The organism is Ruegeria sp. BG5, assembly GCF_056538425.1.
Map to the genome: position 1 here is coordinate 57448 of NZ_JBQFTC010000001.1, position 115343 is coordinate 172790.

General features: G+C 59.2%; 94 protein-coding genes, 1 pseudogene and 1 riboswitch (2 of these 96 only partly in view). Of the genes and pseudogenes, 56 read left to right on the plus strand and 39 right to left on the minus strand.

From position 1 onward, the window contains the following. Both ACR0KX_RS00275 and ACR0KX_RS00280 read left to right on the plus strand, forming a co-directional pair. Positions 1 to 877, plus strand: the 3' portion of a protein-coding gene (locus tag ACR0KX_RS00275) for a GMC family oxidoreductase N-terminal domain-containing protein (RefSeq protein ID WP_170622721.1). It extends 791 nt beyond the left edge of the window; only the last 877 of its 1668 coding nucleotides appear in the window; its start codon lies beyond the left edge, outside the window; it ends in the stop codon at positions 875 to 877. Between the two features lie 40 nt (positions 878 to 917). Continuing rightward, positions 918 to 3428: a CoA transferase gene (locus tag ACR0KX_RS00280; RefSeq protein ID WP_170622723.1), complete on the plus strand. Its 2511-nt coding sequence runs from the start codon at positions 918 to 920 to the stop codon at positions 3426 to 3428. Between the two features lie 184 nt (positions 3429 to 3612). Here ACR0KX_RS00280 and ACR0KX_RS00285 read toward each other — a convergent pair. The 6 genes and pseudogenes from ACR0KX_RS00285 to ACR0KX_RS00310 form a co-directional block, all read right to left on the minus strand. Beyond that, positions 3613 to 3982 (minus strand): annotated as a pseudogene (locus tag ACR0KX_RS00285) (transposase family protein); the annotation flags it as partial. Between the two features lie 163 nt (positions 3983 to 4145). Continuing rightward, positions 4146 to 5900 carry an amidohydrolase family protein gene (locus ACR0KX_RS00290; RefSeq protein ID WP_170452953.1) on the minus strand — a complete coding sequence of 585 codons (1755 nt, stop codon included), beginning with the start codon at positions 5898 to 5900 and terminating at the stop codon, positions 4146 to 4148. 116 nt (positions 5901 to 6016) lie between these two features. After that, on the minus strand, positions 6017 to 9160 hold the full coding sequence (locus ACR0KX_RS00295) for an AAA family ATPase (protein ID WP_170622729.1): 3144 nt from the start codon (positions 9158 to 9160) through the stop codon (positions 6017 to 6019). Beyond that, positions 9154 to 10656: a B12-binding domain-containing radical SAM protein gene (locus ACR0KX_RS00300; protein WP_480707686.1), complete on the minus strand. Its 1503-nt coding sequence runs from the start codon at positions 10654 to 10656 to the stop codon at positions 9154 to 9156. The genes ACR0KX_RS00295 and ACR0KX_RS00300 overlap by 7 nt, the downstream gene beginning before the upstream one ends. A gap of 571 nt (positions 10657 to 11227) precedes the next feature. Further along, on the minus strand, positions 11228 to 12112 hold the full coding sequence (locus tag ACR0KX_RS00305) for an amidohydrolase family protein (RefSeq protein WP_170622733.1): 885 nt from the start codon (positions 12110 to 12112) through the stop codon (positions 11228 to 11230). Further along, positions 12109 to 13113 carry an ester cyclase gene (locus tag ACR0KX_RS00310; protein ID WP_170622734.1) on the minus strand — a complete coding sequence of 335 codons (1005 nt, stop codon included), beginning with the start codon at positions 13111 to 13113 and terminating at the stop codon, positions 12109 to 12111. The genes ACR0KX_RS00305 and ACR0KX_RS00310 overlap by 4 nt, the downstream gene beginning before the upstream one ends. Before the next feature lie 106 nt (positions 13114 to 13219). On the opposite strand from ACR0KX_RS00310, the gene ACR0KX_RS00315 reads away from it, so the two are divergent. The 17 genes from ACR0KX_RS00315 (at position 13220) to ACR0KX_RS00395 (ending at position 29723) form a co-directional block, all read left to right on the plus strand. Beyond that, the gene (locus ACR0KX_RS00315; RefSeq protein WP_170521510.1) at positions 13220 to 14266 is read left to right on the plus strand and encodes an ABC transporter ATP-binding protein; all 1047 of its coding nucleotides are present in this window, start codon (positions 13220 to 13222) and stop codon (positions 14264 to 14266) included. Between the two features lie 95 nt (positions 14267 to 14361). After that, complete coding sequence (locus ACR0KX_RS00320) at positions 14362 to 15615, plus strand: extracellular solute-binding protein (RefSeq protein WP_170622742.1); 1254 nt, start codon at positions 14362 to 14364, stop codon at positions 15613 to 15615. A gap of 67 nt (positions 15616 to 15682) precedes the next feature. Then, positions 15683 to 16714: a carbohydrate ABC transporter permease gene (locus ACR0KX_RS00325; protein WP_170622744.1), complete on the plus strand. Its 1032-nt coding sequence runs from the start codon at positions 15683 to 15685 to the stop codon at positions 16712 to 16714. 9 nt (positions 16715 to 16723) lie between these two features. After that, positions 16724 to 17605 (plus strand): carbohydrate ABC transporter permease, encoded by an 882-nt coding sequence (locus tag ACR0KX_RS00330; RefSeq protein ID WP_170452930.1) that lies wholly within the window; start codon positions 16724 to 16726, stop codon positions 17603 to 17605. 135 nt (positions 17606 to 17740) lie between these two features. Continuing rightward, positions 17741 to 18271: an ester cyclase gene (locus tag ACR0KX_RS00335; protein ID WP_170521521.1), complete on the plus strand. Its 531-nt coding sequence runs from the start codon at positions 17741 to 17743 to the stop codon at positions 18269 to 18271. Between the two features lie 11 nt (positions 18272 to 18282). After that, complete coding sequence (gene hisD / locus ACR0KX_RS00340; RefSeq protein ID WP_170452925.1) at positions 18283 to 19614, plus strand: histidinol dehydrogenase; 1332 nt, start codon at positions 18283 to 18285, stop codon at positions 19612 to 19614. Then, positions 19611 to 20663 (plus strand): ester cyclase, encoded by a 1053-nt coding sequence (locus ACR0KX_RS00345; RefSeq protein WP_170622746.1) that lies wholly within the window; start codon positions 19611 to 19613, stop codon positions 20661 to 20663. The genes hisD and ACR0KX_RS00345 overlap by 4 nt, the downstream gene beginning before the upstream one ends. Before the next feature lies 1 nt (position 20664). Further along, a complete protein-coding gene (locus ACR0KX_RS00350) occupies positions 20665 to 21432 on the plus strand; it encodes an SDR family oxidoreductase (RefSeq protein WP_170622748.1) in 768 nt (255 codons plus the stop codon). After that, positions 21432 to 22451 carry a LacI family DNA-binding transcriptional regulator gene (locus tag ACR0KX_RS00355; RefSeq protein ID WP_170622750.1) on the plus strand — a complete coding sequence of 340 codons (1020 nt, stop codon included), beginning with the start codon at positions 21432 to 21434 and terminating at the stop codon, positions 22449 to 22451. The genes ACR0KX_RS00350 and ACR0KX_RS00355 overlap by 1 nt, the downstream gene beginning before the upstream one ends. Beyond that, positions 22448 to 23422 (plus strand): nuclear transport factor 2 family protein, encoded by a 975-nt coding sequence (locus tag ACR0KX_RS00360; RefSeq protein WP_170452913.1) that lies wholly within the window; start codon positions 22448 to 22450, stop codon positions 23420 to 23422. The genes ACR0KX_RS00355 and ACR0KX_RS00360 overlap by 4 nt, the downstream gene beginning before the upstream one ends. Positions 23423 to 23435: 13 nt before the next feature. After that, positions 23436 to 23576 (plus strand): hypothetical protein, encoded by a 141-nt coding sequence (locus ACR0KX_RS00365; RefSeq protein ID WP_170449316.1) that lies wholly within the window; start codon positions 23436 to 23438, stop codon positions 23574 to 23576. Further along, entirely contained in the window at positions 23573 to 24532 is a 960-nt protein-coding gene (locus ACR0KX_RS00370) for a cupin domain-containing protein (protein ID WP_480707689.1), read from the plus strand. Before ACR0KX_RS00365 ends, ACR0KX_RS00370 begins: the two co-directional genes overlap by 4 nt. After that, positions 24529 to 25131: a class I SAM-dependent methyltransferase gene (locus ACR0KX_RS00375; protein WP_170452909.1), complete on the plus strand. Its 603-nt coding sequence runs from the start codon at positions 24529 to 24531 to the stop codon at positions 25129 to 25131. The genes ACR0KX_RS00370 and ACR0KX_RS00375 overlap by 4 nt, the downstream gene beginning before the upstream one ends. Before the next feature lie 12 nt (positions 25132 to 25143). Continuing rightward, positions 25144 to 26268, plus strand: coding sequence for a cobalamin-independent methionine synthase II family protein (locus ACR0KX_RS00380; protein WP_170452906.1), 1125 nt, complete (start codon positions 25144 to 25146; stop codon positions 26266 to 26268). Further along, the gene (locus ACR0KX_RS00385) at positions 26265 to 26960 is read left to right on the plus strand and encodes an alpha/beta fold hydrolase (protein WP_170452903.1); all 696 of its coding nucleotides are present in this window, start codon (positions 26265 to 26267) and stop codon (positions 26958 to 26960) included. The genes ACR0KX_RS00380 and ACR0KX_RS00385 overlap by 4 nt, the downstream gene beginning before the upstream one ends. Next, a complete protein-coding gene (locus ACR0KX_RS00390; protein WP_170452900.1) occupies positions 26957 to 27652 on the plus strand; it encodes an RraA family protein in 696 nt (231 codons plus the stop codon). The genes ACR0KX_RS00385 and ACR0KX_RS00390 overlap by 4 nt, the downstream gene beginning before the upstream one ends. Positions 27653 to 27824: 172 nt before the next feature. Then, on the plus strand, positions 27825 to 29723 hold the full coding sequence (locus tag ACR0KX_RS00395) for an adenylate/guanylate cyclase domain-containing protein (protein ID WP_170622758.1): 1899 nt from the start codon (positions 27825 to 27827) through the stop codon (positions 29721 to 29723). A gap of 90 nt (positions 29724 to 29813) precedes the next feature. Here ACR0KX_RS00395 and ACR0KX_RS00400 read toward each other — a convergent pair whose 3' ends face one another. From ACR0KX_RS00400 to speD, 10 genes are all read right to left on the minus strand, one after another. Then, a complete protein-coding gene (locus ACR0KX_RS00400) occupies positions 29814 to 30803 on the minus strand; it encodes a HupE/UreJ family protein (RefSeq protein WP_480707692.1) in 990 nt (329 codons plus the stop codon). Beyond that, positions 30800 to 31630: a peptidyl-prolyl cis-trans isomerase gene (locus tag ACR0KX_RS00405; RefSeq protein WP_170622760.1), complete on the minus strand. Its 831-nt coding sequence runs from the start codon at positions 31628 to 31630 to the stop codon at positions 30800 to 30802. The genes ACR0KX_RS00400 and ACR0KX_RS00405 overlap by 4 nt, the downstream gene beginning before the upstream one ends. Positions 31631 to 31789: 159 nt before the next feature. Beyond that, positions 31790 to 33712, minus strand: a complete 1923-nt coding sequence (locus tag ACR0KX_RS00410; protein WP_480707694.1) for a DUF3604 domain-containing protein — start codon at positions 33710 to 33712, stop codon at positions 31790 to 31792. Positions 33713 to 33966: 254 nt separating this feature from the next. Next, positions 33967 to 35037, minus strand: coding sequence for a hypothetical protein (locus ACR0KX_RS00415; RefSeq protein ID WP_480707696.1), 1071 nt, complete (start codon positions 35035 to 35037; stop codon positions 33967 to 33969). A gap of 314 nt (positions 35038 to 35351) precedes the next feature. After that, positions 35352 to 36656 (minus strand): polyamine aminopropyltransferase, encoded by a 1305-nt coding sequence (locus ACR0KX_RS00420; RefSeq protein WP_480708384.1) that lies wholly within the window; start codon positions 36654 to 36656, stop codon positions 35352 to 35354. A gap of 6 nt (positions 36657 to 36662) precedes the next feature. Next, entirely contained in the window at positions 36663 to 36902 is a 240-nt protein-coding gene (locus tag ACR0KX_RS00425) for a hypothetical protein (RefSeq protein WP_480707698.1), read from the minus strand. Positions 36903 to 36979: 77 nt separating this feature from the next. Further along, positions 36980 to 37567, minus strand: coding sequence for a hypothetical protein (locus ACR0KX_RS00430; protein WP_480707700.1), 588 nt, complete (start codon positions 37565 to 37567; stop codon positions 36980 to 36982). A gap of 30 nt (positions 37568 to 37597) precedes the next feature. Continuing rightward, positions 37598 to 38260, minus strand: a complete 663-nt coding sequence (locus tag ACR0KX_RS00435) for a GNAT family N-acetyltransferase (RefSeq protein WP_480707702.1) — start codon at positions 38258 to 38260, stop codon at positions 37598 to 37600. Continuing rightward, complete coding sequence (locus tag ACR0KX_RS00440; protein WP_480707704.1) at positions 38221 to 38889, minus strand: rhomboid family intramembrane serine protease; 669 nt, start codon at positions 38887 to 38889, stop codon at positions 38221 to 38223. The genes ACR0KX_RS00435 and ACR0KX_RS00440 overlap by 40 nt, the downstream gene beginning before the upstream one ends. Positions 38890 to 38896: 7 nt before the next feature. After that, entirely contained in the window at positions 38897 to 39259 is a 363-nt protein-coding gene (speD, locus tag ACR0KX_RS00445; RefSeq protein ID WP_480708385.1) for an adenosylmethionine decarboxylase, read from the minus strand. Between the two features lie 436 nt (positions 39260 to 39695). Here speD and xylB point away from each other — a divergent pair, with 436 nt between their 5' ends. The 3 genes from xylB to ACR0KX_RS00460 are packed head-to-tail and all read left to right on the plus strand — an operon-like array spanning position 39696 to position 43400. Then, the gene (gene xylB, locus ACR0KX_RS00450) at positions 39696 to 41153 is read left to right on the plus strand and encodes a xylulokinase (protein WP_480707706.1); all 1458 of its coding nucleotides are present in this window, start codon (positions 39696 to 39698) and stop codon (positions 41151 to 41153) included. Further along, the gene (locus ACR0KX_RS00455) at positions 41150 to 42109 is read left to right on the plus strand and encodes an aldose epimerase family protein (RefSeq protein ID WP_170622773.1); all 960 of its coding nucleotides are present in this window, start codon (positions 41150 to 41152) and stop codon (positions 42107 to 42109) included. Before xylB ends, ACR0KX_RS00455 begins: the two co-directional genes overlap by 4 nt. Beyond that, positions 42099 to 43400, plus strand: a complete 1302-nt coding sequence (locus ACR0KX_RS00460; protein ID WP_170452852.1) for a cytochrome c peroxidase — start codon at positions 42099 to 42101, stop codon at positions 43398 to 43400. The genes ACR0KX_RS00455 and ACR0KX_RS00460 overlap by 11 nt, the downstream gene beginning before the upstream one ends. Here ACR0KX_RS00460 and ACR0KX_RS00465 read toward each other — a convergent pair whose 3' ends face one another. Continuing rightward, positions 43401 to 44912 (minus strand): CRTAC1 family protein, encoded by a 1512-nt coding sequence (locus ACR0KX_RS00465; RefSeq protein WP_480707708.1) that lies wholly within the window; start codon positions 44910 to 44912, stop codon positions 43401 to 43403. Continuing rightward, on the minus strand, positions 44902 to 46119 hold the full coding sequence (locus tag ACR0KX_RS00470) for an ROK family transcriptional regulator (protein WP_170622777.1): 1218 nt from the start codon (positions 46117 to 46119) through the stop codon (positions 44902 to 44904). Before ACR0KX_RS00470 ends, ACR0KX_RS00465 begins: the two co-directional genes overlap by 11 nt. A gap of 151 nt (positions 46120 to 46270) precedes the next feature. Here ACR0KX_RS00470 and xylF point away from each other — a divergent pair, with 151 nt between their 5' ends. Genes xylF through xylA form a run of 4 tightly spaced genes read left to right on the plus strand, consistent with a single transcriptional unit; the run spans position 46271 to position 50769 of the window. Beyond that, positions 46271 to 47290 carry a D-xylose ABC transporter substrate-binding protein gene (gene xylF / locus ACR0KX_RS00475; RefSeq protein WP_170521563.1) on the plus strand — a complete coding sequence of 340 codons (1020 nt, stop codon included), beginning with the start codon at positions 46271 to 46273 and terminating at the stop codon, positions 47288 to 47290. Positions 47291 to 47350: 60 nt separating this feature from the next. Beyond that, positions 47351 to 48649: a sugar ABC transporter permease gene (locus ACR0KX_RS00480; RefSeq protein WP_170622779.1), complete on the plus strand. Its 1299-nt coding sequence runs from the start codon at positions 47351 to 47353 to the stop codon at positions 48647 to 48649. After that, positions 48649 to 49452, plus strand: coding sequence for an ATP-binding cassette domain-containing protein (locus ACR0KX_RS00485; protein WP_170452837.1), 804 nt, complete (start codon positions 48649 to 48651; stop codon positions 49450 to 49452). Before ACR0KX_RS00480 ends, ACR0KX_RS00485 begins: the two co-directional genes overlap by 1 nt. 9 nt (positions 49453 to 49461) lie before the next feature. After that, positions 49462 to 50769 (plus strand): xylose isomerase, encoded by a 1308-nt coding sequence (gene xylA / locus ACR0KX_RS00490; RefSeq protein WP_170622781.1) that lies wholly within the window; start codon positions 49462 to 49464, stop codon positions 50767 to 50769. A 46-nt stretch (positions 50770 to 50815) separates the two neighbouring features. Here the strand turns inward: xylA and ACR0KX_RS00495 are convergent, their stop codons facing one another. After that, positions 50816 to 51676, minus strand: a complete 861-nt coding sequence (locus ACR0KX_RS00495) for a LysR family transcriptional regulator (RefSeq protein WP_170622783.1) — start codon at positions 51674 to 51676, stop codon at positions 50816 to 50818. Between the two features lie 109 nt (positions 51677 to 51785). Here ACR0KX_RS00495 and ACR0KX_RS00500 point away from each other — a divergent pair, with 109 nt between their 5' ends. The 5 genes from ACR0KX_RS00500 to ACR0KX_RS00520 are packed head-to-tail and all read left to right on the plus strand — an operon-like array spanning position 51786 to position 61109. Continuing rightward, positions 51786 to 53330: a trimethylamine methyltransferase family protein gene (locus ACR0KX_RS00500; RefSeq protein WP_480707711.1), complete on the plus strand. Its 1545-nt coding sequence runs from the start codon at positions 51786 to 51788 to the stop codon at positions 53328 to 53330. Beyond that, a complete protein-coding gene (locus ACR0KX_RS00505) occupies positions 53327 to 54616 on the plus strand; it encodes an aminotransferase class III-fold pyridoxal phosphate-dependent enzyme (protein ID WP_170521574.1) in 1290 nt (429 codons plus the stop codon). Before ACR0KX_RS00500 ends, ACR0KX_RS00505 begins: the two co-directional genes overlap by 4 nt. Continuing rightward, positions 54613 to 57024, plus strand: a complete 2412-nt coding sequence (locus ACR0KX_RS00510; RefSeq protein ID WP_480707713.1) for a GcvT family protein — start codon at positions 54613 to 54615, stop codon at positions 57022 to 57024. Before ACR0KX_RS00505 ends, ACR0KX_RS00510 begins: the two co-directional genes overlap by 4 nt. Next, on the plus strand, positions 57021 to 59432 hold the full coding sequence (locus tag ACR0KX_RS00515) for an FAD-dependent oxidoreductase (RefSeq protein ID WP_170622792.1): 2412 nt from the start codon (positions 57021 to 57023) through the stop codon (positions 59430 to 59432). Before ACR0KX_RS00510 ends, ACR0KX_RS00515 begins: the two co-directional genes overlap by 4 nt. A gap of 3 nt (positions 59433 to 59435) precedes the next feature. Next, positions 59436 to 61109 carry a thiamine pyrophosphate-binding protein gene (locus ACR0KX_RS00520; protein ID WP_170622794.1) on the plus strand — a complete coding sequence of 558 codons (1674 nt, stop codon included), beginning with the start codon at positions 59436 to 59438 and terminating at the stop codon, positions 61107 to 61109. Positions 61110 to 61140: 31 nt separating this feature from the next. Here ACR0KX_RS00520 and ACR0KX_RS00525 read toward each other — a convergent pair whose 3' ends face one another. Further along, positions 61141 to 61959: a DUF2189 domain-containing protein gene (locus ACR0KX_RS00525; RefSeq protein WP_170452813.1), complete on the minus strand. Its 819-nt coding sequence runs from the start codon at positions 61957 to 61959 to the stop codon at positions 61141 to 61143. Between the two features lie 89 nt (positions 61960 to 62048). Next, positions 62049 to 63644, minus strand: coding sequence for a GMC family oxidoreductase (locus tag ACR0KX_RS00530; RefSeq protein ID WP_480707715.1), 1596 nt, complete (start codon positions 63642 to 63644; stop codon positions 62049 to 62051). Positions 63645 to 63753: 109 nt separating this feature from the next. On the opposite strand from ACR0KX_RS00530, the gene ACR0KX_RS00535 reads away from it, so the two are divergent. The 4 genes from ACR0KX_RS00535 (at position 63754) to ACR0KX_RS00550 (ending at position 67875) form a co-directional block, all read left to right on the plus strand. Beyond that, entirely contained in the window at positions 63754 to 64992 is a 1239-nt protein-coding gene (locus tag ACR0KX_RS00535) for a TRAP transporter substrate-binding protein (protein WP_170521586.1), read from the plus strand. A gap of 68 nt (positions 64993 to 65060) precedes the next feature. Further along, positions 65061 to 65726, plus strand: a complete 666-nt coding sequence (locus ACR0KX_RS00540) for a TRAP transporter small permease subunit (RefSeq protein WP_170521588.1) — start codon at positions 65061 to 65063, stop codon at positions 65724 to 65726. After that, entirely contained in the window at positions 65726 to 67084 is a 1359-nt protein-coding gene (locus ACR0KX_RS00545) for a TRAP transporter large permease (RefSeq protein WP_170429642.1), read from the plus strand. The genes ACR0KX_RS00540 and ACR0KX_RS00545 overlap by 1 nt, the downstream gene beginning before the upstream one ends. A gap of 11 nt (positions 67085 to 67095) precedes the next feature. Continuing rightward, complete coding sequence (locus ACR0KX_RS00550; protein ID WP_170622798.1) at positions 67096 to 67875, plus strand: IclR family transcriptional regulator; 780 nt, start codon at positions 67096 to 67098, stop codon at positions 67873 to 67875. 28 nt (positions 67876 to 67903) lie between these two features. On the opposite strand, the gene metH is transcribed toward ACR0KX_RS00550, so the two are convergent. The 6 genes from metH to ACR0KX_RS00580 all read right to left on the minus strand — a co-directional run bounded on the left by metH (position 67904) and on the right by ACR0KX_RS00580 (position 77715). Then, positions 67904 to 70633 (minus strand): methionine synthase, encoded by a 2730-nt coding sequence (gene metH / locus ACR0KX_RS00555; protein WP_480707718.1) that lies wholly within the window; start codon positions 70631 to 70633, stop codon positions 67904 to 67906. Continuing rightward, the gene (locus ACR0KX_RS00560; RefSeq protein WP_480707720.1) at positions 70630 to 71682 is read right to left on the minus strand and encodes a homocysteine S-methyltransferase family protein; all 1053 of its coding nucleotides are present in this window, start codon (positions 71680 to 71682) and stop codon (positions 70630 to 70632) included. The genes metH and ACR0KX_RS00560 overlap by 4 nt, the downstream gene beginning before the upstream one ends. A gap of 214 nt (positions 71683 to 71896) precedes the next feature. Next, on the minus strand, positions 71897 to 72196 hold the full coding sequence (locus tag ACR0KX_RS00565) for a hypothetical protein (RefSeq protein ID WP_170452778.1): 300 nt from the start codon (positions 72194 to 72196) through the stop codon (positions 71897 to 71899). A gap of 122 nt (positions 72197 to 72318) precedes the next feature. After that, positions 72319 to 72530, minus strand: a riboswitch (cobalamin riboswitch). 95 nt (positions 72531 to 72625) lie between these two features. Continuing rightward, a complete protein-coding gene (locus tag ACR0KX_RS00570) occupies positions 72626 to 73690 on the minus strand; it encodes an AbrB family transcriptional regulator (RefSeq protein WP_480707722.1) in 1065 nt (354 codons plus the stop codon). 220 nt (positions 73691 to 73910) lie between these two features. After that, entirely contained in the window at positions 73911 to 74615 is a 705-nt protein-coding gene (locus tag ACR0KX_RS00575) for a nucleoside 2-deoxyribosyltransferase (protein WP_170452775.1), read from the minus strand. A gap of 31 nt (positions 74616 to 74646) precedes the next feature. Continuing rightward, a complete protein-coding gene (locus ACR0KX_RS00580; protein ID WP_170622807.1) occupies positions 74647 to 77715 on the minus strand; it encodes an AAA family ATPase in 3069 nt (1022 codons plus the stop codon). Positions 77716 to 77873: 158 nt separating this feature from the next. Here ACR0KX_RS00580 and ACR0KX_RS00585 point away from each other — a divergent pair, with 158 nt between their 5' ends. The 4 genes from ACR0KX_RS00585 (at position 77874) to ACR0KX_RS00600 (ending at position 82791) form a co-directional block, all read left to right on the plus strand. After that, positions 77874 to 79316, plus strand: coding sequence for a metallophosphoesterase family protein (locus ACR0KX_RS00585; protein WP_480707724.1), 1443 nt, complete (start codon positions 77874 to 77876; stop codon positions 79314 to 79316). Between the two features lie 27 nt (positions 79317 to 79343). Beyond that, positions 79344 to 80972 carry a N,N-dimethylformamidase beta subunit family domain-containing protein gene (locus ACR0KX_RS00590; protein ID WP_170622811.1) on the plus strand — a complete coding sequence of 543 codons (1629 nt, stop codon included), beginning with the start codon at positions 79344 to 79346 and terminating at the stop codon, positions 80970 to 80972. 414 nt (positions 80973 to 81386) lie between these two features. Beyond that, complete coding sequence (locus tag ACR0KX_RS00595) at positions 81387 to 82043, plus strand: outer membrane beta-barrel protein (RefSeq protein WP_170452763.1); 657 nt, start codon at positions 81387 to 81389, stop codon at positions 82041 to 82043. A 100-nt stretch (positions 82044 to 82143) separates the two neighbouring features. Continuing rightward, positions 82144 to 82791 carry a sulfotransferase family 2 domain-containing protein gene (locus ACR0KX_RS00600; protein WP_170452760.1) on the plus strand — a complete coding sequence of 216 codons (648 nt, stop codon included), beginning with the start codon at positions 82144 to 82146 and terminating at the stop codon, positions 82789 to 82791. Positions 82792 to 82861: 70 nt separating this feature from the next. Here the strand turns inward: ACR0KX_RS00600 and ACR0KX_RS00605 are convergent, their stop codons facing one another. The 7 genes from ACR0KX_RS00605 to xdhA form a co-directional block, all read right to left on the minus strand. After that, positions 82862 to 83935 (minus strand): BMP family ABC transporter substrate-binding protein, encoded by a 1074-nt coding sequence (locus ACR0KX_RS00605; protein ID WP_170452758.1) that lies wholly within the window; start codon positions 83933 to 83935, stop codon positions 82862 to 82864. Positions 83936 to 83966: 31 nt separating this feature from the next. After that, positions 83967 to 84887: an ABC transporter permease gene (locus ACR0KX_RS00610; protein WP_170452756.1), complete on the minus strand. Its 921-nt coding sequence runs from the start codon at positions 84885 to 84887 to the stop codon at positions 83967 to 83969. Continuing rightward, a complete protein-coding gene (locus ACR0KX_RS00615; protein ID WP_170452754.1) occupies positions 84887 to 85969 on the minus strand; it encodes an ABC transporter permease in 1083 nt (360 codons plus the stop codon). The genes ACR0KX_RS00610 and ACR0KX_RS00615 overlap by 1 nt, the downstream gene beginning before the upstream one ends. A gap of 63 nt (positions 85970 to 86032) precedes the next feature. Beyond that, complete coding sequence (locus tag ACR0KX_RS00620) at positions 86033 to 87550, minus strand: ABC transporter ATP-binding protein (RefSeq protein ID WP_170452752.1); 1518 nt, start codon at positions 87548 to 87550, stop codon at positions 86033 to 86035. Then, the gene (xdhC, locus tag ACR0KX_RS00625) at positions 87547 to 88482 is read right to left on the minus strand and encodes a xanthine dehydrogenase accessory protein XdhC (protein ID WP_170622813.1); all 936 of its coding nucleotides are present in this window, start codon (positions 88480 to 88482) and stop codon (positions 87547 to 87549) included. Before xdhC ends, ACR0KX_RS00620 begins: the two co-directional genes overlap by 4 nt. Beyond that, entirely contained in the window at positions 88482 to 90884 is a 2403-nt protein-coding gene (gene xdhB / locus ACR0KX_RS00630; RefSeq protein ID WP_480626378.1) for a xanthine dehydrogenase molybdopterin binding subunit, read from the minus strand. The genes xdhC and xdhB overlap by 1 nt, the downstream gene beginning before the upstream one ends. Then, positions 90881 to 92278 (minus strand): xanthine dehydrogenase small subunit, encoded by a 1398-nt coding sequence (xdhA, locus tag ACR0KX_RS00635; RefSeq protein WP_480707727.1) that lies wholly within the window; start codon positions 92276 to 92278, stop codon positions 90881 to 90883. Before xdhA ends, xdhB begins: the two co-directional genes overlap by 4 nt. A gap of 344 nt (positions 92279 to 92622) precedes the next feature. Here xdhA and dnaE point away from each other — a divergent pair, with 344 nt between their 5' ends. The 3 genes from dnaE to ACR0KX_RS00650 all read left to right on the plus strand — a co-directional run bounded on the left by dnaE (position 92623) and on the right by ACR0KX_RS00650 (position 96794). Next, positions 92623 to 96123 carry a DNA polymerase III subunit alpha gene (gene dnaE, locus ACR0KX_RS00640; protein ID WP_170622820.1) on the plus strand — a complete coding sequence of 1167 codons (3501 nt, stop codon included), beginning with the start codon at positions 92623 to 92625 and terminating at the stop codon, positions 96121 to 96123. Positions 96124 to 96207: 84 nt separating this feature from the next. Then, positions 96208 to 96420, plus strand: coding sequence for a YMGG-like glycine zipper-containing protein (locus ACR0KX_RS00645; RefSeq protein WP_480582689.1), 213 nt, complete (start codon positions 96208 to 96210; stop codon positions 96418 to 96420). Positions 96421 to 96431: 11 nt separating this feature from the next. Next, positions 96432 to 96794: a hypothetical protein gene (locus ACR0KX_RS00650; protein WP_480707729.1), complete on the plus strand. Its 363-nt coding sequence runs from the start codon at positions 96432 to 96434 to the stop codon at positions 96792 to 96794. Between the two features lie 4 nt (positions 96795 to 96798). On the opposite strand, the gene ACR0KX_RS00655 is transcribed toward ACR0KX_RS00650, so the two are convergent. Further along, positions 96799 to 96993, minus strand: a complete 195-nt coding sequence (locus tag ACR0KX_RS00655) for a SlyX family protein (RefSeq protein WP_170452743.1) — start codon at positions 96991 to 96993, stop codon at positions 96799 to 96801. Between the two features lie 126 nt (positions 96994 to 97119). Between ACR0KX_RS00655 and hisS the strand changes: the two genes are divergently transcribed. Genes hisS through hisG form a run of 3 tightly spaced genes read left to right on the plus strand, consistent with a single transcriptional unit; the run spans position 97120 to position 100385 of the window. Beyond that, positions 97120 to 98607, plus strand: a complete 1488-nt coding sequence (gene hisS / locus ACR0KX_RS00660; protein ID WP_170622821.1) for a histidine--tRNA ligase — start codon at positions 97120 to 97122, stop codon at positions 98605 to 98607. A 3-nt stretch (positions 98608 to 98610) separates the two neighbouring features. Beyond that, the gene (locus ACR0KX_RS00665; RefSeq protein ID WP_170521638.1) at positions 98611 to 99699 is read left to right on the plus strand and encodes an ATP phosphoribosyltransferase regulatory subunit; all 1089 of its coding nucleotides are present in this window, start codon (positions 98611 to 98613) and stop codon (positions 99697 to 99699) included. Beyond that, positions 99696 to 100385, plus strand: coding sequence for an ATP phosphoribosyltransferase (gene hisG, locus ACR0KX_RS00670; RefSeq protein ID WP_170452736.1), 690 nt, complete (start codon positions 99696 to 99698; stop codon positions 100383 to 100385). Before ACR0KX_RS00665 ends, hisG begins: the two co-directional genes overlap by 4 nt. Here the strand turns inward: hisG and ACR0KX_RS00675 are convergent, their stop codons facing one another. Then, the gene (locus ACR0KX_RS00675; RefSeq protein WP_170452734.1) at positions 100386 to 100817 is read right to left on the minus strand and encodes a DUF1489 domain-containing protein; all 432 of its coding nucleotides are present in this window, start codon (positions 100815 to 100817) and stop codon (positions 100386 to 100388) included. A 129-nt stretch (positions 100818 to 100946) separates the two neighbouring features. On the opposite strand from ACR0KX_RS00675, the gene ACR0KX_RS00680 reads away from it, so the two are divergent. The 3 genes from ACR0KX_RS00680 to rpsD all read left to right on the plus strand — a co-directional run bounded on the left by ACR0KX_RS00680 (position 100947) and on the right by rpsD (position 104812). Next, entirely contained in the window at positions 100947 to 103229 is a 2283-nt protein-coding gene (locus ACR0KX_RS00680) for an adenosylcobalamin-dependent ribonucleoside-diphosphate reductase (RefSeq protein WP_480707733.1), read from the plus strand. Positions 103230 to 103415: 186 nt separating this feature from the next. Next, positions 103416 to 103880 carry a PLP-dependent aminotransferase family protein gene (locus tag ACR0KX_RS00685; RefSeq protein WP_170622825.1) on the plus strand — a complete coding sequence of 155 codons (465 nt, stop codon included), beginning with the start codon at positions 103416 to 103418 and terminating at the stop codon, positions 103878 to 103880. 311 nt (positions 103881 to 104191) lie between these two features. Then, complete coding sequence (rpsD, locus tag ACR0KX_RS00690) at positions 104192 to 104812, plus strand: 30S ribosomal protein S4 (protein WP_039537647.1); 621 nt, start codon at positions 104192 to 104194, stop codon at positions 104810 to 104812. A 124-nt stretch (positions 104813 to 104936) separates the two neighbouring features. Here the strand turns inward: rpsD and ACR0KX_RS00695 are convergent, their stop codons facing one another. Further along, positions 104937 to 105398: an Lrp/AsnC family transcriptional regulator gene (locus tag ACR0KX_RS00695; RefSeq protein WP_170452727.1), complete on the minus strand. Its 462-nt coding sequence runs from the start codon at positions 105396 to 105398 to the stop codon at positions 104937 to 104939. 102 nt (positions 105399 to 105500) lie between these two features. On the opposite strand from ACR0KX_RS00695, the gene ACR0KX_RS00700 reads away from it, so the two are divergent. The 4 genes from ACR0KX_RS00700 (at position 105501) to ACR0KX_RS00715 (ending at position 109836) form a co-directional block, all read left to right on the plus strand. Then, a complete protein-coding gene (locus tag ACR0KX_RS00700) occupies positions 105501 to 106916 on the plus strand; it encodes an aminotransferase class V-fold PLP-dependent enzyme (RefSeq protein WP_480707735.1) in 1416 nt (471 codons plus the stop codon). A gap of 66 nt (positions 106917 to 106982) precedes the next feature. Next, positions 106983 to 108068, plus strand: a complete 1086-nt coding sequence (hisC, locus tag ACR0KX_RS00705; protein WP_170452723.1) for a histidinol-phosphate transaminase — start codon at positions 106983 to 106985, stop codon at positions 108066 to 108068. After that, a complete protein-coding gene (locus ACR0KX_RS00710) occupies positions 108065 to 108985 on the plus strand; it encodes a prephenate/arogenate dehydrogenase family protein (RefSeq protein WP_170622826.1) in 921 nt (306 codons plus the stop codon). Before hisC ends, ACR0KX_RS00710 begins: the two co-directional genes overlap by 4 nt. 29 nt (positions 108986 to 109014) lie before the next feature. Further along, positions 109015 to 109836 (plus strand): extensin family protein, encoded by an 822-nt coding sequence (locus ACR0KX_RS00715; protein WP_170453147.1) that lies wholly within the window; start codon positions 109015 to 109017, stop codon positions 109834 to 109836. On the opposite strand, the gene ACR0KX_RS00720 is transcribed toward ACR0KX_RS00715, so the two are convergent. Then, positions 109833 to 110834: a DUF2125 domain-containing protein gene (locus ACR0KX_RS00720; protein ID WP_170622828.1), complete on the minus strand. Its 1002-nt coding sequence runs from the start codon at positions 110832 to 110834 to the stop codon at positions 109833 to 109835. The genes ACR0KX_RS00715 and ACR0KX_RS00720 overlap by 4 nt on opposite strands. Positions 110835 to 110901: 67 nt before the next feature. On the opposite strand from ACR0KX_RS00720, the gene ACR0KX_RS00725 reads away from it, so the two are divergent. The 4 genes from ACR0KX_RS00725 to ACR0KX_RS00740 all read left to right on the plus strand — a co-directional run bounded on the left by ACR0KX_RS00725 (position 110902) and on the right by ACR0KX_RS00740 (position 115126). Further along, positions 110902 to 111432, plus strand: a complete 531-nt coding sequence (locus ACR0KX_RS00725) for a gamma-glutamylcyclotransferase (protein WP_170622830.1) — start codon at positions 110902 to 110904, stop codon at positions 111430 to 111432. Between the two features lie 69 nt (positions 111433 to 111501). Next, positions 111502 to 112680 (plus strand): biopolymer transporter ExbB, encoded by a 1179-nt coding sequence (locus ACR0KX_RS00730; RefSeq protein WP_170452715.1) that lies wholly within the window; start codon positions 111502 to 111504, stop codon positions 112678 to 112680. A gap of 3 nt (positions 112681 to 112683) precedes the next feature. Next, on the plus strand, positions 112684 to 114363 hold the full coding sequence (locus tag ACR0KX_RS00735; protein WP_170452712.1) for a peptidoglycan -binding protein: 1680 nt from the start codon (positions 112684 to 112686) through the stop codon (positions 114361 to 114363). A gap of 106 nt (positions 114364 to 114469) precedes the next feature. Then, positions 114470 to 115126, plus strand: coding sequence for a phosphotransferase (locus ACR0KX_RS00740; protein ID WP_480626368.1), 657 nt, complete (start codon positions 114470 to 114472; stop codon positions 115124 to 115126). Between the two features lie 100 nt (positions 115127 to 115226). On the opposite strand, the gene clpA is transcribed toward ACR0KX_RS00740, so the two are convergent. Beyond that, on the minus strand, positions 115227 to 115343 hold the 3' end of the coding sequence (clpA, locus tag ACR0KX_RS00745; protein ID WP_170452709.1) for an ATP-dependent Clp protease ATP-binding subunit ClpA. The gene runs 2208 nt beyond the window's last position; 117 of the gene's 2325 nt are visible here — the last part of the coding sequence; the start codon falls outside the window, past its right edge; its stop codon occupies positions 115227 to 115229.

Genomic DNA, 115343 nt, shown 5'->3' on the forward strand with positions numbered 1-115343 from the left:
GGTCGCGACCTCAAAAGAGGTGGTCCTGTCGGCTGGTGCCGTGAACTCACCGCAAATCCTGCAACTGTCGGGGATTGGTCCGGCGGCCCTTTTAAAAGAGCATGGGATAGATGTGGTGATGGATGCGCCCTATGTGGGCGAAAATCTGCAGGATCACCTGCAAATCCGTGCGGTTTACAAGGTCAAGGGCACCAAGACGCTGAACACCTTGGCCAATTCCCTTGTAGGTAAGGCCAAGATCGGTCTGGAATATGTGCTGAAACGCTCGGGCCCGATGAGCATGTCGCCCAGCCAGTTGGGTGCTTTCACCCGTTCGGATCCGACGCGCCCGCACGCCAATCTCGAATACCATGTCCAGCCGCTGAGCCTTGAGGCGTTTGGTGAAGACCTGCATGATTTCCCCGCTATCACCGTCAGTGTTTGCAACCTGAACCCGACCAGCCGTGGGCATGTCCGCATCGCGTCTTCGGATTTCCGTCAGCCGCCCCAGATCACGCCCAATTATCTGGACACAGACGAAGATCGGAAAGTGGCCGCCCAAAGCCTGCGGCAGGTGCGCGAAATCATGGCTCAGCCCGCTATGGAAGCTTACGAGCCAGAAGAATTCAAACCGGGCATCCAATATCAAACCGATGAGGAACTGGCCCGGTTGGCAGGCGACATTGCCAGCACGATCTTTCACCCAGTTGGTACGATCAAGATGGGCCGCGAGGACGATGAAACCGCCGTTCTCGATCCGCATCTGCGCATGAAGGGCGTGGCCGGCCTGCGCGTGGTCGATGCCTCTGTCATGCCAGAGATCACAAGTGGCAACACCAACTCACCCACGATCATGATCGCAGAAAAGGCCGCTGGCTGGATGCTGGCGGGCCAATAAGACCTGTCGATATGCGAATTAAGAGTTTCCGGGAGGAACCATGCGCAATTCGTTTTCCAATCTTCCGCTAACCGGCGTGAAGGTCGTCGATTTCGGTCAGTACATCGCGGGCCCTGCTGTTGCGATGTTGCTGGGCGATCTGGGCGCAACCGTGGTTCATATCGACCCACCTGACGGCCCGATGTGGGACAGCCCGGCTAATGCTGCTCTGAACCGAAACAAGGTGATCGTAAATCTGGACCTCAAGACACCAGAGGGGTTGGACAGGGCCAAGACGCTCTGCGCCGAGGCCGATATCATCGTCGAGAACTTCCGCCCCGGGAAACTGGCCGCGCTTGGAATAGACTTTGCGGCAATGCGTGACGAAAGGCCCGAGCTGATCACGATCTCAATCCCCGGTTTTGCCTCGAACGACGAAGAACGGCGCGAGTTGCGTGCCTATGAAAGCATCGTCGCGGCAAGTTCGGGCGTGTTTACTGACATGGGGCTGAATCGGGTTCTGATGGGCCTGAACCCGTCATTTTCTCCGCTGCCGCTTGCCTCGGCTTACGCCTCGCAGATCGCGGCATCTGCCACGGTATTGGCATTGCAGTCCCGTCAGGTGACTGGCCTTGGCGACCAGATCGAAGTTCCCTTGGCAGCCGCCGTGATGGAGGGGCTCTGTTACAACTCGATCAAGGTTGAAAACATGCCCGAGCGCTATCTGACCCAGCGCGAGGTCGAGATTGAACGCCGGCGCATCGAAGGCCTGCCGATGAATGTTACATATGAAGATCTGCAGGAGTTGCTGGACCCGTTCTTCCGAAGCTACATGTGCAAGGACGGGCGCATGTTCTATGTGGTCTGCCCCAGCCATAAGAACCACGCCCGCCGCTGTCTGGAAGTGCTCGGCATTTATGACGAGTTGGTCGCGGACGGGCTGACGTCAGAAGAAGACACCTACAAACCATGGTCGGAATGGGAACACGACACCTCGCTGGGTGTCTATCCGATGCCGAAGTTCTGGGCCGACAAGATCGCCGCGCGGATGAAAGAGGTCTTCATGACCCGCACATCGCACGAGTGGAAGAAAATGTTCGGCCGTGGGCTGATCCCCGGCGCGCCGCAGCGCTGGCTGCAGGAATGGATTCACGACGAATATGCCGAGACCTCGGGGCTGATGATCGACGTTCACGACCCGATCTACGGGGACATGACGCAACCTGGCCCGGTGGTCTGGATGGAAGAAAGCGGTGAAGAGGCATTGCAGCCCGAGCCCCGCCGATGGGTCGACTTTGACGAAGCGCTGAAACTATTGCGGAAGCATCGCACCGAGATCCCAGCCCCTTCAGATACAGCCGCCAAGGAAGGCTGGCTGTCCGGCGTAAGGGTTCTGGACCTGTGCAATGTGATCGCGGGCCCGCATTCGGCCAGCTATCTGGCACGCTTCGGGGCCGAGGTGATCAAGCTCGACCCATCGGTGCCGATGTATGACAGTTGGAACACCGTCATCTATGGCATGTCGCAGATGCGCGGCAAACGCTCTGTTCTGGCCGACATCACCTCACATCACGGACGCCGGGTATTCGAAGACCTTGTGAAGTCTGTCGATGTCATCGCTTGGAACGCACCGGACAATCAGATCAGGAAAATGGGTCTTGATGCCGATAGCCTGCGCAAGCTCAACCCGGATGCGCTGTTCTGCAAGCTCGATTGTTTCAGCGGCGTGCGCCGGGGTACGCGGACCGATTATATCGGCTATGATGACCTGGTTCAGGCGACAACCGGCATCATGCTGCGCTTTGGTGGTGCCATGGATCGACCAGAGGAACACGCCCATGTGGGCACGATCGACGTTATGTGCGGATTTGGTGGCGCGCTTGGCGTAGCGGCAGCCCTTTATCAAAAATACCGCTTCGGTCGGATTGGGCGCGGGCGCACCTCGCTCAGTTCCAATAGCGGCCTTTTGCAGATCCCCTTTGCTTTTGATTACAAGGGCCGTGGGCTATTTGACGAGCCATCAGGCCCCGAGGCAAATGGCTATGATGCATTGACCCGGTTCTATAGCACCGCATCAGGTCGCTACGTCCTGCTCAGCGCCTACGAAGCCGACCTACCGAGGTTCCGCAAAGTCGAAGGCTTGGAGGATTTGCCTGATCTGCCAGAAGAAGACCGCGCCGCCTATCTGGCGACGGCTTTCCAATCCCTGCCTGCGTCGGATTGGGTGGAAAAGCTGCGCGCCGCCGATATCGGCGTGGCAATCTGCGAAAACCTTGACGCCTTGCGGGCGAGGAATTCACGCGTGGCGGATGGCACACCGGGCACCGAAAACGGCAGCTACTCTTTCTCGATTTATCCCGATCACCCCAGCGGGCATGAAGTCACACAGCTTGATCCCTACGCGGTGCGCCCAACCCGTGCAAAGGTTTTTGCCGTCGAGCCATCCGAGAAGTTCGGTACTTCAACCCGCACGATCCTCGGTGAAATTGGCTATTCGAGCGAGGCCATCGAAGTGATGATCAAATCCCGCGATGTCGCCGAGTCTTGGAGTGAGGAATACCTGCCGAGCTAGGTGAATACCCGGGTCGATTGTCGCTGGGAGTAGAGGCAAGTCCATTTTGCAATTGGTGGCCTATTTCGGACCCTAGGCTTGCACTCCAAATGCCGCGTTTGCAGTCCGTATTGCCGCCGTTCGCTGTATCTTTCCTTTCCTATCGGCGGAAATTGGTCCGGAGTGCAGCCTTTACCGCCATCAGGGTGACACCGACCTGTCGGGATTCCTGCCGCAGGCTTGAAGCCGTGCGATGTGCCTTCAGATAGGTTGCATCGATCATGATAGCCTTGTGATCGGAAAGCTCGGCGGTCAGCCCTTCCATGATCCGGGCAAACACACCCTGTTTTCAGCGGCGCTCTGACCAATGGCGTTTGCCACTTACTTTCAACGCTAACAGCGGTCGTGAAGTGTATGTGGCGGGCGTAGCGTCCGACCATCTCCTGCCGTTGCGACTGAAGAAGATAACCCCCGCACCATGTGCCTTTCATCCATGCATGGCTTGCCATGACCCTTGGGAAGTATAGACTCAATCTAGCCATCTGCTCGTCGGTCAACCAAAGCAAGTTGCTCATCTCGCCTCCTGAAGTTCAGAGTTTTGATAATCTCGGCGCGTCGAGGGCAACCAAATCAATGGGTCCAGATCCCAGCGAACTGGCAAAACGCCGCGACGAAAACACTGTGGAAACAGGCTTGACCAATCATTTTCGACATCGACAAAGATCCACGGCTGGACAGTCAAGTTTTAGTTGACTGACTAAAGCTCGATATTCGCTCGAAGCTCAGGCCATGTCGCGCATAGTATTCACGCAGGCGTTCGTAGGCTTTCCTGCCTGGGCGCAAACCCAAAAAATCCAACGCATTTTTCTGGAAGAAACGGTGCTTTTGCGCTTCGTCAAATCCGGCGGCATCAAGTAATGCGTTCATTCTGTCCGGATACCGCGCGTAGCGTGGCGTTCGGCTTAGAGCAGCGAAGTCACTGCCATACATTAACCGGTTACAGTCTTCGTCATAGTCATCGACGAAATCGCGTAAACCTCTGGCATATTTACTTAAGTTGTTCTTCCAAAGCAGGATGTCCCCTAAATCAGAGATATCGGCATAAACAGCTCGATCAGGAAGATTCATTGTCTTCCCAAACTCATGTGTCCATTTTGGAAGCTCCCCTTTTTTATTCGGCTTAAGTCCAACATTGTGCGCAAGACAAATTCGAAGTTTCGAAAACTCATGCTTTTTGAGTACTGGCCGCCAGTATTTTGGATTAGCCCGTTTGCCCAGCCCATCGGCCGGAGCCTGACTGTTCCATGCATGGGTCAAGATTGGTACGTCATTTTCGTCATTGACGCACCACCTGTAGAGCTCCTCGAGCGATTTATCTAACTCTTTGTGAAACTGTCGAAATTCTTTGATCGCGCGGCACGGGTATAGATCAAATTTACCGTTTTCCAATGGCTTGAACCCCATTGCCGGATAAATCTTCACGCCGACAAAACCGAGACAATCAATAGCCCATTGCACCATGCCCAACGCAGAAAGCTGCTGCGCGCTTTCCCGAGTGTGATTATCCCCTTTCGAATGTTCTGAGCGTCCTTTTTGTCTATCCCGTGCCTGACGCCAAGGATCAAAAGGGACCATACAGTGAAACGGCGTGTCAAATCGCTTTTGCTGCAACTTATCCATAAGAATAAGCTGATCGATCAGTTTTGAACGCTGGTCGTCACGCACATCGCCCCTGTAGGTGTTTCTGCGCACAGGTAGATTGCACTCCTGTCCTGGCTCCCCAGCCAGCCAGGCCTTCATGTCGATAAGCGCCGGAGTGAACAATCCTACACGTGCTTCGCCACCATAGATCCGGTTCATTTCTTTTATCAGAAACGACCGGTTTTGGCGCATGTGTCGCACAAACACTAAAGGTGCAAAGAGAACGGAACGGCTTCGCATCGCGCGGCGCGCAGCTGTCCTCGAGTTATACTCGGAACCGTCAGGCGTCAGTTTGAGATCCTTGACGATCATATCGCGCAAGGGTTGGGCGTCGACGCCATATAACTGCGATGCCACGGTTGGTCGGTTGAGAAAGAAATCCAATGTTTTTGCCAAATCATCTTCAAACTCCTCGTCCGACTTAGCCCTTGCTGTTGCCTCTAACCCTTCATCGCTGAGCAATTCTAGCTCTTCTCTGGCAGTGGTGGCCTTTCCAAAAATGAGGTTTACGTAGAAAGCCACCAATGGGTCATAAATCTTTTTCTTCACCCCTACGGGGTGCCCGAATTCTTCATCGTGACCTAGCAGCACATAGTAGACGAAACCCCAAGCCGGCATGTCGGACGCGTTCCAAACATGGCAGTGGGGGTCGATTGCTCGAATCGGCAGTTGCCTAGTGGAAGCGCGTGGCGGCCAGACCGTGCAACCGCTGAGCAAAAGTTGCGCTGCGACGCCCTTCATGAACAGCCTGCGACCGGTCCCTGGTGAGAGTTTCTTGGTTTGGTCGGCCATCTTTTACTCCGGTCTTGTCCCGCCGGGAGTTTTTGGCCCCTCGGCACCGTTGTCCTGCTGGTTGCAGCAAGAAGGAATGCTGCTTTGTTGGCACTTGCTCCAAATTCGACGGATGATCAGCTCGACAGGCCCTCGATAATCGCGCGCGCCATTTCGGCTTCCTTGCTGTCAGCGGCTGGGTCCAACCCCTCTACCGCTTGCAAAAGCGCCTGGGCGGCTTCACGAGGCCGCCCGGTTGCGCCCAAGAATTCCGCGAACGACAGGGCGCCGCGTAACTCATGTGACTTGAACCCTTGTTCGCGGGCTTGCTCTATGCATGAACAATACAAGGCCTCAATGGCAGCCGGATCAGCAGCCCGCCCTGCGGCGAGCAGATCGGCTTTGGCTCGAATGACCTCTGGTTGGGCCCAAAGTTCTCCTCCGGTTTCGACTGCCTCTTCGGCGCTCTGCAAGGCCGTTAGCGCCTCATCCTGCCTTCCCAGCATCGCATACGCTTTCGCAAGGAAAACCAGCTTGAACGGCTCAGCGAAGTTGTCCCCGGTCTCGGCATGTATCGCCAAACCTCTTTCCAAGCGGTTGACTGCTTCTGCAGCATACCCTTGCATGATCCCGACAATGCCTAGGCATTCGTCAGCGAGCACCTCCCAGAATGGCATGTTGCGCTTTTTTGCAAAGTCAAAGATCGTTTCCGAGATCGTTTCAGCTTCGTCGAACTGCGCGGTGTTCAGCTTTACAAAATGCGCGAATGACAACGCATAGCCCAGCGTGTGCGCATGGTTCAATTCCTTCGCTTCAACTAACGCACGCTCGGTCAGCCTGCTGGCTTCACCACCGCGGCACTCGGCGCAACAGACCAGCGCCAGGCTGCACAGTGCCATCACACGTACATCGGTGCCATAGAAGTAGACGAGATCACGATGCCGTTCAGATTGGTATTGATGCAAGGCCGCTTCCAGGTGCTCGCGCGCTTCGGCGGGGCGGCCCGACAAGAAGAGCGAGAACCCGCTTAGGCGCAGCCCTACGAGAATTGCGTCGTCGTGCGACTCGCGCCGGGCCCGTGACAGAAACTCTTGGGCCAGCGACAGTGCGGAATAGACATCTCCGGCAGTTTGTCGTGAAACCCAACGCGCGTATAGCAGCGGAAATAAACGTTGTGTGTCATTAAGTTTGTGGCACAGTTCAAGCGCGCGATCACTTGCGGTTTCAACCTCGCTCGCCACAAAACCCTTGGTCGCGAACAATGGTCCCAGCAACGCGGTTTGCGCCGCCAACTCCAACTGATCCCGTTCTTGCCCTTCGGGCAGTTTTTCTGCCTCTTCCAGCGCATGGCGAAGGTTTGCGATTGCCTCCAGATTAGATGATCCATTTAACGAAAGCTGCGCCGCCTGCAGCCAGTAGGTCGCCGCGATCTTGGCAAATCCCGCCCGGGACGCGTGTTGTGCAAGTACAAGCGGCGAACAGGAACTGCGGTCGGAAGGCATCTTTCTGAGAAAGTCCAGCGCAACCTTGTGCAATTCCCGTCGCCGCGGTTTCGGAAGGGACAGATAGGCCACATCTCGCACCAACGCATGTTTGAAGCGATAATCAGTGGACGGGTCTCGAATAACCCTGAAGATCAGTCCCGCCGCAAGCAAGGATTCCAGTGCCTGGTCGATTTCAAGTTCATCCCATCCGAGTATTGCACTCAGACCCGCCCTGTCGAAACTGCGGCCAAAAACGGCGGCAACTTGCGCAAGCTCCTTTTCCGGACCCAGCTTGTCCAATCGGGCCATCAAAGAATCCCGCAGTGTCGCGGGAACACGGAATCCGCTGGTACCTGAATCGTAATGACTTTCCTTGTCGGCGGCATCGAGAAATACGCGAGTGACCTCTTCAATAAACAATGGATTTCCATCGGCCCGAGCGACAATCGCGTCAACCGCGTCGGTTACCAAAGTTTCTTCATCAGCCACTTGCAGGCATAATCTTCTGCTATCATCGCGAGAAAGCGGGTCCAACGCGACTTCAACTGCGAGGGTTCCGGCTAGCATAGCGATCGGTTCACGCGAACTTATTGCTATCATAATTTGCCGTGATGAAATCTCCGCGATCAAACGGCCGAACAGTTCCATCGTTGAAGGATCGACCCAGTGCGCGTCTTCGAGAATGACAAGCAACGGCTTCTGTTCCGCAAGTGACAGAATAAACTGGATCAGATCAGAAACCAGCTTTTGGCGAAGCTCCCAGGAATCTCTCGTTTCGCTCGTTTGCTTGGGTTCTTTGGTTAAGAACTGCGATAGGGAATTCGCGAGATCTGAGCCATCGAATTCTGCCTCACTTAGTAATTCGTGTAGTTGAGCAGGGGTGTTGTGGGTCGCGTCCGGCATGTTCAATGCCGATAGCCGCGCTATACCATCGAAGATGGGAAAGAACCCCTCATTCTTATGTTCTGCTGAGCCATAAAGAGATAGAATATTGGCATTACCCTGAGCTGAAAGCTTTTTGCGCAGCACCCTGATCAGGCGGGATTTTCCTATCCCACCTTCCCCTATCAGGACAATACAGCGACCCTGACCTTCGGTCGTACTCTTCCACGTCTCCTCGAGAATTCTTAGCTCGCTTGTACGATTCACAAGAGGGCTGACAACTTTATGAAGCCGGATGGAGAGCTTGTTGGGCACATCGCGGCTGGAAACGACGCGGAACAGCTCTATCGGAACAGAAACACCCTTAAGCTCGACCGACCCCATCGTTTCAAGGTCAAAATAACCAGAGACCAGTGGTTGGGTATTTGCGCTGATAACAATCGAATTGGGTTCTGCCATTCCTTGGACGCGATAGGCTACGTTGGGAACGTCGCCAACGATCTCTGCAGCCTCCGGCCCTTCGTCAGCCCCCGTATCGTTCGCAAACATTATTCCGGTGTGAATACCGATACGTATCTGCAGCTGTTTGTCGAGCGCGAGAGAGAACCGTTCGTTGAGTTTTGATATGCGTTGCACAATCTCCAGCCCGGTCGAAATTGCAAATCGAGGGGCATCCTCGTGAGCGGTTGGGTAACCGAAGTAAACAAGAACACCGTCCCCGGAAAAGCCGCCGATTTTCCCGTTCGCCGCCCGGGCCGCATTCATACATTCCTCGCGAAACCCTTCTAGAATGCTGTGCAAGTCCTCGGGGTCGATATGTTGTGACAACTGGGTGGAATCAACGAGATCACAAAACAAAGCTGTAATCTGACGTCTTTCGCCGCCTGACGATTGCGAGTTTTGACCCTTCAGCATGAATGCGCCTCCATCAAGTGCATCTCGTCGGTTTCCAATACATCTTTGGGCGCAGCATCCATCAGCCAACTTGCCAGTTGTCCGTCGTTGCCGGTTATCATAATTGGCTCGAAATACTTTCTTCGATCCGCCTCGGTAATGCCGTCCGGTATATTGGCATATTGAGGATCCAGACGATCTTGGCCGGCAATGAAACTGCGCTCTGCCACATCTGAATATCGAGAGGCAAAAGACATCATGCGCAGGTTGGAACGTACAGCAATAAACCAAAAATATGGATTAAGACTGCGAGTCCGGAAAAGCCGGTACAGTGTTGATGAAACAACATTTGCCCAGCCAAACAGACGTCCGGGGCTCTCAAGCAGTTCTCGAGCGAAAACCGTAATTTCATCATGGGAGCTAATCGTGTTGTTTACCACGATAGTCTCGCAATCCAGATCTCGCAGACGGACATTGGGCATAAGGCGCCTCTCGCGGGCGCACTTCCAAAAAAATCCGGTTCCGAGTAAGGGCGTCACAAAACTGCAATAACAGGGTAGCGGAAAATCGCGCCTATCGCCAATGTGGCGCAATTGTCGGCGCATTGTCTCGACAGATGTTGTCTCAGGGTCAAAGAGATACCCGTATCCGACACACAAACCCTGCTTTTCGGCATAAATAACGTCGTCGATGACATTCGATCTGCGTGACAGGTTTTGCTTTTTTCTGTGGCTCTTCAGAAAATTCTCATCAAGCGACTCAATTCCAACAAAGACGTATTTGCATTTTGATTGAACAAGAAGATTGATCAAATCCCGGTCCCGCAAAGCATCTTGCGTGAGCATTGCGCCCCACGCTTTGACTTTTGGGTTGCGGGCAAGAAGGTTGACTACTGCCTTCATGTGGGCGCGGTTGTCGATAAAGTTGTTGTCGATGAACCAGATAATTGGGTATTTGGCGCGAGCGCTGCCCGACGGGCTTTTTTTGATTGCGTCGTCGATCGTTGCGGCCACCCGCTCCAATTTGTATTTAGCGTGCAGGGCATTTTCTGCCGGAAGAACACAGAAATCACAACGAAAGCTGCATCCACGTGACGCCTCGATTAAATGAAGCGGCAGGTCGATTCCATTCTCTGAAAGCAAACCGTGATCAATCTCATAATCTCGAATCTGATGCGACGACGAATAATAGATCTCATTCGTTTCGCCGATTTCGTAGTCGGTTAGAAAATCCCGGAACGCTTCCACCCCGCCTGCACAGACGGTGTCAAAAAATTGACTGGCGAATCTTGGAAACAGCGTGCACAAACTACCCCCGGCGACCACCTTTGCACCGGCGCTTCGAAAGGAATATGCAAGTTGCCGCATGCGGTCAAAATCCGTTTGGAGTCCGGTCAGAACGCAGATATCCACACCAGTAGTCTCGGCGCAATTGTATGGGCCATGCCAATCTTCCAAATGAATTTTCAGATTATATTTTTTCCGATCAATCAATGATCCCAAGTGAAGCGCGCTCATTGATTGTAAGAAATCGCGCGATCCTCTTTCAGATCGATCCTGAAGAAGGCGCGCACAAATTATGATGATATTGGTTTCAGGATACCCACTCTCAGAGCTAGGCTCTTTGGAATTCAATTTCATTGAAATACCTCGACCCGTTAATGGATAAAGTTTAAGCTAATAGACACTCTTGAGTCACTAATTCATTGATTTCCGGGTAACGTGTTGTTTGGAAATTAAAAAAATAGCGACAACGTTGGGGTATCGGCTTGTCCGGCTTGGGGCGAATAGCCGTAGGTGACCGGCACGATACTGCACGATCAAAGCTCGAAAGTGATCTGTATTTTCGAAGCCTTGAAGACCTGAGTGTAACACAGAATCTCGCGCGCCCAGCTGTAGTCGAGCGCAAAGGATCGCCCTCGATTGACAGGGTCGGACACTGCTGGATTCTGTTGCATTTTGCAGCATCCAGTAGTTTGGGTGCTGAGCCTAGTCGTTGGGATTGACCTGAACAGACTTGAAATATGTCCGCCGCAAAGCCTGCTGGCTCTGACCTGCTTCCAGATCTTCAACGCACCCGCTAACCGCTCTAAGAAGTACCAAATCGATAAAACCGTTCCGCGGTTTCGCGAAATACTGCTGACTTGGCCTGATCTGGGATCAGATCGCGGAAGGCTTTCATCAGTGTTGCATAGTCACTGTAAAGGCTGTCGACCGGAAAGTTCGACCCGAACATCACTCGGTTCATTCCGAACTGCGCGAGGCAAATATCAATGATCGGACGAATGCTCTGGACTGACCAACTGTGATCAAACATGCCCAGACCGGACAACTTGCATGTTATGTGGGGCAGCTCTGACAATGCCCGCAGATCATCAGCCCATTGGTCCAAACCGTCAGCGCTCCGGTCATGAGGGGAGCCCGCGTGGCATAGCGCTATCTGCGTGTCCGGGGCTTGCGCAAGGATGTGGGCGGTTTTTGCGTAAAGCTCGGGGATGAGTTGCAAATCAAAGCTCAGCCCGCGGCGCCCTGCCTCCTGCAATCCTACGAGAAAGCGGGGGTCGTCCAACAGGGCATTAGTGCCGGTCCGGGCATCCTCGCCCGGTGCACGCCCGACGATCTGGCGCACGCCGCGCACTGTGTTTAGGTGTTGGAACGCGTCGAGTTGGTCGGGCAGATCCGGTGCGGTGAGATCACAGAAAACGACCTGCGCCATTGGCCAATCGGGATTGGCATCGGCAACAGATTGAACCCAGCGGGCCTCGGCCAGGCCGTCTTCAGCGCCGACCTGAATGTGAACCGAGGCGCGAATGCCGTTGGCTTTTGCGTCGGACCGGAATTCATCCAGTAAGTAGTTTCTTTGAATTGGCGTCGGATCCCCGAAAAAGCGCTTTACCCCGCGGGCCATCAGCCAGGGGTAGTGAACCGCCCCGAGATCCCAAAGATGGTGATGGGCGTCGATCCATCCGGTCATGTGCGCGGCACCTCTTGCATGCGTTCAAGAATATCGATGCCTTGCTGCTTCCAGAAATGCAGCAGATCGATGAAGATCCAGTTTTCGGCCAGCTTGTCCCCGGCGCGGCGGTAGATGTCGATGACGCGGAACTCACCCGCCTTGTCTGTGGCGGGCATGCCCATGAAACCGCCGGTGGGCCGTGCGGTGAAATTGGGCCATCCGAAGAACCCCCCGTAATGCCCCTCGGCCATGCGGCAGATATGTTTGGTCTTTGACCGGTCCGTGAACCCGGCCCGGAATGGCCCGGCATGCTGCTTGGCATATCGCTTGATCGTGTAGGTCGCGCCGATGCCGGTCGGTCCCCACCACAGCATGTCTTCGTGCCATGTGCGCCGCAGTTCATCCTCAAGGCTCAGACCGCTGTTCCATTGGCCGAGATCTGCGATCATCGCGTTGATTGCGGCAAGGGTCTTTTGCCCTTCTTCAGGAGGCTGCGGTTCGAAAATCAACCCGTCATGGGTCATGGGGCCGGGCTGAACAAGCTGCGCTGCCGTTTGCGGTGGAAAGGGCCGCAAACCAGCTTGCAGCATCAGATGCGGTATGTCGAAATACATGGCTGTCTCGGTGATCTGCCCGTTTTCGACCCTGTTGAATTCGCAATACCGCAGAAACGCCAGTTTGCCGGTCGGTGGGATGCCCAGCCAGGGCGCGTCGAACAACCCCATCAAATGCCCCATCGAGACAACCCAGACCGATGAGAATTCATCAATCTCGTTGGCCCCGGCCATAAAGATATCCTGCCGTCTTTGCAGGTTTTTCAGGGCGGCCTTCAAAGGGGTCCAGAAGGTGCGCGCGACCTCTGCTGCGTTGTGAATTTCGTCGAAGGGATGAAAGCCTCGCCATATGCGATTCGAGCCGTAGAACTCGGCCAAAACGCTGCTTTCAGTCCCCGGTTCGGCAGTGTCCAGCTTGGCGTAGAAGTTTCTTATGACTTGTTTTTCCGCCGAAAAATCTGGCATGTGAAGGCGCTCCCTGCATACGATTGCAAAAAAATCTTGCCAAAATGCCGCAGTTAAGTCTACCGTAATTGCAAGCGTATGCAAAAAAATCTGACGGGAGGGGCTGATGGCCGAGATTCAATTGCGGAATGTTGGCAAGCGATGGGGTTCGTTTGTCGGCGTCGACAATTTCGATCTGACCATAGCTGACAAGGAATTCCTTGTATTGTTGGGGCCCTCGGGCTGCGGCAAGACCACGACCATGCGGATGATCGCAGGTTTGGAAGATGCCAGCGAAGGCGACATTCTGGTCGACGGGGTGCGCGTCAACGATATGGAGCCCAAGGACCGCGACGTAGCGATGGTGTTCCAGTCCTACGCGCTCTACCCGAATATGAACGTCTACGAAAACATCCGATTTCCGCTGAAAGTACGCGGCATTGACCCGTCGACCCATGACGACAAGGTGCGCCGCGCGTCGGCTATGGTTGAACTGGATGACTTTCTGCATCGTAAACCGGCGGAACTGTCCGGTGGTCAGCGTCAGCGCGTCGCCCTCGCGCGCGCAATCGTGCGCGAGCCGAATGTATTCCTGATGGACGAGCCGCTGTCGAACCTCGACGCCAAGCTGCGGGTTTCCACGCGCGCTCAGATCAAGAACCTGAGCCACGAGCTTGCCGTGACAACAATATACGTAACGCATGACCAGATCGAGGCGATGACGCTTGCTGATCGTGTGGTCGTTATGAAGAAGGGCGTCGTGCAGCAAGTGGGCAGCCCGACCGAGATTTACGACACGCCTGCCAACACATTTGTCGCCAGCTTCATCGGCAACCCGGCGATGAACCTGATGGAAGGCGAGGTTCGCGACGGAGTTTTTGTCACGAAGAACGTGGAGATTCCCGGCGTGCAAGCGCCCGAGGGCCCGCTGACACTGGGGTTCCGCGCAGAAGATGCCACGCTTGCGGAAAACGGGCAGGGGCAAATCAATGCTCCGATCTATACCCAAGAGCTGCTGGGCGACGCGACGATGATCTCGGTTCGCGTTGGTGGCGCGCTGGTTTCCGTGAAGGCCGACAAGAATTTCCGGGCTGAAATTGACGACATGGTGTCGATCTCGGTGCCGGTCGAGATTTGCCATCTGTTTGACGGCCAAACCGGCGAACGGATCTGAAAGTAGCCCCGTAAATCACCGGGGATCAGCCTCGGGACCAGAACTTTGTGCGTGACAGGGGCGCGCACGACACTTCAGAGAAACAGGGAGATGAGATGTTTCTGAAAAAGCTAGCTACCGTAACCACTTTCGTCGGATTGATGGGTTCGGCTGCATATGCGGCGAACTGCGGTCCCGAAGGCCAATCCATCCGAATTCTGGCCAGTGATTTTCCGGCCATCCATGCCGTTGCAGGCACAGCCGAGGAAAACTGTGCAGGTGGGGCGTCCGAGTTTTCGACCAACCACACAACCGAAGCGCGCCAAATCATGAACGCGGCCCTGACGCCGAACCCGTCTGAATACACCTCGGTCATTCTGGCCAATTCGACACTGACCCAGCTGATGAATGACGGTCTGGTGCGTCCGCTGAACGATTTGGTTGAAAAGTATGGCGAAAATATCTCGCCCAACCTTCTGATCACCATCGATGGCAACGTCATGGCTGTGGCCTTCATGGCCAACTCGCAGCACCTGTTCTCGCGCACAGATATTCTGGAGCAGGCAGGCTTTGACGGTATTCCCGCAACCTACGAAGAAGTGCTTGAAGCCGCCGAGATGATCCGCGCCGCCGGTATCATGGAACATCCGATCGTGATGAACCTAAGCGCCGGTGATGGTGGCTGGAACCTCGCCGAGGTGTTCAACATGATCTACCTTGGGCATGGCGGAGAGTTCTTTGAGCCGGGCACAGCCGAGCCAGCGATCAACAATGAAAAGGGTCTGGCCACGCTTGAAGTTATGAAGGCTCTGGCTGGATACGCGCACCCGGATCACCTGACTCACGCCTCGAACGAGACGCAAGGCCTGTGGGAAGCCGGTCAGGCCGCACTTGGCGTCATGTGGGGCTCGCGCGGCTCGCCAATTCTGGATGATGAGGGGTCTTCGGAAGAGGTAACCTCGAACACTGTTCTGTCTGCGGCACCGACAGTTGGCGGGGGATCGACCCCGGCTTCGACATTGTGGTGGGATGGTTTCTCGATTGCCTCCAACGTGTCGGATGAAGAAGCAGAGGCCACCTTTGCGGCACTCGCCAGCGCGCTGACACCCGAGATGGTCGCGGCAAACAATGACGATGCCGTTTGGTTGCTGGAGGGATATGAACCAGGGGCGGCCGCTGCTGGCGTTGCTGCTACGGCGCAAGGCGGTGCAAAACCCTACCCGATGATCCCCCAGATCGGCATTCTGCACGCTGCTCTTGGCAAGGAGCTGTCTGACTTCATGAAGGGTAGCGAGTCTGCGGAGCAAGCGCTTTCCGATGTCGAGGCAACCTACCGGACGTCGGCCAAAGAGGCTGGCTTCCTCCAATAAATCTCCCCGACTTGAGGGGGCTGTCACGGCCCCCTCTCTTTCTCGAATTTAGATCGGGACGCATGTTATGAAACACCGCACCTTCTTCTGGTTTGTTCTGCCGACACTGTCAGCGATGATCTTGTTCATCGCGTTGCCGATCGTGTCGGTGTTTATCCAGTCGCTTTTTGTCGAACACGAGCAGGTTCTGGTCGTCTCGGAAAGTTGCGGTCCGTTTGGATGTAACCCGACAACAACAGTCGATACGGAAGCGACCGAGAAGCTGCGGGAAGAACAACCGCTGGGCCGTTTCAACGGTCTGGGCACGTATTTCGACCGGTCACATCTGGCACTCGGCGACATTGGAGAGGCCTGGTCAACTTCAGAAAGCCTGGGTGAGTTCTGGTCGAAGGTCTACAACCTGCCATTTTACAACGCTCTGACCTTTACGCTGGCCTATACCTTCATTGTGACGCCTCTGGTCTTGGTTCTGGGTCTGGCGATTGCGGTTGGGGTCAACAACCTGCCACGCGCGTTGAAGGGCCTTGCGATCTTCATTTCCCTTTTGCCATTCCTCGTAACCCCACTGGTTGGTTCCTTGATCCTGTTCTGGATGGTCGACGGTGACGGGGTGATCGGTGCAACAATTCAACGGCTTTTCAATGATCCAACCCTCAGCCTGAAGGCATCCACGCCGCTGATGTGGATCATGTTGATGGTGTATGGTGTCTGGCACACCCTGCCGTTCAGCTTCATCACCTTCTACGCCGGGCTTCAGACGGTGCCGGAAGATACGATGGAAGCGGCGCAGATCGACGGTGCCAGCAAATGGCAGAGCATGATCCATGTGGTTGTCCCGCATCTGATGCCGCTGGTTTCGTTTGTGACCCTGATGATGATCATGGACAACCTGCGTGTCTTTGAACCAATCGTCAGCTTCAAGGCCGAAGCCCATGCGCGCTCGCTCAGCTGGATCATTTTCAACGACCTGCGCGAAAGCGGCAATCCGCTTTACGCCTCGGCTGGCGCGACTTCGCTGATCACCATCATCATCGTGGTCATTCTGATGATGCCGGTGCTGGTGCGCACATGGCGCGACTTCACCCGCAAATCTCACTGAGGACACGACATGGCGACCAAAGCACAATCCCGCATGACCCCGCTAAAGCTGTTCTCATACACCTTTGTCGCGTTCTGGCTGATCATCGCAGCGTTCCCTTTCTTCTGGACCTTCTGGGGCAGTTTCAAGGTTCAGGCTGACTTCCTGTCGAAAGCCGACTGGATGAACGCGCTGCGCGGCACAAACACCATCGAGCAAACCGGAAGCGCCTTTACCGGTGCAGGCTATTACGGCGCGTGGATCGAGGAAGATTTCTGGTTCAACTTCAAGAACACCGGCATCGTTGTCTTCTTCACCGTGGTCATCTCGCTGACCTTCGGAACATTGGGCGGCTACGCATTGGCCCGGTCCGGTTTCCGCTATGCGTTCTGGATCCTGATGGCGGCGTTGGTATTCCGCGCCATGCCGCATATCACGCTGGTTTCAGGCTATCTGCTGTGGTTCTTCGAATGGAACGTCTGGGGCATTCTGCCAACGACCATCATTGTGCTTGTGGCGATCAATCAGCCTTTCACGCTGTGGATGCTGCATTCATTCTTCAAGAACATCCCGAAAGACATGGACGAAAGTGCCATGGTCGATGGCTGCACCCGGTTCCAGGCCTTCCGGCATGTGATCGTTCCGGTCATGTGGCCCGGCGTGATCACCACGGGTCTGTTCAGTTTCCTGCTGGCCTATAACGACTTTACCGTCGCGGTGATGCTGCTGAGCGAAGAGAATGAAACCATCATTCCGGCCATCAACAGCTTCATGGGCACCACCCAGGTCGAGGGCAAGGTGATGTATGCGGTTGCGGCTGTGGTATCGGCCACGGCTCCGTTGTTTGTGCTGATCCTGTTCTTCCAGCGCCAGATTGTCAGCGGTCTGACTGCCGGGGCGGTAAAAGGCTGATGAGCGCGTCTGCACGACATAAGGCCATTGCGCGTCACCCTGCGCTCAACCGGATGCCGAGGGATTTTCTGTCAGAGCATTAACACTCTCTGAAAAAACGGAAATTCCTTACGCACCAACAAAAGGACGAGACACATGAAGGGCTCCCGCCCCGAACAGGCCGTGCTGACCAAAGACACGGATATGAGCAAAACCGAAGAAACGCGCGCTGTTATCGAAGGGATGGTCGATGGGCTGAACGATCATCGCATCGACGACATTGGCGAGTTCTTCTCGCAGGGCTTCCGCTGGATGGGCAATCAGGGATGTGGCACCAAAACCGGCCTGCAACAGTTTCAGGACAACTGGCAACGCCCGTTTCAGGCGGCGTTTTCGGACAAGACCTGCATTGATGAGGCCCGCCTTTACATGGGCGAATGGGCCGCCGCATTCGGTCGCCAGGAAGCCACCCATTCAGGCGAATTTCTGGGGATCGCCCCAACCGGCAAGCGGGTCGAAATCCGCTACATGGACTTCTGGAAAGTTGTCGACGGCAAGATCGTCGACAATTGGGTGAATGTCGATTTCGCTCATGTCGCCGCACAGCTGGGCGTGGACGTCTTCAACGGCGAAGGCTGGGAAGCATTTGACCGGGGCGAGAAAACGCCGCCCCGGCCCGCAAACTGAGGATCAGGATAATGGCAATCGAATATCTGAAACGCGGCAAACCCGAGGCCGACAGGGCCGAAGATGATGCCAAGACCCGCGCTGTCGTCGAGGCGACCCTGAAAGACATCGAAGCGCGTGGGGATACGGCTGTGCGCGAATTGTCGGAGAAATTCGACAACTACTCACCCGAAAGCTATCGCCTGAGCCAGCAACAGATCGACGATCTGATCGCATCGCTGTCTGAACGGGAACTGGAGGATATCAAGTTCGCGCAAGCGCAGGTGATGAATTTCGCCCAGTCTCAGCGCGATTCAATGCTGGACATCGAAGTGGAGACTTTGCCCGGAGTGATCCTGGGGCATAAGAACATCCCGGTTCAGTCTGTGGGCTGCTACGTTCCTGGCGGCAAGTTCCCGATGGTGGCGTCGGCGCATATGTCCGTCGCGACGGCCAAGGTTGCCGGTGTCCCACGCATCATCTCCTGCACCCCGCCGTTTCAGGGCAAGCCCAATGCCGCTGTCATCGCGGCGATGCATTTGGGCGGCGCGCATGAGATCTACGTGATGGGCGGCATTCAGGCTGTGGGCGCCATGGCCATCGGAACGGAAACGATCGAGCCCGTGCACATGCTGGTCGGTCCCGGCAACGCTTTTGTTGCGGAAGCCAAGCGGCAACTCTTTGGCCGTGTCGGCATCGACCTGTTCGCGGGCCCGACCGAGACCATGGTGATCGCAGATGAAACTGCCGCAGATGCCGAGCTTTGTGCCACCGATCTGCTGGGTCAGGCCGAGCATGGGTATAACAGCCCCTGTGTTCTGCTAACCAACTCGCGCAAACTGGCCGAGGACACCTTGGCCGAGATCGACCGTATTCTGGGCATCCTGCCAACCTCGGACACGGCCCGCGTCAGTTGGGATGAATATGGTGAGGTGATTGTCTGCGACACGTATGAAGAGATGTTGAAAGTGGCCGATGACATCGCGTCCGAGCATGTGCAGATCATGACCGACCGCGACGATTGGTTCCTTGAGAACATGACCTGCTATGGCGCGCTGTTCCTGGGGCCGCGAACGAATGTGGCCAATGGTGACAAGGTGATCGGCACCAACCACACGCTGCCCACCAAGAAAGCCGGGCGTTATACTGGAGGTCTTTGGGTCGGTAAATTCCTGAAAACGCACAGTTATCAAAAGGTTCTGACGGATGAAGCCGCAACGATGATCGGCGAGTTCGGGTCGCGCCTGTGTATGCTCGAAGGTTTCGTTGGCCATGCTGAGCAGTGCAATATCCGGGTGCGTCGCTATGGCGGCATCAATGTTCCCTATGGCGAAGGTGCGCCTTATCGAGAGGCGGCGGAATGAGCGATATCCATTCGGCGAACAAGGCACTGATCGCGCCGCTTCGGGCCGCGATGTATGACTTTGACGACGTCCGTGTTCAGGCGGCGCTGAAGGGCGTGATCGCCGCCGACGCCGTCATCCATATGCCGCATCCCTTCGGTGATCTGACCGGTCCGCAGGAACTCTATGACACCTGCTATGCGCCCCTGCTGAAAGCCATGCCCGACCTTGAACGACGGGATTGGATCGTGATGGGCGGCACAACCGAACATGGCGATGACTGGATCGGGTGCGGCGGTCATTACTACGGCACTTTTGTTGCCCCGTGGCTGGACATTCCGCCAACCGGGCACCTGACCCATATGCGGTATCACGAATTCTATCGCGTCGTGGACGGGCAAGTGATCGAGATTCAGACGCTCTGGGATATCCCCGAAGTGATGATGCAGGCCAAAGCCTGGCCCATGGCGCCGTCCTTGGGTCTGGAGTTCTGTATTTCAGGCCCTGCTACCCTAGACGGAATTGTGCCGGGCCCGTGGGACGAGGCCAAATCTCAGGCGTCCTGCGCCCATATCGTTGAAATGCTGGAACACCTCAAGAAACACCCAAGCCAGGGTGGCCCCGAGGTGATGGAGATGCCAAAATTCTGGCATCCACGCATGAACTGGTATGGCCCCGCAGGGATCGGCACCGGGCGCGGCATTGCCGGGTTCCGCAATTGGCATCAGATCCCATTCCTGAACGGGATGCCGGATCGCGGCAAATACGTGGACGACATCATCTATCATTTCTTCGGGGATGCTGAATACGCCGCCGTGACCGGCTGGCCGAACATGATCCAGACGGTGACCCATGACGGTTGGATGGGCATTGCACCATCTGGCAAGCGGATCACCATGCGCAGCCTTGATTTCTGGCGCCTGGAGAATGGTCTGATCCGCGAAAACTGGGTTTTGGTCGACCTGCTGGACGCCTACCGGCAACTGGGCGTAGATGTCTTTGCCCGGCTGCGTGAATTCAACAAGGTGCGCGTACAGGGCGAGATTCCATTCCCGGTCGGCGAGGTCTGATATGCCCCAATTCCCCAGCACCCCCAGTTTCAGTTTAAGCGGCAAGCGCGCTTTGGTTGCGGGGGCATCCTCTGGCATCGGCATGGCCTGTGCCGTAGCGCTGGCGGAACACGGGGCAGAGGTGACATTAGCAGCGCGCCGGACCGGCGCGCTGCAAGACATAGCCGCTGAAATGCAGGCGCGTGGCTGGCAGGCCAATGTGCTGGAGCTGGATGTGTCGGATATCGAGGCGACGGCGCAGGCAGTGGCACAAAGCGGCCCGTTTGATGTTCTTTTGAACTCAGCCGGGTTGGCGCGTCACAGCAAGGCTGTGGACACGCGCCCCGAGGATTTTGATGCCGTCATGGATGTGAATGTCCGGGGTGCGTATTTTCTGACTCAGGCCGTGGCAAAGGGGTTGCTGGAGGCCGGGCGACCGGGGTCGTTGATCAATATCTCCAGCCAGATGGGCCATGTCGGTGGGCGCGAGCGTGCGGTCTATTGCGCCTCGAAATTCGCTGTCGAAGGGTTCACCAAAGCCATGGCTCTGGAATTCGGCCCGGAGAAAATTCGCGTCAACACAATCTGCCCGACCTTCATTTTGACCGATCTGACGCGCCCGACCTTTGAAGATCCTGATAAACGCGCCTGGATTCTGGACAAGATCAAGCTGGGCCGACCGGGTGAGATCGAAGACATCATGGGCGCGGTTGTCTATCTGGCCTCGGACGCCTCGGCGTTGGTCACGGGCACCTCCATGCTGGTGGACGGAGGTTGGACGGCGGACTGATGGCAATACAGAAGGTCACATCGATGGACGTTGCGCGGTTGGCCGGAGTAAGCCAATCGGCGGTCAGTCGTGTTTTCACCCCCGGCGCATCGGCTTCCAAAAAGACCATTCAAAAGGTCCGCAAAGCGGCAGAGGAGTTGGGCTATCGTCCAAATGTTCTGGCCCGGGCTGTGGTGTCGGGCAGAAGCCGGATCATTGGCCTTGTGGTCGCCTATCTGAACAATCAGTTCTACCCCGAGGCGCTGGAAAAACTGACCAACGCGTTGCAGGAACGCGGCTATCACGTCTTGATCTTCATGGCCTCGAACTCAGCTCAGAATATCGACAAGGTTGTCGAAGAAATTCTTGATTTTCAGGTGGATGGGATCATTGCGGCGTCGGTTGCATTGTCATCGGACCTTTCCGATCGGTGCCGCGCTGCCGGTGTGCCGATGGTACTGTTTAACCGGGCGCAGGATGACCCGGCCATGTCATCGGTCACCTCGGACAACACGGCGGGCGGCCGCAAAGTGGCCGAGTTCCTGCTGGCCGCCGGACACAAGAAAATCGGCTACATCGCCGGATGGGAAGGTGCATCGACACAGCGTGATCGCGAAGCAGGTTTTACGGCGGCTCTGCACGCAGCCGGCGTAGAACTGCATTCCCGCGAGGTTGGCAATTTCGGAACCGAAAAGGCGCAGGAAGCGGCCCGCAGGATGTTCGCCTCGGATCCGCCCGAAGCGGTCTTTGTTGCCAACGATCACATGGCCATCGCTGTGATGGACACGCTCAGGTTTGAGCTGGGTCTGAGGATACCCGAGGACGTGTCCGTTGTGGGGTATGACGACGTAACCGTTGCAGCCTGGCCCAGCTACGACCTGACCACCGTCCGACAACCCGCAAACCGCATGGTGTCTGAAACCGTGGACATCTTGCTGAGTAAAATCGATGACCCGCGCAGGGGTCCCCGACGATTAGAGATTGATGGGCCGCTGATCATCCGAGGCTCTGCCCGCATACCTGAAGGATGGAAAACATGAAGGGATTTGACCCCAAATTCAAAGACTTTCCCGATTACATCATCGGGATCACCAAAGAGATTTGGGAAGATCGCGGAATTGCCACGCTGCATGATTACTATGCGCCGGACATTGTCGTGCGCTCGCCCGGGTCGGTGGTTGTCGGCAATCAGGGGGTAATAGCGGCCACGATGGCGACGCTGGCCGAGTTTCCGGATCGAACGCTGTTGGGCGAAGACGTGATCTGGTCAGGTACGCCGGAAGAGGGGATGCTGTCCTCACACCGTCTTTTGTCGACTGCGACACATCTTGGGGACGGGGTGTACGGCAAGGCCACCGGGAAAAAGCTGGTCTACCGTATTCTGGCCGACTGCCACGCCATCAATAACCAGATCAATGATGAGTGGCTGATCCGGGATCAGGGTGCAATCGTGCAGCAGATGGGCTGGGAATCGAAAGACTATGCCCGTGATCTAATCGCACGCGAAGGCGGACCAGAGGCTTGCGTGCGGCCTTACACCCCGTCGAATGATCAGCCTGGCCCGTATGAAGGCAGCGGCAATGACAATGAATGGGGTCAGAAATACGCCGATATCCTGACCCGGATCATGAGCGCGGATATGAGCGCTATTGAGGCCGAATATGACCGGGCCGTGCAGTCGGAATATCCCGGCGGGACGACTGGACATAGTTGGGGACCGGTTGATCGTTTCTGGATGGGCCTGCGCGCCTCGTTCCCGAATGCCGAGTTCCAAATCCAGCACCATATCGGTCGGGACGACCCGATGATGCCGCCGCGTGCCGCGCTTCGTTGGACGTTGCACGGCAAACACGATGGGTGGGGTGTCTTCGGTGTACCAACCGGAGCCGAGGTTTTTGTGCTTGGCATCAGCCATGCCGAATTCGGTCCGTGGGGCCTGCGCCGCGAATACACGCTGTTCGATGAAACATCTGTCTGGAAACAGATCCTGTTGAAGACCGGTGATCTTTAAGATGGCCTGTCTTATGTCAAATCTGGATGCCGGGCAGGCGATGCGGCGGTTCCACGCCCATCGGGCCAGCCTGCGCGCCCGGCGGCTGAACAACCGTCCTCCGGGCTTTGGGGTTGAGATCGTTGTACCCCAAACACAAGGAAAATTGACATGAGCACCATTCAACAACGCATCGTCCGCTACGGCGAACTGAAACCCTGCAAAACCGCGTTTATCGACGCCCACACACCGGGCAGCGATCAGAAAGAGAACTTTACCATCATCGGCGGTGGGGTGTCCGAATCTCCGGATCAGCATGTGCACATCACCGACAAGATCGGGTTCAATATCGGCGCTGCCGGGCAACCTCCGAAATGCCGCAACTCTTTGCACAGCCACACCACGGCCGAGGTGTTCTTTGTCGCCAAAGGCCGCTGGCGGTTCTTCTGGGGCCGCTATGGCACGGCTGGTGAGTTCATTGCCGAAGAAGGTGACATCTTCAACATCCCCACCGGTATCTTTCGTGGCTTTGAAAATGTCGGTCAGGACTACGGCATGATCATGTCGATCCTCGGCGGCGATGATGCGGGCGGCGGCGTCACATGGGCACCGCAGGTGATCGAAGACGCGCAGGCGCATGGTCTGATGCTGGGCGACAACGGCGTTCTTTATGATTCCAAGAAAGGGCAGGAGCTGCCGCACAATGTGCGCCCGATGCCTTTGCTGACCGAAGACCAACTGAAGACGTATCCCGAGGTTCCGGTTGAGGATGTGGTTGGCAAATACGTGGCCCGGTACTGGGATCTGATGGCATTGTCGTCCAATAAGCCAGCCGTGGTTATTGGCGAGGATGGCTTGATCAAGGACAGACCGGGTTTTGAGGTCGATTTCCTTGGGCGGGGCTCTTGCGTAGCAGACGCGACCGAAACTGAGAAACCCGTGGTGTTAATGCCAGCCAGCGGCCATTGGCGTGTCACTGTCGACGGCTACGAAACCACTTTGTCCGTTGGAGGCACCGCTTTGGTTCTGCCCGGTGAATCCTATCGCGTTGTTCCATCGATGACCGGGCAGGCGGGCCTGTACCGGATCACCGCAACCGATGACCCGGCAGGAGCGACCTGGACAGGATGAAAGCAGATCCCAATGACACACACGACGTTTACGAGCGGCAGGCGAGCGAATACGACAAGCGCCGCTCGAAGGCTTTGTTCGAGGCGCGCTGGCTGGCGCGCTTTACGGCCAGCCTGAAGCCCGGCGATCATGTGTTGGATTTGGGCTGCGGCACCGGCGACCCTATAGCGCGCTGGTTCATGGCCGAAGGTTTCGCCGTCACCGGCGTCGATTTTTCCGAGGCGATGCTGGCCTTGGCGCGGGACCGCTGGCCCGATGGCGATTGGCGCAAAGCCGACATGCGGGATTTCGAGCTGGACCAGCAGTTTGACGGCATCATCGCGTGGAACAGTTTTTTTCATCTGACAGCAGATGAGCAGAAGGGTTGCATCGCGCGTATGGCGCGCCATTTGCGGCCCGGTGGAATGCTGATGCTGACCGTCGGTCCACGTGCGGGTGAGGTCAGCGGCACGGTAGGAGCCGAGCGCGTATATCACGCCTCGCTGTCCCCGGCAGGCTATGCCGTGTGTCTGGAAGAAAACAGGCTGCACCTGACCGGATTTCTGGCCGAAGACCCCGAAACCCAAAGCCACACAGTCCTGATGGCACGAAAACTGTAAGGAGAGGCCCCAATGACCGTAAAAACCACCCATGTCGGGTCTCTGCCCCGCACGCAGGAGGTCGTGGATTTCATCTTCGCCCGTGAAAACAATGAACCCTACGACGCGGGGGCCTTTGACGCCTGTATGGCGGATGCCGTGTCCGAGACGGTGCGCAAACAGGTTGAAGCCGGGGTCGATATTGTCAGCGATGGGGAGACCTCGAAAATCTCCTACGCAACTTATGTCAAAGACCGCTACACCGGCTTTTCGGGTGACAGCCCGCGCAATGCGCCTGCGGATCTGAAGATGTTTCCGGGTTTCTTGCAACGCTTGGCAGATGATGGTGGCACGCCGCAATATGCGCGGCCCATGTGCACGGATGAGGTTCGCTCAAAAGGGCAGGGTGAGCTGGAGAAGGACATCGCCAACCTCAAAGCCGCCATGGCGCAACACGGGGCCGAACGGGGTTTTATGAATGCGGCCTCGCCCGGTGTCATTTCGCTGTTCCTGCAGAATGATTTCTACCCCACGCGCGAGGCGTATCTGGCCGCGTTGGCCGATGCCATGAAGGAAGAATACGAAACCATCGTGGCGGCAGGTCTGGACCTTCAGCTGGATTGCCCGGATCTGGCACTGTCCCGGCATATGCTGTTCACCGATCTGTCTGATGACGAGTTCGTCATGATCGCCAACATGCATGTCGAGGCCCTGAACCACGCGCTGCAGAACGTGCCTGCCGAGAAAGTTCGCGTGCATATCTGTTGGGGTAATTACGAAGGCCCGCATTGCTGCGATATTGCGATGGACAAGGTGTTCAGCACCCTGATGGCGACCAAATCGCGCTATGTCCTGTTCGAAACGTCAAACCCCCGCCACGCGCATGAGTGGACGGTGTTTCGGGATCGCAAGGTCGAGATTCCAGATGACAAGATTCTGGTGCCGGGCGTGGTCGATACCACCACCAATTTCGTTGAACATCCCGAACTTGTGGCGCAACGGATCGAACGGTTCACCGGGATCGTGGGCGTGGATCGTGTCATCGCCGGCAGCGATTGCGGCTTTGGCACATTTGCGGGCTTTGGCGCGGTTGATCCTCAGATCGCTTATGCCAAGCTGGCGGCGTTGTCAGACGGGGCCAAGTTGACCGCATCATGACTCCGTTGATCCTGTTGCCCGGCATGATGTGCGATGCGCGCCTTTTCGGCCCGCAGATTCAGGCGCTGTCGGGTCGAATGCCGGTAATGACCTTTCCACTTGGCCAGCATGACAGCGTCCAAGTTCTGGCGGCAGACATTCTGAGAAACGCGCCGCCTGTTTTTGCGCTTTTGGGCCTTTCGATGGGTGGGATTGTCGCGATGGAGGTGGTGCGTCAGGCCCCTGAACGCGTGTCGCACCTTGCGCTGCTCGATACCAACCCGCTTGCTGAAACCCCCGAGGTAAAGGCCCGCCGCGCACCCCAGATGACTGCTGTGCGCGAAGGGCGCTTGTGGCACGTCATGCGGGACGAAATGAAGCCCAACTATCTGGCAGACGGACCAAGGCAGGGGGCCGTTCTTGACCTGTGCATGGCGATGGCGACCGATCTGGGGCCGGACGTATTTCTGCGTCAATCGCGGGCCCTGATGGATCGCCCTGATCAATGCGATACCCTGTCTGCCTATGCAGGCAAAACTCTGGTTCTGTGCGGTCAGGATGACGGGCTTTGCCCCGTAGAACGCCATGAACTGATGCACCGCCTTCTGGCTAACAGCACGCTCGAAATCATTTCCGGCGCAGGCCATCTGCCCACCCTCGAAAAACCCGATGAAACCACAGCCGCAATCTCGCGCTGGTTGGAGAACCTATGAAACCGTCCCTTTTGTCTTTGCTTCGCAAGGTTGATACCCCCACGGTCTGCAATGCCATCGAAGTGGCACAAGGCCAGCGCGGTTTCGACCGTTTCACGCGCGGCACCATGCACTGCTCGGCCCCCGAAGAACCACCTATTGTGGGGTACGCACGGACTGCAAAAATCGCCGCCGTCAATCCGCCCGCCGAACCGCCCGAGACCATCAGGGCGCGGCGCATGGCCTATTACAGATACATGGCCGAAGCACCGTCGCCGTCCGTCGCGGTGATCGAGGATCTGGACTACCCCGATTGCATCGGTGCCTATTGGGGCGAGATCAACACGACGGTCCACAAAGGTTTCGGCCTTTCGGGGGCGCTGACCAACGGGGTGATGCGTGACCTCGGCGATCTTCCGCAAGGCTTCCCGGTGGTTGCCGGGTCGGTCGGCCCAAGCCACGGCTTTGTCCATGTGCGCGAGCTCGACACTCCGGTCTCGGTTTTTGGCCTGAAGGTCAATCCCGGCGATCTGATCCATGCTGACCGTCACGGCGCGCTGGTGGTGCCCGAAGACGTCGCGGGCCAACTGGAAGCCGCGATCCAAAAGCTGCTGACGACCGAGCGCATTGTCCTGGACGCGGCCAGCCAGCCGGGATTTGATTTTGAAGCTTTCGAAACCGCGTGGTCTGAATTCGAATCCGCCCGAACCTGACAGCTGATTGCTGATAGGATCCTTCAGTTGCTGACCTCGGCCGTGAGTGACAGGCTGTCGCCAAGGCCGCGTGACCCCGAAACAACTACGCTATGAAGCCCTGCATTTCTAAGACCGTTGGGCAAAGTGGAATTCCTTATCGTTCTTCCTTAACCTGCACTAAGGGAGGCCCATGGTGAAACGTCGACTCACGGTCATACTTGCAATCGATGTAGTGGGCTATTCCCGCCTCATGGGAAAAAACGAGACGGGAACACTAAACGCGCTCAAAGCGCATCGCTCGGAATTAATTGATCCAAAGGCCGTTCAGTATGGCGGGCGAACGATCAAGCTGATGGGCGACGGTGCGTTGATGGAATTTGCCAGCGTTGTCGATGCGGTCCGATTTGCCGTCGAAATACAGTGCGCCATGTCCGATAGGAATTCGGACGTTCCCGTTGATGACCGAATAGAATTTCGTATCGGCATCAACGTCGGTGACGTGATTGATGAGGGCGGGGACATATTCGGCGACGGTGTAAACCTGGCGGCAAGGATCGAGAGCCTCGCCCAAGCCGGCGGAGTCTGCGTTCACCGCAACGTCTTCAGTCAGGTCCGCGGAAAACTTGATCTGGATTTCGAGGATCTGGGCGGGATCACGGTCAAGAATATCGAACAACCTGTTCCGGTGTTCCGCCTGAACCTGAACGAGAAAGCGGCAAAGCTTGTATCTTCGGTTAAACCCGCAAAACCTGACCGAAAACCCTTTGCCGTGCGGACGGCTGCCATCGTCTTTTTTGCTTTGGCTCTTGTCGTCGGATTTGTCGCTTGGCGTTTCATTGCACCGGATTTTCAGCCGGTAGGAACGGCAGAAATGGAACATCCACTGCCGGACAAGCCTTCGATTGCCGTGCTGCCGTTCAGCGACGTAAGTCAGGGTGCCGACAAGGGCTACCTTAGCGACGCAATCAGTGAAGAGATCATTGCCAAGCTTTCCCGGTTCCCCGAGTTTTTTGTCATCGCCCGAAACTCGAGCTTCTTTTACCGAGACAAATCGGCAGATATTCGTGAAATCGCCAAAGAACTTGGCGTTCGGTACGTACTGGAAGGCAGCCAGCAAAAGTTCGGCGACATGCTTCGCGTGAATGCAACCCTTATTGACGCGGCGGCCGGGAATGCAATTTGGACTGAAACCTATGATCGCGATTTGACGGATATCTTTGCGTTGCAGGATGAAATTACCCGAACAATTGTTGCGACACTGGAACAAAACCTTGATCTTGCCGAATTCGACCGATTGCTGCGCCAGTCCACTCAAAGCCACGGCGCGTACGAACTTGTTTATCTAAGCCGCGCCGAACGTTTCAAATTCACGCCGGCTGGTAATCAAGAGGCCAAGGGGTTGGCTGAAGAGGCTATCAAACTGGACCCCGACTATTCCGTTGCATATTTCAGCCTTGCCTGGGTGCATATCAATTGTGATCGGTGGGGATGGTGTGCTGACCGGCCACGAGATCAAGCTCTGGACCTCGCCTTTGCGGCGGCTCGCAAAGCTGTTGAACTCGATCCCGACAGTTCTCTGGCGCACTGGGTTCTTGCGCATGCGTTTATGCAGGCCAACGATCTTGAGCAATCCGAAAGAGAGTACGACCGCGCCATTGCGCTTAATCCGAACTCGGCGGGTGTGTTGGCTGGCTCGGTCGAAACGCTGGTTTATCTTGGCCGCGCGACCGAGGCCGTCGAAAGGCTTCAAACCGCGATCCGGCTGAATCCCCATCATCCGGACTGGTACCTGTGGAGCCTCGCCTGGGCGCAGTATTTCACCGGTGAGTATGAAGCCGGGTTAGACGCGATAGATCGGATGACAAACATTCCCAATCTGGCGCGCCGTACACAGGCGGCGCTGTATGTCCGGTTGGGGCGGCTGGAGGAGGCCAAAGCCTCGATAGACAAGCTGTTGGAAAATCAACCGGGCTATACGATTGAGGATCAACGCCACAGTCTTGAGGGTAAGTTCCGGGATCAGGGCATTCCGGATCGCTTTATTGACGATTTGCGGACCGCCGGATTGCCGGACCGACCCGCCGATTGATCGCATTCGGGCTGTATTTGACCTGAATGATTGCCTTGTTGCGCGTTTATACACTACGGCACTCTCTGGAAAAGTAACGCCGCGGATCAGTCAAAACCCGCTGGTTCGTTCAATGAGCCAATACATCGATACCGAGCCGATACAATAGGCGGCAATCACTGTTGCCCTCTGGCCGACCGGGCGCGCGATCAGCCGCCAGACAGCAACCATAAGAGCCAGAGCGCCGACGAAACTCAGCTGACCGGCTTCAACACCCAGGTTGAACGCGAACAACGCCGCGGGAATATCGTTCGCGGGCAGCCCAATGTCGGCCAAAGCCCCTGCAAAACCCAGCCCATGCAAAAGCCCGAACCCGAAACAGACAATCCAGGGCTTTTGGTTCGAAAGCCGTAATAGACCTTCGCTACCTTTTACGATCTCCATAGCCAGAAAGACGATAGACAGCGCAATAACGGCTTCAACCGGAGGGCCGGGAATGCTCAGCACGCCAAAAGTCGCCAACGCCAGAGTTATGGAATGCGCAAGGGTGAAAGCTGTCACGGCACCGACTAACCGCCAGGGATCGCGGACCAGAATGAACAGCGCCAAGACAAACAGCAGATGATCCCAGCCTTCCAGAATATGTTCAAATCCCAACTGGAAATATGCCACGAACACCGACCACGTCGTTTGATCGGAGGGAATTCCCTGAACGGGCGCATCAGGGGTTAGTCGAAGCGTCACTGGTGCGGATGCCGTCGGGTGCAAACGTACCAATACGTCATTCAACTGCCTTTCCAGACCCTCAATGGCGATGAATTCACCTGCCATGCCCTTGGGGCATTCCGTGACCCAGGATGAAACCCAGGCCCGGCTGTCGAAAACGGGATCTGGCCCACGGGCCGGAACACAGGTTTCCGGCAATATGGGCTCGATCGCCATCGGTTGACCATTCACATCGGGTTTTCGCCAATGAACAGCCCAGGTGTCCGGCGCGATCTGCCGCATTTCCAAGTATCCCGGGTCTAGGGCATGGGCTGTGACGTTGCCACCCAGCCAGGACAGCGACATCGCAAACATTAGGCAGATCAGGGGTCTCATTTCGCCAAGCCTGAAAGATCGGGGGTTACAATCTCGTAGCTGGCGGCAAGCGTCTCATATTGCGCCCGGGCCATGTCTTCGCTTGTGGCGCGACGCCAGTCCCGAAGCACCGCATCGCGAATGTCAGCCAGCGGCGGTGTCTGGCTCGGTTCAACGGCAATTACCTGCACAAGATGCGTCCCGAAACCGGATTGGACAGGTCCCGTCCAGCGGCCTGTTTCGGCCTGTAGTAGCCCCGTGGAAAACCCTGTCCCAAAGACCGAGTCGATGACCTTTGTCGCGGTCAACGGCATCGAAGCGGGCAGCAGCGTTGAGGTCCCGAAAGCCGAGATGTCGTCGGTCTCAGGCAGCGCGGCCAAAGCTGATTCAATTTCTGCCTCGCTTGGCCTTTCCCCCAGAAAGACGTGGGTGAAGGCAACCTTGTCAGATGTTGCATAGCGGTCCGGGTTTTGATCGACAAATGCCTGTAGATCTTCATCTTTCGGTACCACCGACATGGCGATTGCTTCGGTCAGAAAATCCATCTTTTGGCTTAGCCGAGACCTGATCACGGTATCTCCGCGATCCAGGCCCAGTTTCCTTGCCTCCCTGACCAGAACCTCTTCGCGGATGGATGCATCGACCAAAGACTGAAGCTCGGTACCGTTTGGCGGGCGTTTCCATCTGGCTTTGAACCGAGAGGACAAAGCCGCAACATCTTCTTCGTCGATTGCAATCGTCTCGGAGGTTTCCGCCGTCTGGTACTCTGGCGCAACAATATGGAACCAACCGAAAATGGCCGCTCCAATCAGGAAGAAGTGGAACAGAGGTTCTTTCAGTATTCGCATGAAGGCTCCTCGTAAAACGTGATCTGGTTCTACGCCTCGATGCTGGCATCAGAGGGTTGGATTTTGCAAGGTGATGGACGGCTGCCGATTCAGGGGCTGGCTGTGGCCACTGAGGTCGCGGTCACGACCTCGGTTCGCAGATCTGCACTACGCAGCGGATCACTCGGCCGGCGTATACCAAATCGGGGACGAATACGCGCGTTCCTGATGCGTGAGCACTGCATCCTCGGGCAGCTCGGAGCCGAACCTTAGCTTGTCGTAAAGCACCCAACGCGGGGTCGGGATTTCGATCGCCCGCACGTAGTAGAAGGCCCGCGCGTTCGGGTCGAAATCAGGGTCAGACCAGACAGTGACCAGTTCGGCGGTTCCGATTGTGTTGGTCCAGCTGGCGGTATCCACATCCACTGTGTTCCCCACCGCGGGGATCTTGCCGCTATCATCTGCAACACGGTTGTCTGACCACGCAACATCATAGACCTTTTCCTGCAAGGCACCCTCGGCATCAAGCCAGCCTTTAATGACTTGCACACGATCCAGATTTGCCCCGATCGGGTCGCGCAAAGCGGCGATCAGGAAGGATGGCGCGCCGTCCCCTTCGCGGGGGCGCAGGTCCGACCCCATCGGAACACCTTTGGTATAGCCAATATCTGCCAGAAAGCGGGTTTCGACATCAGCATCACTGAAATCCCACCCACCAAAGAACCGCAGGCCGATCCGGGGGCCCGTGGTCGCGTAGGTTTCACGCCGCTTGAATGCGTCAAAAATCGCAGCACGTGTATTTTCGGTCGCCCAAACAGCCGTATAGCCGGACGCTACAAGCAGATCACCGGGAATCTCACCCAGATCATTGGCGATAAACGGGTGCTTGATACGCGAGGCCGAGGGCTCAACGCTGACGGATTTGCCAAAGAAGTTGTCTTCTTCCGCCGTGGCCAGAGAGGTATGGCTGTCCGTCGCACCGCCCATGCCGAACTTATAGGGGTTAACGCCGAATTTCTCCTCCAGCATCAAACCGCGTTTCAATGCTTCCCGGGCATATTCCCCGGCCAACATGTCATCGGTTTTCAATTCGGTTATGTCGAGGTTGCCGACGTCCCAGTTCTCGTAATCCGCAAATTCGTCATCCGGGCTCAGGAAGGGGTGGGCTTCGCCGTCACCTTTGATCTGCGTAACCTCATAGTGAGGTTCCCATTTGGCGCGGGCTGCGACGTATTCCTCGTCAACCTTGCCGCCGTGATACGTATCCTCGGTCGGGAACATCCATCCGTTCGACAGGTTGCCGTTATGCGCAAAGGCAACTGCGCGGCCCCCGGTTTTTTCCTGATACTCTTCAAGCCAGGCATAGAGCGATTTAGGGTCCGTATCGCCGTAAGGGGGCTGCGTGACCGGGGGAACCATCTGCAAGGCCCGGATCGGGCCGTCACGCAGCATGACGTTCCGGTGCAGATTGAAACCCTTGGGAACCGAGGTCCATTCGAACCCGATGAAGGCGGTAAAGTTGCCGGGATCATTGTGCCGCTCGGCCGCCAGAACGATATGTTCCCAAGTGAACGCAAAAGCGTCTGCGCCGGGGCTGTAGGATTCCAAAAGAATTTCCGGCAAAGTCATTTGCGAGAAATTGGTGATAATATCGAAGGCCGTTTTCCCGGCCTCTTCCCCGCCAGCTTTATAGCCTTCGTACCACTCTAACCCTTTTGGATCAGCAATAACGCCCGGTTTTCCGGCTTGAAGGTCCGGCGCAAATCCCATCAGGTCCGTGTGATCCGTAAGAACCATCCAATCCAGAGGTCGCGCCAATCTGACAGCTTGACCTGTCGACGAAATGACCTGCTCGCCCTTTGCGAAACGCCAGGCTTCATCTGGTAGCAGAGTGTTCCCAAATGCCCCGGCGTCCAGCGAAAGCCCGGTGTGAAGATGGGTGTCCCCCCAAAGCGGACGTTCAGGGAACGAGCGTTCGGCATATGGGGAATACAGCTGATCCTGAAATAAACCTTCTGCCGCCTGGTCGCTGGGCACGGCGTCAGAAAGAACACTTGCCGGTGCCAACATCAGAGCGACAAAACAAACGGATAACCGAAGCATTGGGACCTCCCACATCGAAAAAACCTGCGAAGAAGTAGAATTTTCGCAATCTGTTTATATTCGATTTTGTTTATATCATGGTGTTTTGGTTTCTGTGAGGTTTTTCTTTCCGGTGTGCTTGAAGCCTTCCAGAACGCTGGTCTGAGCAAAGCAGGCGTGTTCCTTCGTGCGCCAAGTGCTGACTACTTGGTCGGCTCTGGCACCAAAGCCTGAGCGTAGACGTGCAGCACCGGCGAGGCATGAACAGACCCAAATCAATCTGCCGGTAAATCAGCTTCCAAAACCATATTGAGAACAAACTGCGTTGCGAGGTCCGTTTCTTCCAAAGCGGCTAAAGCTTCAAACTGTTGATGCAGCGCAGTTTCACCCCAATTTCGCGTTGCGACAGCGATTTGAACCAAAAGCTCGGGGTCATTTTCCAGAGCAGCGGAAAAAATCTGAACGATTTTTGGCTTGTACTCTGATTGTAGGGTGCCCGCTTCGGCCAAAGCCCGGATCAACGCCTTTTTGTGTTCTTTTGTCTTGCCAGGATCTTGAAGGGCCGCGCCAATGGCGCTGATCGCAATCGCTTGGTCCGCTTCTATTCCAGCAAGAGCCCACTCGAAAGAATTCAGCCCCCCCGATTCCAGCGAACGAACATATCGCGCGCGCACAAACGAGCGCGCCTGGGGATCGGATTGCAACCCGAGCAAACGGATGGCGGCGGATCTGTATGCGAAGCGGTTTATGTCGCTGAATTCCTGTAGAATTAAGCTTGCGGGAACTCTGTCGCTCAACGGGCGCACAAGCGCGTAGGGCGCGCGGCCGATTTCAACCAGAGCCATGTTGTGCAACACATGATCCGAGTGCCCCAAATACCGGGCAAAGAACAAAACCCTGTCGGGATTATCCGTTTCTCCGTAGGCCCAAAGCCGACCGAAGGTACGAAGGTCTTCCAGAAAGTCGTGTCTTTCGGGGGTCAGAATAAACAAACGCCTCCAATGCCGCGAAAAACTGCGACCGGTAGTATCCTTGTAGGTCGGTCCATAGGTCAGCAAAACGGTTCGCGTGGGATCCGAGCGGAACGACCGCCGTGTAACGCTGTCGATCAAAAAAGGAATGTCCGGTGCGGATTTAAGCTTTTCGTTATCCCCTTTGAGAACTTTTTGCGCCTCGAACTTGAAAGGATTGTCTGATGCCGGACCCGCCAGCACGATGACTTCCGCGGATAGAATTTGATCAGCCAAAGATGCATCCGGCAACTCAATACACACTGCGCAGGCGTATGATGCACGCGGTGTGGCCAGCCCAAGGACGCATGTCACGACTGCAAGAAATCTTCCCATTGCTGGCCCCTCGGAACTGATCGCCTAGGTTGGCGGCGTCACCAATAGCGTTAAGGTAGCAAATATATTCAGTGATCGGAATATCGATGAATTCGCCGGGCAATGTTTCGCGATTTGGGTTTGCTCTGCTAAGCGGGCGTAAGACAGCCATTGTACCGGATGGTTACACGTCACGGCCCAACGAAACTGAACCCATTCGGTCCGCGTATCCATAAGAGTGCGACCATCAAATTTTACAGGTAATTCGGTCCAGAACATTCAGTTCTGAAACGACCCCCGCAAAAGCGGGCCCTCCGCCCGGCGTCACGAAGGGATCAATACCCCGAAACGTCGCGCGAATATTCGTGATAAATGCCCGGATCAAAGATGGAATTGACCGCCAGTTCGCGCTTGGGAAGAAGGTCCTCGGAAAACACCCGCGCGGCGGCAAAAACATCGGGCGTGACAAAGCGCAGACCGTCCGGAAGCTGGCCCAGCGTCGAGTTCGGGTCATTGGCGGCAAGGTTGTATCCCCAGACGCCAAAGGACGGGATCGACATCTGGTACGTCACGACCTGCGGGAAAATCTCGGACAAGGTTCTGGAAATCGTCCAGTAGGTATGAGGCGAAAAGAAAGGTGAGCTGCTTTGGGTCACCAGCACGCCGTCTTCGGTCAGGATGCTTTGGACCATGGCGTAGAATTCGACCGAATAGAGCTTTGACAGCGCCTCGTTATGGGGATCGGGGAAATCGATTATGATCCGGTCATAGGTCTGGTCGGTGGATTTGACATAGTTGAACGCGTCGGTGTTGTGCACGTGCAGGGCCGACGCCTCCATGCTGTTTTCGTTCAGGCGCGCGATGGGGGCCAGATTGCGCCCCAGATCGGTCATCGCCGGGTCGAGATCCACCAGATCGATGCGCGATACGGTTGGGTATTTCAGGATCTCACGCACGGCAAGCCCGTCGCCTCCGCCCAGAACCAGCACGGATTTGGGGGCGGTCTCACCCCAGGACAGGGCAGGATGGACCAGGGCTTCGTGATAGCGATACTCATCCGTTTCGGCGAATTGCAGATGGCCGTCGATATAAAGGCGGACATCGTTTTTCTGCCAGGTGTTGGTGACCACCAGCGACTGATATTGCGACTGCTTGCGCCAGACGATGCGGTCAAAATACAGGTGATCCTGCGCGAACGCTGTGATCCGTCCGGCCAGCAGGGTCAGCGCGAACAGCAGGACAATGGTCCCGATGGCGCAGCCCAGCATCCGTTTGGGCGTGTCCAGTTGATCGCGCAGGCACAGCACGCTTAACAACGCGACCATGGCATTGGTCAGGCCAATGGCAAACGAGGACGAGATCAGCCCAAGCGACGGCAGCAGCAGGATCGGAAACAGAACCGACCCGCACAGCGCGCCGACATAGTCCAGCGACAGCACGTCGGCGATGGATTCCCGCGTCGTGCTGCTTTCGGACAGGACACGCATCAGCAGCGGAATCTCCAGCCTGACCAGAAACCCGATGGATGAGATAAAGGTGAACATGCCGACCGTGTAAAACCACGGCGCATATGGAAAGAGCATGAACAGCGACACGCTGCAAAGGCCGCCGATCAGGGCCAGGATCAGTTCGACCCAGATAAAGGTCTAGATCAGGTTGCCGTGGAAAAAGCGCGAGACATACGACCCGACCCCCATGGCAAACATGAAAAAGCCGATGGTCAGCGAAAACTGATAGACCGAGTTGCCCAGCAGGTAGCTGGACACCGTCCCAATGATCAGTTCGTAGACGATGCCGCACAGGGCAACAACAAGGATCGCGCCAAGCAGAACCATCGCCTGCCGGCGCGGCAGGTCGGTGTAACGCGGTGTCAGTGTGTCGGTCATAGTGAAATCCGGAAAACTGGAAAGCCCGGCGCGATCAGCGCGCCGGGCCAAAGTTGGGGTTCGGGCAGGCGCGGCGCTTATTTACCGGCGCGCAAACCACCGGCGCGGGCGCTGCGCGGGGCCGAATAGTTGGTGCGCGGTGTCACGCTGCGATTGTTGAAGCTGGACGCGCTGATCCCGGCCGAACGCTGACGGCTGATCAGGTTGCCAATCAGCGCACCGGCCAGAAAGCCAGCGCCCGAGAAACGCAGACCCGCGGACTCACCGGCGGTGTCGGTGGCGATCAGACGGTTGTTGGCCTCGTCGATCTCGATGGTGAAAACCTCACCCTCATCCGAGTCGCGAATGCCGTTGCCATTCGGGTCCGCATAGCCCGAGAATTTGGCGTCGGACAGAATCTCCAGACCCAGCGGCTTGTCATAAAAGCGCGGTTCCGAGTTCATGATCTGCGTCAGATATGTCGTGAATTCATCCACTTGCTCGTCCGAGGCTTCGGCGATGCTGTTGGCTGTCAGGTACTCCTGATATTGATTGATCGCAAATTCGGTCCGGTCCAGAACCTGCCCAAGATCGGCGGTTTGTTCGGATTTGGGGGCCAGGAACATCGTGTAGCCGACGAAGCCGAGAAAGCCCAAAATGGCAATCAGTTTAAGTTTTCCAAACATGAAATCTCCTATCGAGTTTAGTCAGTGTTTTCAGGTTTCACCAAGGCGGCAGGACCACCACACCTGGTGCAGGTCCTTGCCGTAGAACTCATTCAGTTCGCCGCATTTCGTCATCCCATGCGCCTGCAATTCATCCGCGTGGGCATCGGACAGGTCAGAGGGAACAGCCAGAACCGCCATGCGGTATTTTTGCGTGCGCGCAAGCGAAAGCTGCTGATCCAGCCCGGAAAGCCCGGTCCCGGCTTCACGCCAGCGCAGACCTGCGACATCATCGGTTTCAGCGGCTTTATGCAGGTCAATGACAGACAGGCCCGTGGTCGAGGCCAGAGGCGCGGGCGGCAGGTCGGGTGCGTCGGGATTGTCCAGCCCATAGATGATCTTCGCCTCTTTGGGGCTGTGGTATCCGGGCACAGTCAGCTCGACCGAAGCGCCGAACTCTTCATATAGTTTGTGTGCGGCGGCATAGATCTTTTTGCCGAACTCTTCATAGTCGCTGGTTTCAATGAAAATCTTGCGGATGTGCAGCTGCGCCAGCTTGCCCAGCAGGTCGTTCAGCATCTGCCCGCCCAGACCTTTGCCGGTATGGGCCTGATCCAGATAGGTCCAGGACAGCCAGGCGACATCGGGCACGTCTTCGTCGACGCTGTAGCCGATCAGTCCCAGCACGTCGCCCCGGTCCAGCAGCACAAACATGTTGTCGGTGCCTTCGTGACAAACGTGCTTTCAGCTTCAAGCGCGTCATCCTCGTCGGTCTGGGCGATGATCTGAACGGCGGGCGAAACATGCCGCCATTCCATAGGTTTGAGCGTCGGACCTTTCGAGCCGAACAGGGCGTTAAACACGGCAAGACCTCCTCCGATCAACGCGGATGCAATATGGGTGAAAACCGCGATCTGAGACCGCAGATACAGAAACTCGGCCATCAACAGCCCGCAGATCAGCGCCAGCGCCCAGACACGCTGCGCTGCCGGGCGGGATGCAACCACGCCATAGGCGACGAGGGCGTAGGAAACGCTCGACAACCCCACAAATCCCGGCCCGGCCAGAGCGAACTCTGCCACCGTTCCGGCAAGCGCGCTCAGAACCGCCAGACCTGCGGTCCTGATGCTGCCTAGCCGGGGTTCGGTCAGGGAACCGCCGACAAGGATCATCAGGCAATTGAGCGTCAGATGGTTCAGATCCCCATGCCGGATCACGAACACCAGATGGTCGGGCAAGCTCAGGACCGGCCCCGAATAGCGCACCGGACCGAACAGCATGTAAACGCAGATCGCGCACAGGATAAGAGAGATCGTGACCGGGCATCTGCGCAGTTCTTTCATTCGCCCTTCAGCAACCCGCCACCGCCAGCCGCAGTACGGTTTGGCCGACCAGGCCGCGCTGGATGGACTGCACTTCGACGCGTTGCGGGCGGAAAAAGGACTTCAGCACATCCAGGCTGCGCTGCGGCTCGGCGTCGCCGCACATGAAGATGTCGATGGCGGCATAGCCATGCTCGGGCCAGGTGTGGACCGAGATATGGGACTCGGCCAGCAACGCCACGCCGGTAAAGCCGGCACGCTGTCCGAAATCATGGGTCTCGACGCTGAGAACTTGGGCCTTGGCAGCCAGTGCCGCGCGCGTCAAAGCGTCTTGAGCCGGGGTAGGATCATAAAGCGCAGTTGAATCGAAAAAATCCGCTATAAGATGTATGCCTAACGGCGAGGAAGCAGGGTCCGGTTATAGCAATAGCCTCAAATCACGTAATATGAGGGCAGCATTAATTCATTGATCTAATTAGTCAATCTGATCGCGACGTTAAGCTTTTTTGACGGAAGCGCTGTGGCGGAAATGCACAACCAAAGGGAGATTTTAGTTTGCCCCAACTCACACTTAACTGAAACCGGAAGGCCGGGTTAAATTACAAAATGACCGCTCAATTTGTGAATGCAGCCTAACCATACTGAAAACAGTATGTCCTCGTCCGCGTCACAGCAATTGAAACTGCGACTTTCCGTTGGACACATGAGAGGTGTTCGCCGATAGCGGCTTTTTCAGGATGGGAAAGTCGTATCTTTCGAGGCACCTTGACAAGATTTCTGCTACAATTAATTTTACCAACTAAAATAATAATGTGGGATAATGCCGAATGTACCTTGGGTTGGATTTGGGAACGTCCGGTCTCAGAGGGATTCTGGTGGATGACGCCGGTCTCGTCTTATGTGCCGCCGAAGTCAGCATTTCGACCGCAACGCCCAAACCCGGGTGGTCCGAGCAGACTCCGTCAGATTGGGTCGATGCGTGCAAAAAGGTTGTCACCGAACTCCGCGCGCGTGATGCACAGGCGTTTTCCGAACTGCGTGGAATTGGCCTGAGCGGACATATGCACGGCGCGACACTTCTGGATGCGGACGGTCGCGTGTTGCGGCCCTGTATCCTCTGGAATGACACGCGTTCAGCCGAAGAGGCGGCAGTGCTGGATCAGGCACAGGACATGCGCGCGATCTCGGGTAACATTGTCTTCCCGGGTTTTACAGCGCCAAAGCTGGAGTGGGTGCGTTCGCACGAGCCCGATGTGTTTGCGAAGACAGCCAAGGTTTTGCTTCCGAAAGACTATTTGCGGTATTGGCTGACGGGCGAATACATTTCGGACGTGTCAGACAGTGCCGGAACATCCTGGTTGGATGTTGGAACCCGGCGGTGGTCGGAAACAGCGCTTGCATTGGGTCATATGCGCGCCGATCAGATGCCTCGATTGGTTGAAGGCAGCGATCCGGGCGGCGCGTTGAAGGCTGCATTGCGACAGGAATGGGGGCTTTCCGGCGATGTGATCGTGGCCGGAGGGGCAGGTGACAACGCGGCTGCGGCTTGTGGCATTGGCAGCATTCGGGACGGCACGGGGTTTGTCTCGCTGGGAACGTCGGGCGTTTTGCTTGTTGCGCGGGATGGTTACGCCCCTGCGCCGGAAACGGCAGTGCATTGCTTTTGTCACGCCGTACCTGACAAGTGGATGCAAATGGGCGTCATCCTGTCTGCCACGAACAGCATGAACTGGTTGTCGCGGAACCTGGGCCAGCCTGTTGAAAAACTGGTTGCGGCCTTGCCTCGCGCGGTGTCGGGCCCGTCGTCGGTTACGTTCCTGCCCTATTTGTCGGGCGAACGGACACCGCATAACGATAGCCACATCAGGGGCGCGTTCTTGGGCGTGGATGTCGCCTCGGAGCCCGTTGATCTGACGCAATCCGTCATGGAAGGCGTTGCCTTTGCGATGAGGGATTGCCTTGAGGCCCTGAAACGCACGGGGACAAGACCAAGCAGTCTGATGGCAGTGGGCGGAGGCGCGCGATCCCGGTTCTGGTTGGAGACATTGGCCACCGTCTTGCAAGTGCCGCTGGACCTGCCCAGGGGCAGCGAGTTCGGTGCCGCAATGGGGGCCGCGCGCCTTGCCATCTGCGCCGTCAACAGCGCCGCGCCAGCCGAGGTTATGACGCCGCCTGAAATCGAGGATCGTATCGATCCGCGCAGCGACCTGATCGACATGTATGAACGTGAATACGGGCGATACCGGCAATTCTACAAGGCGTTGGCGCCGTTGGCTGCAAGATGACACCTGATGCGGGAACGCGCTCTCGGATCGAAACGGCCATGTTGTCGGATGGTGACATGCGGGTCACGGTTCTGAACTACGGGGCGATCACGCAAGGGTGGTGGTACAAGGACACGTCACTTGTGCTTGGGTTCGATGACCCTGCCGCGTATTTCTCGGATACAAGTTTCATGGGCGCAATCATTGGGCGCGTCGCGAACCGGATCGGCGGTGCCCGGTTTGAATTGGCGGGTCGCAGTTACGACCTGAGCGCCAATGAAGGCAGCAATACTCTTCACGGTGGCGCACAGGGACTGTCCCGGCAGTTCTGGGCCCTTGCGCAGACGGCACCAAACGAGGCTGTGCTGAGCCATCAGTCACGTGATGGGGAAGGCGGGTTCCCCGGCGATGTCAGGTTCGAGGTCCGCGTCACCCTGCGGTTTCCGCGATTGATCTATACAATCACGGCACATCCTGACCTTCCGACGCCCATCAGTGTCACGCAACACAACTACTACACTTTAGGTGGCTTCAAAGGCGTTGCCGCACATCGATTGGAACTTGCTTCAAGCCGATATCTGGAAATCGATGAGCAGGGAGTTCCTACTGGTCGACTGTGTTCGACCGTTGGCAGCGAACTGGATTTTTCGGCACCAAGTCCGATCAGACAGGCGTCAAAGGGGATCGACCATTATTTCTGCTTCGATCAGGATCGTGACCCGAACGCGCCGGTGGCTGTATTTACCGCGCCGTCCGCCCTGACGCTGACAGCCTATTCCGACCAGCCCGGTGCGCAGGTCTATTCAGGTGCCAATCTGGCAAAGCCGCCATATGCATCGCCCGGTCTGTGCATCGAACCTTCGGGATACCCAAACGCCCTGAACATCCCGTCCTTTCCTTCGATTATCCATACGCCCGAAAGCCCGTACCGCCAGGTGCTTACCCTTGAGATCTCAGAGGGTCGTGATGAAGGTTAGGTGGCTCTTTCCGGTTCTTTGCGTATTGATCTCAAGCGCAGGCAGCACAAGTGCCCAGAACCTTGGTGATCGGCCCGAATTCCTCGAGCCTGATTTAAACAGCGTCGAACTGGGGCAGCTGCTTTTCTACGACCCGATTTTGTCCGGCAACAAGAACATCAGCTGCGCAACCTGTCACCATCCCGATCTTGGTACATCAGACGGCCTGTCCCTTGGCACCGGGGAAGGGGGGCTTGGTCTGGGTCCCGAACGCAGGCTGGATCCCGAGAACACGCCTGAGCAACGTATTCCCAGAAACTCACCGGGGCTTTGGAACCTCGGCGCGACGGAGTTTACAACGTTTTTCCACGATGGGCGGCTTGAGGCGGACCCCACGCAACCGAACGGGATCAGAACGCCGCTGGGCACGCATATGCGGCCCGGCTTTCAATCCGCCTTGGCGGCGCAAGCCATGTTCCCGGTGCTTTCGCCGGATGAAATGGCGGGTCACTACTCGGAAAATGATGTCAGCAAGGCGGTTCGACTGGGTCTTTTGACCCAGCAAGACGGCGCGTGGGATTTGATAGCCGCCCGTGTTGCGGCCATTCCGGAATACCGGCAGAGGTTTGGCGACATCGCCCCGGATGCCGAGATTACGTTTACTGCCATTGCCAACGCGATTGCAGATTTCATCGCGTTCGAGTGGCGCGCGGATAACAGCCCCTTTGACCGTGCGATGAGAGGCGAAGGTGAATTGCCGGAAGACGCCGAAATCGGCATGGGCCTGTTCTATGGCAAGGCCGGGTGCAGTACCTGCCATTCAGGTTGGTTCCAGACAGATCACGGCTTCCATTCGATTGCAGTGCCGCAGATCGGGCCGGGAAAATCCGCGCGGTTTGAAAGTCATGTGCGCGATGATGGGCGTTTTCGCGTCACAGGTAACCCGGAAGATGCATTTGCGTTTCGCACGCCATCGCTGCGCAACGTGACATTGACCGCGCCCTACGGACATAACGGTGCCTTCGCCCGGCTCGAGGATATGGTGCGCCACCATTTGGACCCGGTTGCATCTTTGCAGAACTACACGATTGAAATGGCCCTGTTGCCGGAATTCCCCGGTGCTGATGATCAGAGCCCGCTATTGGATCGGCAACACATAGGCGAGATCGCGGAAAGCAACAGCCTGTCGCCGCAATCTCTGACAGATCAGGAGATCGACGCTCTTCTCAGTTTTCTGGCAAGTCTTGAAGACCCGGCAAAGCGGTTGGGGGTGCCCTCTCAAGTTCCAAGTGGCCTGCCAGTGGATCAATGATCAACGGGAAATCCGGACGATTTGGTTGGCGCTGACCCTCTGCCATTCGCCCGTTTCTCCGTCCGGCCAAATGACTCGAACTTGCGCGTCGCTTTCATTGCCCAGACCAAAATGATGAAACACGGCGATGCCCCCTGCATGACCGCCACCAATCGTTATTTCGCGGGTTTGAACCCCTGCCGGAGTTTTTACTTCGACAAATCCACCAACTGCAAAGCGGTTGGATATATCCTGAGAAACGCCAAGCAACAGCCAGTGGCCAGCGCGCGAAATGTTCTGGCTGACTTCCAGTTCCGAGCCTCGATTGACGACCACCAGATCAAGCCGCCCGTCATTGTTCAGATCGGCAACTGCCGCACCGCGGGACTTTGCCATTGAAGCAACGCCCGCCTCAGCCGAGGTCTCAGCGAATTGCCCATGGGGTGTCTGCACAAGCAGGTTGTTGGGATCGTTCAAAGCGGCATCCGGCATTTGTTCTACATTGCCCTTGGCAACGAAAATGTCGTCGCGGCCGTCGTTGTTGACGTCGCCAAACTGCGCGTGCCACCCGGTCGACGGCCTGCCGTCATCGCCCAAATGAGGTTTGTGGGCCGTCGTTCCCTTGTCATAAGTGGCATCGCGCCACGTTGGGCCTTGGGCGGCTGGGTCAAACACCTGCAGCTTCTGGTCGCCCATGGAGGTCAGGTAAACCTCGGGAAAGCCGTCCCCCGTCAGATCGCGCGAGGCGATCCCCATGCCCCAGATCGAATAGGGCATCCAGCCGTCCTCGGGCGTGTACAGGCGGGGCACCGGTTCCATGGCCCAAAGTTGCTCTTGTCCGTTGCGCACGTAATAGTGGCGGTCATTGCTGACACGAAGGTCCGCACGCCCCGTTCGTGCCCAATCCGAGAACAGTATGGACAGGGAACAATAGCCGGGTTCAAGATGTTGCGGTTGCCCGTAGCTGTGCCCTTCGGGGCGGTAGAGCAGGGTTGGCCCGCAGGCCTCGAACGGACCGTCCGGATCGGATCGATCAACATAGGTTCCAAAGGCCAAAGTGGGCAAGTCTTGCCCGTCTTCCCAAGTGGCCGAGAAGCCGGTGGTCCAGTGGTCAGCGGACACAAAGCCAAGGCTGTCAAAGGGCTTGAACTGGCAATCTGGCAGGCCTTGCAAAAGCAGGTCTGCGCCAACGCGCAGAATTGCCAGATCCATCAAGCCGTCGCTGTCAACGTCCAGGGGATAAGCACCGGTTACCCCGGTCAGCGACAATTGATCGGGTGTTTCGGCCCGAAAGGAAATCGTGTCGCCTGAGGTATTCTTGAACAGTTGAGTTCGATTTGATCCACCTGCAATAAACAACTCGGGCAGCGTGTCACCGTTGCAATCGAAAACGGCGACGCCGCCGCCGACAAAATGCTCCCATCCGCCATCGTAGACATGGGCCGGGACGTCGATGCGCTGGAATTCAGGGGAAGGCCCCTCGGCGTAAGCCCCACTGGCCAGAACCAAAAAGACCAGCGGTTCAGGACGCATGGGCCGTAAGCTCCTGCACTTTGAGGATTGAGATCTGTTCGATCCCATAGGCGGCCGCACCCTTGGCCCACATCAGATCGCCCCAATCGTGGACTTTGAGTTCCGGCAGGGGGGCATCGACACTGACAACGCCGTTTCGGATGCGCTTCATCACCTGGTCCGAGCACAGATGTTCAAAGCTCATTTGGGTGCCGGACACGACGATACATTCAGGGTCATACAGGTTGATCAGATTTGACACCCCAAGGCCGAACATCTGACCAGCGCGGGCAAGCACCGACGCAGCCCTTTCATCCCCGGAACTGGCGCGATCATAGATGTCGGACACGCTCTCCATCTCACTGTCGTGGCCTGTCACGGTCATTTCGCGTATCAGGGCATAATCCCCGACATAAGCCTCAAGACATCCACGTTGGCCGCATTGGCACAATGCCCCGTCAAGGTGAACCTTGGTGTGACCGAATTCCGCGCCGCAGCCGCGTTCTCCGCGGTAGAGTTTTCCGTCCAGAACAATTCCCAGACCGACACCATGCTCGATCGTCACAACCAGAAAGTTTTTCAGCCCCTTGCCCAGCCCAAATAGCTGTTCGGCTTTGGCGACAAGATTGGCGTCGTTGTCCACGAAGACCGGGCAGGGGATATCCTTCGACAGCAATAGATTGAAATCGATGTTCCGGTCGGTGATCGAAGACGACCAGTGCACAAAGTTCCGTTTTGCATCGACAAGACCTGCCACGCCAATGGAAACACCGGCCAGATTGTTGAGCGTGCCGCCAATCTGCCTGCAGGTTTCCTGAAGGGCTTTGCACACTGCCTCGACGAATTCCGCCGGTGTCATTCGGGCGTGTTCCAGCGGCTGTTTGTGCGATGTTACTTCGTTGCCTTCAAAGTCGACCAGAATAACCGAAATCACTTGCCGCGCGACTTTCAGACCCGCCACAAGGTGGGATTGCCCGTCCAGTTGCAGCAAAACCCTGGGCCTGCCTCTTTTGCCGGAACCGGGCTGCGCCTCGCCTTCAGTTTCCTTGATCAACCCGGCGGAAATGAGATCGGCTGTTGCTGCCGTGACGGTGGCCGGGCTGGTTTGCAAAGCGGATGCGATATCGATCCGCGAGACGGATCCTTGCGCTCGAATATGCTCCAACACCCGCAAGCGGGTGGTGTTTCTTTGCTCCAATGAAACCAGAGAGGCTTTGCTTTTCAGCATCTTATCCTCGCGAATCTTGTCGTTGGCCCAATCTATTTGAAATTGCCGCCTTCTTGTAGAGTAAATATTTTACCGACTGAAATAAATGTGGTATCCAAAATTGTGAGAGCCGCGAATCGAGATTCGATGGCTCGGCAAATGGGAGGAAATCATGAAAAGAATTCTCAGCTTCTCGGCTGCGGCCACCTTGTTGGCTTCTGCTGCCTTCGCAGAGCCGGTGGTCGGCGTAAGCTGGTCCAACTTTCAGGAAGAGCGATGGAAGACGGACGAAGCGGCCATCAAATCAGCGCTGGAAGCGGGTGGTGCTGAATACATCTCATCTGATGCGCAGTCGTCATCCGCCAAGCAGCTTTCGGATATTGAAAGCCTGATCGCACAGGGCGTGGACGCGTTGATCATTCTGGCGCAGGACGCGCAGGCCATCGGGCCGGCGGTTCAAGCTGCGGCTGACGAAGGTATCCCGGTGATTGCCTATGACCGTCTGATCGAGGATGACCGGGCCTTTTACCTGACCTTCGACAATGTCGAGGTCGGCCGCATGCAGGCCCGCGCCGTCTTTGATGCCATGCCCAAGGGCAATTACGTGATGATCAAGGGGTCCCCCACCGATCCAAACGCCGATTTCCTGCGGGGCGGTCAGCAAGAGATCATCGGTGCGGCGGTAGACAGCGGTGACATCGTCATCGTTGGTGAGGCCTATACCGACGGCTGGTTGCCTGCGAATGCGCAGCGCAACATGGAACAGATCCTGACGGCGAATGAAAACAACGTGGACGCGGTTGTCGCGTCGAATGACGGCACAGCAGGCGGTGTTGTCGCGGCGCTGACGGCGCAGGGCATGGAGGGTATTCCGGTATCCGGGCAGGACGGCGATCATGCAGCGCTGAACCGGGTTGCACTTGGAACACAGACTGTCTCGGTCTGGAAGGATGCCCGTGAACTGGGCAAAGCCGCCGGTGAAATCGCGGTTGCGCTGAGCAGTGGCACAAGCCCTGCAGATGTGGATGGTGTGGTCAGTTGGACATCGCCGGGCGGCACCGAGATGAACTCGGTCTTCCTTGCTCCGGTCCCGATTACCAAGGACAACCTGTCCGTTGTCGTGGATGCGGGATGGATTTCGCAGGAAGCGCTGTGTCAGGGCGTCGAAAACGGACCGGCCCCCTGTAACTAAACCACTCAGCCCCTGGCCCTGTTTGGGCCGGGGGTACTTGCTGAAAATGAAAGATCGGAAATGACCGAAACTTCGTCTCAGCCGATACCTGAAAAGGCAAAACCCAGCCTGTTCCAGCAACTGGAACTGGATATGCGGCTTTTGGGCATGATCGGCGCGTTTGTCATCCTGTGCATCGGGTTCAACATCGTCACCGACGGGCGGTTCCTGACCCCGCGCAACCTGTTCAACCTGTCCATCCAGACGGTTTCAGTGGCGATCATGGCTTGCGGGATGGTGTTCATCATCGTCACGCGGCATATCGACCTGTCGGTCGGGGCGTTGCTGGCGACAACCTCGGCGGTGATGGCAATGACACAGACCGAACTGCTGCCGCACATGCTGGGGATGGGTTTGAACAATCCGGCAACATGGGCGATCACCATAGTGATCGGCCTGCTTGCGGGCACGCTGATCGGTGCATTTCACGGCTGGTTGGTCGGCTATCTCACGATCCCGGCCTTCATTGTCACCCTTGGTGGTTTTCTGGTCTGGCGAAACGTGGCCTGGTACCTGACCAGCGGTCAGACCATCGGTCCGCTGGACAGCACCTTCCTGATGTTCGGCGGCACAAACGGAACTCTGGGTACAACGGTAAGCTGGCTGTTCGGGCTGTTCGCCACCGCAATCGCCATCTGGGCCTTGTGGAGCGGACGGCGCGCAAAATCCGCGCACGGGTTTCCTGTCAAACCCGTCTGGGCTGAAAGCACCCTGGCCGGGATCATCGCTGTCGCGATCCTTGGCTATGTATACATTGTCAACAGCTACGCCATTCCCATGCGCCGCCTGGAACGCGTGTTCGAAGCACGTGGAGAGACCATGCCCGAAGGGTTGGTTGTTGGCTACGGTATCCCGATCTCGGTCCTCATCCTGATCATCGTTGCGGTCACCCTAACAGTTGTGGCCCGGAAAACCCGGTTCGGCCGCTATATCTTTGCCACCGGCGGCAACCCGGACGCGGCAGAGCTTTCAGGTATCAACACACGTCTGCTGACCGTGAAGATTTTTGCGCTGATGGGGTTCCTGTGCGCCGTATCCGCCGTGGTTGCCTCGGCGCGGCTGGCGAACCATTCGAACGACATCGGCACGCTGGATGAACTGAGGGTCATCGCGGCGGCAGTGATCGGCGGGACCGCCTTGTCCGGTGGCATCGGTACCATATACGGCGCGATCCTTGGCGCATTGATCATGCAGGCGCTTCAGTCCGGCATGGCCATGGTTGGCGTTGACGCGCCGTTCCAGAACATCGTGGTCGGCAGCGTTCTTGTGCTGGCCGTCTATATCGACATCGTCTACCGCAAGCGACTGGGGGCAAAGTGATGCAAGCTCAGGACACGCAGAAAACGCCCTCAACATCCGCTCGCGGAACCGGTGCGCCGCCCTTGGTCGAAATGCGCGACATTTCGATTTCCTTCGGGGGGATCAAGGCGGTCGATCATGTATCGGTCGATCTTTACCCCGGCGAAGTCGTTGGCTTGCTTGGCCATAACGGGGCCGGGAAATCGACGCTGATCAAGGTGCTTTCGGGTGCCTATCAAATGGATCATGGCGAGATCCTGATTGATGGCAATCCGGTTGAGATCAACAACCCACGTGATGCGCGGGCGAATAATATCGAGACCATCTACCAGACCCTCGCGCTGGCCGATAATCTGGATGCAACGTCGAACCTGTTTCTGGGGCGCGAGATGACGACGCCCTTCGGGCTGGTCAACGACGCCGCCATGGAGGCTGAATGCCGCAAGATCATGGCGCAGCTTAACCCGAATTTTCAGAAGTTCAGCGATCCGGTGTCCGCGCTGTCGGGCGGCCAAAGACAGTCTGTGGCGATTGCACGGGCCGTCTATTTCAATGCCCGCATCCTGATCATGGATGAACCCACCGCGGCGCTTGGCCCGCATGAAACGCAGATGGTCGCGGATCTGATCCATCAACTCAAGGCGCAGGGCATCGGGATCTTCCTGATTGATCACGACGTGCACGCGGTCATGGATCTGTGCGACCGCGCCTCGGTGATGAAAAACGGGAAACTGGTGGGAACTGTCGATATCGCAGACGTCACCGATGACGATCTTTTGTCGATGATCATTCTGGGCAAACAGCCCGGTCAGAAGGCGGACTAGGGGGCAGGAATGAAAAGCGGATTTTTCGACGGGATCGAACAGATCAAGTTCGAGGGTACGGACAGCAAAAACCCCTTGGCCTTCCGCCACTACGACCCGGATGAGATTGTCATGGGCAAACGCATGGAAGATCATCTGCGATTTGCGGTCGCCTGGTGGCATTCTTTCGCGTGGGAGGGCGGAGACCCCTTTGGTGGTCCCACCTTCGAACGCCCTTGGCATCCGCAGGACGATATGGGCCGTGCTCGTATGAAGGCGGATATCGCATTCGAATTGTTCGAGATTTTGGGCCAGCCCTTCTTTTGCTGGCACGACGCCGATATCCGGCCCGAACAGGGCAATTTCGCCGACAATCTGAGAACGCTGGAAGACATCACCGACTATATCGGTGAAAAGATGCAGGCGTCCGGCACCCGGCTGCTGTGGGGGACGGCCAATATGTTCAGCCACCGACGCTGGATGGCCGGGGCCAGCACTAATCCCGATCCCGATGTGTTCGCGTTTGCGGCGGCAACAGTGAAATCGTGCATGGACGCAACCCACAAGCTGGGTGGCGAAAACTATGTCCTCTGGGGTGGCCGCGAAGGCTATGAGACCCTGCTGAATACCGACCTGAAGACCGAACTGGACCATATGGGCCGGTTTCTGAACATGGTCGTGGAATACAAACACAAGATCGGCTTCAAGGGTGCCATTCTTGTCGAACCCAAGCCGCAAGAGCCGTCCAAGCACCAATACGACTATGACGCTGCAACCTGTATCGGGTTTCTGCGGAAATACGGGTTGGCGGACGAGGTGAAGCTGAACCTCGAACAGGGACACGCAATTCTTGCCGGTCATAGCTTTGAACACGAGATCGCAGTTGCCGCGGCCGAGGGGATGTTGGGGTCCATCGACATGAACCGAAACGACTATCAGTCGGGTTGGGACACGGATCAATTCCCCAATAACGCGCCCGAGGTGGCCTTGGCCTACTACTACATTCTGAAAGCGGGCGGCTTTACAACCGGCGGCACGAATTTCGACGCCAAAATCCGCCGTCAGTCGATTGATGCAGAAGACCTTGTCGCCGCGCATGTCGGTGGCATGGATATTTGCGCCCGAGGTCTCAGGGCCGCTGCAGTAATGATCGAAGACGGGGGCTTGGAAGCTGCGCTTTCTGACAGGTATTCCAATTGGAGTTCACCCGCAGCGCAAGCTATGTTGAACAGCAGCCTCGATGACATTGCCGCCCGAGTCTTGCGGGATGGGATCAACCCGGAACCACATTCAGGGCGTCAGGAGATGCTGGAGAATTATGTGAACAGGTTCGTGTGACGACCACAATTGCACGCGCTTCGAGCCGCAAATAATAGGGGCAGCATCAGCCCGCAAGCCAGTCCACGACCTTCTGCACCTCTCGCCTCACGGGGCCGCTTCCGCGCACCTCGACGAAATAGGCATGGGTGGGGGGGATACTTTCATCGAAAAGGCGAACGACCCGTGCCTCGGCAAGGTCCTGATCGATCAGCGGCAGCCAGCCGATCACGATCCCTTGCCCTTCGGCAGCACCGCGCAGCAGGGCGTTTGCGTCCTGGAAGATCGAACCGCGCAGCCGGTTTGGGACGGGCACGTTCATGGCTGCGAACCAATCCAGCCATCCCCAGTGGTTCCTTTGGTGCAGCAGGGGTAAATTCAGCAGGTCTTTCGGGTCCTTAATGGGGCCGTGGGTGTCAAGGAATGACTTGGACGCAATGGCGACAGGGCTGAGTTCAAGTAATTTGATCGCGTCACCCGATGTCTCGGCCATGCGGTCCCAGCGGATCACGATGTCGAGGTTTTCCCGCACGCTTGTTCCGGGTTCGAAAGTGGGCAGAACCTCAAGCTCGATATCCGCGTGAGAGGCCCAGAAATCGCTGATCTTTGGCATCAGCCACCGCGCGGTGAAAATCGGGCCGGCCGCCAGGCGGACCACCTTGCGGGACCGGCGGTGGAGCGTGCGCACCGCTTCGTCCAATATCCCAAAGGCCTGAGCGGCGGCGTTTGCAAGTCGTTCGCCGTCTTCGGTCAGTGTGACATCCCGACCGCTGCGCACGAACAGCTTGGTGCCAAGCCGATCTTCCAGTCCGCGAATATGGTGGCTGATCGCCGTCGGGGTGACTGACAAGGCTTCGGACGCGGCGCGAAAACTGCCCAGCCGGGCGGCGGCCTCAAAGGCGCGCAGGGCGGGAAGGGACGGTTTCATGTCAGGCCTATAGAGTAGTTTTACTCATCTATTGCTGAGTAAGCTGCCTTTGTAAACGTGTTCCGGATATGAAAGCCTGATCTCGACGAAAAGCAAACTTCATGAGTCGATGATCAAACCCAGCCGCCGCCGAGGTCGCAAAGACCGGCTGAAGGACACCCTGCAAAGCGAAGGCTCTCTGCCTGTCTGGCCGGGGGTCATGGGCGGTCGTCTCAAACCGCTTTCCCCGGATGAGGTGGCGTTGGTCGAAAGCTCTGCCTTTGCATTGCTGGAAACGCTTGGTCTAAGTCAGGCCACCCCGTCGATGATCGACAAGGTTGTTGCGGCGGGCGGTGTGCGGACGGGTGACGGGCGGTTGCTGTTTCCGCCCGATCTGGTGTGCTGGGCGATTGATGGGGCGCAACGCGGGTTCTCGCTGTGTGGCCAGCACCCCGACCGCGACCTTAAAATCGAAGGATCGCGGGTGCATATGTCAACCGGCGGGGCTGCTCCGGGGGTGTTCGACCTTAACACGCACGAGTATCGCGATTCCACGTTGCAGGACCTCTATGATGCGGCCCGGATCGTGGATCAGATGGACAATATCCATCATTTCAGCCGGTCGGTTGTGGCGCGGGATATCGAGGACCCCGCTGTGATGGACCTTAATACCGCTTATGCCTGTCTGGCGGGCACGTCCAAGCATGTGTCGATCTCGATCACTGAACCGCAGAACGTCGCCCAGATCGCCCAGCTTTGCTACAGCATCGCAGGCAGTGAGGCCGCATTTCGCGCCCGCCCGTTTCTTACCGTCATGGTCTGCCACGTGGTCCCGCCGATGCGCTTCGCCGAAGAGGCCTGCCAGGTGTTGGACCTTGCGATCAGGGCAGGTTTTCCCGTTCAACTGATCAGCGCCGGTCAGGCCGGGGCGACCAGCCCGGCGACGATTGCCGGGTCGCTGGTGCAGGCGGTGGCGGAAACTCTGGCCGGGCTGGTTTTTGCGCGGTTGGTCGATCCCGAGGTCAAGGCGATCTTTGCGCCCAAACCGCTGGTGGCCGATCTGCGCACCGGTTCCATGAGCGGCGGCGGCGGCGAGCAGGCGATCCTGATGGCGGGGGCGGCACAGATGGGGCGGCACTGGGATCTGCCCACAAGCTCGATTGCAGGGATCACCGATGCCAAGCGACTGGACGCCCAATACGGGGCCGAGAAATCTCTGGCCGTGACCATGGCCGCCCATGCGGGGTCGAATATCGTCACGCAGGCGGCGGGCATGATGTCGAGCCTTCTGGGTGTCAGCCACGCTGCATATGTCAGCGACAACGATTTGCTGGGCAATATCCTGCGCACCATTCGCGGGATCGAGGCCTCGCCGGAAAACATCGCTGCAGATGTCATTGCGGATGTGTGCAGGGGCGAGGGTCATTATCTGGGCGAAATGCACACGTTCAGCCGGATGAAGTCGGACTATTTCTATCCCGAAATCGGCGACCGTCGGGCCCCGCGTGACTGGGAGGCACACGGCGGACAAAGGATCGGCGACGTCGCCCGCGAACGGGCGCGCGAGATCCTGAACAGCCACTTCCCGGCGCATATCCCCGATCACATCGATCGCAGCTTGCGTGGCAGTTTTGACATCCGTCTGACACGGACCCAAATCGGACGACCTGAATGAAGAATTCTGACCTCAGCCAGCGCGCCCGCGCGGCCCTTCCGGGCGGTGTCAGCCACGAATTGCGCTATCGCGACCCGCATCCCGTCTACATCGAGCATGCGCAGGGGGCCGAGAAATGGGACAGTGAAGGCCGCCGCTATATCGATTTCAAGATGGGCAGCGCCAGCCAGCTGCTGGGCCATGGTCATCCTGCGATCATCGAGGCGATCAGACAGCAGGCCGGACAGTCGATTTTCAGCGCCGATTGTCACGAGGCTGAAATCCTTTGGGCCGAATGGGTCAATCAGTTGTACCCCTGCGCCGAACGTACGAGGTTCACCGCGTCGGGCAGCGAGGCGACGATGCTCGCCTTGCGTCTGGGCCGCGCGTATTCCGGCAAGGATCACGTGCTGCGTGTGGATGGGCATTACCACGGCTGGCACGACCACGCGCTCAAAGGTGCAAAACCGGGAACAAATCAAGCCGCGTCGCTGGGCGTACCAAAGGCGGTGAATGAGTTGATCCATGTCTGCGCGGCAAACCCCGACGCGATGGCAGATGCGCTGCAAGATGATCGTATCGGAACGGTCATCATCGAGGCGTCCGGGTCGAACTATGGATCGGTTCCATTGTCGAGCGCGACGTTGCGGGCACTGCACGACGTGGCGCGGGCGGCGGGTGTGGTGCTGATCTTTGATGAGATCATCGCCGGGTTCCGCTGGTCCCCCGGCGGGCGACAGGCGCGTGATGGTATCCTGCCCGACCTGACAACGCTGGCCAAGATCGTCACCGGCGGTCTGCCGGGCGGTGCGGTCTGCGGCCGGGCCGAGATCATGGAGTTGATGAACAACACGACCATGCGCGACGGCATCGCACCGGCGGTCAGTCATAAGGGCACGTTCAATGCCTCACCGCTGGTGGCCGCCGCAGCCTGCGCCGCAATGCCGTTGCTGGCCAGTGGCGAGGCTCAGGCCAAGGCCGATGAGATGGCGGCGCGGATGCGGGACGGCATGAATACCGCTTTGGCCGATCTGGGCGTTGCCGGTGTGGCCTATGGCGACAGCTCGGTCTTTCATGTGTTCTTTGGTCAACACTCTCTGGACGGTCTTGGCCCGGCTCAGATACGTGGCTTGCCCAAAACCACGGTCAAAGCCTATCGCGACGGGTTGCTGGCACGCGGGGTGGATATGATGTCCTACACGTCCGGTGTCACCTCGGCGGCACATGAGCCGGGCATGATCGATGCGGCGCTGGAGGCGTTTCGCGCCACGCTGTCCGACATGATCCGCGACGGGGTACTGCCATGACCCTGCCATCCCATGCCCGCACGGTCATCATCGGGGGCGGCGTCATCGGCTGTTCCATCGCCTATCATCTGGCGCGCGAGGGGCGCAAGGATATCGTGGTGCTGGAACGCTCGAAACTGACCAGTGGCACGACGTGGCACGCCGCCGGTCTGGTGCGCCGCCTGCGGCCCTCGGCAACTCTGACCAAGCTGATCAATTATTCGATTGATCTCTATGGCGCGTTGGAGCGCGAGACGGGCCAAGCCACCGGCTGGACCCAGACCGGGTCGCTGACGCTGGCCACCAACGCGGACCGGCTGACCAATATCAAACGGCAGGTCTCGCTGGGCCGTGCCTTTGGTCTTGAGGCCGAGGTGGTTGATGCCGCCCGCGCGAAAGAACTATGGCCGCTGATCGAAACCGATGACGTGATCGGCGCGGTCTGGTCCCCGGCGGATGGGCGGGTGAACCCCTCGGACGTAGCACTGGCGCTGTCAAAAGGCGCACGGGCGCGGGGGGTGCGGATTTTCGAGGATACCGCCCTCACCGGCTTGCGGAAAAAGGCCGGGCGTATCTCGGGCGTCGCGGTGGGGGACCATGTGATCGAGGCCGACGAGGTGGTGATCGCCTGTGGCCTCTGGTCCCGCGAGGTGGCGGCGATGGCCGGTGCCCATATGCCGCTTTATGCCTGCGAGCATTTCTACATCCTGACCAAACCCCTGCCCGAGGTGCAGGCGCTTGGCAAAGGGGCGCATCTGCCGACGCTGAACGATCAGGACGCGTTCCTTTATGCCCGCGACGATGTCGAGGGGCTGTTGGTGGGCTGCTTTGAACCCAACGCCAAGGGGCTGCCTCTGAACCGTTTGCCCGAGGGTTTCAGCTTTGATCTGCTGGACGAGGATTGGGACCACTTCACGCCAATGATGGAGAACGCCCTGCGTCGGATTCCCGCGCTGGAGCGGGCCGAGGTGCGGATGCTGCTGAACGGGCCTGAAAGCTTTACCCTCGACAGCCAGTTCATGCTGGGCGAAAGCCCCGAGGTGTCGGGCCTGTTCCTGCTGGGTGGCATGAACTCGACCGGCATTGCCCTTGCCGGAGGTGCGGGCAAGGCGATGGCCGAATGGATCATCGCAGGCGAGCCGACAATGGAGTTGAACGAGGCCGATATTCGCCGCTTCAGCCCCGAAATGAACGTGCTGGGCGCGTTGGAGGCCCGCATCCCCGAGGTGCTGGGCCGCCATTACGACAACCCCTATCCGGGTCGGGCCATGGACAGCGCCCGCGGTCAGCGCCGGTCCCCCATTCACGCCGGTCTGGTGGCTGCGGGGGCACAGTTTGAATCGCGCGGCGGCTGGGAACGCGCCGTGCATTTCGGCGGCAAGGCCGCGCATCTGCCTTTGACATTCGGTGTGCCCGCGTGGCGCGATCAGGTCGGGGCCGAGGTCGAGGCCTGCCGCAACGGTGCCGCCATTCTGGATCAATCCGCCTTTGGCAAGATCATGGTACAGGGGCCGGACGCTTACGCCTTTCTGAACCGTCTCTGCGCGGCGCAGATGGATATGCCCGACGGGCGCATCGCCTACAGCCAAATCCTGAACGCACGCGGCGGGGTGGAAAGCGATCTGACCGTTCAGCGCCACGGCCCCGAGACCTATCTGCTGATCACCGGCACGGGCGAGGTCGTGCGCGTCCTCAAGCGTATGCGCGAGACACGGGGCGATTTCCGGGTGGAATTCATCGATGTGACCAGCGGGTATGCCATTTTGGGACTGGCCGGGGCACGGGCGCGCTCCGTGTTGCAAGCAACCTCGAACATGCCGGTCCCTGATCTGAAGCGCTTTCACTTCGCGCCGGTCGAAATCGGCCTTGCACGCGGTTGGGCGGGGCGGCTGAGCTTTACCGGCGAAGAGGGGTACGAGCTTTATATCCAGGCCGACATGGCCATGGCCGCGTATGAGGCGCTGGTAGCTGCCGGGGCCAGCCATGCGGGTCTTTACGCCAGCGGCAGCCTTCGCATCGAAAGCGGGTTCCGCGCTTTCGGGCACGAGCTGACCCCCGGCACCACCCCGCACGAGGCCGGTCTGGACGCATTCTGCGCCATGGGCACCGGGTTTGTGGGCGAAGAGGCGTTGCGGGATCACACGCCCGCACGCCGGATCGTTTCGCTGTTATTCGATGACCCGGATGCGATCCCGATCCATGACGAGCCTGTCTATTTCGAAGGGAAGGTCGCGGGCCAGATCACCTCTGCCGCGTGGAGTTACCGGTTCGGCCGATCTGTTGCGCTGGCAATGATCTCGGGCGCGCCGAGATTTTTCGACGAAAAATCTTCCTCCGCAGATGGCACATGGGCGGTGGAGGTGGAAATCGCCTGCACCCGCTTTACCGCCCGCGCCGCCCCGAAACCCGCCAAAGAGGCATTCCAATGAGTGATACGACCCGCACCACTCAGGTCGCGATCATCGGCGGCGGGATCATGGGCGTCGCCGCCCAGTTTCAACTGGCCGAAAACGGCTGGACCGACACGATCCTGTTCGAAAAGGCAGAACTGACTTCCGGTTCCACATGGCATGCGGCGGGCCAGATCGCCCATGCGGTCGGCAGTCGGATCGCGGGCTGGATCAACAAGACCTCGATCGAGACCTACAAGCGCGTCGAGGCAGAGACCGGCCAGAGCATCGGCTGGCATCAGGTCGGCGGCTTCCGGATCGCCACCACCGATGATGAGGTCGACTGGATGAAGTCGATTATGGGGGTCGGCAGGCTGCTGGACCTGCCGATGGAACTGGTCGGGCCCGAGGAAGTGGCCAAAGGCAACCCCTTCTACCGGACCTCTGACATCAAGGCCGCCGTGCAGACCTTTGAAGACGGCCATATCGACCCATCCGGTGTCACCATGGCGCTGGCCGCCGCCTCCCGCGCGCGTGGGGCCAGGATCGAGCGGCATACCCGCGTCACCGGCGCATCGCGCAAGGGTGATATGTGGCGTCTGGCGACGGAAAAGGGTGATGTTCTCGCCCAGCATGTGGTGATCGCCGCAGGCTCGTACGCCAATCAGGTGGGGGAATGGTTCGGGCTGAAAATCCCGTCGGTGTCTTGCCTGCATCATTATCTGGTCACGGATACGGTGCCCGAATTTCAGGACCGTTCCGAACTGCCCGTCATGCGCGACAATGCCTTTGGCGGTTATATCCGGCAAGAGCAGAAATCGGGCCTGATCGGGATTTACGAAGGCCATGTCTGCCCTACGGTCTGGGAAATGCCGCAAGGCGCGCCATGGGCAGCGGAGAATGAGCTGTTCGAGGTCGATTACGACTCGATTGGCGATTTTCTGATGGTGGCGCTCGATAAGATGCCCGTGCTGGCCGAACTGGGGATCAGGCGCGTGGTGCGCGGGGCGATCACCCATACGCCGGATGGCGGGATGCTGGTGGGGCCGTCGGGTGCGCCAAATGTCTGGCTGTCCTGCGGGTCTTCCATCGGGCTCGCATGGGGCGGTGGGGCTGGCAAGGTGCTGGCCGACTGGATGGTGCATGGCGAAACCCAGATCAACACCCGTGGGATGGACCCGCGCCGCTATGGCGACTTCAGCACCGACAATTTCATCGTCGAGCGCACCAAGGACGAGTTCATGCGCCGCCATGACACGCCCTGCCCCGGCAAGCAGTTCGACAGCTTGCGCCCGCTGAACCGCCATCCGCTTTATGACCGGCTGGCCGCCAAGGGCGCGGTGTTTGGCGAGGTCGCTGGCTGGGAACGCCCGCGCTATTTCGGTGCGGTGGGTGAGGTCGAGCAGATCGGCTGGGGCCACCAGACCTGGCACCAAAACGCCATGGCCGAGGCCAAAGCGACTCGTACCGCCGCTGGTGTGATCGACCTCTGCGCCTTTGCCCAGTTCGAGATCACCGGCAAGGATGCGGGCGCCTTGCTCGACCGGCTGTCGGCCAACAAAATCCCCGCCACAGACGGGCGGATGAGCCTGAACCACCTGTTGACTCCGAAGGGCAGGTTCGAGACCGAAATCACCATCTGGCGCATCGCCAATGGTCGCTATTTCACCGGTTCCGCCATCGCGCGGGCGAACCCGGATTTTGACTGGATCAAATCCCATATCCGACCCGGTGAAGACGTGCAGATGGTCAATCGCAGCGCCGATTGGGGGATGCTGTCCCTGTCCGGCCCGGCGTCACGCCGGATCATGTCGGAACTGACCGAGGCTGACCTCGGCAACGCTGCCTTTCCCTGGCTGTCGGGGCAAGAGATCACCGTTGCAGGCATCCCCTGCTATGCGCTGCGGGTGTCTTTTGTGGGTGAGCTCGGGTGGGAGTTGCACGTGCCGCTGGACCGGATCGGTGCGCTCTATGATGCGCTGTTTGAGGCTGGTGCCACGCACGGGCTGGTCGATCTGGGTTCTTACGCGTTCAACGGGATGCGGATGGAGAAAGCCTATCGCGCCAGCGGCGAGCTGACCACGGATGTCGGTCCGTTCGACGTCGGCCTTGACCGCTTTGTCCGCGCCGAAGGTCGCGATTTCATCGGCAAGGATGCCCTTTTGGCCCGTGATCCGGACTGGCAGCTCTTCTATGCGGAACTCCGTGCCGACGGCATCGACATTCATGGCGGCGAGCCTGTGTCGTTGAATGGCATGCCCGTTGGTCTGACCACCTCGGGCGGGTATGGCTATACGGTGGGCAAGTCGCTGGGCTGGCTGTTCGTGCGCAAAGGCACCCCGCGCGATGGCCTCAGCGTGCAAATCCTGAACCGTGCCATCCCCGTGACCGTGCATGACGACGCCCTGTTTGACCCACAAAACCTGAGACCCCGATCCGAGGACTAGACCATGACCAAAATCACCGGCGGCGAGGCCGTCTATCGCGTGCTCAAGGCCAATGGGATCGACACCGTGTTCGGCCTGCTGGGCGGCTCGATGCTCGAACTTTATGACGCGATGTATCAGTGCGGCGAAATCGGATACGTGGGCGCGCGCGATGAACGGGCGGCGGGGCATATGGCCGATGCCTGGGCGCGGATGACCGGCAAGCCCGGTGTTGTTCTGGGCGCGCAGGCCGGGCCGGGCGTGGTCAATATCGTCACCGCCGTGGCCGAGGCGCATCTGGCCTATTCCCCGCTGGTGGTCATCGCAGGCGCAATCACGCGGGCCGATCAGCACAAGGACACGTTTCAGGAGGTCGATCAGGTGGCTTTGTTTGCCCCGATCTGCAAACGCTCGGTCATAGTTACGGACCCGTCGCGTCTGGTCCCGATGCTGGAAGATGCAATACGGCTAGCGAATACGGGCCGTCGCGGGCCGGTTGTGCTGCATGTGCCGCGCGACCTGTTTGCAGCCGAGTTGCCTGCGGTTGACCCGGTGTCAGTTAACATCGCCCGGCCCGGTCCTGCGGCCTCCGAAGATGTTGCCGCCATCGCCGCGCTTCTGGGTGAAGCCAAACGCCCGGTGATTTTTGCCGGCGGTGGCTTCAAATGGAGCGCCGGGCGAGACGCGCTGACCGCTTTGGCCGAGACACTTGAGGTGCCGGTGGTTGCATCAACCGGCCATGCCGACGTGATGCGCCACGGACACCCGTGGTTTGCGGGGCAGGCCGGGCCGCGTGGCAACCGGGTGGCCAGCCGGTTGACGAAAGAGGCGGATGTGATGGTCGTGCTTGGGGCACGGCTGGGGTTCAACTCGACCTTTCATTCAAACGATTATGTCGGGGCCGAGACGCGGATTGCCCATGTGGATATCGACGGATCTGCGGTGGGGCGCTATTTCCCGGCTGAAATCGCGGCGCAGGGGGATGCGCGCCTGACTGCCGAGGCGCTGATCGATGCGGTCCCTAAACCTGATTGCGATCCATGGCGTGATGCGTTTCGTGCCGACATGGAGACCCTTCGGGCCGAGCGCGCCGAGGAAGCAGCAATCGAGACCCTGCCCATGCATCCCCGCCGTGCCTTGGGCGAGCTGCGCGACGCGCTGCCCGAAAACGCCATCGTCACGCTGGACACCGGTAACACCTGCCTTCAAGCCGCGGACCGTCTGGCGCATTATGAGCCTTTGTCGCTGATCACCCCTTTGGATTTCGGATTGGTTGGCTTTGGCCTGCCCGTCGCCATCGGGGCCAAGGCCGCAGCCCCCGACCGGCCCGTTGTTGCCGTCATGGGCGACGGTGCGGTGGGGTATACGATGATCGAAATCCAGACCGCCATCTCACACAATCTGCCCATCGTGATCGTGGTTCTGGATAATGAGGCATGGGGGGCCGAGAAAGCCTATCAGCAAGAGTTCTATGGCGGACGTCTGTTGGGGGCCGAAATCCAGTCGCCCCGCTTTGACAAATTCGCGGAACTTTGCGGCGGCAAAGGCATCTGGGTCAATGGCCCCGGTGGTATGGGTCCTGCGTTGCAACAGGCAATAGCTTCGGGGGAAACAACTGTTATTCAGGCCAAAATCGACCCAGGCGCGCTGATGACACTGCGCAAGGATTTGTTCAAGGCACCGCAGCGCCGGGAATAGGGGTGATCTTGCTGATCCGGGTTGGGATGGATCACCCCTCCGCCGGTGTCACCGCCCGCTGATACAGGTGCCATGTGGTGTGCCCAAGGATCGGCAGGGTGAAGATCAGGCCCAGAAACGCCGGAGCCATCGACAGCAACATCGTGACCGAGATGATCGCCGCCCAGCCCAGCATGACCACCGGGCTTTCGTTGACGACCCGAATGGACGTGAGCATCGCCGACACGAAATTGATTTCCCGGTCCAGCAACATGGGCATGGCAACGACAGTCACCGCAAACAGCACAGCTGACAGCAACGCGCCTATGCAGGTGCCGACAGCAAGGAAGGTCCAGCCCTGCGGCGTGAAGAACACGGTGTTCAAAAACCCGTCGAAATCCGAGAAAGACGCATTCTGCAGTATGATCGCAAGCCAAAGCCGAACCTGGTAAATCCAGACCCAGAAGATGAACAGGGTGACAAAGGCCATCCAGCCCATCTCGCGTTTGCGCTGATTGGCCATGACAGTCAGGATGTCTGACCAGCCGAAACTCTGGCCCTTTTGCAAGCGACGGGACATTTCATACAGGCCCGCGGCAGCAAACGGCGCAACAAGCGGAAAGCCGACAATGGCGGGGATGATCATCCAGATTTTTCCCAGCCAGATCAGGCACCAAACCAGCAGGATGCCGAAGACTGCATAGAACAGGCCGAAAAAACCGCTCATGAAAGGGCGCGCCAGAAAGTCGGAAAACCCGGCTTTCAGAGATGCGGTGATGTCATCTGCTGTCACCTTGTTGATCTTGGGCGCGGCTGGCTGCTGCGGCGCCAGATTGTCCGGTGGTGTGGATCCTGCGGTTTTGGATGTCATGGCACATCCCTCCTCCGCAGATCAGTTTGCATCAGGTGGTGCATCAGGGCAAGCGAGGTGAATGGCGCGGATTGGCACTGTCGCTTGGTTCAACTGCGCTCGGTCAGCAGATCACTTGCCTTCTCGCCAATCATGATCGCGGGCGCATTGGTGTTCCCGCTGACGATTTCCGGCATGATCGAGCAATCGGCAACGCGCAGGTTATCGATCCCCTTCACCTTCAGTTCCGGATCCACAACCGCGTTTTCCGAGGTGCCCATCGCGCAGGTTCCAGTGGGGTGATAGATCGAAACCGAGTTCGACCGTGCCCAATCCAACGTGCCTTCATAGTCGTCGCAAGACAGGTCCGATGTTGGCCGGAATTCCTCGGAGATTTTCGAGGCCAGCGGGTTGTGGGTGGCGATCTTGCGCGCGATGTTCACGCCGGCGACGATGGTTCGGCAATCGGTTTCCGTTGAAAGGTAGTTGGGGATGATCTTCACGTATTTGGACGGGTCGGGACCATCCAATTGCAGCTCTCCCCGGCTTTCGGGGCGAAGCTGGCAGACCGACATGGTGAAGGCGGAAAACGGATGTACGCCTTCGCCGGGGCTGTCGGCGGACCATGGCTGAACATGGAATTGAATATCCGGCGTCTGTACATTCGGGCGGGTTTTCAGGAAGCCGGTCGCCAGGCTGGCCGCCATTGTCATTGGACCTGCGCGGAACAGCGCATATTTCAGCGCGATGCGCGCCTGATTGAACAGGCTGCGCACCTCATCATTCAACGTGGGTTCGTTGCATTTGAACACCAGACGGGCCTGCAGGTGATCCTGTAGCCCTTTGCCGACAGCAGGTAAGGCGTGGGTCGGTTCAATGCCATTGGCTTTCAGGTGATCAGGGTCTCCGATACCGGACAGCATCAGGATTTGTGGCGAGTTGATCGCGCCGCCGGACAGAATGATCTCGCGACGTACCTTCAACGTCTTGGTTTCGCCGGACCGGTCCCGATAGACCACTCCGGTCGCCTGTTTCCCGTCCAGTTCGATCTTTGTCACAAGGGCATGGGTGATGATGTTCAGATTGTCGCGATTGCGGATTGGTTTGAGATAGGCCACAGCCGCGCTGCACCGTCGGCCATTACGTGTTGTCAGTTGGAAATAGCCGACACCTTCTTGTTCGGCCCCATTGTAATCGGCGTTGAACGGGTAGCCCGCAGCCTGCGCCGCCGCGACCCAGGCGTCGCAAATCGGGCGTTGGATGCGCATGTTCGACACGGACAAGGGCCCGCCGACTCCGTGGAATTCATCCTCGCCCCGTTCCTGATCCTCGCATCGTTTGAACAGGGGCAGCACGTCGTCCCAGCCCCAGCCGACATTCCCCATCTGGCGCCAGCGGTCATAATCCTCTTTCTGTCCGCGCACATACAATAGCCCGTTCAGCGAAGATGATCCGCCCAGCACTTTCCCGCGGGGCCAATCAATGCTTCTGCCGTTCAGGCCGGGGTCGCGTTCGGTCCGGTAGCACCAATCGACCGAGGGGTTGTGCATGGTTTTGAAATAGCCGACCGGGATGTGAATCCACGGGTTGGTATCCGGCCCACCGGCTTCCAAAAGGGCGACCTTGGTATTGGGATCGGCGCTGAGCCGATTGGCGATGACACAGCCCGAAGACCCTGCTCCGACAATCGCATAATCCACTTCCATGATCGCCTCCTTCCAACGTCGTTGAAAAAAACTCTATGCAAGATGCAGGAATTATACTAGCATTTTTTGATACAAAACGTCTCAATAATTGCGATCAGGGAGGTAAGCAATGGAGATCGGTAAGAAACTAAGCGGGATTTCGCGGCGGGATTTCTTCCGCGTGGCCGGGCGCTATGGCATGAGCTCGACGCTGCTTGCGGCAGGCGGGTTCGGCGGCGCGATGAGTCTGGCGAATTTGGCGCAGGCCGCTGAATCGAATTATGAAAAACGCTTCTCGAAAGAGCCGAAGCATACGCTGAAATTTGGTGCGTCGGGCTTCAATACCCGCAACCTTCTGATCGAGCGCGCCGGGGCCATCGAATTCGCCCGCGATCTGGAAGAACGCACAGATGGTGAGATTCGCATCGAGTTCATCGGCGACAATCAGATCTGCGGACAGCTAAGCTGTGTCGAGAAAACCCAGCAGGGCATTGTCGATATCTATGCGGCTTCGACCCAGAACTCGGCCGGTGGCGCGCCTTATCTGAACGTGCTGGACTATGCCTATATGTTCCCCAGCCGCGCGGCGCAGTATCACTTCTTCTACAGCCCCGCCAGCCAGCGCATCCTGCGCGACCCGCTGGAAAAACGGCACGGGCTGAAGTTCCTGTTCACCCATTGCGAGCTGCGCGGGTTGCAAATGGGATCGACCTTTGCCGACAAGCCGACGGTGACCAAGCTGGAGGAACTGTTCGGCACCAAGAACCGCGTGACGGGCACGCAGCTGGGCCGCATTGCCATGCAACTGCTGAACCTGAACCCGGTTCCGGTGGCGTGGGAGGAAACGCTGGATGCGCTGAAAACCGGTCTGATCGACGGGGCCGAGACATGGGCCTCGGCCGTGGCATACGCCAATATGGCCCCGGTGGTTTCGCAGTCGGTGAACCTGAAGTTCTTCTGCGGGACCGAGCATACCTCGATGTCGGCCAAAGTCTTCGACAGTCTGGGCGGTGAGTTGCAGGATGCCGTGATGGAGTCCTCATACTTCACTCAGGCACTGATTCAGGGCGCAAACGAGGCGGCGCTGTTGAACACCGTTGGTTTCTCGGACCCGCAACTGCCGGGCACGATCTTTGCCGAAAACGGCGTGCGCGCGGCCTTCCTGCCGGATGATCAGATCAAACTGGCCGAAGAGATGTGTGCCCCCAACTTCAACCCCGAGCCGTGGGCGCAGTGGCGTGAGCGTCTGAATAAATGGGCCGGTGGCATCGACACCTATCAGGAGATCTACGACATCGCGCGAGAGATCCCGGCAGATATGCTGCCCGAGAATGTCGAGCCGCGCCGCTGGTGGATGGGCCAGGCCTGATAAGCTGATGCGAACCGGCCCCACGCGGGCCGGTTCCAAAAAACACACCGACTGGGAGGACGGGGTACATGTCGTTTTGGGCAGATATCGGCGCGATTTTCAGCGCTTTTCTCAGCCAGGATTCGTTCGAGATTCAATCCGCATTGGAATCCGATGCCGCATGGGTTTTGGGGGCAATTGTCTCGGCCATCGGCGGGTTCGTGATCATGCTGATCTATCGGGCAGTTCCCTTTGTCGAACGTCATTTCGAACGGTCGGTGATGGTCTATTCCTACCTCGCGATTGCCCTGATCATCTTTTGGGGTGTGATCGACAGGTTCGTGTTCAACGACCAAGAGCCGTGGTCGACCACGATCCCTCCGCTGCTGTTCATGGTGATGGCCTGGTTCGGAGCCTCCTACAACGTCCGCCTGCGCACGCATCTGAGCTTTAGCGAGTTTCGCACGGCCATGCCGCGCGGCGGGCAACTGGCCTGTCTGATCCTGGATGCGGTGCTGTGGTTCATCTTTGCGGTGATCGTCATCGTGACCACGACCCGGTTGGTGGCGCTCTCGGCGTCTAACTTCCAGATCGTTCTGGGCACCGACAATATCATGCAGTGGTGGTTCCTGCTGGCTGCGCCACTGTCCTTCTTCCTGATGGTCGGGCGCGTGTTTCAAAACCTTGCCGACGATCTGCGCAACTGGAAAACAGGCGAGCCGCTGATCAAGCAGGCCGTGATCGGAGCAGACTGATGACAGATGGAACCATGGTCACACTGATCTCGCTTGGGGTCACCTTCCTGTTCATGCTGGGCGTACCGGTTCTGCTGGTGATCGGCTACTGGGTCATTGGCTGTTCCTTTGTCCTCGGCCTGACACTGGACAATATGGGCGCTGAACTGCTGAACGTGTTCAACAAAGGCTTTGCCCTGCTGGCGATGCCCCTGTTCATCCTGACCGGGGACCTTATCAACAAATCGGGCATTGCGCGCAGGCTCAGCGATTTTGCCTATGCCTGTCTGGGCTGGATACGCGGCGGTTTGGCGATGGCATCGCTGGGGGCCTGCGGGCTGTTCGCGGCGATCTCGGGGTCGAACTCGGCCACGACGGCCACTATTGGCTCGATGCTGCACCCTGAAATGGTCAAGGGCGGCTATGACGAACGGTTCAGCGCCGCGACCGCTGCGGCGGGCGGCACGGTGGGGATCATCATTCCCCCGTCAATTATCTTCATCGTCTACGGGTTCCTGATGAATCTGCCAATCTCTGAGCTGTTTGTGGCAGGTATCCTGCCCGGCGCGCTGATGGTGTTCGGGATGCAATTCGCCTGCTGGATCATCTGCCGCATGAATGGCTGGGGCCACCTGATCCCGCTGCAACTGAACCGTGTTCTGAAAACCGCGTTCGGTGCATGGCTTGGCTTCTTTGCCATCGGGCTGGTGCTGTGGGGCATCTATACGGGCAAATTCTCACCCACCGAGGCGGCGGGCGTGACCGTGGGATTCTGTGTCATCGCGGGTCTGGTCAGCTATCCGATCAACCGCATCATGGGCGCGCGGAATGACATTCCACCCACCGAAAAGACCTTTGCCGAGATGTTCGTGGTCGAAGGCTTCACGATCCCGGAAATTCCGTCAATTGTGATCCGCTCAGCCCAGATCACCGGCATCCTTGCGCCGCTGATCGCGATTTCAGTGGTGATGCAGCAAATCCTGTCCCTGCTGGGGGCACAGGAAACCATCGGGAATTTTGTGACCTCGATGGGTGGCTACCATGCAGTTCTGTTTACCTCGATGGTGATTGTCTTCTTCTCGGGCATGGTTCTGGAAAGCCTGCCGGTGACCATCATCCTTGCGCCAATCCTTGCGCCGATTGCAGCCTCGGTCGGGATTGACCCGATCCACTTCTCGGTGATCTTTCTGGTCGGCGCGTCCATCGGGTTCATTACGCCTCCGTACGGGTTGAACCTGTATGTGGCGTCGGGCGTGACCGGCGTGCCCTATTTCCGGCTTCTGCGCTATACGGTTCCCTATCTGGTGGCACTGCTGTCGGTCTGGATTCTGGTTTCGCTGGTGCCCGATCTGGCCTTGATCCTGCTGCCAAATAACTAGACTGTTGCGGGATGACCGAAGCGGACACAAAAGACAAAGACACCCAGATTCCCACGAACCTGCGCCTGCTGCTGATCCTGGAAGAGGTGGCACGGCGCGGGGTCGCCGTCAAACCCTCGGACCTGATCGACGCATTGGGTCTGGCAAAACCCACGATACATCGCCTGCTGCAAACAGCCGAGGCAGAGGGGTTTCTTCAGCGCGATCTGGATGGTCGGTCTTACGGTCCCGGTCCGCGCCTGCGGCAGCTGTCGCTGAATACAGTGTCGTCCGAACATCTTCGCACGGCCCGTCTGGCCATTATTCGCGGCGTCGCGGATGAGATTGGCGAAACCTGCAACCTGGCGATCCCGGATCGCGAGGGTATGATCTATCTGGACCGGGTCGAGACGAAATGGCCGCTGAGAATTCAGTTGCCGATCGGAACACAAGTCCCGTTTCACTGCACCGCCAGTGGCAAGATGTATTTGTCGACCCTGCGCCCGAGCACTTTGGATGGGTTTCTTTCCGCAGGTAACCTCAGCCCGAATACCGACCGCACGATAACGAAGCCCCAGGCCTTGCGGGCCGAAATAACCCGCGTCGCACAGAACGGGTATTCGACAGATGATGAGGAGTTCATGCCCGGTATGACGGCCATTGCGGTCCCGGTCATAGACAAGAACAACAGGCTGGCCGCCACTCTGTCCGTTCATGCGCCGACGCAGCGCCATGATCTGAACAGTTTGAAACAATTTCTTGCCTTGCTACAGGACGGTGCGCGCAAACTGTCGGGTTTGCTGACTTCTTAGCCCGGCGATTGACTGACAACATATCACCTTACGCGGCTGCCTTGCGCGATGCCTTGGCCGGGACGTAGTTGAGCACCGGGGCCAGCCAGCGTTCGGCCTCTTCCACGGTCATCCGTTTTCTCTGGGCGTAGTCCTCGACCTGATCGCGTTCCACTTTGCCAACACCAAAATAATAGCTGTCCGGGTGCCCGACATAGAGCCCGGAGACAGATGAACCGGGCCACATCGCCATGCTTTCGGTCAGCGCCACTCCGGTCGCGGCCTCGGCGTCCAGCAGGCTGAACAGCGTGCGTTTTTCGGTGTGATCGGGCTGGGCCGGATAGCCCGGCGCGGGGCGGATACCGGCATAAGGTTCGCTGATCAGGGCCTGTGGGTCGAAGTCTTCACCCTTTGCGTAACCCCAAAATTCACGCCGGACCCTTTCATGCAGCATCTCGGCCATGGCTTCGGCGATCCGATCGGCCAGAGCCTTGACGAGGATCGCGCCGTAATTGTCGTTGACCTTGTCCAGCCGCTCGGCAATGTCAGAGTCCTCCGGTCCCGCCGTGACGACAAACCCGCCGACATGGTCCGCACTATGGCCTTCCGGGGCGACAAAATCCGACAACGCGACATTCGGTCGATCACCGCGTTTTACGGTCTGCTGGCGCAGCGTGTGCAGGGCGGCCAGAGTTTCAGCGCGATCCGGGCCGGTATACAGCCGGATGTCATCGCCAACCGCGTTGGCGGGCCAGAATCCAACAACCGCGCGGGGTGTGAACCAGCGCTCTGCGATAATCTGATCCAGCATTGCCTGCGCATCGGCAAAAAGCGCCCGCGCCGCCGCGCCCTGTTTTTCATCTTCAAGAATTCCGGGATAGACACCGCGCATTTCCCAGGTCTGGAAGAAGGGCGTCCAGTCGATATAGCGGGCGATTTCGGCCAGATCCCAATCCTGCAGAACGCGCGTTCCGGTGAAGGACGGAGCAACGGGCTCGTAAGCATCCCAATCCAGTTTCAGCGCATTGGCCCGCGCCTTGGCCAAAGGCAGGCGGTTCTTGGCCCGCTCGCCGCGCTCGTGTTTGTCGGCCACATCGGCATATTCGGCCTGAATCCCGGCGACATAATTGGGCTTCTGCGTCGGGCTCAGCAACGCGCCGACAACCCCGACAGCGCGGCTGGCATCGGTGACATAGACCGCCTGCCCATGCGTGTAACGCGGCGCGATCTTGACCGCCGTGTGCACCCGCGACGTGGTTGCGCCGCCGATCAGCAGCGGAATGTCGAACGCTTCGCGCTCCATTTCCGAGGCCAGATGCACCATCTCGTCCAGCGACGGCGTGATCAGCCCGGACAGACCGATAATGTCCACCTTTTCCTCACGTGCGACTTGCAGGATCTTCTGAGGCGGGACCATGACGCCGAGATCCAAAATCTCGTAATTGTTGCAGGCCAGGACAACGCCGACGATGTTCTTTCCTATATCGTGCACGTCCCCCTTCACGGTCGCCATCAGCACCTTACCCGCAGATTGCCGACCCTCACCGCCATTCCGGCGCTTTTCTTCCTCCATATAAGGCAGCAACACGGCCACGGCCTGCTTCATCACCCGGGCTGATTTCACCACCTGCGGCAGGAACATCTTGCCCGCGCCAAATAGATCGCCCACCACGTTCATCCCGGCCATCAGAGGACCCTCGATGACATGCAAGGGGCGTTCCGCATCGGCGCGCGCGGCCTCGGTGTCTTCTTCGATGAACTCGGTGATGCCATTGACCAGCGCATGCTCCAGCCGTTTCTCGACCGGCCAGTCGCGCCAGGCCAGGTCGCGGACTTTCTCCTCGCGCTTGTCACCACGGAAACGTTCGGCGATGTCCAGCAGGTTCTCGGTCGCGCTGCCGCCGGATTTGGGCTGGCGGTTCAGAACCACATCCTCGCATGCTTCGCGCAGGTCGGGATCGATCTGGTCATAGACCGCTAGTTGGCCCGCATTGACGATGCCCATATCCATCCCGGCCTGAATTGCATGGTACAGGAACACCGCATGCATCGCCTCGCGCACAGGTTCATTGCCACGAAAGCTGAAGGACAGGTTCGACACGCCGCCTGAGACATGCGCATGGGGCAGGTTCTGCCTTATCCAGCGGGTCGCCTCGATAAAATCGACACCGTAATTGTCGTGGTCTTCGATCCCGGTGGCGACGGCAAAGATGTTGGGGTCAAAGATGATGTCTTCGGGCGGGAACCCCATATCCTCGACCAGAATGCGATAAGCGCGGGCGCAAATCTCGGTCTTGCGTTCGAAGGTATCGGCCTGACCGGCCTCGTCAAACGCCATGACCACCACGGCGGCACCATAGGCCAGACACAGACCCGCGTGATGGCGAAACGCCTCTTCGCCTTCTTTCAGGCTGATCGAGTTCACCACCGGCTTGCCCTGCACGCATTGCAGCCCGGCCTCGATCACCTCCCATTTCGAGCTGTCGATCATGATTGGCACGCGGGCGATATCGGGCTCGGACGCGACAAGGTTCAGGTATTCGACCATCGCCTGTTTGCTGTCGATCAGCCCTTCATCCATGTTGATGTCGATGATCTGAGCGCCGTTTTCCACCTGATCGCGCGCAACGTCCAGCGCGGCGGCATAGTCGCGGTTCACGATCAGTTTGCGAAATTGGGCCGAGCCGGTGACATTGGTCCGCTCACCCACATTCACAAAGGGGATGTCGGGCGTCAGGACAAAGGGTTCCAGCCCCGAGAGGCGCAGGTGACGGGTCATGCGGGCACCTTTCTGGGGTCAAAGGGCGCAACCGCATCCGCAATCGCGCGGATATGGTCGGGTGTGGTGCCGCAGCAACCGCCAACCACGTTGACGATGCCATCGCGGGCAAACTCTTCGACTTGTGCTGCGGTCTGGCCCGGGGTTTCGTCATACTGGCCGAACTCATTCGGCAGGCCCGCATTGGGGTAGGCGCAGGTCAGCGCGCTGGCAACGCTTGAAATCTCGGCCATATGCGGGCGCATGGATTCTGCGCCAAGGGCACAGTTCAGCCCGACGGTGAAAGGGCGCGCATGGGCGACCGAATGCCAGAAGGCGGTGGGCGTCTGGCCAGAAAGCGTCCGGCCCGAGGCATCGGTGATCGTGCCCGAGATCATCAGCGGCAGGCGGCGTCCGGCCTTGGCGAAACTCTCGAAGGCCGCGAAAATCGCCGCCTTGGCGTTCAGCGTGTCAAAGATCGTCTCGATCAGGATCAGGTCAGAGCCTCCTTCGATCAGCCCGTCGATCTGCTGGCCATAGGCTGTGCGCAGATCATCGAAACTGACGGCTCGGTATCCGGGATCGTTCACATCCGGGCTGATCGAGGCCGTCCGGTTCGTCGGACCCACAGCCCCGGCCACAAACCGGGGTCTGCCATCCTCAGCCGTGGCCCGGTCCGCCGCGCGCCGGGCCACCTGCGCGCCTGCGACGTTCAGATCATGCACCGCAGCCTCCAGCCCGTAATCAGCTTGCGCGATGGTGGTTGAGGAAAAAGTGTTGGTTTCAAGGATATCCGCCCCGGCCATTGCGAACTCGTATTGAATGTCCTCAACTGCCTGCGGCTGGGTCAGCACCAACAGGTCGTTGTTGCCCTGTTGCGGATGATCCGGGTGATAGTGATGCCGACAGCCGGGGCCATGGATGTGACCGTTGGCGGTAAAATCCTCTTCGGTCATGTTCAGCGTCTGGATCATTGTGCCCATGGCCCCGTCAAGGATCAGGATGCGCTGGGCAGCCAATGCGCGCAGCGTCGCGAGCGCGGGTGTGTCGGGCAAGGTAAAGTCAAGCATTCGCGGTATCCAATCGGCTGTGTGGGCCGAAGGTATAGCGCGTTGGCATTATGAGGTGAAATGATTGTTATTCGACTAAATTATGAGCTTGCGTCATAATGTGTCTTGTTCGTCGCGCATATCCAACGAAATCACCAATAAGCAGTCAAAGCATTGCCCGGCCAAAATCGTCCAAAATGCGGGCGGTGGCACAGGCTGAATTGCCCGCATGAGGTCACAAGGCGGCGCGGCGCGCGCGATGGCCCCCTCGGCGCTGTTTTGCGGGCAGGGCCAGGAACAATGGTTCCAGGGGCATCTGCATGGATCGGGCCAGCAGGTCGCAGAACACAGCGATGGCGGGAGAAGTCTCGGCAAACGGTTTGGCCTTGGCCAAAGCAATCCGCGCCTGCGCGTGGTAGTTTGCCGAACCGGGCAGGCCGCCCAGCCATTGCATATAGCCCATCTGCCCCAGCTCTTGCGCGCGCTGCGGTGGCACGTGGCCGGTATCCAGTTGGGAAATGGTCAGGTCAAGCATAACGACGCCCTCCGCGCTTTTGGGCGGCTTGTGTGGGTCATCAACAGTGGTGTCTGGCCAGTGCGGTCCATCTCTTGTCGCTCCGTCCACGGGCACCCCGCCCGAGTTAAGGTGACTGCGGCACATATGCGCCGGAGATGGCAGGTCTCCTGACTTGCGGTTCTTCGCTGTCCCCGTCCTTCCCGGACAACCCAAGCGGGGTCATCCAGTGGTCTGTCGGGGGTCGCTCGCCGCTTACAGTTGCGGGGGCAGTTGCGGCTTTGGGCGTTTGCCCGCACCGCATTCCCTTTTCAGCCGACTCAGAGCGTCGGACACCATCGGCAGCACAGTCTCATAAGGCCAAAGCTGTGTCTACTGGTGCCAGCAAAGCACGCAGCGTCGGATTGCAACCCGGCAGGAATTGAACCCAAATCAAACTGCGAAACCCCTCTAATCCCGAGAGCCGGACCAGCGCACCAGAAGACTGGCCGCGATGGGCGCGCCGATGATCACCAGAACGATCCGTGTCAGATGGTGGGTAATGACAAACCCGAGATCCGCGCCCGAGACGATGGCCAAGACCGTCATTTCAGCCTGCCCGCCGGGGGCAAAGGCGAGGAAGGCCTCGATCGGTTGCCCGAACCCCAACGTGGTCACAAGGGCCGTGAAGGCTGCCGCAAGTATGGCCAGCACAACAACATAGGCGCAGCCCGCCGCCACAACTTTGCGCAGCTCGACCCATGTGACACCGATAAATTTCACGCCGATGGTGCAGCCGATAAAGAATTGCGCGACAAGGATCGCCTCGCGCGGTGGGCGGGTGTGGATGAAATCGCCCAGTGACAAGGCCGCAGTCAGGATCATTGGGCCCAGAATGGACGCTCCGAACAGGCCGATCCGCTCACCGCCTTTCCAGCCGACAATGGCGGCGACGACCATCAGCGCCAGTTCGTGCAAAGGCAGGTCGCGGGCGGGTTCGCCAATGGGGTTGGTCAGGTCAGCGTCGTAGAACAGGGTCAGGAGCAACGGGGCGAGCGTCACGATGATCAGCACGCGCGTGCCATGGATCAGGGACAGGGCGCGCGGATTGGCACCGGCCTCGGTGCCGAAGATGATCATGTCTTGCAACCCGCCAGGCATCGCGGCGTAAAAGGCCGTTTTGTCGTCAAAGCCCCAGACCTTGCGAAAGAACGGCACCCCGACCAAAGCGATCAACAGGATGAAGGGTGGGATCAGAGCAATCGACGCTGCCATTTTCGGCAGTTGGCCAAACAGATCAGGCGTGATCGAAGCCCCCACCGCCACGCCCAGGATAGTGCGCGCCGCGACCGAGATTTGCCCGAACCCCTCCATCGGCGCATGCGCCAGTGCCGCAATCAGGCAGGCGGTCATGGGGCCGAACAGAAAGGGCAGTGGCAGGCCCAGCATCCAGAATACGACCGTTCCCAGCCCGGCAAGGCCGAAGGTAATGGCCCGCCTAACGGGGCGGCTTGGTGATGTGGCTTGGACGGACAAATTTCAGGCCCGATGTCATTGGGTCAATTGTATCCAATGGTATACAAATGGGCGCGGTTTGCAAGACCACGCGCACCGACCATTCGGCATGCCCGAGTGAGGAGCGGTCCGTGATGCAGCTTGGCGCTATCAGCGTGTGTTGGATGAGATCCGGGAACGAGGTGTCGAAATCAAGGCGAGTGTCACTGAATTCGTTTCAACCCCACCAATCCAACAGGGCTTACGTGGGTGCCGACCCGCCAAATGCAGCCTGATAAGCCTTGTTGCTTTTCGCCCAGTCGATCAGTTCCTCACCCGCTTCCAGCGCGGCCTTCTCGTTTGGCGCATTCGAAATCGCGTCGAGCCGCTTGTGAAGGTCCGAACTGGGGTCTGCGGTCATCGCCCCAACCTCCATCACAAGGCTGACATTCGGGGGCGGGGTGTAGACATAGCCGTTCTGCGACTGAGCTTCGATCCGTTTGAGCAGGGCGGGCACGATGGATGCGGTGTCATGCACATAGTCCCAATTGGTCGAAAGCCCCTGAATCATCGGGTTATCGACCCCACCAAACAGCGTCACCGGTGTCGTCTTGTAGATCACAAGGGGCATTCCAGCGGCGTAGGCGGTCGTCACCTCGACAATACTGCCGCCATCGGGCACCCGGCCATCCATGTTGAACACAAGGCTCGAGCAGCGCCCGAGCAATTGGTAGATATCTTGCGCATAGCCGACCTTGAGGATGATATACAGCATCTCTTGGCCCTTTTGCGACCAGACCTGAGGGTCCTGCAACATATCCATCATCTTGGCGATCTCGACGCCGTCGCGCGGGGCGAGATAGGTGCCGAACCCTCCGGCCTCGAGCACGGCGGCGATGTTATATTGCTCCCATAGATCACCGACGCTGAACATCGGGCCCGAGCAGAAAACGATATGGTCTGTCATGAAATGGTCCTCTGGTTGAAATTCAGTGTCGTCAGGCCGGGTCTGAAGCGGCGGCGCCGGGCTCCAGCCGACCGGCCCAATCGGCAACCAACTGCGCGCCCTCGGCTTCGCGCGCGGTGCCGGTTAGCATATCAGACAGCACCCGCGCACAGCGCAGGGCCAGCGAAACCGATCCGGCAGCCCCGGCTTCGTCAATTGCGGTGCGCAGCAGCGCCTCGGCCTCGTCTTGTCGGTCCAGAACAGCCAGCACCTGTGCTTTCAACCGCATCAGGTCCGGGTTCCAGACCGGCTGGTTCAACATCCCCGACATTTGCAGCCCGGTGTCAACAATCGCCAGCGCTGTATCCGGGTCATCATTGGCCAGCCGCGTGTCAGCCATGATCGCAAACCCCATACCCGAACCTGTCTGACTGCCGGTTTTCGCCAACAGAGCCAGACCGGCATCAACCTCCTGACACCGCTTGTCCGGCGGGTCGATGGGTTGCCCGGCCCGGAACAACTGGCTTAGCCCGCCCCAAAGCGGGATGCCAAGCTGGGTGCATGTCTCATAGGTCTCGGTGGCCAGCGCATAGGCGCGGTCACTGTCCCGGCGACAATGCAGGGTTATGATCAGAAAGGCCCGTGCGGCGGCCAGGCTGAGCGCCGAGTTCAACTCCTCGGCCAGCGCCAACCCCGCCTCGGCACGTTTCAGCGCCGTATCGGGCGCGCCGCACCACCAATGGGCCACCGCGCTGACCCCATAGGCCAGAACGCCCTGATCGGTGCCAATGCCATAGGTAACTTCGGCGTAATCCTCGGGGCGGTAGAGACGGATCGCCTCTTCTGCATGTTCAACGGCAATCTCACCTTCGCCCAGTTGAAACCGCAGAAAGGCAAGCGTGGTATGGGCGCGCAACATGCCGATCCGGTTCGCGCCCGCGCCGGGCATAGCCAGAATGCGGTCGGCATATTCTATGCCCTTAGCGCAGTCTCCCTTGTCCAGAAAATGCGCGGCCAGCCCGTTCAGCGCCGATGAGGTCTCATCCGCGTCACCAAGACGTTCGGCCAGTTCCAACGCGCGATCCAGCACCGGTTTGATTTCGGGTGAGGCAAAGCCCCGCACGCCCATGATCGCGTTTTCCAGCGGGATCTGGATGGACAGCTCGATCTCGTCCCGCTGGCGGTTTTCCTCGGTCTGCTCCAGCGAGGCCAAAGCACGGCGATACAGCACCGTTGCATCCTCGACCGCAGCTTGCTTGACCGCGCGCAGCCCGGCGTCGCGGTACCAGATGGCGGCATCGGTAAAATGCCGGGCAGCATGCAGGTGATGGGCGATCTTGTCGGGCTGTTCCGCCGTCCCGTCCTGAAGGCACACAGCGGCGCGGGCATGCAGATCGGTCCGCTCGGCCCGTAGAAGCGTGGCATAGACCGCGTCCTGCGTCAGCGCGTGGCGGAACATGTAGCCATCGTTGGTGCCCGAGCGCGGGCGTAGAATATCGGCCTCCAGCAAATCCCCGACCGTTCCGGATATCTCGACCTCATCGCGCTGGGCGACCTGGGACAGGATCGACATATCCAGATCCTCGCCCAGAACGGCGGCGACCTGAGCGGTCTTTTTCGACTCAGGCGACAGGGCGTCCAGCCGCTCCATGATCAGGCTGTTCAGGGTTGGCGGAACCGCGCGGCTTTGGCGGTGTCCGGTCTGGTTTTCCCCGGCAAAGCGGGCCAGTTCTTCGATATACAGGGGGTTGCCTGCGCCGCGTGTCAGGATATCTTCCAGTACCGCATCCGACAGGTCCGCGGGGGCTGCGGCCCGTTGCGCCAACTGCGTCGCCTGGTCGTGATCCAACGCTGCAAGCGCCATCACTTCGGACCGTTTTGCGGGCAGCCCCGGACTGCCATCATCGCGCTGCGCCACAAGGCAGAAAACCGGCAGCGGCTGAGGCCAGTCGAGCAGCATCTCCAGAAGTTCCAGGCTGGTGGCGTCACACCAGTGAAGGTCTTCGCAGACCAGCACGACAGGACGATCAACCGCAAGTCGTGCAAGCCAGTGACCGAGGGTCAGAAGGGTCCGGTGGCGCAGAGTTTCCGGGCTGGAATTTTCCAATGTGGTGGTTTCGGAGGTATGGATGCCAAGCAACCGGGCAATCAGCGGCACGGTCTCGTCCGGTGCATTGTCTTGTTGCGTCACACCCTGTCTGAGACGGTTGAGCGCCTCTTCGTCCTCCATGCCCGGAGTGATACCAAGACTTTGCTGGATCAGCCCGATGAAGGGTGCGAGCGGCGCGCCTGACGACAACGCGTCACACTGTACCCCAAGCCAGATGTGGGGCGTTTCGGCCAATTGGGCCCGGAAGGCACGCAGCAGGCTGGTTTTGCCAATCCCCGGATCGCCTTTCACCGTTGCCGCGACCGGCCCGTGTTCGGTTGCCTTTTGCCAAAGTTCGCGCAATTGGCCCAGCACCGCCTCGCGCCCCAGCAGCGGGGTCGAGCCTGTGACGTTTCCCGACCTTGCATTGGCAGCGGCAGGGCGCAATACGCGGTGCAGAGGCAATGGGCGGGCAACGCCTTTCAGGTCAACCGGTCCCAGAGGTTGCGATACAAATTTCTGTTTGAGCAGCGACATCACCGGATCGCTGACCAATACTGTTCCGGGACGGGCCTGCGCCTCGATCCGGGCGGCAATGTTCACTGTTTCACCAAACAAAACATCGCGCCCGCCCTGTTCGCTTTCACCCACCACCACCTCGCCGGTATGCACCCCGATGCGGGCCTGCAGGCGTGGTGCGTCCGGGTCCGTACCGGGCAGGGGTTGTTTCATCGCGTTCAACAGGTCCAGTGCGGCCCGCACAGCGCGCTCAGCGTCGTTTTCCCGCGCCTGCGGATAGCCGAAATACAGCAACAGGCCATCGCCCAGATATTTGGCGACCCGTCCGCCATAGTCGGTGAAAATGCGCCGTCCGGTTTCCTGATAGGCAAGGATCAGCGCGGCGTAATCCTCGGTGTCGATCCGGCCGCTCAGATCGGTCGATCCGGCCAGATCGACGAAGACCACAACAAGCTGCCGGCGCTCGCCGACGACATTGTGCCGGTTCGAGAGGTCTTCGTCGGAATGAACCATCTCTGCCCCCTGAAACGCCCCAAAATAAGGTTTAACGCGTTAACTCTTTCAGCTTGACCGCATGAGTTCCCCTGCGTCAAGTATGAGTTGGCGCCTCTGACCTGGGCCATATCCCCGGCAATCGCCTTAAAAAACGGGCCGCAGGAGAAAGCACAATCATGAGCGATATCCGGTACATCAGCCTGTCCGACATGCATTTCGGGGCCGATAACAGCATCCTGACGCGGCTGACCTCGGCCGATGGTAAGGTGGATCCGAACCATCCAAGCGATCTGCTGGTGCAACTGGTGGGCTGCCTGCGTCATCTAATCAACGCAAACGGGGATGCGCCCCTTCCGACCCTGATCCTGAATGGCGATATTCTGGATCTGGCCTTCAGCACCAAGACCGTTTCGGCCATGGCGTTTCAGCAGTTTCTGGAACTGGCCATGCCCGAGGATCCCGATAGCCGGTTGTTCTCGACCAAGATGATCTATCTGCCGGGCAACCATGATCACCATCTGTGGCAAACCTGCCGGGAGCGCCGGTTCGCCGATCATCTTGCAGGGTCCGACTGGCAGGACAGCGCGCCAACCGTGCCGCATACCACGCCGCTGATGGACCCCGATCCGCTGCCTGATTGCCTGTTGCAATCGATTGGCCGACGCTTGCCGTGGCTGTCCGATCTTACGGTCGAAACGGTCTATCCCAACCTGGCCTTTGCCTCGGGCCAAAAGCTGGTGATCTATACCCACGGTCACTTCATCGAAGATGTCTATCTGCTGGCCAGCACCTTTGCCGATACTCTGTTCCCCGACACCAAGCCCCCTGTCACGATGGAGGAATGGGAGGCGCAGAACTTTGCCTGGATCGATTTTGTTTGGTCCCTGATCGGTCGTTCAGGCCGGATCGGGCCGGATGAAGAGATCATCTATAACCTCGGCAACAGCCCCAAGGAACTGGGGGCGCTGGCAGGCGCGGCGGTCCGGCGTTTTCTGGAGGCCAAGGCCGGGTCACTGGGCAAATCGCTGGGCGAAGGGGCTGGGGAACTGGTGGGCGATCTGGTCGGAAAAGCGTTCGAGCGGGGCTCGGCGCAGCATCTGCTCAGCGATGGTGGTGCAGGTCTGCGGCGGTTTCTGCAGGTTCCGGTTCAGGGTCAAATCAAGGCCGCCTTTGGCGCCAAGCCGGTGCCCGCCGACATTTCCGTGGTTTTCGGCCATACGCACAAGCCATTTGAGAAAGTGATGGAGATCGAAGATTTCACCGCCCCCCGTTTCACCGCCGTCAACAGCGGCGGCTGGGTGGTCGACAGCCCCGACCCGCAACCATTGATTGGAGGGGCGGCGGTCCTGATGGACGCCGACCTGAACCTTGCCTCGCTGCGCTTTTATAACGAAGCGGATGCCCCAGGTGATTACCGCGTGGCGTTGCATAAGGCGGGGCCCGAGGGTGCCGATAACCCTTTGTTCGACCGTTTGTCCTCGCTGGTTGACGGCACTCAATGGCCTTGGGCACAGTTTTCGCAAACAGCCGCAGTTGCGGTCAAAACCCACAATACGCGGCTTAAGGCGTTTCTTGCCGCTTATGAGCCAAGCCAGCCTGAAGATGCGACCAAAGACTGAACTCGACCCATCGAAGCCGATCCGCCAATGACGCGTTCAGAATCCAGCGACCCGGCCATCACGCCACGAACCCGCGCCAAGGCGCGGCACATTCTGGACAATTATTACATTGGCCCGTCCCGTGACGCCGGTGTGCTGGAGATCTGGGGTTACACCGACCGCATGACCTACGCCCCGGGTGAACGCGTGGCGCTGCGCGTTTCGACAACCGCGCAGAAATGGGATCTGGAGATTGGCCGGGATGGGGTCTCCTACCAGCCCGTGCTTCGGGAAAGCGGGTTGAAGGGGGTGCATCAGGATACGCCCTTCGACTGTTCGGTTTCCGGGTGCGGTTGGGAGGTGTCTTACGAATTCACCATTCCTGCCGACTGGCCCGCAGGCGGGTATCTGGTGACGTTCAGGGCCGAGCGAGACGGGGATCGCGTCGAAGAACACCATCTGTTTCTGCTGCGCCGCGCAAAGGACAAACCGGCTGCGCCCTATCTGTTGGTTTGCGCCACGGGCACATGGCTGGCGTATAATTGCTGGGGCGGGTCCAACCATTATGAGGGTATCACCGGCCCGGACCAGAATGCCTTTTCACCTGTTGTTTCAACCCAACGCCCCTGGACGCGGGGGTTTTGCAAACTGCCAGCCGGGGCCCCTCGGGCGGTGCCTGACAGGGCTCATACTGCTGGTGAGATGGTACGTTACCCCTATATGGAATGGGCCTACGCCTATGGGTATTCGAAGAAATATGCCTCGGCCGGGTGGGCCAGCTATGAACGGCATTTTGCAAGGTGGGCCGAAGAGCAGGGTTATGAATTCGACTTTGCCACCCAACATGATCTGGAGGCTGATCCCGACCTGTTGGAACGCCACAGATGCGCGGTTTTTGTCGGGCATGACGAGTATTGGTCGGCGAATATGCGCAAGGCCGTGAATCGCTTTGTCACCAACGGCGGTCGGGTCGCCCGGTTTGCAGGGAATTTTCTGTGGCAGACCCGGATCGAAGACGAAGGGCAGACCCAGATCTGCTACAAATACACGGCAGAGCTCGATCCGCTGGCCGGAACGGATCAGCAGCATCTGGTGACAGCAGCGTGGGAGGTTGATCCGGTAAACTGGCCGGGTGCCCAGACATTCGGGGTGAACGGGCTTAAGGGTATCTACGCGGGCTTGGGCAGGTGCGCGGGGCAGAACAGCGGTTTCACGGTCTACCGCCCCGATCACTGGGCGCTTGCCAGAACGCAATTGGGCTATGGCGACCAACTGGGAAGCAGCTCGCGCATTTACGGGTATGAGGTCGACGGCCTGGATTACAGAATGGAGGATGGCCTGCCGTTTCCGACGGGGACCGATGGAGCCGACCCCAAAATCACTATTCTGGCCATGGGTCTGGCAACAAACCTAGAGCCGGATCACGGAATTTGGGGTGAGACGATGTATATCGGCAGCGCCGACGCTGCTTTCAAAGCACAGACACTGTTCGGCGAACTGACCCAGGAAACGCTTGACCGCAGCACGCGCGGAAACGGAGTTATTGTGCATTGGGAGCGTGGGCAAGGCGAAGTCTTTACCGCCGCCACCTGCGAGTGGGTCATGGGCCTGACACGCCGCGATTGGCAGGTCGAGCAGATCACCCGCAATGTTCTGGACCGGTTTGGGCGGGCTTGACGCGTTCTGCCAGTGCCCCGAAAGTTCCCTTCCTTTTGGGGTTTAGGCAATTTCTTGCTGGATTTTGAGAACACGCGCAGATCGTTGCGATGATTTGGTCAGAGCATCCGATCACTCAACGGGTGCAATGTGGCTTTAGCGCCATGCGGCGAACATGTCCCGAGTGTTCAGGACGATAAGGGATTTAGGAATGCGCTTGCCCGTGGTATTCTCAAGATGAGACAGTGAGTTACGAACGGGCCGATTTGATCAGGCACAACTTGGAAGATGCCCATTATTTTAGCGACTGTTGCGGGTATGTCCCGCAGGCGCGCGAAAAGAATAAGTCGTTTTTGGCTTTTCAGAAGGTGCTGCTAGATTTTGTGTATCGGGCGCTGTAAGGCGGCGAAAAAAGGAACGATTGAGGTGTTACGTATGTCGAAGATGCGAAATGCGGTAGCAGGTATTGTGCTAGCACAGCTTGCGCTGTTCATTCCAGAAACCGCGCAGGCGCAAGATGGGCTGACAGGGGCTGACGGGGCCTTTCATGGCCTCTATGCCGGGTTGGAAATTGGCGCTGCCACGGCAAGCGGTGACACGGATTACCCTGTCTTGTCCGGTGGAACCTTAGATGCCTCTTTCGATCCGGATAACGGACGCAGTTTCGGTGTCTTGGTTGGCTACAACCTGCAACGCGGCAATATCTTGTACGGCGCCGAAGCCCGGTATTCGAACCTGTCTTACGTGCTTGAACGCGGAGCACCCGCACCGGAAAACCGTGAAGTCATGGATTTCGCAGACGTGCGCGGGCGCGTGGGCTATATCCGCGGTGATTTTTTGCTTTACGGTGCCGTGGGCTGGTCCTGGTCGCGCCTGCGTGTTCATCCAAGCGCAGCTTTTGAGTCTCGGGAAAGTCAAACGACGCTGGATGGTTTCAATATCGGCGTGGGCGTCGAATACAACGTCACGGATCGCTGGTTCGTTGCCGCTGATTACACCTATCGCGACGTCTCGGGCCAGTTTGACGAAGCATCCAACGACAGTGACTTTGATCTGAGCACCATAACCGCGCGTGTCGCATATCGGTTCTGATTGCGACCGCGCCGAAGTGGCGGTACACGCGTTTGACCGCTGAACCAACCGATCACCAAAGCCGTACCACGCCGACACGTGGCACAGTTAAGGAAGCCGGATGCCTGTATATCCCAATCTTCGCACCGTGTTCGTGCACATCCCGAAAACCGGCGGTTCGACTGTGACCACTTTGCTCAAGCGGGACCATCTGTTGAGTCGTCGTGTAAACGAACGCCATCCACAAGATGAAGAACGCGCGACCATATCCGGGCTGCTGAAACTGGTGGGGGATGAGGCCGATGACTACTACAAGTTCGCGTTCGTCAGAAACCCGTGGGATCGCTTTGTCTCGGCCTATCACTATGTGTGCCAGCGGCGCCCGGATTTGACAGAAGTCAGCGATTGCGGGTCGTTTGATGAGTTCATGGCGACATTTGCGCGTGACCCGGACCGTTTCCTCAAGATCCGGTATTTCATACCGCAGAGCTATTTTCTGACGGCACGCTCGGGCGAGATGCCGATTGATTTCATCGGCCGGTTCGAACGCTTTGATGACGATCTCAAAGTGGTGATGAAACAGCTTGGCCTTCGAAGGTCGACGGTGCGCCACAGGAAAAAGACGGCGCGTTCGGACTACCGTGACTATTTCGATGACGACAGCCGGGATGTGGTTGCGCAGGCCTACGCGCGTGACATCGAACTGTTTGGCTATTCCTTTGAAGACGGAAGCACCCGAAAGAAATCAAAGTTCCTTGGCCTGTTCTAAGCGGGTTAATTCCGAGACAAAAAAAGCCCGCACGTCGGTGCGGGCTTTCTCTGTTTGCTTGACTTAGGACTTACTGCGGAATTTCGCCTTCCAGCCCCTCGACATAGAAGTTCATGCCAGCCAGCGTACCGTCATCAGCGGTTTCGCCCTCGGCCAGCCAGTCACTGCCGTCCTGCTTCTTCAGCGGGCCGGTGAAGGGGTGGTATTCACCGGCAGCCATGGCGGCTTTCAGGGCCAAGGCTTCTTCTTTGACATCAGCCGGAACGGCGTCGGTGATTTCACCGATTGCGACCATGCCTTCACGGATGCCATCCCAGGTGTTCGCGCTTTCCCATGTGCCATCCATAACGGCCTGGGTCCGTGCAATGTAATACGGTGCCCAATCATCGATGATCGACGACACGCGCGGGAATGGCGCGTATTCGCTCATGTCCGAGGCCTGACCAAAGGTGACCACGTTGCCTGCCTCTTGCGCTGCCGCTTGCGGCGCGGTCGAGTCGGTGTGTTGCAGGATCACGTCCGCGCCCTGTTCGATCAGAACCGTGGCGGCGTCGGCTTCTTTCGCCGGGTCAAACCAAGTGTAAGCCCATACGATCTTGAACTCGACATCCGGGTTCACCTTCTTGGCGTGGATATAGGCCGAGTTGATGCCACGGATCACTTCGGGGATCGGGTACGAGCCGATATAACCGATGATGTTCGATTCCGTCATGTTTCCGGCGATATGGCCCTGAACCGCGCGACCTTCGTAAAACCGGGCCGAGTACACGGAAACGTTGTCGGCAGTCTTATATCCGGTGGCGTGCTCGAATTTCACATCCGGGAACTTCTTGGCCACGTTGATGGTCGGGTCCATGTAACCGAACGAGGTTGTAAAGATCAGATCCGCGCCTTCCAGCGCCATCTGGGTCATCACACGCTCGGCGTCGGGGCCTTCGGGAACGGACTCGACGAACACGGTTTCAACCTTGTCGCCAAAGTGTTCTTCCACGGCCAGACGGCCCTTGTTGTGTTCATAGGTCCAGCCGCCGTCGCCCACGGGGCCGACATATACAAAGCCGACCTTGGTTTTGTCTTCGGCCATGGCCCCCGAGGCCAGACCCAGCGCCATGGCGGCGCTTGCCAGAAGTGATGTGAATTTCATGTGTTACTCCCCAAGTTGGTTCAGTTGGCCCCTAGTGTGAGGCATGGAAGATCCGGCCCAGTGAGGCAGGTGCGCTGCTCTTGTCGGCCGAAAGGATCACAAGCACAAGGATCGTGATGATATAGGGCGACATTGCCAGATACTCGACAGGGATGGCAACGCCCGCTGCCTGCAAATTAAGCTGCAACACTGTGATTCCGCCGAACAAATAGGCGCCCAGCAAGGCGCGCCAGGGTTTCCAGCTGGCAAACACCACCAGCGCCAAGGCGATCCATCCCACGCCAGCCGTCATGCCCTCGGTCCATTGCGGCACGCGGATCAGGCTGATGTAAGCCCCGCCCAGGCCCGCGCAGGCCCCGCCGAACAGGATCGCCAGAATGCGGATCTTGATGACCTTGTAGCCCAGGGCATGTGCCGCGTCGTGGTTTTCGCCCACTGCACGCAGGATCAGACCGACGCGCGTGTATTTCAGCGTGGCCCAAACAGCGGCGGTCAACGCAATGCCGACATACAGGATCGGATCATGCTGGAACAGGATCGGCCCAATCACCGGGATATCACTGATCAAGGGAATATGGATGTCGCCCATGCTGGGGGGTTTGACCCCGACATAGCTTTGACCCATCAGCGCACTGAACCCCAGTCCAAACAGCGTCAGCGCCAAACCACTTGCCACCTGATTGGCCAGTGCCACCTGCGTCAGCAGCACAAACAGCAGGGACAGCACGGCGCCGCCAATCGCGGCAGCAATAAAGCCCAGCCAGGGTGAGCCGGTCTCGACCGAGATCGCAAAGCCGCTGATCGCGCCCACGATCATCATGCCCTCGACGCCAAGGTTCAGAACGCCAGCCTTTTCGACGACCAGCTCTCCGATCGCGGCCAGCAGCAGGGGGGTTGCGGCCACCATCAGCGAGGCGACCAGAAGGACGGGGTTAATCTCACCAAGATCCATTACGCTACCTCGCTACGGGCCGCACGGATGCGGTAGTTGGTCAAAAGATCGAAAGCCAGCAGGAAGAACAGCAGCATCCCCTGGAATACCTGAATGGCGGCGGCGGGCAGGCCCAGTTGGGATTGCGCAATCTCGCCGCCGATATAGGTCAGCGCCATCAGGCCACCGGCCAGCAGGATACCCACCGGATGCAACCGGCCCAGAAAGGCCACGATGATCGCGGTAAAGCCATAGCCCACGTTAAAGTCGATGCTGACCACGCCCGAGGGACCGGACACTTCGAACATCCCGGCAAGCCCTGCCAGCGCGCCGGACAGGCCCAGACAGAACAGGATCAGCCGCGCCGGGTTCACGCCTGCGAATTTCGCGGCCCTTGGGGCCTCGCCGGTCAGGCGGATGTGGAAGCCCAGCATGTGCCGGTTCAACAGCACATAGGCAAAGATCACCGCGATCAGCGCGGTCACGACGCCCCAATGCATCCCCGAACCGGCGATCAGCTCAGCATTATGCGCGCTGTCATAAGATTGCAGGTTGCGCGAGCCAGGAAAGCCGAACCCTTCGGGGTTTTTCAACAGCCCCAGCGAGACCGAGGCCAGCATCTGCTCGGCCACATAGACCAGCATCAGCGACACAAGGATTTCGTTGGTGCCGAACCGCACTTTCAGAAAGGCCGGGATCATCGCCCAGAGCCAACCGCCAAAGGCCCCGGCAACCACCATGATCGGAAAGATATAGAACGCCTCTAGCGGATAAAACGCCAGACCAGCGCCCGCGCCGAAAATGGCGCCCATGATATACTGCCCCTCGGCCCCGATATTCCAGATGCCCGCGCGAAAGCCAAGCGACAGACCAATGGCGATCAGAACCAACGGCGCGCCTTTCACCAGCAATTGCGGGCGATAGTAAAAGGCGAACTCACCGAACAGAGGATCCCAGAAAATGGTGCCAATGGCCTCGACCGGGTTCTTGCCCAAAATGGCGAATAGAATGCCACCAAACACCATGGTCGCCAGCACCGCCACCAAGGGGGTCGCATAAGACCACGCCTTCGACGGCTGCGGCCGCTTCTCCAACACAATCACCTGCTCATCCCCCCAAGTTCTTCATCTTTTTGTAAATACTCCCGCCGGAGGCGGCTCAACAGATCACACATGCGCCACCTCCATGCCATGCGCGCCGCCCATCATCAGGCCGATCTCGTCCACGGTCAGACCCGTCGTCGGGCGTGGCGCGCTCAGTCGTCCTTCGTTCAAGGCGGCAAAGCTGTCCGAGATTTCCATCAACTCATCCAGATCCTGCGAGATACAGACAACCGCTGTCCCCTTGGCCGCCAAATCCAGAATCGCCTGACGGATCGAGGCCGCAGCCGCCGCGTCCACACCCCAGGTCGGCTGGTTCACCACCAGAACGTCCGGGTCCTGCAGCACTTCGCGTCCGATCACGAATTTCTGCAGATTGCCGCCTGACAGCGACCGCGCCGCATTTTCCGGCCCCGGCGTGCGCACGTCGAACGCCTTGATGATCTTCTCGGCGAAACCCTTGGTCTCTGCCCATTTCAGAAAACCGTTGCTCTCCAGCCCTTCGCGGACAGATCCGGTCAGCAGGGCATTCTCAGTCAGGCTCATGTCCGGTGCCGCCGCATGGCCCAGCCGTTCCTCGGGTGCTGTCAGCACGCCCAGCTTCCGGCGCGCGCTCGGTCCAAGTTTGCCAACCGGCTGTCCGTTGAACTTGATTGCATCAGCGGCTGTCGTGATTTCACCCGACAGAACCCCCAGCAATTCATCTTGTCCGTTCCCGGCAACGCCACCAATGCCCAGAACCTCACCCTTGCGGACGGTCATATGTACGTTCTTCAACGCCGTCCCGAATTCCGATGGCGACGGCACCGACAAGCCGCTGACATCCAGCGCAACCTCGCCGAACGCGCGACCGGACCGTTCCGGCGTCTGCAGGGTCGAGCCCACCATCATTTCGGCCATATCCCGCGCCGAGGTCTCGGACGGCACGCATTCACCCACATTTTTGCCCAGACGCAGGATCGTGGCGTGGTCACACAGCGTGCGGATTTCCTCCAGCTTGTGCGAGATATACAGGATCGAGGTGCCCTCGGACCGCAGCTTGTTCAGCGTCTCGAACAGGATTTCGACCTCCTGCGGGGTCAGCACGCTGGTCGGTTCGTCCATGATCAACAGCTTGGGATCTTGCAGCAGACACCGAATGATCTCGACCCGCTGGCGTTCACCCGCAGACAGATCACCGACCGTGCGGTACGGGTCCAGCGGCAGGCCATAGGTCTCGGACACTTGCCGAATACGCGAGGCCAGATCGCCCATCGGGGGCGGGTTCTCCATCCCCAAAGCGATGTTCTCGGCCACATTCAGCGCGTCAAACAGCGAGAAATGCTGGAACACCATCGCAATGCCGTCTGCCCGCGCCGCGCGGGGCTCAGGTGGGGCAAAGGGTTGGCCGCGCAGCAGCATTGTGCCGCTGTCAGGCTTCACCAGCCCGTAGATCATCTTGACCAGCGTGGATTTCCCCGCGCCGTTTTCGCCCAGCAGGGCGTGAACCTCGCCTTCGCCAATGTCAAAAGACACCTGATCATTGGCCACGACGCCGGGATAGGCTTTGGTCAGCCCTTGCAAGCTTAGAAGTGGAGTGGTCACGCGCTCAGGTCCTTCTTCAATTCGTTCCGCCGGGCCGGGCGCAGCAGCTGTGCCGCGACGCCAACGGCGATCATCTGCGGGTGTTTGCCCAGGCCGGGGTCCCCGATTGGACAGGTGATCCGGCTGATCCGCTCGGGCGAATGCCCAAGGGCCGCCAACCGCGACCGGAATCGCGCCCATTTCGTAGCCGAGCCAATCAGCCCAGCAAAGCGGAAATCGTGCAAAAGCAGCCGGTTGCACAGTTCCAAGTCCAGAGTGTGTGAATATGTCAGCACAAGGTGTTCGGCATCACGGGGCGCATGGCGCACCAGTTCCGCCGGTTTTGCCGCCGGGACGACGGTAACGCCGCGCGGCACGGTTTCGGGGAAGCGCTCTGGCCCGGTATCAAGCCATGTGATCGCCAGATCGGGCAGGGGTGACAGGACATCAACCAACGCCCGGCCCACATGGCCAGCGCCCCATATCCAGAGATTGCGAGCCGGTTGGTGAACCGGTTCGATCATCCATCCGTCAATCAGTTGCGGGTCTGGCTCGATGCCCTGACCCCGCGCCCGCGCCAGCAGCCGTTTGACGGACAGGGGCATTTCGCCACCCGAAACCGGGCGAGCGATGAACTTGTCATCCAGAGTGTTGACCGCATCAAGGTCATAAACCTCGCTCAGCAGCGATACCGCCCCGCCGCAGCACTGGCCCATATCCGGGCCAAGCGCGTGTTGGCTCAGCCGTACCCGATCGGTCTGATGGCGCGCGGCTTGCGCCGCCTGATACTCCAACGTACCGCCGCCGATGGTGCCCGATTGCCCGCCCTCCCAGACCAGCATCGCGGCACCGACCTCGCGCGGGGACGACCCTTTAATCCCGGCTATGACCAACCGGACCACTTTTCCGTGGGTTTTGACCGCCTCCCTCAAAGCCTCCAGATCAAATCCCATCAGATGCCTCCCTTCATCCTTTGGACACCTCGCCAGACTTCCTCGGCCGTGGCGGGGGCATCCAATGCCGGGTATCCATCCCCGCAGGCCGCCACTGCATTCGACAGCGCCAGCCAGGCCGAGATGCCCAGCATGAAGGGCGGCTCTCCCACCGCTTTCGAGCGATAGATCGTATCCTCGCGGTTTTCACCGTCCCACAACGCGACGTTGAAGATGTCGGGCCGGTCGGAACAGGCGGGGATTTTATAGGTCGAGGGCGCATGGGTGCGCAGATTGCCCTTGTGGTCCCAGACCAGTTCCTCGGTCGTTAGCCAGCCCGCGCCTTGCACATAGCCACCTTCGACCTGTCCGATATCCAGCGCGGGGTTCAGCGAGGCCCCTGCGTCATGCAGAATATCCGTGCGCAGAATGCGGTTTTCGCCGGTCAGAGTATCTACGGCAACTTCGGTCACCGAGGCCCCATAGGCGAAGTAGAAGAACGGGCGACCCCGGCCCTTGATCCGATCCCATTCGATCTTGGGCGTCTTGTAGAAACCGGTCGCCGACAGGCTGACCCGGCCCTGATAGACCAGCGCAGCAGCCTCGGCGAAGGTATAGCGTTCCTCACCGACCGACACATGCCCGTCCGAGAAGGTCACGGTCGACGGATCGGCCTGATGCCGTTCGGCCAGATAGTCAGCCATCCGGTCGCGGATCGTGTCGCAGGCGGCCTTGACCGCCATGCCGTTCAGGTCACTGCCCGAGGATGCCGCCGTGGCCGAGGTATTGGGCACCTTGGCGGTATCGGTGGCGGTGATCTTCACCATCTCAAGCGGGATATCAAAGCGCGAGGCTGCGACCTGCGCCACCTTCTGGAACAGGCCCTGACCCATTTCCGTGCCGCCATGGTTCAGGTGGACCGAGCCGTCCTGATAGACATGCACCAGCGCCCCCGCCTGATTCAGGTGGGTCAGCGTGAAGGAGATACCGAACTTGACCGGAGAGAAGGCGATGCCCTTCTTGATAACAGCGTTTTCGGCGTTCCATTTCTCGATAGCGGCCTTGCGCGCGGTATAGTCGCTGGATTTCAGCAACGCCTCGGTCATGCCGTGCAGTTCGAAATCGCTGACCTCCATGCCGTAGGGGGTGGTGTTGCCGCCTGCGGGCAGGGGGCGCACTGGGGCGTTGCCGGTCTCAACCGCGCCGCGGCTGGTCAGGTCTTCGTGCGGGTCGGGGTGACCGAGCGGTTTTTCCGTGAGAACAGGGTCAGCAACAACATGCGCAGGCTCGTAGTAGTTCCGCCGCCGCAGTTCGACCGGGTCCAGTCCCAGTTCATGCGCGGCGTGATCCATCACGCGCTCGATCCCGACCATGCCCTGAGGACCTCCGAACCCGCGATAGGCGGTGGCGGATTGGGTGTTGGTTTTCAGCCGGTGGCTTTCGATGCGCGCGTTGGGCAGCAGATAGGCATTGTCCGAATGCAGCATGGCGCGGTCGGCGACAGGCAGGGACAGGTCCTGCGCCCAGCCACAGATCGCATATTGCAGGAACGAGACGCCCTGAATGTGACCATTGTCATCGAACCCGGCCTTGTAAGAAATCCGGAACGCGTGGCGCTTGCCGGTGATGGTCATGTCATCGTCGCGGTCATAGCGCATCTTGCAGGCTTTGCCGGTTGCCCGCGCCGCCACGGCGCAGGCAACGGCCAGAGCGTTGCCCTGACTTTCCTTGCCGCCGAAGCCACCGCCCATCCGCCGGGTCTCAACCCGGACCGCGTGCATGGGCACGCCCAGGGCGTCCGCCACCTTGTGCTGAATCTCGGTCGGGTGCTGGGTCGAGCTGTGGACCAGCATGTCGCCGCCCTCGTTCGGCACGGCCAGCGCGGCCTGCCCTTCGAGGTAGAAATGCTCCTGCCCGCCGATCTCGAACGTGCCTTCGATCACATGGGCCGCACCCGCGATGGCCGCGTCGGCGTCGCCTTTGGCGTAGATGCGCGGGCCGTCTTCGAACCGGCTGTCGGCGGCCAGAGCCTCTTCGACCGTCAGGATCGGGGTGCCTTCGGCATAATCGATCTGCCCCAGACGCGCGGCTTTGCGGGCGGCCAGATGGCTGGTGGCGATAACCAGAAATACCGGCTGGCCGATATAGTGAACGGTGCCGTCCGACAGTAGCGGCTCATCGTGGATCGAGGGCGAGACGTCGTTGGCAAAGGGCAGGTCGTCTGCGGTCAGGACCGCGACGACCCCGTCGGCGACCTTCGCCGCAGACAGGTCCATCGCGGTGATCCTGCCCTTGGCGATCGGGCTGAGACCAAAGGCCAGATGCAGCGATCCTTTGGGGGTCGGGATGTCGTCCACATAGCGCGCGGTGCCCGAGACATGCAGCGGTGCCGCGTCATGCGGCAGGGGTTTGGTCACGCTCATGCCGACACCTCCAGCACGTTTGTCACCTCGCCTTGATCTTCGAGGAAGTATCTCTCAAGCATCGCTTTGGCGGTTTCCAAACGATAGGTGGCCGAGGCGCGCATGTCGGTCATTGGGGTGAAATCGTCGGCAAAGGCGGAACGCGCGGCCTGAATGGTGTCGCGGGTCCAGGATTTGCCGATCAAAGCAGCCTCGACCTGAGTTGCCCGTTTCGGGATGGCTGCCATGCCGCCAAACGCGATGCGCGCCTGGGTGATGGTGCCGTCCGAGACGGTGATGTTGAAACAGCCGCAGACGGCCGAGATATCCTGATCGAACCGTTTGCTGAGTTTATACGCCTTCAGCCGGTCGGGTTGACGCGGAAAGCTGACGGCCTCGACGAACTCACCGGGGGTGCGGTCCTGTTTGCCGTAGTCGATAAAGAACTGCTCAAGCGGCAGGGCCCGGCGGGTGTCGCCTTTGCGCAGGTGCAGCGTGGCGTTCAGCGCGATCAGGGCGGGCGGGTTGTCCCCGATGGGCGAGCCGTTGGCGATGTTGCCGCCCACGGTGGCCGCGTGGCGCACCTGAACGCTGGCGTAACGGCGGATCATTTCGGCGTAGGAAGGGTGCAGATCGGCCAGCGCCGCGCCCATGCGGTTCATATCGACCATCGCGCCAAAGCGGATTTCGTCATCGGTGATGCTGATCTGTTTCAGGTCGTCGCAGCGGCTGAGGAAAATCACCGGGTCCAGATCGCGCAGCTGCTTGGTAACCCAAAGCCCGACATCGGTGGCCCCGGCGATCAGGGTGGCGCTTGGGTGTTCAGCGTAAAGAGCTGCCAGTTCGTCGGGGTTGTTGGGGAGGAAGGGGGGCTCTGCCCCCCGGCCTGCGGCCTCCCCCCGAGGTATTTTTGAACAAGAGAAGGACTGGTCGTTGGTGATCCAGTCCGGTGTCGGTTTTGGTTCGGCGGCTTGGGCGGCGCGGATGATCGGGGCGTAGCCGGTGCAGCGGCAGAGGTTTCCGGCCAGTTGCGTGTCGTGATCGGTGGCACCGGTGGCGTGGCTTGCGACCATCGACATCACGAAGCCCGGGGTGCAGAAGCCGCATTGCGAGCCATGCAGGTCGACCATGGCCTGTTGCACCGGGTGGGCTTCGCCGTTTGGACCGCTGGCCCCTTCGACGGTGCGGACCGCTTTGCCGTGTAACTGGGGCAGGAACAGAATGCAGGAATTGAGCGCCTTGTGGCCATCCGCATCCGTCACCATGACGGTGCAGGCGCCGCAGTCGCCTTCGTTGCAACCTTCCTTGGTGCCGGTCAGGCCGCGATCCTCGCGCAGCCAGTCCAGCAGGGTGGCTGTCGGATCGACATCCGCCAGTTCCACTGTCTCTCCGTTCAGAAGAAACGTGATCGTCATACGAGAAACCCGTCGCGTTACCCGGTTGCGCCCTTGGGTGCCCTCCTTCGATGCGACGTAGAAAGAGTGGCGGGCGGAGTGCTTGCCGTGTGATGTTAGAAACAGGGCAGGTTCTCTGGCAAGAAAAACTGCCTATGTGATGTACCATTACCCCCAGTCGGCGCGAAGGTGCGGGTTTTCAGTAATGTTCAGGCGATTGAAATTAAAGCGTTTTTTGCAGCGGCCTAGCCGCGGCCCCCGAAGCACCTTCTGAAAAAGACGAATAATCAGCGCCGATTTTTTAGGCATCCCAAAGCGTCGGTTCCCGCTTTTGCCGCGCCTCTGGCTGGGATAGCGTAGGGGTCATGAGCAGTTCCCCACGATTCATTCACCTCCGCGTTCACACCGAATATTCCCTGCTGGAAGGCGCCGTGCGGCTGAAAAAGCTGCCCGCGCTTTGTGAGAAGGCCGAGATGCCCGCCGTTGCGGTGACCGACACCAATTCGATGTTCTCGGCGCTGGAGTTTTCCGTCACCGCCAGCGGGGCCGGGGTGCAGCCGATCATGGGGTGTCAGGTCGATCTGACCTATGTGCAGGCGCAGCCCGGTGAAAAGCCCAAAGCGCCCGCGCCGCTGGTGCTGCTGGCGCAGTCCGAGGTGGGGTATGAGAACCTGATGAAACTGAGTTCCTGCCTTTATGTGGACAAGGGCGGGCAGTTGCCGCAGGTCACGCTGGACGAGTTGGCGGAATGGTCGGACGGTCTGATCTGCCTGTCCGGCGGGCCGGACGGACCGGTGGGAATGCTGTTGCAGCAGGGGCAGCGCCCGGCGGCTGAGGCTCTGGTAGACCGGCTGGCGGGGATGTTCCCGGATCGGCTGTATATCGAGTTGCAGCGTCATCCCGGTGAAGGTGGCCAGCCCGAGGCCGAGCGTCTGACCGAGCGGGGCCATGTCGAGATGGCCTATGCCAAGAACCTGCCGCTGGTTGCCACCAATGACGTCTATTTCCCGACCTCGGATATGTATGAGGCGCATGATGCGCTGATCTGTATTTCGGAAGGGGCCTATGTCGATCAGCAAGAGGGCCGCCGCCGTCTGACCGCGCAGCACTATTTCAAGTCGCAGCAGGAGATGGTGACGCTGTTCGCTGATCTGCCCGAGGCGATAGAAAACACGGTCGAGATCGCGCGGCGTTGCGCCTTTATGGCCTATCGTCGCGATCCCATCCTGCCGAAATTTGCTGATGATGAGGTCGCCGAACTGCGCCGCATCGCCAATGAAGGATTGCAGAAACGTCTGGCCGTGATCCCCCATGCGGTGACGCCCGACGAATATCAGGAGCGGCTGGATTTCGAGCTGGGTATCATCGAAGGCATGGGCTTTCCCGGTTACTTCCTGATCGTTGCGGACTTTATCCAATGGGCCAAGGATCACGACATTCCGGTGGGGCCGGGGCGGGGCTCGGGCGCGGGCTCGCTGGTGGCCTATGCGCTGACGATCACCGACCTTGATCCGCTGCGCTATTCGCTGCTGTTTGAACGGTTTTTGAACCCCGAGCGGGTGTCGATGCCCGACTTCGACATCGACTTTTGCATGGACCGCCGCGAAGAGGTGATCCGTTACGTGCAGCAGAAATACGGGCGCGACAAGGTGGGGCAGATCATCACCTTTGGTGCTTTGCTGTCCAAGGCCGCAGTGCGCGATATCGGGCGGGTGCTGCAGATGCCTTATGGGCAGGTGGATCGCCTGTCCAAGATGATCCCGGTTGAAGGCGTCAAACCTGTCTCCATCGAAAAGGCGCTGAAAGACGAACCGCGCCTGCGCGAAGAGGCACGCAACGAAGAGGTTGTGGACCGTCTGCTGAACTATGGCCAGCAGGTCGAGGGGTTGCTGCGAAATGCCTCGACCCACGCCGCTGGGGTTGTGATCGGCGACCGGCCTCTGGATGCGCTGGTGCCGCTGTATCAGGATCCGCGCTCGGACATGCCGGCGACCCAGTTCAACATGAAATGGGTGGAACAGGCCGGGTTGGTAAAGTTCGACTTTCTGGGCCTGAAAACGCTGACGGTGATCCAGAACGCGATGGATCTGATCTTCAAATCCGGGCGGCCCTTGCATGTGGCGGCGGATGGCACGGAGCTTTATGAACCCGCCGAAGGGGCCGAGAACCAGATCAACGCCATCCCGCTGGATGATGAGGCGACCTACAAGCTTTATTCTGCGGCCAAGACGGTGGCGGTGTTCCAGGTGGAATCCACCGGCATGATGGATGCGCTCAAGCGCATGAAACCCACCTGTATCGAGGATATCGTGGCGCTGGTGGCGCTCTATCGTCCCGGTCCGATGGAGAACATCCCGACCTATTGCGAGGTCAAGAACGGGCTGCGCAAGATCGAATCTGTTCACCCTCTGATCGACCATATCCTTGAAGAAACGCAGGGCATCATCGTTTATCAGGAACAGGTGATGCAGATCGCTCAGGTGATGGCAGGGTACAGCCTTGGCGGGGCCGACCTGCTGCGCCGCGCGATGGGTAAAAAGATCAAAGAGGCGATGGATGCCGAGCGGCCCAAGTTCGAAAAAGGCGCGGGTGAGAATGGCGTGGATGCCAAGAAGGCGTCCGAGGTTTTCGACCTGCTCGAGAAATTCGCCAACTATGGTTTCAACAAATCCCACGCGGCAGCCTATGCGGTGGTCAGCTATCAGACTGGCTGGCTGAAGGCGAACCATCCGGTCGAGTTCATGGCGGGCGTCATGAACTGCGATATCCATCTGACCGACAAGCTGGCGATTTATTTCGAAGAGGTCCGCAAGGGTCTGGAATTGCCCTATGTGCCGCCTTGCGTGAACCGCTCGCTGGCGACGTTCGATGTGGTCGAAGGGCATCTGGTCTATGCGCTGGGCGCGTTGAAAAACGTGGGCGTCGAGGCGATGAATCTGGTGGTCGAAGGGCGCGGGGATAAGCCGTTTGTCAACCTGTTCGACTTTGCCCGCCGTGTTGACCTGAAGAAGGTCGGCAAGCGCCCGTTGGAAATGATGGCACGGGCCGGGGCCTTCGACCAACTCGACAAGAACCGCCGCCGGGTGTTCGAAAGCCTCGATCCGCTGGTGCAATATTCGGCGGCGATCCATGAACAGAAGAACTCGAACCAGGTGTCGCTGTTTGGTGAGGCAGGGGACGACCTGCCCGAACCCCGCCTGTCGCCCACGCCCGACTGGCTGCCTGCCGAACGGTTGAGCGAAGAGTTCAAGGCCATTGGCTTCTACCTGTCCGGCCACCCGCTGGACGACTACATGCCCGCGCTGAAGCGCAAACAGGTGCTGACGCTGGACGAGGTGACGGAAAAGGCGCGCTCGGGCCCGTTGATCGCCAAAATGGCCGGTGTCGTGGCCGGGCGGCAGGAACGGAAATCCGCGCGCGGCAACCGGTTTGCCTTTGCCCAGCTTTCGGACCCGACGGGGGCATATGAGGTCACGCTGTTCTCGGACACGTTGGAGAAATGCCGCGAGTTTCTGGAAACCGGTGCGCAGGTGGTCCTGACGGCCGAGGCAACAATGGAGGCCGATCAGCTGAAACTGCTGGGCCGCTCGGTTGGTCCGGCGGATTCGGTTGTTGCCGAGGCCGGGGCAACCGGCCTGCGCATCTTTGTGGAGCAACCGCAGGTCCTGTCCACCGTCGCCACGGTGCTGGCAGACGCGGCGAGCGTCACCAAGGGGGCATCCAAGGGGCCGATACAGGTGTGCTTGATGGATCCGACCCTGCCCGGCGACGTTGAGATGGACCTGGGGCAGGAGTTTCCGATCAACCCGCAGATCAAGGGTGCGATCAAATCGCTGGATGGCGTTCTGTCGGTCGAAGAGGTCTGACCCTCGGATTTGTTGCCACAGCCTTTTTGCCTAGCTAAGCTGAACCCATACTCTCATTGACCTGTGAAACAGGAGGGCATTGGTTTGGCACTTTCAGGAATTGGGTCCAAGGCGCTGATGTTGGCCGGGGCGATCTCGCTTTCGGTGGCGACTGCGGGTTTTGCGGATGACAAAAAGAAGAAAAAGACAATCGAAGGCGCATTGATCGGTGCGGGTGTCGGCGCTTTGATCGGCGACGGCAAGGGCGCAGCAATCGGCGGCGTGGCCGGTGCGATTATCGGACATAACTGGAAATGAACGTGATGCGTATGACCCTGTCCAAAATCGCTGCTGCCGGGCTTTGCCTGTCACTGCCGGGTGGCGCGTTCGCTGACGACGCAGCAGAGCAGATGGTGCAGGATGCATTGCCTGTGATGCACTATACCTGCGCTTCGATCGCCGAAGAGGCGGATGGCGACGAAGCCTTTGTTGTGGCGGTTGTTGGAAAGATGACGGCCCTGTCGCTTTATAATCGTCAGATCAATATCGAAGATCACGCGAGCACGGACGCGGAAAAAGCCCAACTGCGCGAAGCTTTCATCGCGGCGTTGTCCAAGGGCTGCGCGGCGGACAAGAATGCCCTTCTGGGTGGTGTGGTCGATAACGCGGTGAAATCCACGCTGGGGTTGTGATCCCTCAGTAATGCGGCGGCCGTTCGTCGCCATAAACGATGCCGCCTGATCCTTCTTGCGCCCGTTCGGCCTCGCGTTGATACAGCATCGCGACGCGGCGGGTCAGGCGGTCGATTTCGTCCTGTTGCGCGGTGACGATTGTGTTCAGTTCTTCCACCGTGCGGGTCAGATGGGCGATCTGTTCTTCCAAATGCTGCATTGCGGGCTCCTTCCGCGACGGTCATAGCGGGCCTTTGGGGCCAAGGCCAGCCAAAGCGCGCCTTGCCCCGATGCGGGCCATGGGATAGACCGCGCGCGGAACACTAAACGCCCAAGGACGCCCCACATGGCCAAGCCCAAGAAACAGCCCCGCCCCAAGGCCATCACGCCGAAAGGGTTCCGCGACTATTTCGGCCAGGAAGTCACGCAGCGCACCGAGATGCTGCGGGCTATTGCGGATGTCTATCATCGTTACGGGTTCGACGCGTTGGAAAGCAGCGCGGTCGAGACCGTCGAGGCGCTGGGCAAGTTCCTGCCCGATGTGGATCGCCCGAACGAGGGTGTCTTCGCGTGGCAGGAAGTGGACGAGAACGATAAGGGCGATTGGATGGCCCTGCGCTATGACCTGACCGCGCCTCTGGCCCGCGTCTACGCGCAGCACCGCAATGATCTGCCCACGCCCTATCGCCGCTATGCGATGGGTCCGGTCTGGCGGAACGAAAAGCCCGGGCCAGGGCGCTATCGTCAGTTTTATCAATGTGACGCGGATACGGTCGGCACGGCTTCGATGGCCGCAGATGCCGAGATTTGTGCGATGCTGTCGGACACGCTGGAAACCGTCGGCATCCCGCGCGGCGACTATCTGGTGCGGGTGAATAACCGCAAGGTTCTGAATGGCGTGCTCGAGGCGATGGGTTTGGGCGAAGACGCCGCTGCCCGAGACAACGTCCTGCGCACCATCGACAAGTTCGACAAGGTGGGTGAGGCCGGGGTGCGAGAGTTGCTGACCAAGGGCCGCTTGGATGCCTCGGGTGCGTTTATCGACGGCGTGGGCCTCAGCGATGATCAGGCCGAGCCGGTAATTGCCTTCCTGACCTCGAAGGCCGCCGATACCGCCGGAACGTTGGCCAACCTGCGCGCCGCCGTGGGCGACAGCAAGATCGGTGCGGATGGGATTGCCGAATTGGAACAGATCGGCGCGCTGCTGGATGCAGGCGGATACGGTGCGGACCGGATCGAGATTGATCCCTCGGTCGTGCGTGGCCTTGGGTATTACACCGGGCCGGTTTATGAGGCCGAACTGACCTTCGAGATTTTCGACGAGAAAGGCCGCAAGCGGCAGTTCGGCTCGGTCTCGGGCGGCGGGCGCTATGACGATCTGGTCAAACGCTTTACCGGGCAGGAGGTGCCTGCGACTGGCGTTTCTATTGGTGTCGACCGCCTGCTGGCCGCTCTGCGCGAAAAGGGCCGTGTCAGCGCTCAGGCCACCGGCCCCGTGGTTGTCACCGTGATGGATCGTGACCGCATGGCCGATTATCAGGCGATGGTCGCGGAACTGCGCAATGCGGGCATCCGGGCCGAGGTTTATCTGGGCAACCCCAAGAACTTTGGCAATCAGTTGAAATACGCGGACAAGCGAAACTCTCCGATTGCGGTGATCGAAGGGGGCGATGAAAAGGCAAACGGGATCGTGCAGATCAAGGACCTGATCCTTGGTGCCAAGATTGCCGAAAGCGCCACGCTGGAGGAATGGAAAGAACGCCCCAGCCAGTTCGAAGTGCCGCGCGGCGATCTGGTCGCCAAGGTCCGCGAAATTCTGGACAGTCAGGACTGAGCCATGCCCAACCGTTCCCAGATACAGGCCCGCGCCGCGATGATGCGGGTGCGGTTCGAGGCCGCCGGGGCGCAAGTGGTGGACACGCCCCTGCTGCAACCGGCGGACACGCTGCTGGACCTCTATGGCGAAGACATCCGCGCCCGTGCCTATGTGACCTCGGACGCGCTGCGCGGTGAACAGATGTTGCGCCCGGATTTCACGCTGCCCGTGGTGCAGATGCATATGAACGATGGGGCCGAGCCCGCGCGCTATACCTATTCCGGCGAGGTGTTTCGGCGGCAGGAACACGACCCGGACCGGTCCAACGAATACATTCAGGTGGGGTACGAGGTCTTTGACCGCAATGACCCCGCCGGCGCGGATGCCGAGGTATTCTCGCTGTTTGCGTTGCAATTGCGCGGGCTGCCTCTGCGTGCTGCAACAGGGGATATCGGTATTCTGACGGCCGCCGTGCAGGGCCTGCGCACGACCGACAGACGCAAGGATGCGCTAATGCGGCATCTGTGGCGTCCGCGCCGTTTCCGCACTCTGCTGGACCGGTTCGCCGGGCGTAAGGCTGGCCCCGAAGGGCGGGATACGCGGTTGGATGCTGCTGACCCTCTGGCCATCGACGCCCCAATGATCGGCAAACGCCGCGCATCCGAGATCGAGGCGCGGATCGCGGCGCTGCGCGAGGATCGTGACACTCCGCCGATTTCCGACAATGAGCTGGTCGGGTTGGAAACGCTGCTGAACGTGCGCGAAACCATGCCCTTTGCGTTGGAGCAGCTGCGTGACGTGGCAGTTGACCTGCCGCAGATCACCCCGGCGCTGGACCGGCTCGAGGCGCGTGTGGCCTCGCTTCAGGCGCGCGGTGTGGATGTGGAACGGCTGGATTTCGAGGCCGCCTATGGCCGCACGTCGATGGAATATTATGACGGGTTTGTCTTTGGCTTCTACGCCGAGGGCCGCCCCGACCTGCCACCGATTGCCACCGGCGGGCGCTATGACGCGCTGACGCGGCAATTGGGCAATGGCGCGGAAATCCCCGCCGTGGGCGGCGTGCTGCGCCCGGACCTGATGCTTGAGGTTGAGGAGGACGCGCAATGAGCTTGAAACTGGGCGTGCCCTCGAAGGGCCGGTTGATGGACAAGACCTTTTCGTGGTTCGAAAAGCGCGGCATCACCCTGTCGCGCAGCGGCTCGGACCGGGAATATGCGGGCAAGGTCGAAGGCATTGATGGCGTCTCCCTGATCCTGTTGTCCGCCGGTGAAATCCCCCGCGAACTGGCGGCGGGGCGGATCCATTTGGGCGTCACCGGCATCGATCTGGTGCAGGAAAAACTGCCGCGCTGGGAACAGCAGGTCGAAGAAGTCTCGCGGCTTGGGTTCGGCAAGGCCGACCTGATCATCGCCACGCCCGCCTGCTGGGTCGATGTGGACACACTTGACGATCTGGATGCTGCAGCGGCGGCCTTCCGCAAGGCCCACGGCCACCGGCTGCGGATTGCCACCAAATATCACCGTTTGGTGCGCGAGTTCCTGACTGATGCTGGCGTGGCCGATTACACGCTGGTCGACAGTCAGGGCGCGACCGAAGGTACGGTGATGAACGAAACCGCCGAGGCGATTGCGGACATTACCTCCAGCGGCGAAACCCTGCGGGCCAATCACCTGAAAATCCTGACGGACGGGCTTGTGTTGCAGTCACAGGCGACCCTGTGGCGCAGCCGGGTGGCGAAATATGGCGTGGCTGAGAAAGCGGTTCTGACCGAATTGCTGGACCGACTGGGCTGATTACAGCACCCCGATTTCCGCCAGAGCGCGGTTCAGATCGTCGGGCAGGGCGTCGTCTTGTTCGCGGCCCTGCGGCAGGTCGGCGGGGGTGTCCTCAGGCTTGAGGTAACGCCAGCCTTGAAACGGGCGTTTCAGGGCGGTCTGGGTGCGATGCACCTCGGGGTCCAGCACGATGGCGCAACGGCGGATGCCGTCGTCGCCGCGGACCTCGTCCAGACGCAGTATTCGCTGACGGCACTGGATGACGCCCTTGATCACCCAATAGATTGACCCGCCATTCAGAATCTCGGCCTCGCGTTTGGGCCACATGCGGGTGACATGGCGCGGGCAGCCGTCCTCATACAGAGGCTTGCGACTGTCCTGCCACGCTTGCAGGGTCTCGACGCTTTCCGAGCCGACCGAGAGTTTTATGAGGTTTAGGTAGTTATCCACAGCTTTCCCACAGAGTCGTCCCGAGGCCCATCTTTATATTGTAGCTCGCTGGCCGGTGTCATCAAGGTGTTGTGGCAGGTGTGTGTATTGGGGTAGTCTGGATACCTCTTTCAGAACAGGGAATCACCAATGAGCCGCTTCGCCGCCCCCATCGCCGAGCAGATCTGGGACATGAAATACCGTTTCAAACAGGCGGATGGCACGCCCATCGACCAGACGGTCGAGGACAGCTGGCGGCGCATCGCCCGCGACCTGGCGCGGGTTGAGGCTGACTCGGCGCATTGGGAGGATAAGTTCTTTGCGGCGCTGGAGGATTTCAAATACCTGCCCGCCGGGCGCATTACCGCAGGCGCAGGCACAGCGCGTCAGGTGACATTGTTCAACTGTTTCGTCATGGGCACCGTACCGGACAGCATGGGCGGTATTTTCGACATGCTGAAAGAGGCGGCGCTGACGATGCAACAGGGCGGGGGCATCGGCTACGATTTCTCAACCATCCGCCCGCGTGGCGCGGATGTGCATGGGGTGGCGGCGGATGCCTCTGGCCCGCTGTCATTCATGGATGTGTGGGACGCGATGTGCCGGACGATCATGTCCGCAGGCTCGCGTCGCGGGGCGATGATGGCGACCATGCGCTGCGATCACCCGGATATCGAACAGTTCATCACAGCCAAATCCGACCCGGCCCGCCTGCGCATGTTCAACATGTCCGTGCTGGTGACCGATGCCTTCATGGAGGCCGTCAAGGCCGACGGCCCGTGGGAGCTGGTGTTCGGCGACAAAGTCTATCACACCGTTCAGGCCCGCGATCTGTGGAACAAGATCATGCAGGCGACCTATGACTATGCCGAGCCGGGTGTGATTTTCATCGACCGGATCAACAAGGCCAACAACCTCAGCTATGTTGAAACCATCGCAGCGACGAACCCATGCGGAGAGCAACCTCTGCCGCCTTATGGCGCCTGCCTGCTGGGTTCGATCAACCTGGCACGTCTGGTGGCCGAGCCGTTCGAAGATGCCGCGCATCTGGACGAGGCCGCGATGCAGGAGCTGGTCGCCACTGCCGTTCGGATGATGGACAACGTGGTGGATGCCTCGAAATTCCCGCTGCCCGAACAGGCGGCCGAGGCACAGGCCAAGCGCCGGATCGGGCTGGGTGTGACCGGTCTGGCCGATGCGCTGCTAATGCTGGGCCTGCGCTATGGGTCCGACGAGGCGGCGCGTCAGACCGAGCGCTGGTTGCACGCGATTGCCCGCGCCGCATATCTGGCGTCGGTGGACTTGGCAAAGGAGAAAGGGGCGTTCCCGCTGTTCGATGCCGAGAAATATCTGGCCAGCGGCACGATGCAGCAGATGGACGACGACGTGCGCGATGCGATCCGCGAACATGGTATCCGCAACGCTTTGCTGACCTCGATTGCGCCGACGGGGACCATATCGCTTTATGCCGGGAACGTATCTTCGGGGATCGAGCCGGTCTTTGCCTATGCCTATACGCGCAAAGTGTTGCAGAAGGACGGCTCGCGCACCGAAGAAGAGGTCGTGGATTACGCCGTGCAGATGTGGCGCGACAAGTTCGGCGACGCGGATCTGCCGGACTACTTCGTCAACGCGCAGACTTTGAGCCCGTCTGATCACGTCAAGATGCAGGCGGCAGCGCAGAAATGGATCGACAGTTCGATTTCGAAGACGATCAACTGCCCCGAAGACATCAGCTTTGACGCGTTCAAGGATGTCTATATGCAGGCCTGGGATCAGGGCTGTAAGGGTTGCACCACCTATCGCCCCAACGACGTGACGGGCTCGGTCCTGACGGTATCGGAAAGCGACGACAAGGCTCCGGGCGAAAGCGCTGATGCGCCGCATGAGGTCGATGGTGGCGAGGTCGTGTATATGTCCGAACCGCTGGATCGCCCGCAAGCTCTTGAGGGGTCGACCTACAAGCTGAAATGGCCCGACAGCGAACACGCCATCTACCTGACGATCAACGATATCGTCATCGGAGGCCGCCGCCGCCCGTTCGAGGTGTTCATCAACTCGAAGAACATGGAGCATTACGCCTGGACGCTGGCCTTGACCCGAATGATCTCGGCCGTGTTCCGGCGTGGCGGAGACGTGTCCTTTGTGGTCGAGGAACTGAAGGCGGTGTTCGACCCGCGCGGCGGTGCCTGGGTCAAGGGCAAGTATATCCCCTCGATCCTGGCGGCGATCGGCGGTGTGATCGAACAGCACATGATCAGCATCGGCTTTCTGGAAGGCGAGGGGATGGGCCTGAAATCCGACCCGCAGGCGCAGGTGGTGAACATGGACGCCCCGCGGGGCAAAGCGTGCCCATCCTGTGGGCAGTTCGATATGGTCATGATCGAAGGCTGCATGACCTGTCGCAGCTGCGGCCACTCTAAGTGCGGGTAACTTATCTGTTATTTGACGTCTGACACCCGGTTGTAACAGTGAAGGGTAGCGGACTGATCGGTGCCCAGTTGAATCAGTTTTGCAACAATCTTCGGATTGCTTGAATTCGGTCTCTTTTTCGCCGAATTCAGGGTTGATATGGACGTGTGAGTAAGTGGTGGGATGTTGAAAGGTTTGAGCGGGCAGATGAGACCAGGGCAAAGCGGTCGTATAGCCATATCGTGGAAACAGACAGAGCTTGACGAGCTTGAGGCGGCGCCTCTGGCTTTTTTGGTCGTTGGGGCTGCGTGGTCCTGGCGCGGGCAGGCTGTTCTGCTGAGCGATGGTGCCGAGCAGGCAGTTGAACGGGCGGGCAGTGTTGGCGCTGTATCCTCTCGGACCAGTGACCGATTTGCGATTGTTAGGGAAATCTCCGGTGAGGTTTTTGGCTCGGTCGTTCTGACCAATGGCGCGCAACGGTTCAGCGCGGATCTGGTTGTTCAGGACGGCGAGATTGACCCGACCTTTGTGTTCTCGGACGGATGCCCACCGCGCGATCAGTCATTCTGGATCTGCGACGTTTTGGATTTTGGCGGTCAGGCGTTTGTCGAGCCACCTCAGGACGCAACCGTCGTTACCTTTCCACTGCACGCTGTGACGCGGAAGACCTAAGCGCGGTAGCAATCCAGGCTTAGCGACCTGCGGCCATTCGAATTGCGCCCTTTTCCCGGGAATTTCTTGCCGAATAGCTTATTGACTCTGACTGATCTGCAGATATAAGCGCGGCTTCATTGGTGTTGGTGGCCCCCGCAAGGGGATGCCTGTCATGGGGGAAACCTCAAGAGGACAACGCCCTTTATAACCCGGCACCACGCCTGGTCTGAACTGGAACTGCCCGGTCCGAGCGGAGACGCTATTTCGGCCCGAGAAATGGGAACCGGTTTTCGGATCAAGCCGATATGCCACAGTAAAGGAGATCAGCCGTGACTAAACGCACGTCTGCCAAGTACAAAATCGACCGCCGGATGGGCGAAAACATCTGGGGTCGTCCGAAATCCCCGGTCAACCGTCGTGAATACGGCCCCGGCCAGCACGGCCAGCGCCGCAAGGGCAAACTGTCGGACTTTGGTCTGCAGCTGCGCGCCAAGCAGAAGCTGAAAGGCTACTATGGCGACCTGACCGAGAAGCAGTTCCGCCGCATCTACGCCGAAGCCGAGCGTGTCAAAGGCGACACCGGTGAAAACCTGATCGGCCTGCTGGAGCGCCGTCTGGACGCTGTTGTCTACCGTGCCAAGTTCGTGCCGACCGTGTTTGCCGCGCGTCAGTTCGTGAACCACGGCCATGTCAAAGTGAACGGCAAGCGGGTCAACATCCCCAGCTACCGCGTCAAGGAAGGCGATGTGATCGAAGTGCGCGACAAATCCAAGCAACTGGCCGTTGTTCTGGAAGCGGCTGCTTTGGCCGAGCGCGATGTGCCTGACTACATCGACGCCGACCATTCGAAAATGACCGCGACCTTCGTGCGCGCGCCGGGTCTGGGTGATGTGCCCTATCCGGTTGTCATGGAACCGAACCTGGTTGTTGAATTCTACGCGAAGAACTGATCTTCGCTGACATTCGAAATTCGAAGGGCCGCGCCATCTGGCGCGGTCTTTTTTGTTTGAAGGGGGCTCTGCCCCCGTCGCTGCGCGACTCCCCCGGGATATTTCTGGCCAGATGAAGGGCGGATCAGAGTGGCAGGGGGCGGGCTTCGGCAATGGCCTCCATGGCGAAATATGAGGTTACGCTGTCCAGCTCGACCTTCTCAATCAGGCGTTGGTAGACCTTGTCGTAGGATGCCATGTCCTGAGTGACGACTTTGAGCTGATAATCGTAGTCGCCGCCGATGCGGTGAAAATCCACCACTTCGGGGATGGTGAGCACATGGCGGCGAAAGGCTTGTAGCCAGTCCGCCGAATGGTGGCGCGTGCGCAGCATGACGAATACCACCAGGTCGAGCCCCAGTTTCTCGCGCGCGATCCGGGCGGTGGAACCCAGAAGAACACCGTCTTCGTTCAGCGCCTTCAGCCGCCGCCAGCAGGCGTTTTGCGAGAGGCCGACCTGATCTGCGAGTTCTCGCTGGGACAGGGTGGCGTCTTTTTGCAGCGCTTGCAGAATACGCATGTCAATTTGATCTAATTTTGCGGTCATATCTGATCATATGACACAAAGTTTGCGTTTTCTATGCAAAGATTGGTGAAGTTTACTCGCTTTTGCTCAATCACATTGGTATCACAGTAAGGAGCCGGTGTAATGACCTTGTCCAAGTTTCGCGCAGAAATCCAATCCACCACTCGCAATTCCAAGCTGTGCGATGGGCTGATCGGAGAGAACGTTCTGATCCCGGGTCTGCACGGGGACGTATCGCTGGTTTATGCGGATTACGTCGCCTCGGGCCGCGCATTGCGGCAGGTTGAGGATTTTGTGGCCGAGCATGTTCTGCCGTTCTATGCCAACAGCCATACCGAGGCCTCTTTCTGTGGGTCTTACATGACGCGGCTTCGCCAGGAAGCGCGCGCTGAAATTGCCCGCATTGTTGGTGCGAGGGGAGACGACGCGGTGATCTTTGCCGGGTCCGGAGCCACTGCGGGTTTGAACCGGCTGGTCAGCCTTTTGGGAGTGGAGGAGGCAGACCGGCCGGTTGTTTTCATCGGGCCGTATGAGCATCACTCGAACATCCTGCCGTGGCGTGAAAGCAAGGCATTGGTGGTTGAGATTCCCGAAGCCGCGGATGGCGGGGTTGATATGGGTGCGCTGGAAGGCGCTTTGCTGCGCCATGCGGATGCGGATCTTGTGATCGGGTCGTTTTCAGCGGCATCCAATGTGACGGGGATTATCACGGATCCCGATCCGGTCACGCGGGTGCTGAAGCGCCATGGGGCGTTGGCGGTGTGGGATTATGCCGGTGGCGGGCCGTATCTGCCCATGGATATGGGGCCAGAGGATGCGCGCAAGGATGCGATCGTGGCCTCGCCGCACAAGTTTCCGGGTGGGCCGGGCGCGTCGGGCGTGTTGATCGTGAACGGGCAGGCGGTACAGCGCACCAGCCCCAGCTGGCCTGGTGGCGGGACGGTCAGTTTCGTTTCACCCTGGCGGCATGACTACAGCGCCGATCTTGCCACGCGAGAAGAGGCCGGAACGCCGAACGTGATCGGCGACATCCGTGCTGCGCTGGCCTTTATCGTCAAGGATGTGGTGGGAACCGATGAAATCGCGCGGCGCGAGGCGCTGTATAACCGCATGGCCCTAGACGGCTGGCAGGACAATCCAAACCTGACTTTGCTTGGGACAGGCGCGGCGCATCGTCTACCGATCTACTCGTTCCTTGTGCGGGATAATACGGGGCAGCTGGTGCACCAGCAGCTGTTCACGCGTATGCTGAGCGACATTTACGGCATTCAGGCCCGTGGCGGCTGTGCCTGCGCGGGGCCCTATGCGCATCGTCTGCTGGGCATCGACCGGGCGACGTCAGACGAATTGCACGCGGCGCTGTCTGCGGGTGAGGAAATGAAAAAACCCGGTTGGGTGCGGTTGAACTTCTCGTATCTGATGAGCGAGGAAACGGTTCAGTTCATCATCGACAGTGTCAATGACCTATCCCGCCGGACTGCGGAATTTGCGCCCTATTACAACGCCGACCCGGCAACCGCGCGCTTCAAAGCCGCATGAGGGAATTGCCGCTTTTCTCAACCTCTTGAGACAGGTATGAGAGGCTCCAATCAACGGAGCCTCTCAATGACCAAGATCACCCCGCAACCCGGCATCATGGACATCGCGCTATATCAGGGCGGCCAGTCGCATGTGGCGGGGGTCGAGCATGTGATCAAGCTGAGTTCCAATGAGAACCCGTTTGGACCCAGCCCCAAGGCGATTGAAGCTGTGCGCGATAGCGCCGCGACCTTGCATCGTTATCCCAGCACCGATCATGCCAGTCTGCGCTTTGCTATTGGCGCGCGGCACGGGCTGGACCCGGCGCGGATCATTTGCGGTGTTGGCAGTGACGAGGTGCTGCAATTCATCGCTCAGGCCTATGCGGGGCCGGGGGATGAGGTGATCTATACCGAACATGGATTCTCGATGTACCCGATCATTGCGCGTATGGCCGGGGCCACACCGGTTATGGTGGCTGAGCGCGACCGCCATGTGGATGTCGATAGCATTCTGGCCGCAGTGACCGGGCAGACGCGGATCGTCTTTGTGACCAACCCGGGCAATCCGACCTCGACCATGATCCCCGAGGCCGAGCTGGACCGTCTGGCCAGCGCACTGCCCGAAACCTGCCTGATGGTTATCGATGGGGCCTATGCCGAGTTTGTCGATGGGTTCGATGGCGGCGCCGGGCTGGTGGACGCCCATGAGAATGTGATTATGACCCGGACCTTTTCAAAGGTGTACGGTCTGGGCGGCATGCGCGTGGGTTGGGGCTATGCCCATCAGCCGATCATCGATGTGCTGAACCGGGTGCGCCAGCCCTTCAACCTGTCGCTGACGGCTCTGGCTGCGGCAAAGGCGGCGGTGAACGATGTTGAATTCCTGTCCTTCTGCCAGACCGAGAACGCGCGGCTTCGGGTTTGGCTGGCAGATGAACTGGCCAAGGTCGGCGTACCCTCGGACCCGTCCTGCACCAATTTCATACTTGCGCGCTTTGCGGATCAAGCCGAGGCCGAGGCATGTGACGACTATCTCAAAACGCAGGGTTTGATTGTGCGCCGCGTTGCAGGCTACAACCTGCCCAACGCGCTGCGGATCACCGTCGGCGATGAAGAGGCCTGCCGCCGCGTGGTTGCAGCCGTCACTGCGTTTAAAGGGGGCGCTGCATGAGCCAGATATACGACCGTGTGGCGCTGATCGGGCTGGGCCTGATCGCCTCATCCATGTTCTGGGCGATCAAACGCGCCGGGCTTGCGGGTGAGGTGACGGGCTATGCGCGCTCGGAGGCCACGCGGGAAACGGCCCGCCGGATCGGGTTGTGCGACCGCGTGTGTGACACCGCGCAAGAGGCGGTCGAAGGGGCCGATCTGGTCGTGCTGTGTGTTCCGGTTGGGGCTATGGGCGCAGTTGCCCAAGATATCGCGCCGGTTCTGAAGCCGGGCGCGACGGTGACGGATGTGGGCTCCGTCAAGCGCCACGTCATTCAGGCGGTGTCGCCGCATATTCCCGAAGGCGTGCATTTCATCCCCGCCCACCCGCTGGCCGGGACCGAGCATTCCGGCCCGGAAGCGGGGTTTGCGGAGCTTTACGACAACCGTTGGTGCTTGCTGGTGCCGGTCGAGGGCTCGGACCCCGATGCCATCGCGCGTTTGCGGGCCTTATGGGAAGGCATGGGGTCCAACGTTGATGAGATGGACGCTGATCACCACGATCTGGTGCTGGCCGTGACGTCCCATGCGCCACATCTGATCGCTTATACGATGGTGGGTGTGGCAGATGATCTGCGTCGGGTGACGGATAGTGAGGTTATCAAATACTCGGCGGCGGGTTTCCGGGATTTCACCCGGATTGCCGCATCCGACCCGACCATGTGGCGTGATGTTTTTCTAACCAACAAGGATGCAACGCTGGAAATCCTTGGGCGCTTCACCGAGGAACTGTTTGCCCTGCAACGCGCCATCCGCACCGGGGACGGGGATCATCTGTTCGACTATTTCACCCGCACACGTGCGATCCGGCGCGGGATTATCGATGCGGGTCAGGACACGGACGCGCCGGACTTTGGCCGGGGAAAGGTCAGTTCGTGACACGTGTCCGGGGGCATATCCTGTTCTGTATGGCGGCGCTTTGGGCCGTTGCCGCGCAGGCAAAGCCCCCGGAACAGTCATTGTTTCCCGTTGCGCGTCCCAATAGCACTTCGAACAGCGTCGAATTGGTCGCGGCCTCCAGCCGCGCGGCAACCCCGCTGAGCATCCCCAAAATGCGCCCCGAATTGCGCCCCGTGTCACCGCAGGTTACTGCAGCCGCCGCGCGCCCGTCGGATTTGCCGTTGCTGGGCCCGGATACATCCCTGATGCCTTACCTGCGGCCCGAGTCGCTGGAGCAAGCCATTCTGTTCAAGCGACGTAAGCTGCGCAAAGGCTCGGTTTGTGGGGATATTGCGATTCAGGGCAAACCCGTCGGGCGCGTGAGCAGCAAGGTCAGTGCCTGCGGGATCAAGGATGCGGTGCAGATTACCTCGGTGTCGGGCGTTGCGCTCAGCCGCCCATCAACGATGGATTGCGGAACGGCGATTGCGTTGAACAAGTGGGTGGATAAATCGGTCAAGCCCACGTTCAAGCGGCGCGGACCGGTGGTGCAGTTGCAGGTCGCTGCCCATTATGCCTGCCGGACGCGGAACAATCGCAAAGGCGCGCGTATCTCTGAACATGGCAAAGGCCGCGCCATCGACATTTCGGGTTTCGTTATGGCGGATGGTGAGGTTGTCACCGTCTATGATGGCTGGCGCAAGAACCCTTCGCAGAAACAACTTAAAAAGGTCTGGCGCGGGGCGTGCGGGCCTTTTGGAACGGTTCTGGGGCCGAATTCTGACCGGTACCACCGTGATCACTTCCATCTGGACACGGCGCGCTATCGCCGTGGTCCCTTCTGCCGTTAACGCAGGATCAGGCGTGGGGCCAGGCCCAAGGGCAGGGGCCCCAGCGCCACAAACCCGTCGCGGAAATTCAGTTGCAGATCCAGCGCATTCGGGTTGCCGCCCAGCCCCGCCAGAAAGTTGAGCGCACGGGTGACCGGATCGACCGCCTGATCGGGCAGGGCCCCCGCCGCGTTTGCCATCGCAATCATGTCGCGCCAGTTCTCGGCCTTGATGGCGATTTCGCCGGTTGGAATGCCTTGGGCATCCACGTCCAGCTCACCTACGGCAAATAACCGAAGCTCTCCCCATTTGATCTCGGCCAGGTTCAGGTCAATGGCCACGGGCTGAGGGCGGCTTTCTTCCAGCGCGGTCCGGTCCCACGGCTTGTCGAATGTGGTTACCATGTCCAGTTCCAGCGTTTCGAACCGCTGCGGCAGCGAGGTGGCGGACTGCATCAGAGCCCGCAGATCGTCCCCCGGGGCGAACCCTTCGATCTGCGCCGTGATTGCATAGGCTTCGGGGGTCGCCGTCTGCTCCATCACAAGGCCAAGGGTGTCGCCGCCGGCCAGCGCCTCGCCGTCTTCCGAGATCAGCCAGGGCCCGGCGGTCAGCGCCATCTTCTCAAGCACCAGCGCGACACCGGGTTGCAGTTGTAACTGGGCCTGAAGCTCCTGCGCCTCAATGGTTGCGGTCTGGTCGAAATAGGACAGGCGCTGGGGTGTGTCGGCAAAGCGCAGAATCTGCCGCCCCGGCCAGATCGCGGGGCTTTGGAATTCGATCCAGTCCGCGCTCCACGCGGTTCCGGTGGCAGGATCGGCCAGGGCCGGGCTGTTCAGCCGCGTGATGTGATGCGCAGGAAATCCCGCTGTTTCGACATCCGAAAACTCGGCCTGCCACCCGCGGGATTGCTGGGCGTCAAACCAGCCTGTGATCGCGTTGCGCAGGCCATATCCGGCGATGAACCAATAGGCGCTCCATGCGATGGCTGCAAAAATGAACACTCGTATCAGACGGCGCATGAGCTTCGGCCCTTTTTCCTGCCTCGGAATTGATGTTTATAGGTCGAAACAGGCAAGGACCAGTGCAATGACAATGTGGGTTTTCGGATATGGATCGCTGCTGTGGAACCCCGGCTTCCCCGTGGCCCGAAGCGAGCTTGCGACGCTGCAAGGATATGCGCGGTCCTTCTGCATGAGCTCGATCCACCATCGCGGCACCGAAGAGAAACCCGGCCTTGTTCTGGCATTGGACGAGCAACCCGATGCCCACTGCAAGGGGCTGGCGCTGGCCGTTGAGGCCGGGCATGAGGACCGCACCCTGCACGAATTGCGCGAGCGTGAGCTGATCTCATCCGCTTACGTGGAACGGATGCTGGACGTGCATCTGGACAATGGCGACATCGTCACTGCCGTGACCTATGTGATTGACGAAGGCCACGTGCAGTATTGCGGGGGCATCCCGCTGGAAGAACAGGCCCAGATCATCGCCCATGCGGTTGGCGGGCGCGGTCCGAACACCGAGTATCTGTACAACACTGCCGAACATCTGGCCGAGATCGGGCTGCATGACCCCGATCTTGAGTGGTTGTCGCAACGGGTGCGCAGTATCACCGCATAAACCCTTGGCGTCACCAGCGGATTTTCGCTAGATTCGGGCCAGAGCAGATAAAGACCGGGAACCACGCGCATGGCGCAGGCACATCAGGGCGCGAGACCCCATTTCTCGCATCCCATTCGACAGATCGTGATGATGTTGATCGCAATCGGTCTGTCCGGGCTGGGGGTTTTTCTGGCGCTGCCCTACGTGCTGCCGGTGTTCTTCGCCAACCCGTATCTGAACGGCTTCATTCTGATGGTGTTCATCATCGGTGTGTTCGCCTGTTTCTATCAGGTCACACAACTGATCGGCTCGGTCCGCTGGATTGAGGCGTTTGTGGGCGGTGTTGTCCGCGAAGATGCCCGAACCCCGCAATTGCTGGCCCCGCTGGCCTCGCTGCTGCGGGAACGGGGTGCGCGGTCGCAGATCAGTTCGACCTCGACCCGGTCGATTCTGGATTCGGTGGCCGAGCGGGTGGAAGAAGAACGTGAGATCACGCGCTATATCACCAACGTCCTGATCTATCTGGGCCTGCTGGGCACGTTCTTTGGCCTCGCCACCACGGTCCCCGCCATCGTCGACACCATCCGCAGCCTGAACCCGCAAGAAGGTGAGGAAGGTCTTGCTGTTTTCAACCGCCTGATGACCGGGCTTGAGGCGCAGTTGCAGGGCATGGGCGTGGCCTTTGGCTCGTCGCTTTTAGGTCTGGCCGGGTCGCTGATCGTGGGCTTGCTAGAGGTGTTTGCGGGCCACGGCCAGAACCGGTTTTACCGCGAGCTTGAGGAATGGTTATCCTCGATCACCCGCGTCGGTTTTGCCTCGGGCGAGGAAGGCGGGGCAGAGATTGCTGTACTGACCCCGGTTCTGGATGCGATGTCCGAACAGATGGACGCCTTGCAAACCTTGTTCGTGGCGCAGGAAACCGACCGGGCTGACGTGTCGAACAAGCTGGGGCAGCTGGTCGATGCCATCGGGCAAATGAACCAGCGTCAGGCGGATAACGAAGGCATTACAGCCGCGCTGGAACGTGTGGCCTTGGGGCAGGACGCCTTGCTGGATCACATGCGCGATCACGGCGCAGGCGACGGCATCGACGCTGAAAGCCGGATGCGCCTGCGATCCATGGACGTCCAACTGCTGCGCATCCTCGAAGAGATTTCGGCTGGCCGTCAGGAAAGCATGAACGAATTCCGCAAGGACATCGAGTTGTTGGTCAAGGCCATGACCCTGCCACGCGGCGCCGTGCGTACGACGCCCGAAGGAGAGTAACCCATGGCCCTGTCCCGTCGCACCGGTCAACGGTTCCAGGGCTCGGTCTGGCCCGGATTCGTGGATGCGATGACGGGCCTGCTGATGGTGCTGACCTTTGTGCTGACCATCTTCATGGTGGTGCAGTTCGTGCTGCGCGAGACGATTTCCGGGCAGGAGGATGAACTGACCGCCCTGTCGGACGAGGTCGCGGCGCTGGCCGGTGCGCTGGGGTTGGAAGAGCGTGAAAACAGCCGCTTGCAGGCCCGGCTGGGGGCCTTGAACGCCACCCTGACGCAGGCCGAGGACGATCTGGCGCAGGCGCAGACCCGCATTACGGATTTTGAGGCTCAGGTCGCAACGTTGCTTGCCGATCAGGCGCGCGCGCAGGACGACATTGCCGCCTTGGAAACACAGCGCGCGGACCTGTTGGGCGAACGGGACGCGTTGGATCAGGCATTGGCCCAAAGCCGCGCGGAAATCGACGCGCAGGCCGAGGCCGCTCGCCTTGCCGCTGCCCGGCGCGAGGCGCTGGAAGCACTGGTGGCCGATCTGGAACAAAGCGGCGAGGAGCGCGCGGCGCAGATCGCGGAATTGCAGGAGCAGCTTAGCGATGAAGAGGCCGCACGGCTTGCTGAAGCCGCCGCAGCGGAAAACCTGCGCAACCGCTTGCAGGATGCCGATGCCGAACTGACCGCGATGACTTTGGCGCTTGAGGCGCAGCGGAAGGAGGCCGAGGACACGCTTACCTTGTTGGCCGCCGCGCAAGCGGCCCGTGCCGAGTTGGAGCGCCAGTTCGGTGAATTGAACAACGAAGACCTGCAAGCCCAGTTGCAGGCTGCCCTGGATGCGCGGACACAGGCGGAAACCGATGCCAATGCGCAAAGAACGCTGGCGGAACAGCGCGCGGCGCTATTGGATGTCGCGCGTGAAACACTCTCTGCAGAGCAGGCGATTTCGGCGAAGGCTCAGCGCGAGGCCGCTTTGCTGAACCAGCAGATTGCGGCCCTGCGGGGGCAGTTGGGGTCCCTACAGGCGTTGCTGGATGACTATGAAGAACGCAATGCTGCCGCCGACATCCAGATTCAGACCTTGGGCCAGGACCTGAACGCAGCGCTTGCGCGGGCCGCCTCCGAAGAGCGCCGCCGCCGCTTGTTGGAAGAGGCCGAACGTCAGCGGCTTGAAGCCGAGGCCGAGGCTCTGGCCGGGCAGAATCAGGAACTGACTGCACAGGCCGAGGACCTGCAACGCTATCGGTCCGAGTTTTTCGGCAGGTTGCGCGATGTTCTGGGCGATCAGGAAGGTGTCCGGATCGAGGGCGACCGGTTCGTGTTCTCATCCGAGGTGCTGTTTGACACAGGTTCAGCAGAATTGTCCGCCGAAGGCCGGCAGGAGGTCGCAAAGGTCGCCGCGATCCTGCGCACCGTTGCCGCCGAAATCCCCGAGGGCCTGAATTGGGTGATCCGGGTCGATGGCCATACCGACAATGTGCCCCTGGCCGGGTCCGGGCGGTATCGCGACAATTGGGAACTGAGCCAGGGTCGCGCCTTGTCGGTCGTGCGCTACATGGTCGATGCGCTGGGCATCCCGCCGAACCGTCTGGCAGCCAACGGGTTTGGTGAGTTCCAGCCCGTCAATCCAGCCGACACCCCCGAAGCCCGCGCGCAAAACCGACGGATCGAGTTGAAACTGACCGAGCGGTAAGGCGTCAACTTTGGATTAAATCGTTCTGCCCGGCGGGAATTTCGCCTCTGGATCCGATGAAACACGGCACTTCGCTTCCTATATTATTTCAAGAGGTTGAGAGGGGATGTGTTTGAAAGGCAGGGTGACAAGTCTGGCTAATGCGGTCGATGAGGCTCTGCTTGCGTCCCATCAGCGCGTGGCCCTGTGTCAGACCAGGCAAGGCGACAAGTTCTGGCTGAAACGTGTCGAACGGTTTGCCCCCCACCTCTGGCTTGTCAAAGGAAATCCCGAACAGGCTTTTGAACGGGATCGGTCTTCTCATCGCAATCTTTGGAACCTTGGTGCGCCTGTCCCCAGAATCCTGGCCGAAGGATGCGGTTACATAGCGGTTGAGGATGCGGGTCGCAGCCTGACCAAGTTTTGCACCGAAAGGTCCATTACGGTTGCGGAAAAGCTCAGGGCGTGCCGGGCTGCTGGGCGCGCGCTGGCGCGTCTTCACGCGATGGGATTGGCGCATGGACGTCCCGCTTTTCGGGATATGTGCTGGGACGGTCGTCAGCTTCGTTTTATCGATTTTGAGTATTTTGTGCCCACAAAAGCGGGCAGGCTGCGCAAGGCGCGCGATCTGAGTATCGCTGTCCTATCTGCCTTTTCTCAGGGTGTAGATGGGCCGCGTTATGCGGTCAGTTTGGCGCTTGCATATCGGGAAGCGCGGGGCAGAGAGCCACTGGTTTTGCCCGTGCCATGCCACGTGACCAGTTTCCGCTCACGCAACCGGTGACTTGGTTGGGTACTGCCCAGTATGTTCTCATCGCGAGAATGCTATGAAACGAAAAAACCCGCCAAAGACTGGCGGGTTTTCTCATTCGTATTTTCACCGATCAGTCGGCAGTCAGCAACGGCGGCTTATCACCCGGAATGCGGCGTTGATCGGGGCCTAGGATTTCAAGATCCAACTCGCCCTTCTTGACCGAGACGCGCACCACGCCGCCCTTGGC

What these genes read in the sequence shown, in the direction of transcription:
- ACR0KX_RS00280 (WP_170622723.1), top strand. Translation starts at nt 918, where the DNA reads ATGCGCAATTCGTTTTCCAATCTTCCGCTAACCGGCGTGAAGGTCGTC.
- ACR0KX_RS00290 (WP_170452953.1), bottom strand. Translation starts at nt 5,900, where the DNA reads ATGGCCGACCAAACCAAGAAACTCTCACCAGGGACCGGTCGCAGGCTG.
- ACR0KX_RS00295 (WP_170622729.1), bottom strand. Translation starts at nt 9,160, where the DNA reads ATGCTGAAGGGTCAAAACTCGCAATCGTCAGGCGGCGAAAGACGTCAG.
- ACR0KX_RS00300 (WP_480707686.1), bottom strand. Translation starts at nt 10,656, where the DNA reads ATGAGCGCGCTTCACTTGGGATCATTGATTGATCGGAAAAAATATAAT.
- ACR0KX_RS00305 (WP_170622733.1), bottom strand. Translation starts at nt 12,112, where the DNA reads ATGACCGGATGGATCGACGCCCATCACCATCTTTGGGATCTCGGGGCG.
- ACR0KX_RS00310 (WP_170622734.1), bottom strand. Translation starts at nt 13,113, where the DNA reads ATGCCAGATTTTTCGGCGGAAAAACAAGTCATAAGAAACTTCTACGCC.
- ACR0KX_RS00315 (WP_170521510.1), top strand. Translation starts at nt 13,220, where the DNA reads ATGGCCGAGATTCAATTGCGGAATGTTGGCAAGCGATGGGGTTCGTTT.
- ACR0KX_RS00320 (WP_170622742.1), top strand. Translation starts at nt 14,362, where the DNA reads ATGTTTCTGAAAAAGCTAGCTACCGTAACCACTTTCGTCGGATTGATG.
- ACR0KX_RS00325 (WP_170622744.1), top strand. Translation starts at nt 15,683, where the DNA reads ATGAAACACCGCACCTTCTTCTGGTTTGTTCTGCCGACACTGTCAGCG.
- ACR0KX_RS00330 (WP_170452930.1), top strand. Translation starts at nt 16,724, where the DNA reads ATGGCGACCAAAGCACAATCCCGCATGACCCCGCTAAAGCTGTTCTCA.
- ACR0KX_RS00335 (WP_170521521.1), top strand. Translation starts at nt 17,741, where the DNA reads ATGAAGGGCTCCCGCCCCGAACAGGCCGTGCTGACCAAAGACACGGAT.
- hisD (WP_170452925.1), top strand. Translation starts at nt 18,283, where the DNA reads ATGGCAATCGAATATCTGAAACGCGGCAAACCCGAGGCCGACAGGGCC.
- ACR0KX_RS00345 (WP_170622746.1), top strand. Translation starts at nt 19,611, where the DNA reads ATGAGCGATATCCATTCGGCGAACAAGGCACTGATCGCGCCGCTTCGG.
- ACR0KX_RS00350 (WP_170622748.1), top strand. Translation starts at nt 20,665, where the DNA reads ATGCCCCAATTCCCCAGCACCCCCAGTTTCAGTTTAAGCGGCAAGCGC.
- ACR0KX_RS00355 (WP_170622750.1), top strand. Translation starts at nt 21,432, where the DNA reads ATGGCAATACAGAAGGTCACATCGATGGACGTTGCGCGGTTGGCCGGA.
- ACR0KX_RS00360 (WP_170452913.1), top strand. Translation starts at nt 22,448, where the DNA reads ATGAAGGGATTTGACCCCAAATTCAAAGACTTTCCCGATTACATCATC.
- ACR0KX_RS00365 (WP_170449316.1), top strand. Translation starts at nt 23,436, where the DNA reads ATGTCAAATCTGGATGCCGGGCAGGCGATGCGGCGGTTCCACGCCCAT.
- ACR0KX_RS00370 (WP_480707689.1), top strand. Translation starts at nt 23,573, where the DNA reads ATGAGCACCATTCAACAACGCATCGTCCGCTACGGCGAACTGAAACCC.
- ACR0KX_RS00375 (WP_170452909.1), top strand. Translation starts at nt 24,529, where the DNA reads ATGAAAGCAGATCCCAATGACACACACGACGTTTACGAGCGGCAGGCG.
- ACR0KX_RS00380 (WP_170452906.1), top strand. Translation starts at nt 25,144, where the DNA reads ATGACCGTAAAAACCACCCATGTCGGGTCTCTGCCCCGCACGCAGGAG.
- ACR0KX_RS00385 (WP_170452903.1), top strand. Translation starts at nt 26,265, where the DNA reads ATGACTCCGTTGATCCTGTTGCCCGGCATGATGTGCGATGCGCGCCTT.
- ACR0KX_RS00390 (WP_170452900.1), top strand. Translation starts at nt 26,957, where the DNA reads ATGAAACCGTCCCTTTTGTCTTTGCTTCGCAAGGTTGATACCCCCACG.
- ACR0KX_RS00395 (WP_170622758.1), top strand. Translation starts at nt 27,825, where the DNA reads ATGGTGAAACGTCGACTCACGGTCATACTTGCAATCGATGTAGTGGGC.
- ACR0KX_RS00400 (WP_480707692.1), bottom strand. Translation starts at nt 30,803, where the DNA reads ATGAGACCCCTGATCTGCCTAATGTTTGCGATGTCGCTGTCCTGGCTG.
- ACR0KX_RS00405 (WP_170622760.1), bottom strand. Translation starts at nt 31,630, where the DNA reads ATGCGAATACTGAAAGAACCTCTGTTCCACTTCTTCCTGATTGGAGCG.
- ACR0KX_RS00410 (WP_480707694.1), bottom strand. Translation starts at nt 33,712, where the DNA reads ATGCTTCGGTTATCCGTTTGTTTTGTCGCTCTGATGTTGGCACCGGCA.
- ACR0KX_RS00415 (WP_480707696.1), bottom strand. Translation starts at nt 35,037, where the DNA reads ATGGGAAGATTTCTTGCAGTCGTGACATGCGTCCTTGGGCTGGCCACA.
- ACR0KX_RS00425 (WP_480707698.1), bottom strand. Translation starts at nt 36,902, where the DNA reads ATGACCGACACACTGACACCGCGTTACACCGACCTGCCGCGCCGGCAG.
- ACR0KX_RS00430 (WP_480707700.1), bottom strand. Translation starts at nt 37,567, where the DNA reads ATGTTTGGAAAACTTAAACTGATTGCCATTTTGGGCTTTCTCGGCTTC.
- ACR0KX_RS00435 (WP_480707702.1), bottom strand. Translation starts at nt 38,260, where the DNA reads ATGTTTGTGCTGCTGGACCGGGGCGACGTGCTGGGACTGATCGGCTAC.
- ACR0KX_RS00440 (WP_480707704.1), bottom strand. Translation starts at nt 38,889, where the DNA reads ATGAAAGAACTGCGCAGATGCCCGGTCACGATCTCTCTTATCCTGTGC.
- xylB (WP_480707706.1), top strand. Translation starts at nt 39,696, where the DNA reads ATGTACCTTGGGTTGGATTTGGGAACGTCCGGTCTCAGAGGGATTCTG.
- ACR0KX_RS00455 (WP_170622773.1), top strand. Translation starts at nt 41,150, where the DNA reads ATGACACCTGATGCGGGAACGCGCTCTCGGATCGAAACGGCCATGTTG.
- ACR0KX_RS00460 (WP_170452852.1), top strand. Translation starts at nt 42,099, where the DNA reads ATGAAGGTTAGGTGGCTCTTTCCGGTTCTTTGCGTATTGATCTCAAGC.
- ACR0KX_RS00465 (WP_480707708.1), bottom strand. Translation starts at nt 44,912, where the DNA reads ATGCGTCCTGAACCGCTGGTCTTTTTGGTTCTGGCCAGTGGGGCTTAC.
- ACR0KX_RS00470 (WP_170622777.1), bottom strand. Translation starts at nt 46,119, where the DNA reads ATGCTGAAAAGCAAAGCCTCTCTGGTTTCATTGGAGCAAAGAAACACC.
- xylF (WP_170521563.1), top strand. Translation starts at nt 46,271, where the DNA reads ATGAAAAGAATTCTCAGCTTCTCGGCTGCGGCCACCTTGTTGGCTTCT.
- ACR0KX_RS00480 (WP_170622779.1), top strand. Translation starts at nt 47,351, where the DNA reads ATGACCGAAACTTCGTCTCAGCCGATACCTGAAAAGGCAAAACCCAGC.
- ACR0KX_RS00485 (WP_170452837.1), top strand. Translation starts at nt 48,649, where the DNA reads ATGCAAGCTCAGGACACGCAGAAAACGCCCTCAACATCCGCTCGCGGA.
- xylA (WP_170622781.1), top strand. Translation starts at nt 49,462, where the DNA reads ATGAAAAGCGGATTTTTCGACGGGATCGAACAGATCAAGTTCGAGGGT.
- ACR0KX_RS00495 (WP_170622783.1), bottom strand. Translation starts at nt 51,676, where the DNA reads ATGAAACCGTCCCTTCCCGCCCTGCGCGCCTTTGAGGCCGCCGCCCGG.
- ACR0KX_RS00500 (WP_480707711.1), top strand. Translation starts at nt 51,786, where the DNA reads ATGATCAAACCCAGCCGCCGCCGAGGTCGCAAAGACCGGCTGAAGGAC.
- ACR0KX_RS00505 (WP_170521574.1), top strand. Translation starts at nt 53,327, where the DNA reads ATGAAGAATTCTGACCTCAGCCAGCGCGCCCGCGCGGCCCTTCCGGGC.
- ACR0KX_RS00510 (WP_480707713.1), top strand. Translation starts at nt 54,613, where the DNA reads ATGACCCTGCCATCCCATGCCCGCACGGTCATCATCGGGGGCGGCGTC.
- ACR0KX_RS00515 (WP_170622792.1), top strand. Translation starts at nt 57,021, where the DNA reads ATGAGTGATACGACCCGCACCACTCAGGTCGCGATCATCGGCGGCGGG.
- ACR0KX_RS00520 (WP_170622794.1), top strand. Translation starts at nt 59,436, where the DNA reads ATGACCAAAATCACCGGCGGCGAGGCCGTCTATCGCGTGCTCAAGGCC.
- ACR0KX_RS00525 (WP_170452813.1), bottom strand. Translation starts at nt 61,959, where the DNA reads ATGACATCCAAAACCGCAGGATCCACACCACCGGACAATCTGGCGCCG.
- ACR0KX_RS00530 (WP_480707715.1), bottom strand. Translation starts at nt 63,644, where the DNA reads ATGGAAGTGGATTATGCGATTGTCGGAGCAGGGTCTTCGGGCTGTGTC.
- ACR0KX_RS00535 (WP_170521586.1), top strand. Translation starts at nt 63,754, where the DNA reads ATGGAGATCGGTAAGAAACTAAGCGGGATTTCGCGGCGGGATTTCTTC.
- ACR0KX_RS00540 (WP_170521588.1), top strand. Translation starts at nt 65,061, where the DNA reads ATGTCGTTTTGGGCAGATATCGGCGCGATTTTCAGCGCTTTTCTCAGC.
- ACR0KX_RS00545 (WP_170429642.1), top strand. Translation starts at nt 65,726, where the DNA reads ATGACAGATGGAACCATGGTCACACTGATCTCGCTTGGGGTCACCTTC.
- ACR0KX_RS00550 (WP_170622798.1), top strand. Translation starts at nt 67,096, where the DNA reads ATGACCGAAGCGGACACAAAAGACAAAGACACCCAGATTCCCACGAAC.
- metH (WP_480707718.1), bottom strand. Translation starts at nt 70,633, where the DNA reads ATGACCCGTCACCTGCGCCTCTCGGGGCTGGAACCCTTTGTCCTGACG.
- ACR0KX_RS00560 (WP_480707720.1), bottom strand. Translation starts at nt 71,682, where the DNA reads ATGCTTGACTTTACCTTGCCCGACACACCCGCGCTCGCGACGCTGCGC.
- ACR0KX_RS00565 (WP_170452778.1), bottom strand. Translation starts at nt 72,196, where the DNA reads ATGCTTGACCTGACCATTTCCCAACTGGATACCGGCCACGTGCCACCG.
- ACR0KX_RS00575 (WP_170452775.1), bottom strand. Translation starts at nt 74,615, where the DNA reads ATGACAGACCATATCGTTTTCTGCTCGGGCCCGATGTTCAGCGTCGGT.
- ACR0KX_RS00580 (WP_170622807.1), bottom strand. Translation starts at nt 77,715, where the DNA reads ATGGTTCATTCCGACGAAGACCTCTCGAACCGGCACAATGTCGTCGGC.
- ACR0KX_RS00585 (WP_480707724.1), top strand. Translation starts at nt 77,874, where the DNA reads ATGAGCGATATCCGGTACATCAGCCTGTCCGACATGCATTTCGGGGCC.
- ACR0KX_RS00590 (WP_170622811.1), top strand. Translation starts at nt 79,344, where the DNA reads ATGACGCGTTCAGAATCCAGCGACCCGGCCATCACGCCACGAACCCGC.
- ACR0KX_RS00595 (WP_170452763.1), top strand. Translation starts at nt 81,387, where the DNA reads ATGTCGAAGATGCGAAATGCGGTAGCAGGTATTGTGCTAGCACAGCTT.
- ACR0KX_RS00600 (WP_170452760.1), top strand. Translation starts at nt 82,144, where the DNA reads ATGCCTGTATATCCCAATCTTCGCACCGTGTTCGTGCACATCCCGAAA.
- ACR0KX_RS00605 (WP_170452758.1), bottom strand. Translation starts at nt 83,935, where the DNA reads ATGAAATTCACATCACTTCTGGCAAGCGCCGCCATGGCGCTGGGTCTG.
- ACR0KX_RS00610 (WP_170452756.1), bottom strand. Translation starts at nt 84,887, where the DNA reads ATGGATCTTGGTGAGATTAACCCCGTCCTTCTGGTCGCCTCGCTGATG.
- xdhC (WP_170622813.1), bottom strand. Translation starts at nt 88,482, where the DNA reads ATGGGATTTGATCTGGAGGCTTTGAGGGAGGCGGTCAAAACCCACGGA.
- xdhB (WP_480626378.1), bottom strand. Translation starts at nt 90,884, where the DNA reads ATGAGCGTGACCAAACCCCTGCCGCATGACGCGGCACCGCTGCATGTC.
- xdhA (WP_480707727.1), bottom strand. Translation starts at nt 92,278, where the DNA reads ATGACGATCACGTTTCTTCTGAACGGAGAGACAGTGGAACTGGCGGAT.
- dnaE (WP_170622820.1), top strand. Translation starts at nt 92,623, where the DNA reads ATGAGCAGTTCCCCACGATTCATTCACCTCCGCGTTCACACCGAATAT.
- ACR0KX_RS00650 (WP_480707729.1), top strand. Translation starts at nt 96,432, where the DNA reads ATGACCCTGTCCAAAATCGCTGCTGCCGGGCTTTGCCTGTCACTGCCG.
- ACR0KX_RS00655 (WP_170452743.1), bottom strand. Translation starts at nt 96,993, where the DNA reads ATGCAGCATTTGGAAGAACAGATCGCCCATCTGACCCGCACGGTGGAA.
- hisS (WP_170622821.1), top strand. Translation starts at nt 97,120, where the DNA reads ATGGCCAAGCCCAAGAAACAGCCCCGCCCCAAGGCCATCACGCCGAAA.
- ACR0KX_RS00665 (WP_170521638.1), top strand. Translation starts at nt 98,611, where the DNA reads ATGCCCAACCGTTCCCAGATACAGGCCCGCGCCGCGATGATGCGGGTG.
- hisG (WP_170452736.1), top strand. Translation starts at nt 99,696, where the DNA reads ATGAGCTTGAAACTGGGCGTGCCCTCGAAGGGCCGGTTGATGGACAAG.
- ACR0KX_RS00680 (WP_480707733.1), top strand. Translation starts at nt 100,947, where the DNA reads ATGAGCCGCTTCGCCGCCCCCATCGCCGAGCAGATCTGGGACATGAAA.
- ACR0KX_RS00685 (WP_170622825.1), top strand. Translation starts at nt 103,416, where the DNA reads ATGAGACCAGGGCAAAGCGGTCGTATAGCCATATCGTGGAAACAGACA.
- ACR0KX_RS00695 (WP_170452727.1), bottom strand. Translation starts at nt 105,398, where the DNA reads ATGACCGCAAAATTAGATCAAATTGACATGCGTATTCTGCAAGCGCTG.
- ACR0KX_RS00700 (WP_480707735.1), top strand. Translation starts at nt 105,501, where the DNA reads ATGACCTTGTCCAAGTTTCGCGCAGAAATCCAATCCACCACTCGCAAT.
- hisC (WP_170452723.1), top strand. Translation starts at nt 106,983, where the DNA reads ATGACCAAGATCACCCCGCAACCCGGCATCATGGACATCGCGCTATAT.
- ACR0KX_RS00710 (WP_170622826.1), top strand. Translation starts at nt 108,065, where the DNA reads ATGAGCCAGATATACGACCGTGTGGCGCTGATCGGGCTGGGCCTGATC.
- ACR0KX_RS00715 (WP_170453147.1), top strand. Translation starts at nt 109,015, where the DNA reads ATGGCGGCGCTTTGGGCCGTTGCCGCGCAGGCAAAGCCCCCGGAACAG.
- ACR0KX_RS00720 (WP_170622828.1), bottom strand. Translation starts at nt 110,834, where the DNA reads ATGCGCCGTCTGATACGAGTGTTCATTTTTGCAGCCATCGCATGGAGC.
- ACR0KX_RS00725 (WP_170622830.1), top strand. Translation starts at nt 110,902, where the DNA reads ATGACAATGTGGGTTTTCGGATATGGATCGCTGCTGTGGAACCCCGGC.
- ACR0KX_RS00730 (WP_170452715.1), top strand. Translation starts at nt 111,502, where the DNA reads ATGGCGCAGGCACATCAGGGCGCGAGACCCCATTTCTCGCATCCCATT.
- ACR0KX_RS00735 (WP_170452712.1), top strand. Translation starts at nt 112,684, where the DNA reads ATGGCCCTGTCCCGTCGCACCGGTCAACGGTTCCAGGGCTCGGTCTGG.
- ACR0KX_RS00740 (WP_480626368.1), top strand. Translation starts at nt 114,470, where the DNA reads ATGTGTTTGAAAGGCAGGGTGACAAGTCTGGCTAATGCGGTCGATGAG.